This window comes from Arthrobacter sp. 179 (assembly GCF_052379645.1).
Classification (GTDB): Bacteria; Actinomycetota; Actinomycetes; order Actinomycetales; family Micrococcaceae; genus Arthrobacter_H.
Genome location: NZ_JBQSYU010000002.1, coordinates 56,131 through 171,473 on the forward strand (window position 1 = coordinate 56,131; position 115,343 = coordinate 171,473).

General features: G+C 66.8%; 90 protein-coding genes and 1 tRNA gene (2 of these 91 only partly in view). 55 read left to right on the forward strand and 36 right to left on the reverse strand.

Translation table 11 applies throughout. From position 1 onward, the window contains the following. Nucleotides 1–93, reverse strand: partial view of a flavin-containing monooxygenase gene (locus tag ACT3UE_RS01925; RefSeq protein ID WP_444566156.1) — the beginning only. It extends 1,314 nt beyond the left edge of the window; 93 of the gene's 1,407 nt are visible here — the first part of the coding sequence; the start codon lies at nucleotides 91–93; its stop codon lies beyond the left edge, outside the window. An 81-nt stretch (nucleotides 94–174) separates the two neighbouring features. Here ACT3UE_RS01925 and ACT3UE_RS01930 point away from each other — a divergent pair, with 81 nt between their 5' ends. The 3 genes from ACT3UE_RS01930 (at nucleotide 175) to ACT3UE_RS01940 (ending at nucleotide 2,171) form a co-directional block, all read left to right on the forward strand. Continuing rightward, nucleotides 175–837 carry a TetR/AcrR family transcriptional regulator gene (locus ACT3UE_RS01930; protein ID WP_444566157.1) on the forward strand — a complete coding sequence of 221 codons (663 nt, stop codon included), beginning with the start codon at nucleotides 175–177 and terminating at the stop codon, nucleotides 835–837. Between the two features lie 90 nt (nucleotides 838–927). Continuing rightward, nucleotides 928–1,338: a ferritin family protein gene (locus ACT3UE_RS01935; protein ID WP_444566158.1), complete on the forward strand. Its 411-nt coding sequence runs from the start codon at nucleotides 928–930 to the stop codon at nucleotides 1,336–1,338. After that, nucleotides 1,335–2,171, forward strand: coding sequence for a family 1 encapsulin nanocompartment shell protein (locus ACT3UE_RS01940; RefSeq protein ID WP_444566159.1), 837 nt, complete (start codon nucleotides 1,335–1,337; stop codon nucleotides 2,169–2,171). Before ACT3UE_RS01935 ends, ACT3UE_RS01940 begins: the two co-directional genes overlap by 4 nt. On the opposite strand, the gene ACT3UE_RS01945 is transcribed toward ACT3UE_RS01940, so the two are convergent. The 5 genes from ACT3UE_RS01945 to ACT3UE_RS01965 all read right to left on the reverse strand — a co-directional run bounded on the left by ACT3UE_RS01945 (nucleotide 2,168) and on the right by ACT3UE_RS01965 (nucleotide 7,575). Next, nucleotides 2,168–3,835: an MDR family MFS transporter gene (locus tag ACT3UE_RS01945; protein WP_444566160.1), complete on the reverse strand. Its 1,668-nt coding sequence runs from the start codon at nucleotides 3,833–3,835 to the stop codon at nucleotides 2,168–2,170. The two genes, ACT3UE_RS01940 and ACT3UE_RS01945, sit on opposite strands and share 4 nt — an antisense overlap. Before the next feature lie 108 nt (nucleotides 3,836–3,943). Further along, nucleotides 3,944–4,663, reverse strand: a complete 720-nt coding sequence (locus ACT3UE_RS01950) for a TetR/AcrR family transcriptional regulator (RefSeq protein WP_444566161.1) — start codon at nucleotides 4,661–4,663, stop codon at nucleotides 3,944–3,946. A gap of 145 nt (nucleotides 4,664–4,808) precedes the next feature. Then, a complete protein-coding gene (locus ACT3UE_RS01955) occupies nucleotides 4,809–6,227 on the reverse strand; it encodes a class II fumarate hydratase (protein WP_444566162.1) in 1,419 nt (472 codons plus the stop codon). Between the two features lie 69 nt (nucleotides 6,228–6,296). Beyond that, nucleotides 6,297–6,935, reverse strand: coding sequence for a carbonic anhydrase (locus tag ACT3UE_RS01960; RefSeq protein ID WP_444566163.1), 639 nt, complete (start codon nucleotides 6,933–6,935; stop codon nucleotides 6,297–6,299). Between the two features lie 34 nt (nucleotides 6,936–6,969). Beyond that, complete coding sequence (locus tag ACT3UE_RS01965) at nucleotides 6,970–7,575, reverse strand: DUF4245 domain-containing protein (protein WP_444566164.1); 606 nt, start codon at nucleotides 7,573–7,575, stop codon at nucleotides 6,970–6,972. A gap of 79 nt (nucleotides 7,576–7,654) precedes the next feature. Between ACT3UE_RS01965 and glpX the strand changes: the two genes are divergently transcribed. Beyond that, nucleotides 7,655–8,731 carry a class II fructose-bisphosphatase gene (gene glpX / locus ACT3UE_RS01970; RefSeq protein ID WP_444566239.1) on the forward strand — a complete coding sequence of 359 codons (1,077 nt, stop codon included), beginning with the start codon at nucleotides 7,655–7,657 and terminating at the stop codon, nucleotides 8,729–8,731. Nucleotides 8,732–8,779: 48 nt separating this feature from the next. Here the strand turns inward: glpX and manA are convergent, their stop codons facing one another. The 4 genes from manA to ACT3UE_RS01990 all read right to left on the reverse strand — a co-directional run bounded on the left by manA (nucleotide 8,780) and on the right by ACT3UE_RS01990 (nucleotide 13,543). Beyond that, nucleotides 8,780–10,039 (reverse strand): mannose-6-phosphate isomerase, class I, encoded by a 1,260-nt coding sequence (gene manA, locus ACT3UE_RS01975; protein ID WP_444566165.1) that lies wholly within the window; start codon nucleotides 10,037–10,039, stop codon nucleotides 8,780–8,782. A gap of 97 nt (nucleotides 10,040–10,136) precedes the next feature. Continuing rightward, nucleotides 10,137–11,816 (reverse strand): LCP family protein, encoded by a 1,680-nt coding sequence (locus ACT3UE_RS01980; RefSeq protein WP_444566166.1) that lies wholly within the window; start codon nucleotides 11,814–11,816, stop codon nucleotides 10,137–10,139. A 3-nt stretch (nucleotides 11,817–11,819) separates the two neighbouring features. After that, a complete protein-coding gene (purE, locus tag ACT3UE_RS01985) occupies nucleotides 11,820–12,356 on the reverse strand; it encodes a 5-(carboxyamino)imidazole ribonucleotide mutase (RefSeq protein WP_444566167.1) in 537 nt (178 codons plus the stop codon). Then, on the reverse strand, nucleotides 12,356–13,543 hold the full coding sequence (locus ACT3UE_RS01990) for a 5-(carboxyamino)imidazole ribonucleotide synthase (RefSeq protein ID WP_444566168.1): 1,188 nt from the start codon (nucleotides 13,541–13,543) through the stop codon (nucleotides 12,356–12,358). Before ACT3UE_RS01990 ends, purE begins: the two co-directional genes overlap by 1 nt. A gap of 192 nt (nucleotides 13,544–13,735) precedes the next feature. Between ACT3UE_RS01990 and ACT3UE_RS01995 the strand changes: the two genes are divergently transcribed. Next, nucleotides 13,736–14,281 carry a GtrA family protein gene (locus ACT3UE_RS01995; protein WP_444566169.1) on the forward strand — a complete coding sequence of 182 codons (546 nt, stop codon included), beginning with the start codon at nucleotides 13,736–13,738 and terminating at the stop codon, nucleotides 14,279–14,281. Nucleotides 14,282–14,304: 23 nt separating this feature from the next. On the opposite strand, the gene ACT3UE_RS02000 is transcribed toward ACT3UE_RS01995, so the two are convergent. After that, nucleotides 14,305–15,063 carry a TIGR03089 family protein gene (locus ACT3UE_RS02000; RefSeq protein ID WP_444566170.1) on the reverse strand — a complete coding sequence of 253 codons (759 nt, stop codon included), beginning with the start codon at nucleotides 15,061–15,063 and terminating at the stop codon, nucleotides 14,305–14,307. 307 nt (nucleotides 15,064–15,370) lie between these two features. Between ACT3UE_RS02000 and ACT3UE_RS02005 the strand changes: the two genes are divergently transcribed. Genes ACT3UE_RS02005 through ACT3UE_RS02015 form a run of 3 tightly spaced genes read left to right on the forward strand, consistent with a single transcriptional unit; the run spans nucleotide 15,371 to nucleotide 20,984 of the window. Next, nucleotides 15,371–15,919 carry a WhiB family transcriptional regulator gene (locus tag ACT3UE_RS02005; RefSeq protein WP_444566171.1) on the forward strand — a complete coding sequence of 183 codons (549 nt, stop codon included), beginning with the start codon at nucleotides 15,371–15,373 and terminating at the stop codon, nucleotides 15,917–15,919. After that, nucleotides 15,919–19,389 carry a glycosyltransferase family 2 protein gene (locus ACT3UE_RS02010; RefSeq protein WP_444566240.1) on the forward strand — a complete coding sequence of 1,157 codons (3,471 nt, stop codon included), beginning with the start codon at nucleotides 15,919–15,921 and terminating at the stop codon, nucleotides 19,387–19,389. The genes ACT3UE_RS02005 and ACT3UE_RS02010 overlap by 1 nt, the downstream gene beginning before the upstream one ends. Then, complete coding sequence (locus ACT3UE_RS02015) at nucleotides 19,386–20,984, forward strand: DUF5719 family protein (RefSeq protein ID WP_444566172.1); 1,599 nt, start codon at nucleotides 19,386–19,388, stop codon at nucleotides 20,982–20,984. The genes ACT3UE_RS02010 and ACT3UE_RS02015 overlap by 4 nt, the downstream gene beginning before the upstream one ends. Nucleotides 20,985–21,004: 20 nt before the next feature. Here the strand turns inward: ACT3UE_RS02015 and ACT3UE_RS02020 are convergent, their stop codons facing one another. Next, on the reverse strand, nucleotides 21,005–21,493 hold the full coding sequence (locus ACT3UE_RS02020) for a metallopeptidase family protein (protein WP_444566173.1): 489 nt from the start codon (nucleotides 21,491–21,493) through the stop codon (nucleotides 21,005–21,007). A gap of 107 nt (nucleotides 21,494–21,600) precedes the next feature. Between ACT3UE_RS02020 and ACT3UE_RS02025 the strand changes: the two genes are divergently transcribed. Genes ACT3UE_RS02025 through ahcY form a run of 3 tightly spaced genes read left to right on the forward strand, consistent with a single transcriptional unit; the run spans nucleotide 21,601 to nucleotide 23,728 of the window. Continuing rightward, nucleotides 21,601–22,017, forward strand: a complete 417-nt coding sequence (locus tag ACT3UE_RS02025; protein ID WP_444566174.1) for a DUF3499 domain-containing protein — start codon at nucleotides 21,601–21,603, stop codon at nucleotides 22,015–22,017. Nucleotides 22,018–22,034: 17 nt separating this feature from the next. Continuing rightward, nucleotides 22,035–22,238: a Trm112 family protein gene (locus ACT3UE_RS02030; RefSeq protein ID WP_444566175.1), complete on the forward strand. Its 204-nt coding sequence runs from the start codon at nucleotides 22,035–22,037 to the stop codon at nucleotides 22,236–22,238. Between the two features lie 2 nt (nucleotides 22,239–22,240). Next, nucleotides 22,241–23,728 (forward strand): adenosylhomocysteinase, encoded by a 1,488-nt coding sequence (gene ahcY, locus ACT3UE_RS02035; RefSeq protein ID WP_444566176.1) that lies wholly within the window; start codon nucleotides 22,241–22,243, stop codon nucleotides 23,726–23,728. 20 nt (nucleotides 23,729–23,748) lie between these two features. On the opposite strand, the gene ACT3UE_RS02040 is transcribed toward ahcY, so the two are convergent. Continuing rightward, the gene (locus ACT3UE_RS02040; RefSeq protein WP_444566177.1) at nucleotides 23,749–24,549 is read right to left on the reverse strand and encodes an RDD family protein; all 801 of its coding nucleotides are present in this window, start codon (nucleotides 24,547–24,549) and stop codon (nucleotides 23,749–23,751) included. Between the two features lie 113 nt (nucleotides 24,550–24,662). Between ACT3UE_RS02040 and ACT3UE_RS02045 the strand changes: the two genes are divergently transcribed. Both ACT3UE_RS02045 and ACT3UE_RS02050 read left to right on the forward strand, forming a co-directional pair. After that, complete coding sequence (locus tag ACT3UE_RS02045) at nucleotides 24,663–25,655, forward strand: stage II sporulation protein M (RefSeq protein ID WP_444566178.1); 993 nt, start codon at nucleotides 24,663–24,665, stop codon at nucleotides 25,653–25,655. Nucleotides 25,656–25,688: 33 nt separating this feature from the next. Next, nucleotides 25,689–26,993 carry a TIGR01906 family membrane protein gene (locus ACT3UE_RS02050; protein ID WP_444566179.1) on the forward strand — a complete coding sequence of 435 codons (1,305 nt, stop codon included), beginning with the start codon at nucleotides 25,689–25,691 and terminating at the stop codon, nucleotides 26,991–26,993. 88 nt (nucleotides 26,994–27,081) lie between these two features. On the opposite strand, the gene ACT3UE_RS02055 is transcribed toward ACT3UE_RS02050, so the two are convergent. Continuing rightward, nucleotides 27,082–28,695 carry a dolichyl-phosphate-mannose--protein mannosyltransferase gene (locus tag ACT3UE_RS02055; RefSeq protein WP_444566180.1) on the reverse strand — a complete coding sequence of 538 codons (1,614 nt, stop codon included), beginning with the start codon at nucleotides 28,693–28,695 and terminating at the stop codon, nucleotides 27,082–27,084. Between the two features lie 64 nt (nucleotides 28,696–28,759). Here ACT3UE_RS02055 and rsmI point away from each other — a divergent pair, with 64 nt between their 5' ends. Both rsmI and ACT3UE_RS02065 read left to right on the forward strand, forming a co-directional pair. Next, nucleotides 28,760–29,644: a 16S rRNA (cytidine(1402)-2'-O)-methyltransferase gene (gene rsmI, locus ACT3UE_RS02060; RefSeq protein ID WP_444566241.1), complete on the forward strand. Its 885-nt coding sequence runs from the start codon at nucleotides 28,760–28,762 to the stop codon at nucleotides 29,642–29,644. A 124-nt stretch (nucleotides 29,645–29,768) separates the two neighbouring features. Continuing rightward, nucleotides 29,769–31,250 (forward strand): NAD-dependent succinate-semialdehyde dehydrogenase, encoded by a 1,482-nt coding sequence (locus ACT3UE_RS02065; RefSeq protein WP_444566181.1) that lies wholly within the window; start codon nucleotides 29,769–29,771, stop codon nucleotides 31,248–31,250. On the opposite strand, the gene ACT3UE_RS02070 is transcribed toward ACT3UE_RS02065, so the two are convergent. From ACT3UE_RS02070 to ACT3UE_RS02080, 3 genes are read right to left on the reverse strand one after another with little or no spacing between them, the layout of a single operon-like run. Further along, nucleotides 31,247–33,658 (reverse strand): transglutaminase TgpA family protein, encoded by a 2,412-nt coding sequence (locus ACT3UE_RS02070; RefSeq protein WP_444566182.1) that lies wholly within the window; start codon nucleotides 33,656–33,658, stop codon nucleotides 31,247–31,249. The two genes, ACT3UE_RS02065 and ACT3UE_RS02070, sit on opposite strands and share 4 nt — an antisense overlap. Beyond that, complete coding sequence (locus ACT3UE_RS02075; protein ID WP_444566183.1) at nucleotides 33,655–35,058, reverse strand: DUF58 domain-containing protein; 1,404 nt, start codon at nucleotides 35,056–35,058, stop codon at nucleotides 33,655–33,657. The genes ACT3UE_RS02070 and ACT3UE_RS02075 overlap by 4 nt, the downstream gene beginning before the upstream one ends. Nucleotides 35,059–35,070: 12 nt before the next feature. Continuing rightward, nucleotides 35,071–36,051, reverse strand: a complete 981-nt coding sequence (locus ACT3UE_RS02080) for an AAA family ATPase (RefSeq protein ID WP_444566184.1) — start codon at nucleotides 36,049–36,051, stop codon at nucleotides 35,071–35,073. A 190-nt stretch (nucleotides 36,052–36,241) separates the two neighbouring features. Here ACT3UE_RS02080 and ACT3UE_RS02085 point away from each other — a divergent pair, with 190 nt between their 5' ends. The 11 genes from ACT3UE_RS02085 to ACT3UE_RS02135 all read left to right on the forward strand — a co-directional run bounded on the left by ACT3UE_RS02085 (nucleotide 36,242) and on the right by ACT3UE_RS02135 (nucleotide 53,694). Beyond that, nucleotides 36,242–37,240: a TatD family hydrolase gene (locus ACT3UE_RS02085; protein WP_444566185.1), complete on the forward strand. Its 999-nt coding sequence runs from the start codon at nucleotides 36,242–36,244 to the stop codon at nucleotides 37,238–37,240. Between the two features lie 365 nt (nucleotides 37,241–37,605). Then, nucleotides 37,606–38,820 carry a transglycosylase family protein gene (locus ACT3UE_RS02090; protein WP_444566186.1) on the forward strand — a complete coding sequence of 405 codons (1,215 nt, stop codon included), beginning with the start codon at nucleotides 37,606–37,608 and terminating at the stop codon, nucleotides 38,818–38,820. 182 nt (nucleotides 38,821–39,002) lie between these two features. Next, a complete protein-coding gene (gene rsmA, locus ACT3UE_RS02095) occupies nucleotides 39,003–39,884 on the forward strand; it encodes a 16S rRNA (adenine(1518)-N(6)/adenine(1519)-N(6))-dimethyltransferase RsmA (protein WP_444566242.1) in 882 nt (293 codons plus the stop codon). After that, nucleotides 39,881–40,801, forward strand: a complete 921-nt coding sequence (locus ACT3UE_RS02100; protein ID WP_444566187.1) for a 4-(cytidine 5'-diphospho)-2-C-methyl-D-erythritol kinase — start codon at nucleotides 39,881–39,883, stop codon at nucleotides 40,799–40,801. Before rsmA ends, ACT3UE_RS02100 begins: the two co-directional genes overlap by 4 nt. A 71-nt stretch (nucleotides 40,802–40,872) precedes the next feature. Beyond that, the gene (locus tag ACT3UE_RS02105; protein ID WP_444566188.1) at nucleotides 40,873–42,687 is read left to right on the forward strand and encodes an ABC-F family ATP-binding cassette domain-containing protein; all 1,815 of its coding nucleotides are present in this window, start codon (nucleotides 40,873–40,875) and stop codon (nucleotides 42,685–42,687) included. A gap of 52 nt (nucleotides 42,688–42,739) precedes the next feature. Beyond that, nucleotides 42,740–42,811: transfer RNA gene (locus tag ACT3UE_RS02110), tRNA-Gln, on the forward strand. A 242-nt stretch (nucleotides 42,812–43,053) separates the two neighbouring features. Next, the gene (locus ACT3UE_RS02115) at nucleotides 43,054–45,387 is read left to right on the forward strand and encodes a helix-turn-helix transcriptional regulator (protein WP_444566189.1); all 2,334 of its coding nucleotides are present in this window, start codon (nucleotides 43,054–43,056) and stop codon (nucleotides 45,385–45,387) included. Nucleotides 45,388–45,678: 291 nt separating this feature from the next. After that, nucleotides 45,679–48,258: a LuxR C-terminal-related transcriptional regulator gene (locus ACT3UE_RS02120; protein WP_444566190.1), complete on the forward strand. Its 2,580-nt coding sequence runs from the start codon at nucleotides 45,679–45,681 to the stop codon at nucleotides 48,256–48,258. Continuing rightward, on the forward strand, nucleotides 48,255–50,954 hold the full coding sequence (locus tag ACT3UE_RS02125) for a LuxR C-terminal-related transcriptional regulator (RefSeq protein WP_444566191.1): 2,700 nt from the start codon (nucleotides 48,255–48,257) through the stop codon (nucleotides 50,952–50,954). Before ACT3UE_RS02120 ends, ACT3UE_RS02125 begins: the two co-directional genes overlap by 4 nt. 612 nt (nucleotides 50,955–51,566) lie before the next feature. Next, a complete protein-coding gene (locus ACT3UE_RS02130) occupies nucleotides 51,567–53,141 on the forward strand; it encodes a sugar transferase (RefSeq protein ID WP_444566192.1) in 1,575 nt (524 codons plus the stop codon). A 100-nt stretch (nucleotides 53,142–53,241) separates the two neighbouring features. Continuing rightward, nucleotides 53,242–53,694 (forward strand): adenylyltransferase/cytidyltransferase family protein, encoded by a 453-nt coding sequence (locus tag ACT3UE_RS02135; protein ID WP_444566193.1) that lies wholly within the window; start codon nucleotides 53,242–53,244, stop codon nucleotides 53,692–53,694. 98 nt (nucleotides 53,695–53,792) lie between these two features. Here ACT3UE_RS02135 and ACT3UE_RS02140 read toward each other — a convergent pair whose 3' ends face one another. Then, nucleotides 53,793–54,965: a DUF1972 domain-containing protein gene (locus ACT3UE_RS02140; RefSeq protein WP_444566243.1), complete on the reverse strand. Its 1,173-nt coding sequence runs from the start codon at nucleotides 54,963–54,965 to the stop codon at nucleotides 53,793–53,795. Nucleotides 54,966–55,419: 454 nt separating this feature from the next. On the opposite strand from ACT3UE_RS02140, the gene glmU reads away from it, so the two are divergent. From glmU to sufU, 6 genes are all read left to right on the forward strand, one after another. Continuing rightward, nucleotides 55,420–56,874, forward strand: coding sequence for a bifunctional UDP-N-acetylglucosamine diphosphorylase/glucosamine-1-phosphate N-acetyltransferase GlmU (gene glmU, locus ACT3UE_RS02145; protein ID WP_444566194.1), 1,455 nt, complete (start codon nucleotides 55,420–55,422; stop codon nucleotides 56,872–56,874). A gap of 46 nt (nucleotides 56,875–56,920) precedes the next feature. Beyond that, nucleotides 56,921–57,901: a ribose-phosphate diphosphokinase gene (locus ACT3UE_RS02150; RefSeq protein ID WP_444566195.1), complete on the forward strand. Its 981-nt coding sequence runs from the start codon at nucleotides 56,921–56,923 to the stop codon at nucleotides 57,899–57,901. A 245-nt stretch (nucleotides 57,902–58,146) separates the two neighbouring features. Next, nucleotides 58,147–58,767 carry a 50S ribosomal protein L25/general stress protein Ctc gene (locus ACT3UE_RS02155; protein ID WP_444566196.1) on the forward strand — a complete coding sequence of 207 codons (621 nt, stop codon included), beginning with the start codon at nucleotides 58,147–58,149 and terminating at the stop codon, nucleotides 58,765–58,767. Between the two features lie 17 nt (nucleotides 58,768–58,784). Next, nucleotides 58,785–59,366, forward strand: coding sequence for an aminoacyl-tRNA hydrolase (gene pth, locus ACT3UE_RS02160; RefSeq protein WP_444566197.1), 582 nt, complete (start codon nucleotides 58,785–58,787; stop codon nucleotides 59,364–59,366). A gap of 288 nt (nucleotides 59,367–59,654) precedes the next feature. Further along, the gene (locus ACT3UE_RS02165; protein WP_444566198.1) at nucleotides 59,655–60,980 is read left to right on the forward strand and encodes an aminotransferase class V-fold PLP-dependent enzyme; all 1,326 of its coding nucleotides are present in this window, start codon (nucleotides 59,655–59,657) and stop codon (nucleotides 60,978–60,980) included. Further along, on the forward strand, nucleotides 60,977–61,441 hold the full coding sequence (gene sufU / locus ACT3UE_RS02170) for a Fe-S cluster assembly sulfur transfer protein SufU (RefSeq protein ID WP_444566199.1): 465 nt from the start codon (nucleotides 60,977–60,979) through the stop codon (nucleotides 61,439–61,441). Before ACT3UE_RS02165 ends, sufU begins: the two co-directional genes overlap by 4 nt. Nucleotides 61,442–61,456: 15 nt before the next feature. On the opposite strand, the gene nhaA is transcribed toward sufU, so the two are convergent. The 3 genes from nhaA to ACT3UE_RS02185 form a co-directional block, all read right to left on the reverse strand. Continuing rightward, nucleotides 61,457–62,788: a Na+/H+ antiporter NhaA gene (nhaA, locus tag ACT3UE_RS02175; protein WP_444566200.1), complete on the reverse strand. Its 1,332-nt coding sequence runs from the start codon at nucleotides 62,786–62,788 to the stop codon at nucleotides 61,457–61,459. Between the two features lie 73 nt (nucleotides 62,789–62,861). Next, the gene (locus ACT3UE_RS02180) at nucleotides 62,862–63,323 is read right to left on the reverse strand and encodes a VanZ family protein (protein ID WP_444566201.1); all 462 of its coding nucleotides are present in this window, start codon (nucleotides 63,321–63,323) and stop codon (nucleotides 62,862–62,864) included. Beyond that, a complete protein-coding gene (locus ACT3UE_RS02185; protein WP_444566202.1) occupies nucleotides 63,302–63,802 on the reverse strand; it encodes a DUF2505 domain-containing protein in 501 nt (166 codons plus the stop codon). Before ACT3UE_RS02185 ends, ACT3UE_RS02180 begins: the two co-directional genes overlap by 22 nt. A gap of 170 nt (nucleotides 63,803–63,972) precedes the next feature. Between ACT3UE_RS02185 and mfd the strand changes: the two genes are divergently transcribed. After that, nucleotides 63,973–67,572 carry a transcription-repair coupling factor gene (gene mfd / locus ACT3UE_RS02190; protein WP_444566203.1) on the forward strand — a complete coding sequence of 1,200 codons (3,600 nt, stop codon included), beginning with the start codon at nucleotides 63,973–63,975 and terminating at the stop codon, nucleotides 67,570–67,572. Between the two features lie 98 nt (nucleotides 67,573–67,670). Here the strand turns inward: mfd and ACT3UE_RS02195 are convergent, their stop codons facing one another. From ACT3UE_RS02195 to ACT3UE_RS02215, 5 genes are all read right to left on the reverse strand, one after another. After that, complete coding sequence (locus ACT3UE_RS02195) at nucleotides 67,671–68,072, reverse strand: YtxH domain-containing protein (protein WP_444566204.1); 402 nt, start codon at nucleotides 68,070–68,072, stop codon at nucleotides 67,671–67,673. Nucleotides 68,073–68,230: 158 nt separating this feature from the next. Beyond that, entirely contained in the window at nucleotides 68,231–68,491 is a 261-nt protein-coding gene (locus ACT3UE_RS02200) for a hypothetical protein (RefSeq protein WP_444566205.1), read from the reverse strand. 50 nt (nucleotides 68,492–68,541) lie between these two features. After that, nucleotides 68,542–69,228 carry a deoxyribose-phosphate aldolase gene (deoC, locus tag ACT3UE_RS02205; RefSeq protein ID WP_444566206.1) on the reverse strand — a complete coding sequence of 229 codons (687 nt, stop codon included), beginning with the start codon at nucleotides 69,226–69,228 and terminating at the stop codon, nucleotides 68,542–68,544. A gap of 38 nt (nucleotides 69,229–69,266) precedes the next feature. Continuing rightward, entirely contained in the window at nucleotides 69,267–71,021 is a 1,755-nt protein-coding gene (locus tag ACT3UE_RS02210; protein WP_444566207.1) for a phospho-sugar mutase, read from the reverse strand. 46 nt (nucleotides 71,022–71,067) lie between these two features. Beyond that, complete coding sequence (locus tag ACT3UE_RS02215; RefSeq protein WP_444566208.1) at nucleotides 71,068–71,877, reverse strand: purine-nucleoside phosphorylase; 810 nt, start codon at nucleotides 71,875–71,877, stop codon at nucleotides 71,068–71,070. A gap of 84 nt (nucleotides 71,878–71,961) precedes the next feature. On the opposite strand from ACT3UE_RS02215, the gene ACT3UE_RS02220 reads away from it, so the two are divergent. Together ACT3UE_RS02220 and ACT3UE_RS02225 are read left to right on the forward strand one after the other, a co-directional pair. Next, nucleotides 71,962–73,365, forward strand: coding sequence for an NAD(P)H-quinone dehydrogenase (locus ACT3UE_RS02220; protein WP_444566209.1), 1,404 nt, complete (start codon nucleotides 71,962–71,964; stop codon nucleotides 73,363–73,365). Between the two features lie 161 nt (nucleotides 73,366–73,526). Beyond that, on the forward strand, nucleotides 73,527–74,915 hold the full coding sequence (locus ACT3UE_RS02225) for an MFS transporter (protein ID WP_444566244.1): 1,389 nt from the start codon (nucleotides 73,527–73,529) through the stop codon (nucleotides 74,913–74,915). 67 nt (nucleotides 74,916–74,982) lie between these two features. Here the strand turns inward: ACT3UE_RS02225 and ACT3UE_RS02230 are convergent, their stop codons facing one another. From ACT3UE_RS02230 to ACT3UE_RS02260, 7 genes are all read right to left on the reverse strand, one after another. Continuing rightward, nucleotides 74,983–76,752, reverse strand: coding sequence for an acetyl/propionyl/methylcrotonyl-CoA carboxylase subunit alpha (locus tag ACT3UE_RS02230; RefSeq protein WP_444566210.1), 1,770 nt, complete (start codon nucleotides 76,750–76,752; stop codon nucleotides 74,983–74,985). A 128-nt stretch (nucleotides 76,753–76,880) separates the two neighbouring features. After that, a complete protein-coding gene (locus tag ACT3UE_RS02235) occupies nucleotides 76,881–77,201 on the reverse strand; it encodes a winged helix-turn-helix domain-containing protein (protein ID WP_444566211.1) in 321 nt (106 codons plus the stop codon). Further along, nucleotides 77,198–77,887, reverse strand: a complete 690-nt coding sequence (locus ACT3UE_RS02240) for a hypothetical protein (protein WP_444566212.1) — start codon at nucleotides 77,885–77,887, stop codon at nucleotides 77,198–77,200. Before ACT3UE_RS02240 ends, ACT3UE_RS02235 begins: the two co-directional genes overlap by 4 nt. 101 nt (nucleotides 77,888–77,988) lie before the next feature. Further along, nucleotides 77,989–78,702, reverse strand: coding sequence for a Maf family protein (locus tag ACT3UE_RS02245; protein ID WP_444566213.1), 714 nt, complete (start codon nucleotides 78,700–78,702; stop codon nucleotides 77,989–77,991). Between the two features lie 4 nt (nucleotides 78,703–78,706). Further along, nucleotides 78,707–81,544 carry an MMPL family transporter gene (locus ACT3UE_RS02250; RefSeq protein ID WP_444566214.1) on the reverse strand — a complete coding sequence of 946 codons (2,838 nt, stop codon included), beginning with the start codon at nucleotides 81,542–81,544 and terminating at the stop codon, nucleotides 78,707–78,709. A gap of 3 nt (nucleotides 81,545–81,547) precedes the next feature. Beyond that, on the reverse strand, nucleotides 81,548–82,213 hold the full coding sequence (locus ACT3UE_RS02255; protein WP_444561663.1) for a TetR family transcriptional regulator: 666 nt from the start codon (nucleotides 82,211–82,213) through the stop codon (nucleotides 81,548–81,550). A gap of 162 nt (nucleotides 82,214–82,375) precedes the next feature. After that, nucleotides 82,376–83,797, reverse strand: coding sequence for a dicarboxylate/amino acid:cation symporter (locus ACT3UE_RS02260; protein WP_444561662.1), 1,422 nt, complete (start codon nucleotides 83,795–83,797; stop codon nucleotides 82,376–82,378). A gap of 240 nt (nucleotides 83,798–84,037) precedes the next feature. Here ACT3UE_RS02260 and ACT3UE_RS02265 point away from each other — a divergent pair, with 240 nt between their 5' ends. Further along, nucleotides 84,038–84,382, forward strand: a complete 345-nt coding sequence (locus ACT3UE_RS02265; RefSeq protein WP_444561661.1) for a PadR family transcriptional regulator — start codon at nucleotides 84,038–84,040, stop codon at nucleotides 84,380–84,382. Then, nucleotides 84,379–84,768: a hypothetical protein gene (locus ACT3UE_RS02270; RefSeq protein ID WP_444561660.1), complete on the forward strand. Its 390-nt coding sequence runs from the start codon at nucleotides 84,379–84,381 to the stop codon at nucleotides 84,766–84,768. Before ACT3UE_RS02265 ends, ACT3UE_RS02270 begins: the two co-directional genes overlap by 4 nt. A gap of 73 nt (nucleotides 84,769–84,841) precedes the next feature. Here the strand turns inward: ACT3UE_RS02270 and ACT3UE_RS02275 are convergent, their stop codons facing one another. The 3 genes from ACT3UE_RS02275 to ACT3UE_RS02285 form a co-directional block, all read right to left on the reverse strand. After that, nucleotides 84,842–86,533 (reverse strand): DUF885 domain-containing protein, encoded by a 1,692-nt coding sequence (locus ACT3UE_RS02275; RefSeq protein WP_444566215.1) that lies wholly within the window; start codon nucleotides 86,531–86,533, stop codon nucleotides 84,842–84,844. Nucleotides 86,534–86,607: 74 nt separating this feature from the next. Continuing rightward, nucleotides 86,608–86,856: an acyl-CoA carboxylase epsilon subunit gene (locus ACT3UE_RS02280; protein WP_444561658.1), complete on the reverse strand. Its 249-nt coding sequence runs from the start codon at nucleotides 86,854–86,856 to the stop codon at nucleotides 86,608–86,610. Next, nucleotides 86,853–88,466 carry an acyl-CoA carboxylase subunit beta gene (locus ACT3UE_RS02285; RefSeq protein WP_444566216.1) on the reverse strand — a complete coding sequence of 538 codons (1,614 nt, stop codon included), beginning with the start codon at nucleotides 88,464–88,466 and terminating at the stop codon, nucleotides 86,853–86,855. The genes ACT3UE_RS02280 and ACT3UE_RS02285 overlap by 4 nt, the downstream gene beginning before the upstream one ends. Before the next feature lie 197 nt (nucleotides 88,467–88,663). Here ACT3UE_RS02285 and ACT3UE_RS02290 point away from each other — a divergent pair, with 197 nt between their 5' ends. The 18 genes from ACT3UE_RS02290 to ACT3UE_RS02375 form a co-directional block, all read left to right on the forward strand. Beyond that, nucleotides 88,664–89,539: an SDR family oxidoreductase gene (locus tag ACT3UE_RS02290; RefSeq protein WP_444561656.1), complete on the forward strand. Its 876-nt coding sequence runs from the start codon at nucleotides 88,664–88,666 to the stop codon at nucleotides 89,537–89,539. A 72-nt stretch (nucleotides 89,540–89,611) separates the two neighbouring features. Further along, nucleotides 89,612–90,487 (forward strand): biotin--[acetyl-CoA-carboxylase] ligase, encoded by an 876-nt coding sequence (locus ACT3UE_RS02295; RefSeq protein WP_444561655.1) that lies wholly within the window; start codon nucleotides 89,612–89,614, stop codon nucleotides 90,485–90,487. Nucleotides 90,488–90,564: 77 nt separating this feature from the next. Continuing rightward, nucleotides 90,565–91,125, forward strand: coding sequence for a PH domain-containing protein (locus ACT3UE_RS02300; RefSeq protein WP_444561654.1), 561 nt, complete (start codon nucleotides 90,565–90,567; stop codon nucleotides 91,123–91,125). After that, nucleotides 91,118–92,482, forward strand: a complete 1,365-nt coding sequence (locus ACT3UE_RS02305) for an adenylate/guanylate cyclase domain-containing protein (RefSeq protein WP_444561653.1) — start codon at nucleotides 91,118–91,120, stop codon at nucleotides 92,480–92,482. The genes ACT3UE_RS02300 and ACT3UE_RS02305 overlap by 8 nt, the downstream gene beginning before the upstream one ends. A gap of 184 nt (nucleotides 92,483–92,666) precedes the next feature. After that, on the forward strand, nucleotides 92,667–98,732 hold the full coding sequence (locus ACT3UE_RS02310) for an Ig-like domain-containing protein (RefSeq protein WP_444561652.1): 6,066 nt from the start codon (nucleotides 92,667–92,669) through the stop codon (nucleotides 98,730–98,732). Between the two features lie 52 nt (nucleotides 98,733–98,784). Beyond that, the gene (locus tag ACT3UE_RS02315) at nucleotides 98,785–99,768 is read left to right on the forward strand and encodes an AAA family ATPase (RefSeq protein WP_444561651.1); all 984 of its coding nucleotides are present in this window, start codon (nucleotides 98,785–98,787) and stop codon (nucleotides 99,766–99,768) included. A gap of 27 nt (nucleotides 99,769–99,795) precedes the next feature. After that, nucleotides 99,796–101,193 (forward strand): DUF58 domain-containing protein, encoded by a 1,398-nt coding sequence (locus ACT3UE_RS02320; RefSeq protein WP_444561650.1) that lies wholly within the window; start codon nucleotides 99,796–99,798, stop codon nucleotides 101,191–101,193. Further along, nucleotides 101,190–103,580 (forward strand): transglutaminase family protein, encoded by a 2,391-nt coding sequence (locus tag ACT3UE_RS02325; protein ID WP_444561649.1) that lies wholly within the window; start codon nucleotides 101,190–101,192, stop codon nucleotides 103,578–103,580. Before ACT3UE_RS02320 ends, ACT3UE_RS02325 begins: the two co-directional genes overlap by 4 nt. A 3-nt stretch (nucleotides 103,581–103,583) precedes the next feature. Then, the gene (locus tag ACT3UE_RS02330; RefSeq protein ID WP_444566217.1) at nucleotides 103,584–104,789 is read left to right on the forward strand and encodes an RDD family protein; all 1,206 of its coding nucleotides are present in this window, start codon (nucleotides 103,584–103,586) and stop codon (nucleotides 104,787–104,789) included. Then, entirely contained in the window at nucleotides 104,786–105,622 is an 837-nt protein-coding gene (locus ACT3UE_RS02335) for a PP2C family protein-serine/threonine phosphatase (protein WP_444561647.1), read from the forward strand. The genes ACT3UE_RS02330 and ACT3UE_RS02335 overlap by 4 nt, the downstream gene beginning before the upstream one ends. After that, nucleotides 105,619–107,295 (forward strand): FHA domain-containing protein, encoded by a 1,677-nt coding sequence (locus tag ACT3UE_RS02340; protein WP_444561646.1) that lies wholly within the window; start codon nucleotides 105,619–105,621, stop codon nucleotides 107,293–107,295. The genes ACT3UE_RS02335 and ACT3UE_RS02340 overlap by 4 nt, the downstream gene beginning before the upstream one ends. Continuing rightward, nucleotides 107,292–108,953, forward strand: coding sequence for a protein kinase domain-containing protein (locus tag ACT3UE_RS02345; protein ID WP_444561645.1), 1,662 nt, complete (start codon nucleotides 107,292–107,294; stop codon nucleotides 108,951–108,953). The genes ACT3UE_RS02340 and ACT3UE_RS02345 overlap by 4 nt, the downstream gene beginning before the upstream one ends. Nucleotides 108,954–109,008: 55 nt before the next feature. Beyond that, nucleotides 109,009–109,710, forward strand: a complete 702-nt coding sequence (locus ACT3UE_RS02350; RefSeq protein ID WP_444561644.1) for a hypothetical protein — start codon at nucleotides 109,009–109,011, stop codon at nucleotides 109,708–109,710. Nucleotides 109,711–109,765: 55 nt separating this feature from the next. Beyond that, entirely contained in the window at nucleotides 109,766–110,791 is a 1,026-nt protein-coding gene (locus ACT3UE_RS02355) for a S66 family peptidase (protein WP_444566218.1), read from the forward strand. A gap of 28 nt (nucleotides 110,792–110,819) precedes the next feature. Further along, nucleotides 110,820–111,623 (forward strand): lysostaphin resistance A-like protein, encoded by an 804-nt coding sequence (locus ACT3UE_RS02360; protein WP_444566219.1) that lies wholly within the window; start codon nucleotides 110,820–110,822, stop codon nucleotides 111,621–111,623. Nucleotides 111,624–111,664: 41 nt separating this feature from the next. Further along, nucleotides 111,665–114,040 carry an NAD-dependent DNA ligase LigA gene (gene ligA, locus ACT3UE_RS02365; RefSeq protein WP_444566220.1) on the forward strand — a complete coding sequence of 792 codons (2,376 nt, stop codon included), beginning with the start codon at nucleotides 111,665–111,667 and terminating at the stop codon, nucleotides 114,038–114,040. Further along, entirely contained in the window at nucleotides 114,037–114,861 is an 825-nt protein-coding gene (locus tag ACT3UE_RS02370; RefSeq protein WP_444561640.1) for an inositol monophosphatase family protein, read from the forward strand. Before ligA ends, ACT3UE_RS02370 begins: the two co-directional genes overlap by 4 nt. Nucleotides 114,862–114,973: 112 nt before the next feature. Beyond that, nucleotides 114,974–115,343, forward strand: the 5' portion of a protein-coding gene (locus ACT3UE_RS02375) for a GNAT family N-acetyltransferase (protein ID WP_444561639.1). The gene runs 149 nt beyond the window's last position; only the first 370 of its 519 coding nucleotides appear in the window; the start codon lies at nucleotides 114,974–114,976; the stop codon falls past the right edge of the window.

Consider the following 115,343-nt stretch of genomic DNA (forward strand, 5'->3'; position numbering starts at 1 on the left):
CCCGATGACGCAGGTGCGGGGCAGGGAGGGGTTGGCGGGGATCGGTTGCGTAGCGGCCGGTGCGCGATCGCGTTCCTTGACGAAATAAGACATGTGATGATCCTTACATTGGAAATGCGGATTTTCAAGAATTGGATCGAGGATGAAGGCCGTCGCTGTGGCAGAGTAGCTTGCGTGAAGACTGGAGAATCGCCGGTGCAGGAGGACGACGCATCCGAAGCCGGTCGGAAATGGCGTGGTGTGTCCCGCCCGCAGCGGGATGCCGCCCGCCGACATCGCCTCCTGGAAGCCGGGGTGGAACTCTTCGGGACCCAGGGCTATGCCGCAACCACGGTCCAGGGGTTGTGCCGCCAGGCAGGGGTCTCCTCCCGCTCTTTCTACGAGTGTTTTTCCGGGCGCGAGGAAGTGCTCGAAACCATCTACCTTGAAGCGACCCGGGGAATCGAACGGAGGGTGATGACCCTGGACATCGCCGCCGGAGATACCGCCTATGAGATCATCCGCCGTGGTGTCCAGGCCGGGGTCGGGCCGATGCTCGAAGACGAGCGACTGGGCCTGGTGCTTGAAATCGAAGCCGTGGGCGTTTCACCGGAGCTGGAAACCAGACGGCGGCAGATGATCGCAGGCATCGCCCGGGCCATGGATGCCATGATGCTCGAACTGATCCGGCGCGGGCTGGTCCCCGAGTCCCCGCCGGGGCTGATCGGGTTGGTGGCTGTCGGCGGGATGACCGAGGCCCTCGTCGCCCATCTGAACACCCCATCCGCGGGCCGGATGCCGGTGCCGGAGTTCGTGGACGAACTGGCACGGGTGATCACCCGGATGGCCGGCGGATAACCGACCCATGGTGTTGCCCGCGCTCCGCCACTAGGCTGGCGTCAGGGAAACCGCCATCGAGGCCGGTGGCGCGGATCGAAGGGGAGACGCATGGGAACCGAGCAATACCACGAGCCGCCAGCCGAGCTGTCGGCCGAAACACGGACCTTCGCGCGCATGTGCACGAACCTCACCGAGGAAGCCGAAGCCATCGGCTGGTACGAGCAACGGATATCCCTTGAACCCGATCCGGCGGCCCGGGCCATCATGGAGAACTCCCTGGGTGAGGAGTTCAAGCACTTCTGCATGGAACTGGAGTACCTCTTCCGGGCGACCCCGAAATGGGGGCTGATCGCCCGCGGCATCCTCTTCCGGGACGGGGATATCGTCGACAACGGAGAAGCCGCCGAGGAAGCCGCCGACGCCGGGACCGCGGCAACCACCGAACCGCCGGAGCCCACACCCACTGGATCGGTCGATGGATCCCTGGGAATCGGGTCGCTGAAAGGAACTGCATCATGACCACCAACCACTTGCTCCGTGAGCTGGCACCGATCACCGCCGCCGGCTGGAAGCTCCTCGACGACGAGGCGCGGGACCGCCTGACCACCACGTTGGGTGCCCGTAAGCTCGTCGATTTCTCCGGCCCCTTCGGCTGGGATTATTCGGCGACCAATCTCGGGCGCACCGAACGGCTAGCCAGTTCGGATGATGATCCGATGATTTCGCGACGCCGTCGCGTGCTGCCCCTGGCCGAGATGCAGGTGGCCTTCTCCGTCTCCCGCGATGAACTGCTGGACGGTGAACGAGGGGCCGCCGACGTCGACCTGTCCAAGCTCGATACCGCCGCCCTGCAGATGGCCAGTGCCGAGAACCAGGCGGTGTTCCATGGGTGGCGGCAGGCGCAGATCACCGGGATCACCCAAGCCACCTCCCTGCCGAGCGTCCCGAGGGTGGAGGAGTTCTCCGACTATCCGAAGCGGGTGGCCCAGGCCGTGGACCAGCTGTTGGAAGAGGGGATCTCGGGTCCCTTCGGCCTCGCCCTGGGGCCCGGGCACTACACGGCGGTCGTGCAGGCCACCGAACGCGGTGGATACCTGCTCTCCGAGCACCTGCGCAAGATCCTCGATGGGCCGATCGTCTGGGCTCCGGGAGTCAAGGGTGCCGTGGTGATGAGCCTGCGCGGGGGCGACTTCCTCTTCGAATCCGGACAGGACCTGTCCATCGGATACAGCCACCACGACGCCCATGACGTCCACCTCTACCTGGAACAGAGCTTCAGCTTCCGGGTGGCCACGCCCGAAGCGGCCGTGCATCTGACCTCCAGCGACGAAGCGGCCAAACGCCGCGGCTAGTCCGAGGGGCCGGTCTCCGGGCCCGCGGACGTGGGGGTGGAGGTGTTGGCGGATTTCCTGGCCGTGCGCAGCTGGGCTTCAAGCTCCAGCGCCTCCTCGCCGGAGACCGCCTCGCCGCGGGCCACCATTCCCGAGGTGTGGGACAACGGAACCTGCTTGAGCAACAGCGCCAGCACGAAGGCGACGAGAAGGAACGGGATCAGGTACCAGAAGACCGGTGCCAGCGAATCCGCGTAGGCGCTCACCACGCCCTCCTGCACGGACTGCGGCAACTTCTCCAGAACCGAGGGATCCAGGGTCTCGGTGGCCTGCCCGGCATCGCTGGGCGAGGCGCCCGCACGAGTGAAGACCGCGGTGAGCTTCTCGGAGAGGTTGTTGGTGAAGATCGCCCCGAAGATCGCCACGCCCAGGGCGGCGCCGACCTCGCGGAAGTAGTTGTTGGTGCTGGTGGCCGTCCCCACCATCTCGGGGGGAACGGCGTTCTGCACCACCAGGACGACGACCTGCATGATCAGGCCCAGACCCGCGCCGAAGACCAGCAGGAAGACGCAGATCAGCCAGAGCGGCGTGTGCGCGGAAAGCGTGGTCATGGCAAGCATGGCAGCAGCCGTGACCAGGGTGCCGGCGATGGGGTAGGGACGGTACCTGCCGGATCTGGTGATCGCGATGCCGGACCAGATCGAGGTCGTCATCAGGCCCGCCATCATCGGCAGCATCAACAAGCCCGAGACGGCCGCCGAGGTCCCGGAGGACATCTGCAGGAACGTGGGAACGAAGGCCAGGGCCGCGAACATGCCCAGACCCAGGGTGAACCCGATGCCGGTAGCCGTGATGAACACCCGGTTGCGGAACAGCGAGAGCGGGATGATCGGATCCGAGGCGCGGAGTTCGGCGACGATGAAGCAGGTGGCCGCAACCAGGAGGCCGGCTCCCCAGAGCCAGGTCGACAGCGCGGACCAGCCGTGCTCGGCACTGCCTCCGAAGTCGGAGAAGAAGATCAGGCAGGTGGTGGCGATGGACAGGAAGGCCACCCCGGCGAGGTCGATGGACTTGGTTGCCTTCTTGTTCGGCAGGGTCAGGGCGAACCAGGCGATCGCGAAGGCGGCGATACCGATGGGGATGTTGATGTAGAAGGCCCACTGCCAGGTGAGGTGGTCCACGAAGTAGCCGCCCAGCAGCGGGCCGGCGACTGCCGAGAGGCCGAAGATCCCTCCCAGGGGGCCCATGTATTTTCCGCGTTCGGAAGCCGGGATGATATCGGCGATGATGGCCTGGGACAGGATCATCAACCCGCCACCGCCCAGGCCCTGCAGGGCGCGGAATCCGACGAAGACCCAGAAGCCACCGGCGAATGCCGCACCCACCGAGGACAGGGTGAACAGGGCGATGGCGATGAGGAAGAGGTGGCGCCGGCCGAGCACATCGCCGAATTTTCCGTAGATCGGCATGACGATCGTGGTCGCCAACAGGTAGGCGGTCGTGATCCATGCCTGGTGTTCAACGCCGCCGAGCTCACCGACGATCGTGGGCATTGCCGTGGAGACGATGGTCTGGTCCAGACTGGCCAGCAACATGCCGGCGATCAGGGCGGAGAAGATGATCCAGATGCGCCGCTGGGTCAGGGCCAGGGGGTTGGTAGCCTGCGGGGGAGCTGTAGTGCTCATCGTGGTTCCTTGGTGGTTCTGGTCCCGGAAGGAGAGGCCCGGGACGGCGGGGAAGAAGGCGGAAGGGGCCCGGGAAACGGGGAGGCCCGGCCAGGGGGCGGGAAGTGCTCAGGCGCCGAAGAGGCGGCGTGCGTGGGAAAAATTCTCCGTGAGGATCCGGGTGAATCGTTCCAGCGCCTCGTCGGTGGTCTCATCCGCGGTGGGGGCCTCGGACGAGGGGGGAACCCCGCTGTGGTCATCCGCGGAACAGGGGCTGGCACGACCGACGAACTGCTGGAAGCTGGTCATGGCCAGGTGTGAGAACAAGGTGGAGGCCAGGGTGGCGAACCGGTCTCCGGGTGGGAGTCCTTGTCGTCTGGCGATCAATTGGGCCAGGGCCCGTTCCCGCTGCATCGCTGAATCGATGGTGCGTTTCATCAGGGCCGGTTCGGAGTGCATCACACGCATGAAGGCGTGCATGTCCGCCGGAGGGACATCCATGGTGGAGTAGGCCTTGAGGAACAGTTCGGCCAGGGCCTCATCCAGGGGGAGGGCCTGGCGGCGCCCGAAGCCGTCGGCCGCGTTCCCCGGACCGGAGTCCACGAAGTCCTGGGCAAAGGGCTCCAGCGGGCTGGCAGGCTTCACCCCGAGGACGGCGTCCTCCTTGGTGGAGAAGTAATTGAAGAAGGTGCGGCGGGAGACCCCGGCGGCCTCGCACAATTCCTCGATCGTGAATCCGTTCAGTCCACGAGCGAGGGTGAAGGTGCGGGCGTGGTCGGTCAGTGAGGCATAGGTTTCCACCCGCCGACGTTCCCTGGCCCCCAGGGACTCCCGTGCACTTTCCTGCATATAGTGCAGTTTTGCACTCTTCGTTCCACAGTGCAACTAATGGGAGGGTGTGCTTCGTCACGCGCCGGTTGGGCGGGGCACCGGAAACGAATGGAGGCCCTACCCCCAGCCGGGGTGGGCCTCCATCGAAGGGGCGGCGCTGGTCCTACTGGCCCGAAGGAGAGGTCATCGTGGTGACGTCCAGGGCGGTATCGAGCTGCTCTTCGGTGACTTCGCCTCGCTCGACGAAGCCCAGGGCGACCGTGGCCTCACGGACGGTCAGTCCTTCGGCAATGGCCTTCTTGGCGATCTTCGAGCCGTTCTCGTAGCCGATGAACTTATTCAACGGGGTGACGATGGACGGGGATGCTTCGGCCAGGAAACGGGCCCGCTCCACGTTGGCCGTGATGCCATCGACCATCTTGTCCGCCATGACGTTCGAGGTGTTGGTCAGCAGCCGAATCGATTCCAACAGGTTCGCTGCCATCACCGGAATCCCGACGTTGAGCTCGAAGGCCCCGTTGGTGGAGGACAAGGAGACCGTGGTGTCGTTGCCGATGACCTGGGCCGCCACCTGGATCGCGGCTTCGCTGATGACGGGGTTGACCTTGCCGGGCATGATCGAGGACCCTGGCTGCAGATCGGGGATCGCGATCTCGCCCAGACCGGTGTTGGGTCCCGATCCCATCCAACGCAGGTCGTTGTTGATCTTCATGATCGAGTAGGCGATGTTGCGCAGCTGTCCGGAGGCTTCGATGAGCCCATCGCGGTTGGCCTGGGCTTCGAAGTGGTTGCGTGCCTCCGTCAGGGGCAGGCCGGTGTCTTCGGCCAGCAGGGCAATGACCCGCTGGGGGAAGCCCGCCGGGGTGTTGATGCCGGTGCCGACGGCGGTTCCGCCCAGCGGGACCTCCGCCACGCGGGGCAGGCTGGCCTCGATCCGCTCGACGCCGTAGCGCATCTGGGCGGCGTAGCCGCCGAATTCCTGGCCCAGCGTGACCGGTGTGGCATCCATGAGGTGGGTGCGGCCGGACTTCACGACGTCGGCGAATTCCTCGGACTTGCGGGACAGGCTCTCGGCGAGGTGGCCCAGTGCCGGGACCAGGTCGTTGAGCAGGGCATCGGTGACGGCGACGTGGACCGAAGTGGGGAAGACGTCATTGGAGGACTGCGACGCGTTGACGTGGTCGTTCGGGTGGACACGTACCTGGCTGCCGGCGGCTTCGAGACCCCGGTTGGCCAGGGCGGCCAGGACCTCGTTGGTGTTCATGTTCGAGGAGGTCCCCGAACCGGTCTGGAAGACGTCGATGGGGAAATGCCCGTCGTAGTCGCCGGACGCCACATGCTCCGCGGCGTCGACGATGGCGCGGGCGATCTCGTCGTCGAGGACGCCAAGCTCCGCGTTGGCCAGGGCCGCCGCACGCTTCACCCGGGCCAAGGCCTGGATATGGCGACGTTCGAGCCGCTTGCCGGAGATCGGGAAGTTCTCCACGGCGCGCTGGGTCTGGGCGCTATAGAGGGCGTCGGCCGGGACGCGGACTTCGCCCATGGTGTCATGTTCAATACGGAATTCATCCTTGCTAGCCATGACATCACCATACGCCGCCCGGGAGCCCCAACAGGACCCGGGACGGCGTCATCCGGGACACACCGGGGGCTAGAGCTCGCCGAACCCGGTCACGATTTCCGCTTTGCCTTCTTCGAGGCGGTAGGTCACGCCGATCACGGCCGTCTCGCCGGCGTCGACCGCGTCGGAGATGAGCTTGGAGGATTCCACCAACCGATGCGTGGACTGCCTGACGTGCTCCTCGACGGTGGTGTTCACGTCGGTGACCCCGGCCCGCTGGGCGGTGATGACCGAAGGGGTGATGCGTTCGACGAGGTCACGGATGAATCCGGGCGGCATCTGGCCGGTCTCGAAGGCGTCCATCGTGGCCGTGACGGCGCCGCAGCTGTCGTGGCCGAGGACCACGATGAGCGGGACATCCAAGAGGGCGACGCTGTATTCAAGCGATCCCAGCACGGCATCGTCGGGCACGTGTCCGGCGGTCCGGACCACGAACACGTCACCCAGTCCGACATCGAAGATGATCTCGGCGGCCAGCCGGGAATCCGAGCAACCGAAGATCACGGCAAAGGGGTGCTGGGTGTTCACCAGAGCCGATCTGCGGGAGGAATCCTGGTTCGGGTGGTTGGTGGCTCCGGAGACGAACCGGGCGTTGCCTTCACGCAATTTGGTCCAGGCTTCGGCCGGGGTGAGGGGGGCGGATGCGGGCTCGAGAGATTCAGCAGACATGAAAAAAGAGTACACGCGCCACGGCGCGGATCCGCTACTTCTTCGAGCCGGACTGATCCTCCAGGACGGCCCGGGCGGCCTCCCGAAGCACCTCGTCCCCGGATTCGGAGCTGAGCATGAGGGTCGAACCGTGGGCCTTGCGAACCCAACTGACCTTGGCCGCCCTGGTGTAGGAATCCCAGGTGGTCCCGTCGACTTCCACGCTGCCGGATGCGGTGGCGTCCTCGCTCATCTTGGCGATCCAGCCGGGCGTGGCATCGGCCGTCTGCCGGACCCAGACGAAGCCGTCATCGCCGGTCACATAACCGACTTCCCAATAATCGATCTGGTCGGCACTGCCGGAAATCCACCGGGCGAAGTTCGGATACCAGCCCTCGGGCATCCGGGCGGCCACCGGGGTGAAATCGGCTGCCTGACCGGCCTCGGAAGCCACGGCGGTGACATTGACATCGGGTTTGAACTTATCGTCGTTGCCCGCCGGATTCAGCGCGATGACCGGGACCGCAACGGCAACCGTCAGCAGGACGGAGATGATCATGCCCTTCAACGATTGGTTGGCGCGCTTGGACTGGGCGGGCGTCAGGACCGGCGTCACCGGTGGTTCATCGGCCTCTGGGGGTGTCTGGGGTGCATCACTCACGCCCCCATTGTCCCCGATATTCCGACCGGAGGATGACGCGGTGTCGGTCATCACCACCCCATCCGCCGCTCCAGCGGATATGCTCGAAGGCGTTGCCCATGGCACCCACACCCACTCGACGACGAGGAACACCGTGACAGAAGCCACTAATTTTGCCCACCTGTCCCCCCGACTGTCCGTCGGCGATGCCGAACCGGACCGCAACCTGGCCCTGGAGCTGGTACGCGTCACGGAGGCTGCCGCGATCGCCGCCAGCCCCTGGGTCGGCTTCGGCGACAAGAACTCGGCGGACGGCGCAGCCGTCGACGCCATGCGTTCACTGCTGGCCACCGTGTCGGTCAGCGGCACCGTCGTCATCGGAGAAGGTGAGAAGGACGAAGCCCCGATGCTGTACAACGGCGAGGAGGTCGGGGACGGCACCGGTCCCGAGGTCGATGTCGCCGTCGATCCCATCGACGGCACGCGGCTGACGGCACTGGGGATCAATAACTCGGTCGCCGTGTTGGCGATGGCCGAACGCGGCTCCATGTTCGACCCTTCGGCCGTGTTCTACATGGAGAAGCTGGTCACCGGTCCGGAGGCGGCCGAACTGGTGGACCTGCGTCTGCCGGTGAAGCAGAACCTCTATCTGATCGCCAAGGCCAAGAACAAGCCGATCAACCAGATCACCGTCTGCGTGCTGGACCGCGAACGTCACACCCGGCTGGTCCAGGAGATCCGCGATGCCGGGGCCCGGACGAAGTTCATCATGGACGGCGATGTCGCCGGCGCCATCTCGGCCACCCGCGAGGGCTCGGGCGTCGACGCATTGATGGGCATCGGCGGGACCCCCGAGGGCATCGTCACCGCGTGCGCCATCCGTTCGTTGGGCGGGGTCATCCAAGGTCGCCTGTGGCCCACCGATGACGAGGAGAAGCAGAAGGCCATCGACGCCGGCCACGACCTGGATCGGGTGCTGTCCACCCATGATTTGGTGACCAGCGACAACTGCTATTTCGCGATGTCGGCCATCACCGACGGCGATCTGCTGACCGGGGTGCGTTATAAGAACGACAAGATCTTCACGCACTCGATCGTCATGCGTTCGAAGTCCGGGACGATCCGTACCGTCGAAGGTGAGCACCAGTCACGGAAGTGGGAGCCCTACACCCGCTAGCACCCGGGTCGGGGACCAGCCACCCCGCCAGGCCCGGGGCCTGGCGGGTCAGCGGGTCGACCCGGTGGTCACGGCGAACGCCACCGCCGGTCCCTGGCCGAGACGCTTGGCGACCACGGGGGCCTCGGCGGCGGGGATGAACGCCGACTGGCCGCGGGCCAGTTCCAGGTTGCCCCGGGGCGAATCCAACAGCAGGTCACCGGAAACACAGATGATCGCCACCGGACCGTTCTGGGCCACCGCGACGTCGTCCCCGGCCAGCAGGGCGTCGCCGGGCAAGGCAATGCGCTGGAGCTGGAATTCGTCGAACGGCGGCCGGTAGATCTCCTGGCCCAACAGGTTCTCGGCGGCCTCCAGATGGGGTACGCCCAAGCTGTGGAAGTCCACGGTGTCCATCAGTTCGGGCAGGTCGATGTGTTTGCCGGTCAGCCCGCCGCGCAGCACGTTGTCCGAACTGGCCATGACCTCCACCCCCAGCCCCCGCAGATAGGCATGGATGTTCCCAGCGGGCAGGTAGATGGCCTGGCCGGGTTCCAGGGTGAGGTGGTTGAGCATCAACGACACCAGGACCCCCGGGTCCCCGGGGTGGAAGCCGTTCAACGTTTCCAGCTCCGCCAGCCCGGGGTCGTGGACCTGATGACGGCCGGAGGCAACGGCCGCGCTGGCGAGCCCGACCAGACGGGCCACGTCCTCGCCTCCGGAGAGCAGCTGGGTGAAGGCCCCCCGCAGATCCCCCTGACCCAGGGTGGTGGCGGTCCGGCGTGCCACCGCCTGGGCGCTGCCGTCCGCGTCGGGGAGTTCGGGGTCCGCGTCGATGGTGTCGGCGAGCCAGGTGAAGAGTGCCGCCGATTCTCCGGCGGGACGGAAACCGCATAAGGCCGAGAAAGCGGTGAGGGCGAACAGGAGTTCGGGCTTGTGGTTGTCGTCCTTGTAGTTGCGGTGTGACGCGGAACGATCGACGCCGGCTTCCTGCTCCGCCGCGAAACCGGCCCGGGCCTGGTCCAGGGTGGGGTGGACCTGCAGGGACAATGGTTTCTCCGCGGCGAGGATCTTCGCCAGGAACGGCAGCCGGCCAAAGCGGGTGGCCGTCTCCTCTCCGAGGAACAGGACAGGATCGGTGGCGACCAGCTCATCGAGCGGGGTGGTCCCTTCGAGATCCGGATGGCTGGCCGCCGAGGGGGAGTCGGGGTGTGCTCCGATCCACATTTCTGCTTCGGGACCCCCCGTGGCCCGGGTGCCGATGAGTTCGGCGATGGCCGTGGTGGATCCCCACGGGTAGTCCCTGACGGTATTGCTCAGGCGGTACATTCGGCTCCTTGGCAGCTGGGTCGATACGGGGCGCTACCCCCAATCTAGGCCAGTGCGCGGATTCCCAGGGGCAACCGGGGTACGACGGCGGTGCCGATCACGGCGCGCTGCACTCGTTGTTGTTGGCCGCGATCTCCGAGATGAGGGTCCGCTGCCCGTTGATCTCGAGTTGGACCAGGTACTTCTCGGTGATGGGGGAGCCATCCGGTTGCGTGGAGGGCACCGCTTCCGGATCGGTGCTTCCCTCGATGGCTTCCGGAACCGCCGATTCGGCATCGGTGGCCGGCTTCGTGGGCCCGGTGGAGGAGGACTTGGCGTCCCCGGAGTCGGATTGATCGGCCTGGGACGATTTCGCGGCCGACTTCTTCTTCGCCGCGGCAGCAGACTTCTTCGCCGCAGCGGACCGGGCGCCGGCATCGGTGGCTTCCTCCAGCAGCCCGTCGACCCGGGAATGGATCTCGCTGTAGACGGGGAAGGTGGAGAACCGGTCGGCGGTGGTGCCGAAGTCCGGGGCCCCGAGGGTGAGGCGTTTGAAGGGCGTCTTGCCTGCCTTGTTTGCCAGATTGAGGAAGCTGCCGAGTTGGGACTGCGGGATATCGGTTTCGAGCAGGTCCTCGCCGGCGGCCATGATGTCGGTGAACCGGGTCAACACCGTGGAGGGTTTGAACTGGTTGATCATCGCCTGCTGCAGGCACTGCTGACGGCGGATGCGGTGGTAATCGGTGGTGAAATCACGGGAGCGGGCAAACCAAAGGGCCTGCTTGCCGGTGAAGTCCTTCATCCCGGGGGAGAACCAGTGGGTGTTGACAAGCGTTCCCGGCCACTTCTTGGCGTTGTAGGGGACCCACCCCCCGGATTCCACGGTGACCCCTCCCATGGCGTCGATGAAGGAGGAGAACCCGTCCATGTCGATCAGCACATAGGCCTGGACGTCGATGCCGGTGATGCCGGTGGCCGCATCCATCATCGCTTCGGCTCCGGGGTTCTCCTTCCCCGGATACAGATCGGCATGATCGGCCTCGACCGTGGGGTAGAGGGCATTGATGATGCACTCGTCCCCGCAATCGAAACCGTTGGGGTAGACGTCGTGGAGCGGGGAGTCCTTCGGGAACGGCGCGTTCTGCAGGTTCCGTGGAATGGAGATCATCGCGGTCCGACCGGATTTGGCGTCGATGCTCACCACGGCCATCGAATCGGGGCGCAGCCCGGTGCGCCCTGCCCCGGCGTCACCACCCATCAACAGGATGTTGTAGCGGCCGTCGACCGCATCCATGGACGGCCCCGAGGCGAAGACGTTCTGGATCGTGTCACGGCCGGTGTTCAACAGGAAGGCCCCGTAGCCCAGGACGCCGCCGGTGAGGAGCATCAGCACCACCGTGGACGCGGCGACGACCCCGCGCATCGCCGGGGTCAGCAACCGGGGCCGGATGATCTGCAGGGTGTTGATGAACATCAGGATCCACCCGGCCGCCAACAGCACCAGGACGATGACCAGGACCAGCTGGACGGCCGGTTTGGCCAGCACCTGGATGACGATTCCGCGGTTGACCAGGGCGACCACCAGGGCGATGACGATCAGGGCCCAGCAGGTCAGGGTCACCGTCAGGGCCCGGCGTCCCAGCGTCCGGTTGCCGGCCACAGCCTGCGCCCCACCGGGGATGAAAACGGTCAGCGCCAGCAGGAAGAAGGCCCGCTTGGTCCGGACGGGCGCGGAGGCATGGTCGGGGTCCCGCACCGGATTCCCGGCCGCGGGGCGTCGTGGCGTCTGTCGGGTCATGGGTCAGGAACCGAGGCCCATCTCGTCTCTCACGCGCAGGCGGAGACGATCGCCCTTGGCGGAGGCCTGCTGACGCAGTTCATCCGCGAAATCGACGAGCCGGGACCGCAGGTCGCCGGCCAGCTCGTCGGTGCCGCTGGCGAGGGTCCGCACGGCCAGGAGCCCGGCATTGTGGGCCCCGCCGATGGAGACGGTGGCCACCGGGACCCCGGCAGGCATCTGCACGATGGACAGCAGTGAGTCCATGCCATCGAGGGTCTTGAGCGGGACGGGCACCCCGATCACCGGCAGCGGGGTGACGGAAGCGAGCATGCCCGGCAGATGGGCGGCACCGCCGGCTCCGGCGATGATGACGCGCAGACCGCGGGCGTCGGCCGTCTTGCCGTAGTCGATCATCTCGTCGGGCATGCGGTGGGCCGAGACGACGTCGGCTTCGAAGGGGATGCCGAATTCCTTGAGGGCTTCGGCGGCCAGACGCATCACGGGCCAGTCGGAGTCGGACCCCATGACGACGCCGACGAGGGGCTTCACGGTGTTCATCAGGGTCGGGCTCCTTCGGTCGGTGTCGTGGACGGGGCACCGTCGCTGATGATGCCTGCCACCTGCGTCGCCGCGCGGCGGACGTCGTCGACCTGCTGGCCGGGGGTCCCGACGAGGTTGACGTGGCCGATCTTACGGCCGGGACGCACTGACTTGCCGTAGGCATGGATCTTGACGCGCGGTTGGGCGGCCAGCGCGGCGGGGAAGGCCGAGTAGAGATCCTGGTTCGCTCCGCCCAGGAAATTCTTCATCACGGTCACCTCACCCAGGGCGCTGGTGTCGCCCAAGGGCAGATCCAGCACGGCGCGCAGATGCTGCTCGAACTGGCTGGTCACCGATCCGTTCATCGTCCAGTGGCCGGTGTTGTGGGGGCGCATCGCCAATTCGTTGATGACGAATCCGGGGCCGCGGCCGGGGGTTTCGAAGAGTTCGGCCGCCATCACGCCGGTGACGCCGAAGGCCTCGGCAAGACCCAGGGCTGCGGTCCGGGCTGCTTCCGCCGTGGCCGGGTCCAGCCCGGGGGCGGGGGCGATGACCTCATCGCAGACCCCGTCGACCTGGATCGTGTGCACCACGGGCCAGCCACGGGCCTCACCGGAGGCCGTGCGGGCGACGAGGGCGGAGAGCTCACGGCTGAACTCGACCTTCTCCTCGGCCAGCAACCCGGTCCCGGCCTCGAACCAATCGGCGCAGCGGGACGCCGCGGCGGCATCGTCGAGCATCCGCACTCCCTTGCCGTCGTATCCGCCGCGGGGGGTCTTCAACACCACCGGCCATCCGGTGGATTCGCCGAAGGCGACCAGCTCGTCGATCGAATCCACCCGGGCCCAGACCGGGTTCGGCAGTCCGAGCTTTTCGACGGCGGCACGCATCACGAGCTTATCCTGGGCATGGATCAGTGCTTCCGGACGGGGCTGGACATCGACGCCCGCGTCGATCAGGGCCCTGAGGTGTTCGTTGGGGACATGCTCGTGGTCGAAAGTGATCACGTCGACGTCGGCGGCGAACTCCCGCAGCGTGGCCAGATCCCGGTAGTCCCCGACCGGGGCCTGGGCCACGGCAGCGACTGCCGAGACATCGGGTCCTTCGGCCAGGACCCGCAGGTCAAAGCCGAGGTTCGTTGCTTCAGGGGCCATCATTCGGGCGAGCTGGCCGCCACCGACCACGCCAATCACAGGAAAATTCACTTCTTCAGGGTACCGAACCGGGGCCGATCCTCCGGTTGCGACGGGGCCGGTGGCTCGGGTTTATGCGGAAACTTCCGGCACCAGCCGATAGAATGGGGCACTGGCCGCGTCACGGACGCAGTGGACCGGCTCCTGCTGGGGCCCCGGATCCCGGGGTTTTTTGCCCGCACCGAACACCGTCTGTGGAGGAACATGCTCAACGAGTTGGCGAAGAAATGCCAAGGACTTTTCACCATGTTGTGGCGCGAGGTCATGAAGTTCGGCGTCGTCGGCGGTGTGGCGTTCATCATTGATACCTCGATCTTCGTGTGGATGATGAACGGGCCCATGCACGGCTCGGAGGTCAAGGCCAAGATCGTGGCCGGGATCGTGGCCACCATGTTCTCCTGGGTGGCCAACCGCTACTGGACGTTCAGGCATCGCCGGCAGGCCTCCGTGGTGCGTGAACTGCTGATGTTCATCCTCATGAACGGGATCGGCCTGTTCATTGCCGCGGCCTGTGTCTGGGTCACCAAGTACTGGATCGGCCTGACCGATTCGACGAGCCTGTTCATTGCCGGATCGGTGGTCGGTCTCGTGCTGGGCACGATCTTCCGTTTCTTTGCCTACCGTTTCTGGGTCTTCACCGAGGAACTGGAGAACGAGCCGGGGTTCATCCACGACCGCGATCTGGTCGGCCACCCCGACAGCGCGGGCCTTCCGCCCGAAGAAGGCGACTCCGACCCCACGACGCGTTAGCCGCAGGGTCGGGACGGGGCCCTTCAGAGCCGGTGGCTGACCCGCTCGTCGTCGAGGATGCGCGGGGTCGCGGTGGCCCCGGGACCGAGCAGCACCAGCGGGGAATCACCCCGCCACTGGGACACCGCGGCCCGCAGGGTCGTGGCGAGGTCGGTGACCGGCCCGAGCAGGGCCGTACCGTGGGCCGGGGGAAGGGCAAAGAGCCCGGCATAGTCAAGATCCGCTTGGTCATCCCCGCTGGTCAGCGCCGGCGCGTCCCCGGGGACCGGATCGGCCAGGTAGTAGTCACCGAAGCCGCGGACCTCCGCCACGTAGTCCATGCACCCCGACGGGACGCCGCCCGGGAAGGACAGGGCCAGGGACTCCAGCCCGACGGCCACCACCTCCGCGGCGGGGAAGGCCTCGGTGGCCGTGGCCGGGTCCCCGGTGACCACGAGGTCGAAGGTCCCCGCCATCCCGTCCCGGTCCGCGATCCGGTGCAGCGGGCTCCCTGCGTCGGGGGCGGTGGTGACGAGTTCGGCACCGGTGGACCAGACGGCGAACCCGAGGGCCAACGACTTCCAATGGGTCGGAAGATCGATCAGCACCCGGGTGCCCGGACCGGCGTCGAACTCCTCGGCCAGGAGGTTGGCCGATTTCGAGACCCAGTTGTCGAAGACGTGCCCGCTCAGTTCCACGCGTTCACCGGGATCGCCGTACCAGGTCAGCAACGGGGAGGCGGAGTCCCGGTGCCGTGAGAGCAGTCGGTTTGTAAAATCTAACGAATCGGTATCGGTGGTCATGGACTCAATCCTCTCAAACCTGTGAAAACCCTGATAATCCGGGGAACCCTCGGACACGCCCATCGGTATACTCATATATCGGGCGTGTTGCGACATGGATCGGACGGCTTCCATCTATAGAATCACCGCCTCCACTTGACGTCGCTGAGTTACACCATTGTAATTAGTAGGGCAGCAGCTTTTTCCAGACAGCGGACTAAGCCGCGGCCGCATACATGACCGGAGGACGGACGGACGGTTACCGTTCGCCAGGTCGGGTACGCGGACGGTGCACGAGAGACAGCCAACCAGCGGAAGGGCGCACATCATGGGGAACGCAGAGCGCATTTACGATCCCAGCCAAGCCGAACAGGCGTCGAAGAGGTACGGCTCCCGTGGAGTCCCCGCAGACTGGTTCCTGGACCCCGCGGACGATGCGGCGGCAGAGAACTACCGGGCCGCCGGGCTGGACCTGGATGACCAGGCCACGGCCTTCCTGGCGGCCCACGAGTCCGACGTCGAGACCCCCGAGGCGCTGCTGGCACCGGTCCGTGAACTTCCGGTGGAGCGCCCCGCCCAGAGCGCCCCCGCCGAAGTGGACCCGCAGCAGCAGTTGTGGCTCGGCATGCCGGGATACCCCGGCGCGGAGGACGAAGGCGAACTCGGATGGCAGACCGAAGCCCTCTGCGCCCAGACCGATCCCGAAGCCTTCTTCCCCGAAAAGGGCGGGTCGACCCGTGACGCGAAGAAGGTCTGCGGGGCCTGCAACGTCCGCTCCGAATGCCTGGAGTACGCGCTGTCCAACGACGAGCGCTTCGGCATCTGGGGCGGTCTGTCCGAGCGCGAGCGCCGCCGGCTGAGGAAGCGAGCGGTCTGATTCATTCGCAAGTACGCGTCACGGCCGTCGTCGTTGCCCACGATGGGGAGAGCTTCCTTCCGGCAACCCTCGAAGCGCTCACGAACCAGAGCCGGCCGGTCGATCATTTCATCGGCGTCGACGCAGGATCCCAGGATGATTCCGCCCGCTTCCTGACCGACGCGTTGCCTGCCGGCACCCCGCTGGTGAAGGCCCGGGCGAGGGGATTCGGCGCCTCCGTGCGCGCGGGCGTGACCGGTGAGGATGCGCTCCCGCGCCGGGCAGGGGATCCGACGACCACGGGCAACCTGCCCGCGGTCGACGCCGACATCCAGGATTGGATCTGGTTGATCCATGACGACTCGGCCCCCGACCGCGGTGCCCTGGAGGCGCTGCTCGAAGCCGTGGAGACCTCTCCGGCGGTGACCATCGCAGGGTGCAAGCAGTTGAACCGCGATCAGCCCCGTCAGCTGCTGGACGTCGGTCTGGGGGTCAGCCGGTGGGGCGAACGCCTGACCATGATCGATGTCGATGAACTCGACCAGGGACAATACGACTCCCGTTCCGACCGCTTCGCCGTGAATTCGGCAGGACTGCTGGTGCGTCGCGACATCTGGGAGGAACTGGGCGGTTTCGACCCCGCACTGCCCGGGCTCGGCGACGACCTGGACCTGTGCTGGCGCAACCGGCTGGCCGGTCACCGCGTCGTGGTCGTCCCGAACGCCAAGATGTTCCACGCCCCCGACAAGGTCCGGTCCATCGCCGGCCCGTTGGCCGCCCGTCGGGCCGAAGTGTTCCTGCGGCTCAAGCATGCCCCTGCCTGGAAGGTCCCCTTCGTCGCCATCGGCGCGGTCCTCGGTTCCCTCCTGCGGCTACTGATGTCCCTGCTGGCCAAGGACCCGGCCTTCGGCTTCGGCCAGCTCAGCAGCACGTTGTCCGCCGTGTTCTCTCCGGTGGCCCTGCGGGGTTCACGCCGTGGGGCACGACGGACCCGCAAGGTCTCCCGGTCGCTGGTCCGCCCGTTGATGGTCCCGCGGCGCGAGGTGTGGGCCCATCGACGCAACCTGCTCCAGGCCGCCGGCAGCGCCACGGTCTTCGGTGACGGGTCGGGGGTTGCCGCCGAGGCATCCAACCCCTCGGGCGACAGTTCCGACGATTTCGCGGCATTGGCCGCCCCGCCCCGCACGGGTTCCTGGGTCGGTGCGGCGCTGGCGGTGCTGGGCACCGCCGTCGTCTCCCTGCTGGGGCTGCGGGCCCTCTTCGGCACCGGGGCGTTGGCTGGCGGGTCGATGCTGCCCGTCAGCCGGAGCCTGTCCGGTATCTGGGCCCACGCCACCGGGTGGTGGCAGGATCTGGGAACCGGGATGCCCGGCCACGGGGATCCCTTCGGCTTCGTGCTCTGGCTGCTCTCACTGCTCGGGTTCGGCACCCCCAACGCCGCCATCGTCGTGGTGTATCTGTTGGCGATGCCGCTGGCGGCACTCTTCGCCTGGCTGGCCCTGGGATCGGTGACGGCCAGCCGGGCCGCCCGGCTGCTCGGGGCCCTGGTCTGGGCCCTGGCCCCGGCCCTGCAGGTCGCCCTCGGTTCGGGGCGGGCCGGCGCCATCGTCGTGCACGTGCTGCTGCCGTTGGCCGGGCTCGGGGTGATCCGTGCCGTCGGGGCCGGACGCCCGCGCACTGAACAGCACGCGGTTCCCGCGGTGGAGGATCCGCCCTCGAAATCGGGGTTGCACGGGGTCCCGTCGTGGACTGCTGCCGCCGGGGCCGCCCTGGCCCTGGCCGCGGTCACCGCCGCCTCCCCGACCCTGCTTCCGCTGGCCGTGGTGCTCGTGGTGGTCCTGGCCATCCCGTTGGGCCGCCGGGCCCGGACCCTCTGGTGGGTTCCCGTGCCGTCGCTGGTCTTGGCGCTGGGAAGCATCCCGGCGGCACTGCAGAACCCCCGGGTGCTGCTGGCCGACCCGGGAGTCGTCCAGCCCTTCGACGCCGCGGAGCTGTGGCAACAGGTCCTGGGCTTCCCGGTGGCCTTCGACCCGGCGGCCGGCGTCCAGGGATTCGGCTGGGCCGCGCACCTGCTGCCCGGGCCGTGGGCGTTCATCGCCGCCCTGCTGGTGGGCGTGCCACTGTTGCTGCTGGCCATCGTCGGTCTGCTGCGCCGCGGGCGACGCGGAGCGATCATCCGGACCGCCTGGGTGGCCGGAATGGCGGCCCTGGCGACCGGATACGCCGTGCAGGCCCTCCCCTTCAGCATCACGGCCGGCCATGCGGTCACCCCCTTCACCGGTCCCTTCGTCTCGGTCTTCATGCTCGGTGTCGTCCTGGCCGGCGCGGGCGGCCTGGACTGGATGCGCAGCGTCCGGCTCCACCAGACCTCGCGGCTGCGCGTCATCGCCGGCCCGGCCCTGGCCGCCGGCGTGGTGCTGGTCCTGGCCTCGGCCACGGTGGCCACCACCGTCTGGCTGGCCCCGCGGACCGTCGGCTCCGAGGCCACCAGCGACCCCGCCACCACCTCGGATCTGGGGCTGGGACAGTCGGTGGTGCCCGTGGCGGCCCGTACGCTGCCCGCCACGGCCGCCGACCGGGGGAAGTCCCCGTTGCAGGAGCGCACCCTCGTCCTGGCCCCCGAAGGCGACGAAGGGGCCATGAGCGCCACGTTGATGAGCGGATCAGGCATGAGCCTGGACCAGCTCTCCGCGGTCTCCTCCAGTGCGCGGCTCACCGGAAGCCTCACCGATCCGCAGGCGGCCCCCGACGACGATTCCGCCCGGACCCTACGCTCCACCGTGGCCGGCCTGGCCTCCGGGCAGGCCATCGACCCGCGACCGGAGCTGGCCCGATTCGGGGTCAGCTTCGTGGTGTTGCAGGCGCCCGAAGGGGTGTCCACGCTGGCCGGACGCCTTGATGGTGTCCCGGGGCTGGCCCCCGTGGGCTACACCGACGCAGGCTGGCTGTGGCGGGTGAGCCCGGACGCCGAACTGGAGGACTCCGGGAACCCCAACGAATTCACCGCCCGGGTGAGGCTGCTCGACGCCGATGGCACGACCACCGGCCTCATCGGCTCCGAGGGGGCCCGCGTGCAGGGCCACCAGCTGCCCAACGGGCCGAAGGGGCGCACCGTCGTCCTGGCCGAACGGGCCGATCCGGGGTGGCAGGCCACCTACGACGGCAAGGCCCTCGAAGCCACCACCGACGAGTGGGCCCAGGCCTTCGAGCTGCCCAGCGGTGCCGGGGAACTATCCATCGGCTATTCGGCCCCCTGGTCGGTGCCCTTGGGGATCCTGCTGGCCATCGTCTTCGCAGGGACCGTGCTGCTGGTCATCCCGATCCCTGCCAGCCGACGGTTCGCCACCCGCCGGGTGGAGGAATTCAGGGCCACCGGCAGTGCCGAATCGGTGCGGGACATCGATGAAGCCGACGGGGAACACCTGCAGGACGAAGACGACGGCGATGCCCTTCAGTCCGCCACGCCGACCACCGAGGAGCATGACCAATGACCCGGAACCGGATCCCGCGCCGCGGACGTGCCGCAGCCGCCTCGCTCGGGGCCGTCCTGCTGGTGGCCACCGGCGGCGGCATTGCCGCAGGCTCGCTCAACGGCCCGCTGTCGGCGCCCGACGTCGGGGCCGTTCCCCGGGTCTCGGTGCCCGCGGGCGACTATGTGGGCCAATGCCCCGCGACGGCCCGGTTGCTTGATGGGGCGGCCGGAGAGGGGACGGATCCTGCCTTCGCCCCTGCCTCGGATTCGGAAAAGACGACGATCCGCTCCACGGTCCTGTCCGATGCCGCCGAACGCGTCCCCGGCGCCGAGGTGGAGAAGCTCGACGGGTCCACGGTGGAGACCTTGTCCAAGGAACTCCCGGAGGACGAGGCCGAGGAGGACAAATCCACCGGCGATGACGGCTTCACCGGCCGCAAGGCCAAAACGTCCTCCGGGGTGAGCGAACCGTCGACGGTGAACCTGCGGGTCCAACCCCTGGGCGGCCAGCAGTCCACCGCCGGGGCCGTCCGCAGCTACCTCGCCGACGACGGCGACCTGGCCGGGATGGCCGCAGCGACCTGCCAGGTCCCAGCGAACGAACAGTGGCTGACCGGCGCCTCGACCACGGTCGGCAGCACCGCGCTGTTGACCCTGGCCAACCCCTCGGCCTCCCCGTCCACCGTCGACCTGGACCTGTACGGGTCCAAGGGGCATATCGAGGCAGGCAATGCCCGCGGGATCGTGATCGCCCCGGGGGAGTCGACGTCGATCGTCCTGGGCGGGATGGCCTCCGGAGAGAAATCGCTGTCGGTCAAGGCCACCTCCACCGGTGCCCCGGTCAGCGCGGTCATCCAACAGAGCACCTTGCGCGGGTTGACTCCCGGGGGCGTGGACTTCATCGAGCCCGCGGCCGCCCCCGATGAACACCAGGTCGTGCCCGGGATCCTCATCCAGGACGCCAAGACGCAAAAGGACATCACCGCGCAGAAGGGGTACGACGACGCCGTGCCGACCCTGGACCTGACCGTCCCCGGGACGGGGGAGCAACACGTGAAGGTCCGGCTGGTGGGCCGGGACGGACCGGTGGACCTTCCCAGCGACGGCCAATACACCGCCGAAGCCGGGGCGACCACCAGTGTGCCCCTGACCGGGGTGGAGGCCGGGAACTACACGGCGATCGTGGACTCCGAGGAACCGGTGGCCGCCTCCGTGCGGATGACCCGCGGGACGAAGGCGAAGAAACGGACCGACGCGGCCTGGGCCGGGGCGGCCCATCGGCTCGGTGGCGAACATCTGGCGGTCGTGCCGAAGGGGGCCGATTCCCGTTTCATCTTCCTGGCCAGGGACGGGGCCGGGAGCATCGACCTGCGGCCGGTCACCTCCGACGGCAAGGTCGGCAAGGCGGTCACCGTGGAGGTGGACCAGGGAAAAAGCGTCGAACGCACGGTCGATTCCCTGGGCAAGGACGTGGTCGCGGTGACCCTCAGTGCCAGTGGGGACCCCGTCTACGGAAGCCTGATGGCCACCCGCGGGAAAACCGATGTGTCGGTTCTGCCGTTGCCGCCGGCCACCCGGGGAGCCACGGACATCGGCGTGGATCTGCGCTACTGAACAGGCCCCTCGGCGACGGGCTAGAAGCCGCCCTCCCAGGGGTGGTAGTCGGGGTCGATCTCCTCGGGCTCGCGCAGCAGGAGCTCGGCAACGAGTTCGACGACCGCCAGATGGACGACTTCGGGCAGCAGCAGGGGGGAATCGGCCAGCTCCTCCACGGGGCGGCGGTAGACGACCACGCGGGCGAGGCGACGCGGGGTGGCCCCCCACGTCCGGCCCAACGGGACCCGGCGTCCGGAGGCCTGGGAGTAGTCCAGCGAGGTGCTGCGCGGCATCAGCTCGATGGTGAATTCCATCGAGGCGATCGGTTGGCCCCACAGTAGTTCGAGGCGTTCGGCGGACTCGGTGACCAGATCCTCGAAACGGTCGGCGCGGGTGCGTGAGCCGGGCAACCCCGGGTGCATCAGGTTCCCGCGCAGTCCGCGTCCGTGGCGGTTCCGGCGGCGCTCCTCAAAGGACCTGCGGGTCGCCCCGGGCCCTTCGAACCGCACCCTGAAACCTTGCGCCATGACACCGAGCCTACCGAAGATCCCCGGTGCCGTCGGCGGGAACCGTTTCCCGCCATGCCTGTCTGCTTGGGGCCCGGGGCGCGACACGGCAGGTAAGCTGTTTTCTCGTGGGATCCCTTCGACTTTGTTCACGCTCCGCCTGCGGCCGCTCGGCCCTGGCCACCTTGACGTTTGTGTACGCCGATTCCACCGCCGTCCTCGGGCCGTTGGCCACCTATCCCGAACCCCACTGCTACGACCTCTGCAGCGAGCACGCCCATCGGCTGACCGTCCCGCGCGGCTGGCAGGTCCTGCGGCTGGAATTGCCCGATGCCCCCCGACTGGCCGCCGATGAACTCTCCGCCCTGGCCGACGCCGTCTCCGAACCGCGCCGTCCCGCCCCGGAGGAGGGACACTCCACCGTGGAGCGCGGTTCAGGCGTGACGAACCCGTCCTCGGCGCGTACCGCCCCGACTCCCATGGACCCTCCCGACGATACGGATGGCGGACGGGGTCCGCTGCGCATACTGCGCGAACCACGCTAAAGCCATAAGCTGGGCCCATGGCCCACATCACGCCCCAGCTGCTCGAGATCCTGCGTTGCCCGGTCACCGGCTCGACGCTCACCCAGGACGGCGACGCATTGGTTGCCTCCGGCGAGGATGACCGGGGCAGCACCCCGCGGTACCGCTTGCACGAAGGAATCCCCATCATGCTGGGCCCCACCCCGGCCGAAGACGCCGGCAAGACCGCGGGGGCGGAGTAGCCGTGGGCTTTGACTACCGGATCGCCGATATCTCCCTGCACGAGGCCGGCCGCCACCAGATTCGGCTCGCCGAACATGAGATGCCCGGGCTGATGGCGCTGCGGGCCGAATACGCCGGCTCCCAACCTCTGGCCGGGGCCCGCATTGCCGGGTCACTGCATATGACCGTCCAGACCGCGGTCCTCATCGAGACGTTGACGGCCCTGGGGGCCCGGGTCCGGTGGGCCTCCTGCAATATCTTCTCCACCCAGGACGAGGCCGCAGCAGCCGTCGTCGTGGGGTCCGGGAGTGCCGCAGACCCCCGGGGGGTGCCGGTTTTCGCCTGGAAGAACGAATCCCTGCAGGATTACTGGTGGACCGCCGAACAGATTCTTTCCTGGCCGGGCGCCGACACCGACCCCGGGGCCGGACCGAACCTGATCCTGGACGACGGCGGGGACGCCACCATGCTGGTCCACCAGGGGGTCGCCTTCGAGGCCGCCGGAGCGGTTCGAACGGCGACCACCGCCGACAGCGAGGAGTCCACGATCGTGCTGGATCTGCTGCGCCGTTCCCTGGCGCAGGACCCCGGCCGGTTCACCCGCATCGCGGCGGGCATCCTGGGGGTCACCGAGGAGACGACCACCGGGGTGCACCGGCTGTACCAGCTCGCCGACGCCGGACAGCTGCTCTTCCCGGCCATCAACGTCAACGATTCGGTCACCAAATCCAAATTCGACAACAGGTACGGCATCCGCCATTCCCTGCCCGACGGCATCAACCGGGCCACCGACGTGCTCATCGGGGGCAAGGTGGCCGTGGTCTGCGGGTACGGCGACGTGGGCAAGGGGGCGGCGGAGGCGCTGCGCGGCCAGGGGGCGCGGGTCATCGTCACCGAGATCGACCCGATCTGCGCCCTGCAGGCGGCCATGGACGGCTATCAGGTCGCCCGGCTTGAATCGGTCATCGACCAGGGCGATATCTTCATCACCACCACCGGCGGGACCGGAATCATCCGGGCCGAAGACATGGCGGCCATGAAGGATAAAGCCATCGTGGGCAACGTGGGACACTTCGACGACGAAATCGACATGGCCGGGCTCGCCGCGGTGCCCGGCATCGAGAAGGTCGAGATCAAGCCGCAGGTCCACGAATGGGTCTTCGAGCCCGGCACCGCCCGGGCCCATTCGATCATCGTGCTCTCCGAGGGACGACTATTGAATCTGGGCAACGCCACCGGACACCCCAGCTTCGTGATGTCCAACTCCTTCGCCAACCAGACGATCGGGCAGATCGAACTCTTCTCCCGGCAGCGCAGTGCCGCCGGGGCCGGCACGGGGGCCGCCTACGACACACGGGTCCACGTGCTGCCGAAGATCCTCGATGAGAAGGTCGCCCGGCTCCACCTGAAGGCGCTGGGCATCGAACTGACCGCACTCAGGGACGAACAGGCCGACTATCTGGGGTTGGATCCGGCCGGGCCCTATAAGCCCGAGCACTACCGCTACTGACGGTCCCGTCCCGGCGGTCGTCAGCTGCCGAAGGGCAACCGGTGGATGCGCTCGCGGACCGTCCGTTGGCGTTCCGCCACCGCGGTCAGGCGCCGGTGATCGCGGTCGCGCCGTTCGGCGACCACTGCCGCCAGGAACTGTTCCGGGGGACAGCCGGCCGGTGGGGCGGGGGAGACGTGGGGTTGCAGGTCCGAGGCCAGCGTGGCGGCGACCTGTTCCCGGGAGGCGGGGGCCATGGACGGGGCCTGGCGGATGAAGCGGGCGATGCGTACCGCCAACGGGTCCGGAATCCGGCCCACATCGGCCAGTTCGGCCCAGGGACGCAACTGCTGGGGCACGGGAAGCACCAGCGGGGCCACGGGCTTGCGGCGTTCACGCATCGAATAGGTGCCCGCGAGCATGTCTCCCAGGCGTTTGCCGCGTTCATTGGCGAAGGAGACCAGCAGGGCCAGCGAACCGAAGAGGGCCAGGATCTCCAACAGGGCCAGCATCGCCCGGATGAAGGCATGGCGGAAGCGGATCGACCCGCCGTCGTCCCGCACGATGCGCAGTCCCATGACCAGCCGCCCCAGCGACTTCCCGCGGGTCAGGGTCTCCACGAGCACCGGAACAGCCACCATCCAGAGCACGACGACGAGGATGACCACCGCCTGGATGGCCGCGCCGTCGAACCCGGAAGCGAGCTTCTCAAGCAGGACCAGCGACGCCACCAGGCCGATTACGTAGACGAGGTAGTCGATGCAGCAGCCCACGGCACGCAGCACGAAGCTGGCGGGCCGTAGTTGGAGGACGACTGCCTCGCCGGTGATGATCGTGCTCACGGTATCCCTCCATCGAGGCTGGGTGATCGGACGCCCGACCGGCCCCGGGGTCGACCCGGCGCAACGCGGCCGTCATCCCAATCTAGCCGACACCCCCACGTTAGGCTGGGATCGTGGATCTTGATGCCTTCGTCGCCGTTCATCGCCACGAGTGGGACCGCCTTGACGTCCTGTCTTCCCGGCGTCGGCTGACCGGGGCCGAATCCGATGAATTCCTGGGGTTGTACGAACGCGTGTCGACCCATTTGTCGATGGTTGGATCGATCGAACCCGATGCCGTGGTCTCCGCCGACCTCTCCGCGAGGATCTCCCGGGCCCGGACGCGCTTCACCGGGGCCAGGACCCCCGTCCTGGAGGAGATCGCCACGTTCTTCGTCTACACGCTGCCGGTGGCCTTCTACCGGATCCGGGTGCTCACCGTGGTGGTGGGGTTGGTCTTCGTGGCCATTGCCTTCGCTGCCGGGCTCTGGGCCGCCAACACCCCCGGAGTGCTCAAGGCCATGGGCTCCGATGCCGATCTGCAGCAATACGTGCACCACGATTTCGTGGACTACTACTCGGAGAATCCGGCGGCCTCCTTCGCCGGGGCGGTATGGACGAACAACGCCCTGATCGCCGGGATGTGCGTGGCCTTCGGGATCTCGGGGTTGTATGTGCCCTACGTGCTCTACCAGAACGCCATCTCCGTGGGGATGGCCGGCGGCCTGATGTCCTCGTTGGGCGAGCTGGACACCTTCTTCCTCTACATCCTGCCGCACGGGTTCATGGAGCTCACGGCGATCTTCGTCGCCGGGGCCGCCGGGTTGCGGATCTTCTGGGCCTGGGTGGCCCCCGGGCCCCGGACCCGGATCGGTTCCCTGGCGGTGGAGGGCAGGTCGCTGATGACGGTGGCCCTGGGCCTGGTCCTGGTGCTCTTCGTCTCCGGGCTGGTCGAAGGATTTGTCACCCCCAGCGGGTGGCCGCATGCGGTGCGCCTGGGCATCGGCCTGCTGGTCCTGGCCGGGTACTGGACCTACACGCTGGTCCTGGGCCGGCGGGCCGTTCGCGCGGGATTCACCGGAGATCTGGGAAAATACGACGCCGGGGCCACCGCGGCCGTCGCCTAACGACTTTTCATGCCAACAGGGAAGGACACATCGATGGAGAACAAGAACGCCGTGCCGGAAGGACCCGACTCCGGGGACCTGGACAGCGACCGGCCGGTGCCGGCAGCACACGACCCGGAGGTTCCCGAGTTCCTCAAGGGGCCGGACCCCGAGGAGCCGATGTCCGAGACCGACGGGACCGGGGCCTCCGGACCCGAGGCCGGGGAGAACGGTGCCCCGCCGACCCCGGAGGCGGCCGGAGCAGAGGAGCCGCAGCAGAAGCAGGCCGGGATGGCTCCCGACGCCTGGGAATCCGAGTTCGCCGCCGCGGCCGGACAGGACCCCGCCTCCTCGACCGACGACGGGCAGGTCGACACGGACGACTCCCGCACCCGGGCCCTGCCGGCCTGGCAGCAGGAGGATTCCTCCCAGACCCGGTCGATGCCGCGTGCGGAACAGGACGGCGCCATCGGCTCCGCCGTGGTGGCCGAACCGATCGTCGGGCGCGAAGCCGAACCCGACGGTGAAACCGTGCGTGCCGATTCGGTGGCCGCGGCCAAACGACAGGAACCCGTTCCCGGGGATCCTGCCGCCGAAACCGACCGCGAGGCCCGGCGCCGCCAGCATGCCCGTGACTCCGCCCTGACGGCCAAACCGATGTTCGCGCGGATCGTGCAGACCTTCCTGGCCATTGCGTTCCCGTTCATCGTGGTCATCGGGGCCATCCGCATGGTCGCCAGCTCCTGGTTCCTCTGGTTGGACTACCACCGTCCCGGCTTCCCCGCCGACGGCTACGGCTTCAGCCAGGCCGACCGGCTGACCTACGGCAACTACGGGGTGGACTACATCAACAACTCCGCCCCCTCCGCCTACCTGGGCAACCTCGTGGACGGCAACGGGGACCCGCTGTTCTTAGCCAACGAGGTCTCGCATATGGCGGATGTGAAGTCCATCGTGGGGATCACCTATGCCGCCGGGATCGTCCTGACGGTGCTGGCCATCCTGGTCTGCCTGTACCTGTGGCGTCGCTATGCGGGAGGGATCCGCCGGGCGTTCTTCGCCGGTGCGGTGATCACCCTGGTCGTGATGATCGCGCTGACGGTGTTGGCGGTCCTGAATTTCGGCACGTTCTTCACCGACTTCCACGAGCTGTTCTTCGCCCAGGGCAACTGGACCTTCCACGCCAACGACACCCTGATCCGGCTGTATCCCGAACAGTTCTGGATGGATGCCGGCATCGTGATCGCCGGGCTGGTGCTGATCACCTCACTGGTGTTCCTGATCACCAACTGGCCCTCACGCACGCGCCGTGAACGGGCCCGTCAGCGCCAGACGGACCGGGAGATGGGCCTGCTCTGAACCAGGGGCCACCCACGCCAGCGGGCCGCTGCCCCGGGGATGTCCCCGGGGCAGCGGCCCGCAGTGTTTCCGGTGGTGGTGGGGAGCCTCAGCCCCAGCTGGGCATCCACAACCGCAACCGCCAGGCCTCGTAGGGGATCGTCTGACCGGTCCAGACCGGCCAGAAGAAGGCGGAGACCAGGACCACCAGGGCCAGGAAGGTGGTGACCCCGATGAGCCCGATCCGCCGTCGCGCCACGGAGGCGCCCACCCCACCCAGGGCCAGGGCGAGCACGAAGGTCAACGACAGGATCATGAACGGTTCGAAGGTGATCGTGTAGAAGAAGAACATGGTGCGCTGTGAATACAGGAACCACGGTCCCAGGCCGGCGAGCATACCGGCCAGGATGGCCCCGGTCCGCCAATCGCGCCGGCCCGCCCAGAACAGCAGAACGACCAGCAGCGAGAGCGTTGCCGCCCACCACAGCACCGGATTGGGCAGATCGGTGACCACCGAGGCACAGGAGCCCACCGGGCAGCCGGGGTCCCCGGCGTCCGACCCGTTGTAGTGGAACAATACGGGCCGCCCGGCGAACAGCCAGGTCCACGGCCCCGATTCCCAGGCATGCGGGGAACTGAGCCCCTGGTGGAACTCGTAGGCGCTGCGGTGGTACTCCCAGAGCGAGCGGAGCGGGGCCGGAAGCCATCCCACCCCCTCACCGGGATGATCCGCCGCCCAGCTGCGGTCGTAGCCGCCGCTGGTGATGAACCACCCGGCCCAGGTCGAGACGTAGGTCGCCAGGGTCAGCGGGATGATGAGGAAGAAGGCCGGGATGCCGTCGCGGAGGATCCCCGCGCTGAACCAGCGGCGGATCCCCACGGTCCGGCGCGCCTGCATGTCCCACAACACGCTCAGCAGGCAGAAGACCGCGATGAAGGAAAGCATCGACCATTTCACGCCCAGGCCGCCGCCGAGCAGCACGGCGAAGACCAGACGCCAGGGACGCCAGGCCATCCACGGGCCATGCTCGAGGAAGGCCCGCGGGGGCACCCCGGTCAGCGGGTCCACCGCGGCGGAGACCTTCCTGGCCAGGATCCTTCGCCCGTGGGAGCGGTCCAGCAGCAGGGCGTAGAAGGCGGCGACGATGAAGAACATCTGGAAGATGTCCAACAGCGAGGTCCGCGACAGGACCAACTGGTGGCCATCGACGGCGCTCAACCCCCCGGCGACGGCGCCGAGGGTGACCGAGTTGAACAGTCGCTGGGCAATGAGGGTGACCAGCAGGACGGCCAGGGTGCCCACGACGGCGGCGGAGAAACGCCATCCCAGCCCGCGATCGGTGCCGAACAAGAGCATCCCCACGGCGATCATCCATTTACCCAGGGGCGGGTGGACCACGTATTCGGGGCTGTCCAGCGGGGCGGGGTCGCCGTCCAGGAACGCCGGGTTCGGGTCGTCGGGCCACTCCATCTCATGCCCGTGGGAGATCAGCGTGAACGCGTCCTTGACGTAATACGTCTCGTCGAAGGTGAGGGCATGGGGCTGATCCAGATTCACCAGACGCATCAAGGCGGCGATGATCGTGATGACCAGCGGGACCATCCAGGTCAAACGGGTCGCCGGGGCGATGACCCCCTGCAACCGCTCCGTCAGGGCCCGGTAGGTGAAGGCGGACCGCGGGGTCTGGATCCAGACGGGGCGGGACGTTTTCAGGGCGCTCACGCGACAACTCTACCGGCGCCGCCGACGGTAGGCTGGCGGGGTGAATATCGATCCTGCAGAACCAGTGTCCGACACCCCGGAACCCACCACCCCGACCCGGCCCGGGACCGGGGGCCAGGACGGGCAGATCGTGCTGGCCGCCACCCCGATCGGAAATCTCGGGGACGCCTCCCCGCGCTTGATCGAGTTGATGACCGGCGCCGATGTGATCGCCGCGGAGGACACCCGCAGGTTCCACCATCTGGCCCAGGCCCTGGGGGTGCGGATCCCGGGACGGGTGATCAGCTACCACGAGCACAACGAGGCCGTGAAGACCGCCGAACTGCTGGACCTGGTCCGTCAGGGGCTGACCGTGCTGATGGTCTCCGACGCCGGGATGCCGGCCGTCTCCGATCCGGGGTTCCGGCTGGTGGAGGCGGCCGGCGCCGAGGGCCTGCTGGTCACCGCGGTGCCCGGGCCCTCCGCCGTGTTGACCGCGCTGGCCCTCTCCGGTCTGCCCACCGACCGGTTCACCTTCGAGGGGTTCCTTCCGCGCAAACCGGGGGAGCGGTCCGGACGACTGGCCGAACTGGAGAAGGAGCGGCGCACGATGGTCTTCTTCGAAGCCCCCCACCGGTTGGCCCCCATGCTGCGGGCGCTCGCCGAGGCCTTCGGCCGGGACCGCCCGGCCGCCGTGGCCCGGGAGTTGACCAAGATGCATGAGGAGGTCAAGCGCGGCTCCCTGCAGGAATTGCTCGAATGGGCCGAAGGCCAGATGCGGGGGGAAATCGCCGTCGTGGTTTCCGGGGCGGCCGAGGACGCCCCGTCGCGTGCGGTGGACCAGGTCGCCTCGGTGCAGGAGCTCGAACGCGGAGGATTGCGGCTCAAGGACGCGGTGGCCGCCATTGCCGAACGGGAGCGGGTCTCCAAGCGCGAACTCTATGCGGCGGTCCTCGAAGCCCGACGCTAGCCCGGGCGGATGCACAACCAGGCCCGGTGGTCATGATGCATCCCTGCATTTACACCCGGGAGGGCCTCTGACTACCGTGAGGCCTGACAGAACCCCATCCATCCTGACGCGGGAGAGACCAACGATGACCATCACCCCCGAGCGCGAAGCCGAACTGCTCGCCTCCGTTCCCACCGGCCTGCTGATCAACGGGGAATGGCGCGATGCCTCCGACGGCGGGACCTTCGACGTCCAGGACCCCGCCACCGGAAAGGTGCTGGCGACCCTGGCCTCGGCGACGAGCGAGGATGCGATGGCCGCGCTCGACGCCGCCGACGCGGCCCAGGCAGCCTGGGCCCGCACCCCGGCCCGCGAACGCGCCGAGATCCTACGCCGGGCCTTCGACCTGGTCAGCGCCCGGGCCGAGGATTTCGCCCTGCTGATGACCCTGGAAATGGGCAAGCCGCTGGCCGAATCCCGGGGCGAGGTCACCTATGGTTCGGAGTTCCTGCGCTGGTTCTCCGAGGAAGCGGTCCGCGACTACGGACGCTATGTGACCACCCCCGAAGGCAAGAACAAGATCCTGGTGCAGCGCAAACCCGTCGGGCCGTGCCTGCTGATCACCCCCTGGAACTTTCCGCTGGCCATGGCCACTCGCAAGGTCGGCCCGGCGGTCGCCGCCGGCTGCACGATGGTGCTCAAGCCCGCGAAGCTCACGCCGCTGACCAGCCAGCTCTTCGCCGCGACCATGCTGGAGGCCGGTCTGCCGGCAGGGGTGCTGAACGTGACCAGCTCCAAATCGGCGTCGGGCATCTCGGGGCCGTTGATGCAGGATCCCCGGCTGCGCAAGGTCTCCTTCACCGGGTCGACCCCGGTGGGCAAGCAGCTGCTCAAGGACGCCGCCGACAACGTGCTGCGCACCTCCATGGAACTGGGCGGAAACGCCCCGTTCATCGTCTTCGCCGACGCCGATCTGGACCGGGCCGTCGAAGGGGCCATGGCCGCGAAGATGCGCAACATGGGCGAGGCCTGCACCGCGGCCAACCGCTTCCTCGTCCAGGCCCCAGTGGCCGCGGAATTCACCCGCAAATTCGCCGAGGCCATGGCGGCGCTCACCCTGGGCCGGGGCACCGAGGACTCCTCGAAGGTCGGCCCGCTCATCGACGGGGGCGCCCGCGACGATGTGCATTCCCTGGTCAGCGCGGCGATCGACGCCGGGGCCGAGGCGCTCACCGGCGGCAAGGCCCGCGAGGGGGCCGGCTACTTCTACGAACCGACCGTGCTGGCCAACGTCCCCAACGACGCGGCGATCCTGGGCAGCGAGATCTTCGGCCCGGTGGCCCCGGTGACCACCTTCGACACCGAGGAGGAAGCCATCGAACTGGCCAACTCCACCGAATACGGCCTGGCCTCCTACGTCTACTCGCAGGACATGAACCGCATGTTCCGTGTCTCCGAACGCATCGAATTCGGTCTGGTGGGCTTCAACGCCGGGGTCATCTCCAACGCGGCCGCCCCGTTCGGCGGGGTCAAGCAATCGGGGATGGGCCGTGAAGGCGGCTCCGAGGGCCTGGCCGAATACACCAGCGCCCAGTACATCGGCATCGCCGACCCGTACGCCGTCTAGGCCCCGATCAGCGAGGCCGGCCAGGCCCGGGCCAGGAACTGGCGTCCGGGGCTGGCCGCATCGGAGAACGCCTGCTCGATCTCGGTCAGGGCCCGGCTCAACGCCAGGTCCAGGGGCAGTTCCCGGCCGGCCCGGGGGCGGTGGATGCCGCTGGCCGGGCCGCGGGGCACCAGTTGGCGGTGCGGCTGTGCATCGAGGGAGAAACTGGCCCGTTCGAAGGCCTCCCGGAGCCGGCGCACCTCGCCGGCCGCCTCGGGCAGGTGCTCCTGCAACCGGGCGGCATACCCTGCATCGGTTTCCTGGGGGCGTTGGGCCAGCCCGTAGTCCCGGCCCAAGGCCAGCAATTCGCTCCAGGCCCCGGCCACCGCATCGCGCCAGTCGGTGGCCCGGTGGATGCGGCGGAGCCGGCGGGCCCGTTGCCACCGGCGGATCCCGAAGGGACCAAAGAGCCCCAGCAGCACCACCAGTGCCAGCAGCACGGGGACCGTCGGCGACGCCCCGTCATCGTTCCCGGATTCCCGGCCCCCGGCGGCGGGGGCGGTCGAGGGGTCGGCACTGTGGTTCACATCGGGGATGGTCCTGCCCCGCGTCGGATCGGTATCCGGTGACTGCGCGTCGGCGGGCCCGCCGGTGGGGCTGTCGCTGGCGTAGGACGGGGTGGTGCCGCGGCCGGGGGTGGGTTCGAAGGGGACCCAGCCGAGATCGGGAAAGAAGAGTTCGGGCCAGGCGTGGGCGCTGCGCGGACTCAAATCGTAGCCGGTCCACTGTTTCCCGTCCGAGCCCAGGGCCTGGGAGCCGCTGCTTCGGCCCGGCGCGTAGCCGACCACGACCCGGCTGGGAACGCCCAGGGTGCGCGCCATCAACGCCATGGCCGAGGAATAGTGGGTGCAGTATCCGCTCTTCTTCTCCAAGAATGCCGCCACGACCCCGACCCCGTTGCCGTCGTAGCCCTGTTCCAGCGGTGTCTGTTCCGAATAGGTGTAGTCGACGCTGCGCAGCTCCTCCTGCAGGGCCACGGCCTGGTCGTAGGCGGTGCCGGCATCGGCCTTCCGCACGATCCGTTGGGCGGTCCGGGGAATGATCTCCGGCAGATCCTCCTGCAGCTGGGTGTAGGTGTCCGCCAGCTGGTCGGCACCGAAGTCGGGGTCCCGGGCCAGGCGGGCGGAGCTGGCCTCCAACGCGTCGGCATCGATCACCGGGACCTGCGAGGTGACCGTGTAGTCCAGCTTCCTGCTCGTGGCCGCCGCTGCGGAGAACATCGTGTCGGTGTCTCCGTTATAGCCCCAGTCCCGGGCCAGCCCGGTCACCGAGGACGCCTCGCGGGGCATCGGCAGCCAGGGGCTCTGGTAGTTTCCGGTCACCACCCGGGTATGGACCGTCCTGGTGCGTGGCAGGTGCTGCGGTGTGAAGCCGTCGGGCCAGGAATCGAGGTCTTCGGTGTCATGGTCGCGGTCGACCTCGATATCCGTTGGCTCCCAGCGTTTGGCCCCCAGATCGGAGATGACAGAGGTGCGCAGATAGACCGGGTCGGGGGAGTCGGTGTAATAGGTCAACGTGGTCACCCCCAGGCGGTCGCGCAGGTTCACCCCCAGATTCAGCACCGGATTCACCCCGCTGGGCTTGCCGAAGAGGTAGAGCCGTTGGCCCTGCGGCATGAGCCCCTGCGAGAACCCGGGCAGGGCGAGGGGCACCACCAGCATCAGGGCCAGCGCGCCGGCGGCGATGAGGGTGCCCTGACGCAGCACACCGGTGCGCACTGCGGCTCCGGGAGCGGTGGCGCGATGTTCCAGACGGGAGGTGGCGAGGACCAGGAGAAAGCCCACGGCCGTCAGGGACACCGGCAGCAGGCCGGCACCGTTGGTCTTGACCAGGGAGGCGATGACGAGGAAGACCGACAGCGGCACCGCGCTCAGTGCCGGGAGCCGCAGCCCCAGGACCGCCAGATGGGCCAGCAGTGCCGTCACCCCGGCAGCCAGGCAGATGAAGAAGATGATGGGGTCCTCGGACAGCACGGGTTGGGCCTGGACCAGGACGGCGTCCCGGGCCTGCGGATAGAAATCCATGGCCCGGCGCACGCTTTCGGCGGTGGGGATCACCCCGAGCACCGCGGTGGAGGGAAGGAACTGCAGGGTGAGCATGGCGACCAGTCCGGCCACCGAGGCGATGAAGGTCAGGGCATAGGACCGACCCCGGGCCCGCACCAGGGTCCCGACGGCGAGGGTCCCGGCGACGGTGACGGTCGCATTATCGAACCACAGCCGGCCCTCGATGACCCCCCAGAGCCCGCTGACCGGTGCCAGGACGGCACAGAGCAGGACGGCGAAGAGCAACCACTGGGTTCCGCCGTGGCGCCGCGCTGGTTTCTTCCGCCGCTGCGAGGCCGGGAGGATCTCGGCCGCTGCGCTCATGACCGCCCCCGGACTCCGGTGCGCCGCTGCTGGGCGGCCAGTTCCAGCCAGGCATCGGCCACCGGGGTCTTGGCGTCCACGGGCACCGCCGCCCACCCCGCGGCGCGGAAGGCCCGCAGGCCCGCCGTGGTGGCCCCGGGACGACTGGCGATCAGGAACACCAGGACGCCACGGTGGGTCCCGAACCGGTGGATCCAGGCTTCGGCCCCGTCCGCGGTGGGCGCACCGGTGAACAGCAGCACGGGATTGTTTCCGCCGCGGGGGAGGAAGTCCGGTGCCTCGGCCGGTGCGTCCCGGGGACGCGAGGGGGCGGGCTTCAAACCCACCGAGGCTAGGGACAGCTGGAGGTCCTCGGCCGCCTGCGGACCGGAAAACCATCCGTTCCCTGCTCCGGGGGACCCGGGCGCCGCATCGGCCAGCGGCAGCCCGCTTTCGTCGAGGACCTCGAGGTCGTAGCCCTGGTCGGCCAGATGCGCCCCCATGGAGACCACCGCCCCGATGGTCCAGTCGAAGCAGGGGGTCGTGGTCCCGGGGGCGTCCTGGAAGTTCGGGATCGGGGTCGGGGCGTCGGCACCGATGTAGCTGCCCTGGTAGGGCAGGGCCCGGGTGTCCACGACCAGCGTGGCGCGGGGGGTGCGTTGGAATTGTTCCTGACGGACCATCAGGGTGTTGTGCCGGGCCGTGGCGGGCCAATGCACGCGCCGCAGCGAATCACCATCACGGTATTCGCGGGTCATGACGTCGTCGTTCTCGGGGGTGGCCTGGTGGTGGGAGGTGGCCGTTCCCCGGGTACCGGTGCTGCCCAGGACCCCGGTCTCGGGCAGGGGGAGCACCGGGGGAACCACCGTCAGCGGTGTGGGACGATCCACCGCGATGGGCCGCATGGCCAAGCCGAACGGGTCGGAGAGCTGGACACGGAGCGGGCCGACCGCGTAGACGCCCCGGTGGGTGGGCCGCAGCCGGTACCGGTAGGCGGTCCTCTGGCCCGCCGAGCCGGCCTGGCCGGGGGCATCGGCGGAAAACGACGGGGTGGTCCCGAAGTCCCGGGGGAGTTGTTCGTCCAATGCCGTTCCCGCCGGCAGGGGGGAGCCGTGGCCCAATGACAAGGTCACGGTGGTGGAACCGCCGGTGATGACCGGGTCGGGACCGAAGCTGCGACGGACCTTCACCCGGGTCCTTCCCAGGGCGACGGCTGCTGCCGAGAGCAACGGGGCGACCAGCAGGAAGATCGAGATGTTCACCAGTTCGCGGCGCCCCAGGAACCAGGCCAGGAGCAGGGCCACTGCCCCAGCCACGAAGAGGGCCCAGCCGCGCGGGGTGAGGAACCAGAGTCGCAGCCGGACCCGCAAGGGCAGGCGTTCGGTGCCCCCGTGTCCGGTTCCGGTTCCGCTATCCACCATGGGCCGCCCGGCTCAGCGGCGCGCTGCGGTTCGGACCGGGACCTGGGCCAGCAGGGATTCGACGAGATCCTGCACGGTGGTCCCAGAGATCTCCGCCTTGCGATGGAGTACGAGTCGATGCCCGAGCACCGAGGGGCAGTTGGCCACCACATCGTCGGGCAGCACGAAGTCCCGGCCGTTCAGCGCCGCCTCGGCCTTGGAAGCGCGCAGGAGCTGGAGCAGGGCCCGGGGGCTGGCCCCGAGCCGGATCTCCGGGTGCGTCCGGCTTGCCTGCCCCAGGGCCACGATGTATTCCTGCACGGCGTCGGCCACATGGACCGCCTTGACGATGTCGATCAGCGAGAGCAAGGTCGCCTGGTCGACGACGGAAGCAACCCGTTGCAGGGGCGAATCGGACTGGTGGTTGCGCAACATGGACAGTTCGGCCGCCGTATCCGGGTACCCCATGGACACCCGGGCCATGAACCGGTCGCGTTGGGCCTCGGGCAGGGGGAACGTGCCCTCGAGTTCGATCGGGTTCTGCGTGGCGATCACCATGAACGGGGCGGCCAACGGGTAGGTCGTCCCGTCGACGGTGACCTGGTGCTCCTCCATGCATTCCAATAGTGCCGACTGTGTTTTGGCCGAGGCCCTGTTGATTTCATCCCCGATGACGAGGTTCGCGAAGACCGGCCCCCGACGGAATTCGAATCCATGGGAGTCCTGGTTGTAGATGGAGACACCGGTGACATCGGAAGGCAGTAGATCAGGGGTGAATTGGATGCGGTTCACACTGGCATCCACCGAACGGGCCAGGGTCTTGGCCAGCAGGGTCTTGCCGACCCCCGGGACGTCCTCCAGCAGCAGGTGCCCCTGGGCCAGCAGCACGCGCAACGCGGTGCGGGCGACTTCCGGCTTCCCGTCGATCACCGTGCCGATGGCCTCCAGGATCCGGGTCGTGACGACGCCGAATTCCTCCGAGGAGGGCGACGGGAGTTCCGTGGTGGTCGACACTGCGTCTACTCCCTGAATTCCGGCGGCATGATGGGTCCCTGCCCCCTCAGCCTACCCACCAAACAGGTGAGGTGGGTCACGGGCGGTGGATCCCGGTCCCGGCGGCCTCCGTGGGTGGGGGCGTCCGGCGGTAGCCTAGGGGTCCGGCCCGCCCGCCGGGAAACCTCGTCCCCGTTCCAGGAGTTCCTCCATGTGCCCTTCCCCCCGATCGGATGCCTCTCGCCCCGAGATAGGAGCCGGTGGCGTCGTCCTGCCCGGGGACACCCCTCCGGCCTATCGTGCCACCGGCGGGGACCCCGCGGCCCGGGACGCGGACGGCGGGCCCCGCCGTGCTGCCACGTCGGCCAACGGCAGCAAACGCGACATCTCCTACCCCCCGGCTCCCGAACCGTTGGCCGTTCCCGTGGTGGACAACCACACGCATCTGGACTTCGGTGACGGCGAGGTGACCGTCGCGGTGGCCCAGGCGTTGGATACCGCCAACGCCGTGGGGGTCTCCGGGATCATCCAGGTCGGGTGCGATGTGGAATCATCGCGCTTCGCGGTCCAAGCAGCCCATGCCGACCCCCGCGTGCTGGCCGCGGTGGCCATCCACCCCAACGATGCCTCCCGGTTGGCCGAAGGCGGAGCCCTGGATTCCGCGCTCGCAGAGATCGACCGGCTGGCCGGGGATCGGCGGGTGCGGGCCGTGGGGGAGACCGGGTTGGATTATTTCCGCACCGGGGAGGAAGGCCGTCCGGCGCAGCAGGAATCCTTCAGGGCGCATCTGGAGATGGCAGTCCGCCACGAACAGGCCGTCCAGATCCATGACCGTGAGGCGCATGCGGACATCGTGGAGATCCTGGGGCAGGTCCCGACCCCCGAGACCGTCATCTTCCACTGTTTCTCCGGTGATGCCGAGCTGGCGCGGATCTGCAACGCCCATGGCTGGTACATGTCCTTCTCCGGGACGGTGACCTTCAAGAATTCCCGCGACCTGCGAGAGGCCCTGGCGGTCGCCGACCCTGCGCTGGTCCTGGTGGAAACCGATGCCCCGTTCCTGACCCCGCACCCCTTCCGCGGCCGGCCCAATGCCAGCTACCTGGTTCCCTACACCGTGCGTTCCATGGCCGAGACCCTGCAGACCGACGTTGATGGACTCTGCGAGCGGATCGCCCGGAACACGACGGCGGCCTACGGCAGCTTCTGACCCCGGCCCGAGCCCGCCGGCATAAGTCACGAACGGGTCACCGCCGGCCGGGGTTGGTCACGAAGTGGAAGCGGGAAAATCCGCGCCATGGCGCGGGATCGGGGGGGTTCAGGGACGTCGAGCTTGTCACTAGATAACGAACCGGTTACGGTAGTCAACAGAGTAGCCGGGATCGGGGAAGGTCTTCGGGGCTCAAGCACCAGCACTGATGCTCGTTTGGACGTTCCGTTCGTACGCCCAACCGCTTCCTGCCGGTGTGTGAACCACTGCAAGACAGCCCGGGACCGGCCCCCTGGAGGACCTCCAGGGGACAACCCGTCCCGGCACTCTCCCCGTGCCCGGAAGAACACAAAGACTGGAAATCCGTGCAGAAAGCCTTCAAGAACCGCTGGGTCAAGACCGGCGCCCAGGCGGTTGCCTTGACCGCGTTGATCCTCGGCCTCGTCTCCTTCGTCGGGGCCAACAAGACCGTTGCCGTGACCGTCGACGGCGAGACCCAGAGCGTGCAGGCCTACGGCGGCACCGTTGGGGAGATGCTCTCCTCCGCCGAGATCACGGTCGGCGCCGATGACGAAGTCTCCCCGGGGGTCGACACCGCCGTGGCCGATGGCGATGCCATCACGGTGAACCGGAACAAAACGGTGGATGTGTCCATCGACGGGGTGGACCGCGTGGTGCACACCACCGGCCTGACCGTGGCCGATGTCCTCGACCAGCTCAATGTCGGCGAGGCCGCCGATATCTCCAACGGCCCCCAGCTCGAGCTGGCCTCGCTGAGCACCCCGCTGCAGATCAGCACGGTGAAGACCCTGAAGCTCAGCGCCGATGGCAAGACCCGGAACATCAAGACCACCGCCGGCACGGTCGGCGACGCGCTGAAGAGCGACGGAGTGAAGATCGGGAACGACGACGAACTCTCCGTCGAGGCGGCCACCGAACTGACGGACGGCCTGAAGGTGAAGTTGGTTCGGGTGAAGACCACGACCGAAACCGATACCCGTACCGTGTCCCACGGGGTGGAAAAGAGCAAGGACAAGGATCTCGCCCTCGGCAAGACCAAGACCACCTCCCCGGGCAAGGACGGTGAGCGGACCCTGACCTATACCGTCACCACCCGCGACGGCAAGGAGGAATCGCGCAAGCTGACCAGCAACAAGGTCACCACCAAGCCGGTGGACGCCGAGGTCGCCGTGGGTGCCAAGAAGCCCGAGAAGAAGGAAGCGCCCGAGAAGAAGGCCGAACCGTCCTCCAAGGCCGATGAACCGGCCAAGAAGGAACAGAAGAAGGACAAGAAGGCGTCCACGGGCGGAACCACGGCCTCGGCCGGCGGCGTTTCGGCCAACTGGAAGGCCCTGGCCCAGTGCGAGTCCGGCGGGAACTGGTCGATCAACACCGGCAATGGCTACTACGGTGGCCTGCAGTTCAACCAGAGCAGCTGGCTCGGTGCCGGCGGCGGCAAATATGCTGCCCTGCCGCACCAGGCCACCCCGGCACAGCAGGTTGCCGTGGCTGAGAAGCTGCGCGGCAACGGCGGTTGGGGCCACTGGCCGGCCTGCTCCTCCAAGCTCGGACTGCGCTAGATAGCACCGCCGATCCGCCACGGATCCACTGGTGTTGAAGGGCCCCGCAATGCGGGGCCCTTTAGCGCTTTCGGCACCGGGTGTGGAGACAGACCGCAGAGCCCGTGACCTCAACTAGGATTGAACCCGTGACTGACGACTCCCAGACCCCCCGCTCCGCCTCCGGGCAGGACCCCGAGCAGATCCCCCGGGGGACTCCGCGGCTTCTCGGGGCCACCGAGATCCGTCGGCTCGCCACGGAACTTGAGGTCCGTCCGACCAAGACGCTGGGCCAGAACTTCGTCATTGATGGCAACACCATCCGTCGCATCGTGGCTGCAGCCCGGATCGACCCGGGGGAAACCGTCCTGGAGGTCGGCCCCGGGCTCGGCTCGCTCACCCTGGGTCTGCTCGATGCCGCCCACCGGGTCGTCGCCGTGGAGATCGACCCCAAACTGGCCGAACGCCTGCCCCGGACCATCAGCGAATTCCGTCCGGCCCTGGCATCGCATCTCGACGTCGTCCTGGCGGATGCGATGCGGGTCACCGAGCTGCCGCACGAACCCACCTCGTTGGTCGCCAACCTGCCCTATAACGTGGCGGTTCCCGTGGTGTTGCACCTGCTCGAACACTTTCCCGGCCTGCAGCACGGGCTGGTCATGGTCCAGGACGAAGTGGCCGACCGGCTCTGCGCCGGCCCCGGGAACAAGACCTACGGCATTCCGAGCCTCAAGGCCGCCTGGTACGGCAGGATGCGCAAGGCAGGAGTCATCGGGATGAACGTGTTCTGGCCGGCCCCGAAGATCTCCTCGGGACTGGTCTCCTTCGAACGCCACGAACCGCCCCGGACCACCGCCAGCCGCTCCGAGGTGTTCGCTGCCATCGACGCGGCCTTCGCCCAACGACGCAAGACCCTCCGCGCCGCATTGGCCGGCTGGGCCGGCGGCGCCGACGCTGCCGAACGGGCGCTGCGTGCCGCGGGCGTGGACCCGCAGGCCCGCGGGGAACGACTGGTCATCGAAGACTTCGCCCGCATCGCCGAGGCCCGGAACCTGGCCGGTCAGGACCACGGGGTCGAGGCATGAACCAGACCGTCGTGGCCCGTGCCCCCGGGAAGATCAACATCTACTTCCGGGTCGGGGCACCCCGGGAGGACGGCTACCACCCGGTTGCCAGCCTGTATCTGGCCGTCTCCCTCTTCGAGGATGTGGCCGCCACGGCACGGACCGACTCACGGATCACCGTCGGGCTCAACGAGGCCTCCACCGCCGTGGATGACCCCGAGTCCTTCCCGCTGGGCGAGGACAACCTCGTGGTCCGTGCCGCCCGCCTGCTGGCCGAACACACCGGCCTGGAGGCAGGGGTCCATCTGGACATCACCAAGCGGGTGCCGATCGCCGGGGGCATGGGCGGGGGATCGGCCGATGCCGCGGCGGCCCTGGTGGCCTGCAACGGATTGTGGGGGACCGGCCTGACCCGGGAGGAGCTCTCACGGCTGGGATCCCGGCTCGGGGCCGATGTGCCCTTCGCCCTCTCCGGCGGGGCCGCCGTCGGACTCGGCGTCGGGGACGAACTTTCTCCATTGCTTTTGCGCAGCCGCACCGATTGGGTCCTGGCGTTGGCGAGCTACGGTTTATCCACCCCTGCGGTGTACCAGCAACTGGACATCCTGCGCGGCGACGAGGCCATCGAGGAGCCCCGGGCCGTGGACCCACAGGTGGTTCAGGCGCTCGTGGCCCACGATCTGGTGTTGTTGCCCGGCCTGTTGGGCAACGACCTCACCAGTGCCGCGGTCCAACTGGCGCCGGAGCTGACGGCGGTGCTGGAGATGGGCCGCAATGCCGGTGCGCTGACGGCACTGGTCTCCGGATCCGGACCCACGATCGCGCTGCTGGCAGAAGATCCCTCGCATGCCGGCGAACTGGCCACCGTGTTGATCGATGAAGCAGGAATCGACACGCACACCGTCCACGGCCCGGTCCACGGAGCCCACATCATCTGACGCCATGGCTCCGGGCCCCGGCCCGGCCCACCGGCCACCGCTGAACACCATCGACGAAAGAACACAATACCTTGGCACATCTGCTCGGCGCGGAGAACGTCTCCGTCGCCTTCGCCACCCGCACCATCCTCGACGAGGTCACCCTCGGCCTGGAACAAGGCGACCGCATCGGCATGGTCGGTCGCAATGGTGACGGTAAATCAACGCTCATGCGCCTGCTGGCCCGCCGTCAGGACCCCGATTCCGGGCGGGTGACCCAGCGCAGCGACGTCCAGGTCGGATACCTCGACCAGCAGGACGTACTGGATGGGGACCTCGAAGTCGGTCAGGCCATCGTCGGGGACGCCGCCGCCCACGAATGGGCCTCGAACCCGAAGATCCGCGAAATCATGGGCGGTCTGGTCGGGGAAGTCGACTGGAATGCACGGGTCTCGGACCTTTCCGGTGGACAGCGCCGTCGGGTCGCGCTGGCGAAACTGCTGATCGGCGACGACGACGTCATCATGCTCGACGAACCCACCAACCACCTCGACGTCGAAGGTGTCGCCTGGTTGGCCGACCATCTCAAACGTCGCTGGCGGGCCAATCAGGGGGCACTGCTGGTGATCACCCACGACCGTTGGTTCCTCGACGAGATCAGTACCCGCACCTGGGAGGTGCACGACGGGATCGTGGAGGCGTTCGACGGCGGCTATGCCGCCTATGTGCTCGCCCGGGCCGAACGTGATCGCTCCGAAGCGGTGAGTGAAGGAAAGCGCCAGCAACTGGTCAAGAAGGAACTGGCCTGGTTGCGCCGGGGTGCCCCGGCACGTACGGCGAAGCCGAAGTTCAGGATCGACGCGGCCAACGCGATCATCGCCGACGTCCCGCAAGCGCGCGACACGGTGGCCTTGTCGAAGATGGCCACCGCCCGCCTGGGCAAGGACGTGCTGGATCTGGAACATGTCTCCCTGACGTACGACGGCGGTGCGCCGCTGTTCAAGAACATCACCCTGCGGTTGGCGCCCGGGGAACGGCTGGGGATCGTCGGGGTCAACGGTTCGGGCAAATCAACGTTGCTGCGTCTGCTCAACGGCGAGGTCGAACCCACCGAAGGCCGCATCAAACGCGGCAAGACCGTCCAGACGGCGGTGCTCACCCAGGAGGTCACCGAACTCGATGAGCTCTCGAATCGACGCGTCATCGAGGTCATCCAGGAGGAGAAGAATGTCTTCAGCATCGGAGGCAAGGAGGTCTCGGCCGGACAGCTGATCGAGCAGCTCGGATTCTCCCAGGAGAAACAGTGGACCCCGGTCCGTGACCTCTCCGGTGGTGAACGGCGACGGCTGCAGTTGCTGAGGCTGCTGGTCGGCGAACCCAATGTGCTGATGCTCGACGAGCCCACCAACGACCTGGACACCGATACCCTCGCCGCCGTCGAGGACCTGCTCGATTCCTGGCCGGGGACCCTCGTGGTGGTCAGCCACGACCGCTACCTGCTGGAACGGGTCACCGACCACCAGATCGCGCTGCTGGGTGACGGCCAGATCCGCGATCTGCCCGGCGGCGTCGAACAATACCTGCAACTGCGTTCCGGATCCGGGGCCGGTGGGCCCACCAGCGGGCCGGCGGCGTCGGGGGCCGGGGGAAACGGCGCGGCCGGGTCCGGCGGGGAGACCAGCGAGGCCGGGAAGCGCGAGGCCCGCAAGGAAATCAACCGGATCGACAAGAAGCTGGCCAAGCTTGCGGCCCGGGAGGAACGTCTCCATGCCAAGATGGCCACGGCCTCCGAAGGCATGGACATCGATGGTCTTTCGGCCTTGAACGCCGAGCTCAAGGAACTGCAGTCCGAGCATGAGGCGCTTGAGGAAGCCTGGCTGGAAGCGGCCGAAGCTTCCGGACAGTAGCTACGCCGGTTTATGGCAGAATAGTTAACCGTGTTCCCCCTGCGGGACATGATCCGCCCTGGTGTAATGGCAGCACCCCAGCCTTTGGAGCTGTGGAGTATAGGTTCGAATCCTATGGGCGGAACTTGTGGAAGCGCCGGGTGAATCCCGCCTCCGCCGCCTTGACGTCCCCCGGGGGTTTCCCCGAGGGCTAGGATGATTTCGATGGTCGGCCCTGCCCGTCGGCCGTCGAATGCTGTCGGGGGAAGGCGGACGGAAGTGCATACACAGTGGCACACTCTGGGGCCGAACGGGCACTCTTGGTGGCTGGACTCCGATACGCTGTGGATCACCGACGTGGCACATAGGGCCTCCACGGGAAACGGTGTGCTTCTCTATGGCGAACCCGGTGCCGGGCAGGACGAGGTGGCCAGACAGGTCGTCCAACGGTTGGGTGCCAGCAACGGACGGCTGGACCTGTCGTGCCCGCCTGACGCCGAAACCAGCAAGCAGTTGGAGCGGTTCGTCAACGAACCGCCAGCACCGGGTCTGGTTCTGTTCATTTCGGACCTCTCGACCTTTGACGGTCCCGATGTCGAACGCGTCTCCCGTCTGGTCATGCGCCACGGGGCGGTCGTCGTGGCTACCAGTGCTGACCCGCAAGGCGACCCGGAAGCTCCATTATCCCGGTATTTACGGCTGGATCGTGCCCGGGTCCTTGACCTGTCGCTCGTCCATGCCACGGAGTATCTCCAGAGTGGCCTCGGTGGACCGCTGAGTAACCCCTCTACCTATGCCATCTGGAATAGTGGCGCCGGAAATCGATCCATGATGCGCATGATTGCCGCTGACTGGATCGAAATGGGGTACTTGGTCCAGGAGGAGGGCATCTGGGTCATTCGCAGTACGGAATTCCCTGCCGGTCCACGGCTAGTGAGGCACTGGAAGCAGCGGCTGGCTGCATTCAACCTCGAAGTTCGACAGGTCTTCGAGCTCTTGGCTTTGGCCCACGATCTCCCGCTGAACGTCGTGCTGGATCTCGGCGGCAGTGCTGTGGATACTGTTCACGAACTGGGATACCTGAATCTGAGTAATTCCGCCGGACGCGATGCGAGTCTTCAGGGAGCCGTCAACTCCGCTGCCATTGCCAACCAGGTTCCGCCGGGGCGCAGCCGAGAGTTGTTGGATCGCGTCACCGATTACGTTGACGGGCAGGGAATCATGCGGCCAGTGGGGCTCATCCCCTGGCGACTGCGGTGTGGACTGCCGGTGCACCCGGCACGGTTCGTTGAGGGAGCGGAACATCGGCTGCATACCTTCACTCCTACGCAGGCCTTCGACCTCTTGAAGATGAGCGGACCGGATGAAGTGTCAGCACGTGCGGCTGGGGTACGCATCGGGGCGCTTCTTGCTGCCGGATATTTCATTGACAGCGGGTCGTTGGCAGGACTTCTTGGAAACGGGAGCTCGACAGGTTCACAGGGGGACGCACTGCGGTCTATCTCACCAGAAACAGCGACGGCCATGCAACTGATCAGAGCGACGTGGGATGGTGACTTCCGGCGGCTACTGGACTATGACGGTCAGCCGAATTTACCGGAGCGCGTCATGTGGCTGTGGCAGCAATTGACCCAAGAGGCACAGGTGATCACCGGCCACGTAGCAGATGGCCTGCAAGCACATCGGGAGCTCCTGCGATTGCTGGAACAGACGGAGAGCACGCCGTTCCTCGTACAACGTTGTCGGCTGGCTCTCTTTGACCTGGAATTGGCGACAGGCGAATGGGGCCGAGCGATCGGCACACTGGCGCGCGGGCGGGGCTCGGCCGATGCTTTCGCGGGACAAGAGGGCCGGGGCTCTCTCTATACTTCCATCGCCGAGGCAATGGACGGGAGCTTTGAAACTTGTCTGGAACATCTGGAACGTGAAATTCCACAGCTCAAGGCCCTGGGGCGCTTCGACATCCTTCCACTGGCGCAATCGGTCCGGGCCTTTGCCTATGCCAAGACCGGAAACCGGCTCGAGGCCTTGACTGCACTGGCTGCCATAGATCAACCTCCTGTCGAGAGTGCAGGTGGCCTTTGGCGGATCCGCTGGACCGCAGGATTCTTCCGGGCCCATGCTATGGCACTGATAGGAAGGGTCGACGAAGCCGTTGACTGTTTGATGGCCTTCGCGACCAAGGACCGGAATTTGGGCAATACCACCCAGGAATTGATGTCTCTTTCTGCCGCTCTTCATTGGGGACACGAATCTGCCTTGGGGCTCCTGGAAGAAGCTGCGGCACGGGCCGATGGCCGCTTTGCCGAAGCCTGTACCTGGACTGTACGTGGCTTGCGCACCGCTGACCCGCGGGAACTCGAGTATGGCGCCTTGCTCCTCAGCTCACTGGGCCAGTATCTGTTTGCAGACTTCGCACAGCAAGAGCTTGAACGCCTGAACGGCCCCGTGCTGAAATCCGATGCAGCTCAACCGGGGGCGGTACGGGGTGACGTACAGCAGCAACCTGTCCGTGATCTGGCTGACGAAGCCGCCTGGGCGAGCCTGACGCCACGCCAGCGGGCCATCGTCGACTACGTGCTCGTTGACGAGAGCAATGGAGAGATTGCGCGTAAATTGGGGCTGTCCGTACGCACCATCGAGAGCCATCTGTATCAGGCCTACGCGAAGCTGAACGTGTCCAATCGTGATGAGCTACGTGGACTGTTCAGCGACGTGTGAGCTTGTTCTCGCAATGTGACCTGAAGCACTTAAGTAAAAATACGTAAAAGCGAGTGATGGAATCGCCGATCTACTGGTGTTTCATGTGCCGTCGCAACTTAGGGTGATTATTAGGAGGACGGGGTACCTTATGCCTCGGACCCCTGAAAGTGGCTAACCTGGGGGACGGTAGGGGACGTGCAGTTTTCATCTAGAACAACAAATCATCATTCGAGCATCGGCGGAAACAGCGCAACGACAGGGGCAGCGGCTTCATCGGGGCCACCTCCATCAACCGTGTTGGGTGAGCTCATGGTCGGCACCAGTGCCGGAGCAGTACTCATCGGTGCGGCGGGCAGCGGACGGCGAGCCGCATTCGATGAGGCCCTTGAAGGCCTCCAACAGGCGCCGCCGGTTATCCATCTGGCAGGCAGCAAATATGCTGCCCGCATGAGGCATGGTGTCCTTTCCTTCATGCTGGCCCAGGTGGAGGAGGGCATGCTGGGTACCCGGCATGAGCTGGTGCACGCATTGGCAGAGCTACTTGGTAGCGAGGGACGACGCACGGTGGTGACGCTGGGAAGCCCCGATCTTATCGATGCCGATTCGGCGGCTGTCCTTGCTCAGCTGGCGGCCATGAACAAGATCTGTCTGGTGGTTGCCTGCGAACGCCTTGGACAACTCCCGGCCGACATCCTTGCGCTCCACCGTTCAGGCCGACTGGCCCTAGTGGCAATTCCCAAAATGGATGTCAAACAAACCAGGCTTTACCTGGAAAAGGAGCTCGGCGGGCCGGTTTCGATGTTCGCCACCGCAGCACTGTGGCACCTGACCCAGAGTAACCGCGACCTGCTGCACCAGCTGGTCCGCGAACTGGTCGCCAATGAAAAACTTGTGCGGCAGGGAGGATACTGGGTCTTCGTCCCGGGGGCCCTGAATGTCGGACCCGCCATGAGAGCCCACGTTTCACGTGCCCTGACGGGTCTTGAACCCAGACAACGCGAACTGCTGGGTTTGTTGGCTTGTGGGGGACCCGTTGATATGGATCGCCTGTACCGCGCGGGCATGGCGGATTCGATCGGTGTCTTGCGGACGCGGGATCTGATCCAGGTCGGTGAGAAACCAAAGGGCGAAGTGCGGATCAAGATACCACTGGTGGCCCATTTGCTCCGTGATCGAGTCCAAGAGGATCAACAGGAGAATGTTGAATCGATGCTGAGCCAGCTGCACGCGGACTCCCAGGCGGCCACGGTCGTGACTGAAGTGAATGCGATGTTGGAGTTGGGAAACTTCGAGGCATCGGTGGCCGTCATCGAAGAGTTTGCTGCCCATGGAGGGTATGCCGCAGAGTCCTGGGTGAGGGACCCCCTACGCCAGATGTCGATCCTTAAGGCAGAAGTAGAAGCCTTGATACTCCTCGGCCGCAACGGGCGGGCCGGCTCCACGATTTCCCGGGCAAGCGAGGCGATCTCCACGGCTGTAGCGGGGGTGACCGACGATACCCGCCTGTTGGAGGCGCGTCAGATGGTGAGGATCATGCGGGCGCGCATGGCACTCGTGGATGGAAGGCCAGCTGCGGTCGAGGAGTTGCTTCACACCGAGCCCGCTCCGCAAGTCGCCCTCCCGGAGTCCAATCGTGATTCGAAGCCCGTCGTCGAGGACAGCAGTTCCGCCGGGGGACCATCAACAACATTGTGGGCTTCGGAAGCCCTCCACCTGAGGGCCATGGCTGTTCAGGCGGAGGCTTGGGCGGTGTCCACGCAACCCGAGGCTGCCTTGCGTGTCGTGAATCATATCCGATCGGATATCGAAGGTCTCAGGAACACGGGCGTGCTTGACCAAGTCATGTCTGCAACTGATTGCTCAGATATTGAAACCTCCATGTTGCGGGTCGAATTGTTGGCTGGTAGGTGGCGGGAATGTGCGCATACGGCCCGACGGCTGGCAGAGGGGGAATACGAGAACCCGCGGGCGATCGCTTTAGGGGAAACCGTTCTGGGGATCCTTGCAAGCCTCTCGGGAGGATCAGACATGGCGCTGGGATCGCTGTGGCCAACTTTCCACCAGTTGTCGGCAATCACCGAGTCGGGACAGCAGACGGTGGTTGAGGCGGCGGTGGCGTTCTGTCTGGCGGACCAGGAACGAGGTTCCGAAGCACTCGAGCTGCTATCGAGAACCCAAACGGTTCTTGAGCGAACCTCCCCGATGAACTTCTTCACCTGGGCATCGGAGGTGATGGCTTCCATGACCGTTGCGATTCTCGACACCCCGGAAAGCGCAGCTTCACGGTTGGACGTCATGGCTGGAAGGGCCCTCCGGGGTGGTAGCCGAGTGCTCGAAATGAACTCACTGGCGATGGCTTTGCGGATGGGCCGTGCCGACGCCGCCCCACGCCTCGTCGCCATGGACACCCAGGGCCAAGGACCGGTGTCCGACTGCTTTGTGAAGCTGGCTCGAAGCGTTTTGACCTCTGACACGGGGATGCTTGCACAAGCCTTGGAAGAGCTCATCGGCTACGGACAGACGATTTATGCGGTTGAGTACAACAATTCGCTGCTGGCCATGCTCGGGCATAAGGAACGACGGCGAATCGGGGCCGCCGTGGCGCGGGCGAACCACACAGAAGAGTCCGAGTCTGGGGGGGAAGGGGAACTTGCACACCGGGACAGGGAAGAGCCTGTGTGGATGCGTGAGCTCACCAAGCGTGAAGCACAAATTGCCAGGAGAGTCATCGTGGGGATGTCCAATGCGGCTATTGCCCGCTTGAGTGGAGTTTCCGTACGAACCGTTGAGGGGCATCTGTATCAGGTCTATTCCAAACTCCAGGTTCGTAACAGGCAGGAACTCGCCGATCTGGATGGGGCCGATCGGATCGTGGTGCCCACGCAATGATCCACCTGACACGACGAGGCCAGCCCCACGAGTCCACTGAGTTCGCCGAATTGCTCAAGGTCCTTAAGGCACCGACCCTGGGAGGAGCAATGGTGATCGGCAGTCCGGGGACCGGCAAGACCCGGCTTGTACGTTCCGTCTTGGCCCAGCCCGAAGTACCGACGCCAGTCATGCGTCTGCATTGCAGCCCCACCTTGTCGAAAACCCCCTACGGTGCGTTGTCTCCGTATTTGAGCGTGCTTGAGAGGACGGAGGATCCGGTTCAGGTGCTGCGGGAGATCCATGCGTTGTTTGTCGGGGCTGACACCGGGGAGGTCCCTCCCATCGTGGTTGTGGAGGACGCGCAATTCCTGGACGACGAAACGTCGTTTGCCCTGTCGATGCTGGTCGAGAATGCGGCGGTCAAGCTGATCGCCATCGGTGCCGGGCGGATTGAGGGAGACTCCACGCTGTTCTCGCTCACGGAAACCGGCCTGCTGGTGACTATTGTGATCCAGCCATTGGACACTGAGGGGGTGCGCGTACTGGCGCAGGAGCTTACCGGTGGAGAACTGACGGTCGGGGCAGTCGAAGTGATTCGCGCCATGAGCGGCGGCAACCCTAGCTTCGTCACTGCATTTGTCCGCTCTTCCCTCGACCAGGGTGTGCTGGTCGACGCTATCGAACCACTAGAGCCCCAGGAGAAATCAAGGCCTAGCTGGATGTTTGCCCGGGTGTCTCCCGAACCGGATGAAGAGCTCATCGACTTGGTGCGCGAGATGCATTCAGCTTTGCCAGCTGGGCAGCAGCGAGCGTTGGAGATCCTGGCCTTGGGCGGCGCGCAGCCGAGGGCACTTCTGGCTGCCTGGGGGGGAGGGCACTATCTTCATCTCCTGGAAGCTGGAATCCTGACAGCTGATCGTGATGGCATGCTCCAGGTGAGGGCAGAGATCCATGCCAGGGTTCTACGTCATATCACCGCCCCGGGGAGAAGCTTGGAGCTCCACGCCCAATGGGATTCGTGCCGCCAGGCCCTGAACATGTCTCTGACACCGCTTCAGGTCCTGTGGGGGCTCGAGGTCTCCGCAGGCATACCCGATGAGATGGTGTTGGGCGCGGCCGCGCAAGCCAACAACGATTTGGATTATCCGCTGGCCTGGAAGATCTGTGCCGTTGCAGGAGTGTCCGCGGGTTCCGATGAGGGCGCCTTGGTCGAATCATGGACGCTGTTAGGGCTCGGCAGGCATTATTCGGCGCGAGCAACGCTAATGCGTCTTGCTGAAAGAACGGAAGAACCGGCTGTACTTCAACGGGCTCTGAACCTCCTTGCCAGGACCCTCGTGCAAATCGGCGCAGAGAGCCGGGAGCTGGACCATCTTGAAGAATTATGGGTGGAACGTTCAAGAACAGCCCGTGACCGGGCCGCGTTCGCGCTGCATAATGCCGAGCACCGGCGTACCAACAGTCTGCTTCAAGCGTGGCGCAGGGCGAATGAAGCAGGACCCCGGGAAGGCTGCATCCACCAAGTGCACGCCCTGTTGGAGGACCCGGAGCTCGCCCCCGAGGGCCAAGTATTGGCGGGGATTTTGCTGGCGGACTTGTATTCGGTGGAGGGGAAGACCGAGAGCGCCGTTGAGCTGGCCAAGCAAGCGATGCGTGTATTGGAAACGTCCGCACGGCTCCGCAACAAATACGAGCTGCGGGTCCTCTTTCGCATCGCGTGGAATCTCACGTTTTCGGGGAGATACACCGAGGTCGAGGAGCTCCTAGAGAAACGACGCGGCACATCGGTTCGACGCCTTCTCCATGAACACGGAACCCTGACCATGTTGGAGGGTTTGCGCCGGATGCTGCAAGGCAAAACAATAATGGCACGCCAGGCTTTTGCGGACTCAGTGTCAGAATTCAAATTGCGTGATCCCCTGCAATTGCTCCCGCTGGCCATGGCTCTGTACGGGTTCTCCGTCAATCGGGCCGACGCGCACCTCATGGACGGCATTAAGGTGCCGGGTGGAGCAATTACGCCGGGGAACCAAAAAGAATCGACGTCAAAAGACGGTGGCTTCGAGCAGGCAGCCCCACCTCGGACCTTGTTGGAACGGGCGGTATCTGCTGGAGTCGCGGGCCGAGCGGACGACGACCTGGGCTCCTACCCGCTGATCGCCCGGGAGGTACTTGCGATGTCTACCTCGCGGGTCGAAGGAGCGACGGTTGGAAACACGGCCCTGAACGACATGCTGTTTAATATGTCGGCGGAAATGGAAGGGCCACGTGCCGGGATGCTGACCAGATTGTCAGCTCCAGCGGTAGCCGCTGATCCGGTAGAACTACACGCGCATGCGGTAAAAGCAACGGATGTGGGTGAATACCGTGTCGCAGCAGAGGCTTTGGCGCGGGTGGCCAGGCTGCATAGCTCCTCGGGCGATACCAGAACCTGCGGTACCGTACTTCGGGAACTCAAGGAATTGGTGTACGAACACCAAATGACCCCGGATCCTTTTGTCGCTCAGACGTTGTCTCTGGCGGAACTCACCAGCAGGGAGGAAGAAATTGTTGAGTTGGCCCGCGGAGGGAACAACAATGCGCGGATTGCCAAGGCGCTGACCGTGTCACAACGGACGGTGGAGGGGCATCTATACCGCGTTTTTTCCAAGCTGGGGATCTCAGACCGTTCAGAACTGCTGGACCTGCGTTTCCTCACGGGTAGGAAGCCGTAGTGATTTGGGTAGTTTCGAGTCTCAGATGGGGTATATGACACCCGTGTGAGGTCAGAGCACGTCCCGTAGTCTCAGCAAGAGGAAGACGGGGGGACGCACCGATGCAATCCCCTTGCCGATTCCGAACGATACGCCGGCCCTTGAACGCACCTGGGGAACCCGGCGAATCCCCCAAGCGGAGTCGGCGGTTAGTGAGCCTCGCGAGGTTCAGCCCCCCAGCGGCCGCCGACTCCTTGAAAAGATGCCCCGCTTCCGTCGTGATGAATGACGGAAGCGGGGCAATTTCGTCCGTTCCGGCCAGCCCGGGCCAGCAGCATTCTTCCGTGTACGGCCGGTAAAGCGCTGAGGGCCGACAGGTGTACGCAGCGAGTACGGATTGGGTGTTCCAGTACCAGCAATAGCGGGAAAACGGGTACCTCTTCACTCGTGCGCCGTGCAACGCCACATCATAGCGTCAAGCACAGCTGGCCTTGATTGAAGGTCTGCCCGGCCTCATCAACGGTCGGACTTCCGCTACGGACTTTGTTTGGGGGAACCAATGGTTGGGCACATCGATGCGACACCAATTATTCTTTGGGGCCGAAGCTTACAGCGCCGCCTTGGGGAGACCCGATGACACAGCTCAGCGATCGGATGTCCAGCACTCAGGTCGGCTCTCGGGCGGTCAGGTCAGCGCCGGCCGCTCGGCCCGTGGCGCGTCGGAAGGCCACCGCCATCGACTGGCGCAATCGCTACCGGCGCCGGCTGCTTGCGACCGATATGCTGCTGATCACCATTGCTGTTTCAATCCCTGGAGCCGTTTTCAGCCTGGGGATGACGACCACAGGCGGGTTTGGTGAATATGTCTCACGTGTCTCCGGTTCAGCATCCGTCCAGGATGTAGGTCCCCTTAGGACGGCGTTGTTGGCCGCGGCCGTGGCCATGTGCTGGCTCGTCAGCCTGCAGCTCTTCCAAAGCCGCGCTGCCGGTCGGATCGCCATCGGGGTTTTCGAGTACAAGGCAGTTGTCGATGCCACGTCTGCGTTGGCCGGGTTCCTCGCTGTCATCGCGTTGCTCGGCACCGACACCGGATTGCGGGTCTTTGTTGTCCTCTCCCTCCCGACAGGACTCCTTGCACTGCTGCTGGGACGCTGGGGGTGGAGACGATGGCTTCAGACGCAGAGGACCCTGGGTCATGCCTTGAGCGATGTGCTTGTATATGGCCAGGCCAGGGACACCCCCTATGTGGTCCGGCAACTGGCCAAGAAGACCGGTGCTGCCTACCGTGTCGTCGGCGTAGTCGTCGACGGCGACCTCGATGCCGATGCCGAGAGTCTTATTCGTGCGACGAGCCCCACCCTGCCGATCATCCGCGGCGGGGCGGGAATAGAGAACAGCGTCAGCCAATTGGGTGCCGACGCCGTGGTGATTGCTGGCGCGCTCCAAGGCGGGCAGCGGGCCATTCAGGATTTGGGATGGCGGCTGGAGCGAGCACGGACTGAAGTCATCCTCGTGTCGTCGCTGACCAACGTCGCCGGTCCACGGATCAGCATGCGTCCCGTTGAAGGCCTACCGCTCATGCACGTCGAGTTGCCGACGTTCACAGGGCTCCGTCACGTGGTCAAGCGAGCCATGGATCTTGCCGTTTCGTCGATCGCGTTGTTATTGCTATCCCCAGTTTTTCTGCTGATCGGCTTGCTGATCAGCCGAGACAGCAGGGGAGGGGTCTTCTTCAAACAGGAGCGCACCGGCCGCAACGGGCAGGCATTTTCGATGTATAAATTCCGTTCCATGGTGGAAACCGCTGAGCAGGACCTGGGGGATCTGACCGACTTGAATGAAGGTGCCGGACCATTGTTCAAGCTCAGGCACGACCCGCGGGTGACCCGTATTGGACGGTGGCTGCGTAAATACTCATTGGACGAATTGCCGCAGTTCTACAACGTCCTCAAAGGGGACATGTCAGTTGTTGGGCCGAGACCTCCTCTCCCGGTGGAAGTTGAGGCCTACGAGGGGCATACCTATCGGCGTTTGTACATCAAACCTGGAGTGACTGGGCTCTGGCAGGTCAACGGTCGTTCAGACCTCGATTGGGAAGAGAGCGTCCGGCTGGATCTCTACTACGTGGAGAACTGGTCCGTTACCGGGGATCTAATGATCATCTGGCGGACCTTCAAAGTCATGGTCAGCCCGGCGGGCGCGTACTGATGAGCCACCACTTGCTTCGATCGCCTTGCCGGAGCCATCAAACCTTATTCGAAGATCTCGACCCGGTCTCTGCGGACCCTATTCCAGGAAGGACCAATTCATGACAAGGATTGGCTATGCAGCAGGAGCTTTTGACCTCTTTCATATCGGGCATCTCAACATTCTCCGCATGGCAAGGGAGCGCTGCGACTATCTCATTGCCGGAGTAGTTTCAGACGAGCTCTGCCTTGCTACCAAGGGACTGGAACCTGTGGTGCCATTGCGAGAGCGTCTGGAAATCGTCGGTAGCCTGGGATGCGTCGATCGAGCTGTCGCCGAGACGAAGCCGGATCGCGTAGACACTTGGAGAGACGTCGGATTCAATGTCTTCTTCAAGGGGGATGATTGGCGTGGCACGCCCAAAGGCCTGGAACTTGAGCGCCGATTCGCCGAGGTCAACGTCGAGGTCGTCTATTTTCCCTACACGATGCATACCTCCTCGACAAAGCTCCGTGAAGCTCTTCAGGCACTCAACACGCCGCGACCCGTCCAGGCACTGCAGACCAGTAACTAGGACCGTGCCGGCGAGAAGCTGATCGCCAAGGAGTCCGAAACGAATGAGAGCGGACGGTTTTGGATGTCCTAGCCGAAACCGCCCGCTCTACCCTGTGATTAGCTGCTACGGCTGGCAGCGGAGGCGGCAGACTTTCTGCGGGAAAGGCGTGACGGCCCGTGGTCGCGATTACGCAATTCGAGGCAAAGCCGTTCGTAGTCCCCGGCAACAATGTCCCAATCATATCGACCGGCCTCGACGCGGGATTGCGCGGCGCGTGAGCCCAGCGTCTTCGGGGCGGACTCGGCGCTATGGACCAGGGCAGGGATGTCTGCCGCCGTACGAAAGAATTCTCCCGCCGACCGCAGGACTTCTCGATTGAACCCGACATCGTAGGCATTGACGGCGGTTCCGGCTCCCAAGGCCCGGAGTAGTGAGGGGTTGGTACCGCCGACCGAATGTCCGTGCCAGTAGACCGCGGAATTGGCATACAGCTGGTCGAGTTGTTCCTGATCCCAAACCCCCCCGAGGAAGCGGACGCGTGAGTCCGCAAGGGAGTGGACCCTTCGGGTGTAGTCGTCGCTGTACGGGGCCGAACCAACGACCACCAATGGCAGTTCGGCTGAACTCCGAGCAAACCCATCGACGATGACATCAACGTGGTTTTCCGGTTCGAAGCGGGCCACGACCAAATGGTAGCTTCCGGCTTCCAGCCCCAATTCAGCCAACCGGTCCGTGGGCCCGGCATCGAGCAACGGCGCTCCGTAGGTGATCAGACTCGTGGGGGCATTGAATTCTTCCGTGTAGTACTGGGCGATTCCTTCGGCGTCGGCAATGAGGGCGTCCGACCATCGGACCGCCAAAGACTCGCAGGCTCGGTAGTACCGGCTGCCGAGGGGACCCCATTTGGCTCTTTGCCACTCCAACCCATCCACATGGGTCGCCACAGGGATCTTCGCTGCGCGTACGAGTGGTAGCCATGGGGCATTGGCGGCGTTGAAAACGATCGCGGCATCGGTGCGATGTCGCAGCAGGTGTGCGACTGATAGGCCTGTGTGACTCAGTGTCTCCAGGGTTCGTCGGCGCATGGCCGGCAAGTGCACCAGTTTCATGCCCAGATATTCCTCGGATTGAGGACCACCATCCGCAGGCCGGCGACAGTAGACCACCACTTTGTGCCCGCGTTCGACCAGCCGGCGGCCGACCTCCTCGATGGCAGTTTCGAAACCACCATAGTGCGCTGGCACGCCTCGCGTCCCTACGAGGGCGATAGATAATGGGCCGGTGCGCATATCGTGATTCTCAGACATTGATCTCCCCAGTCGATGTGGTGCGGCGTGGTGCTTGGTTCAGCGGTGCAACGTCACGCCCGCTTCCCGGGGTCCCCGGTGAGTTCGTACTACTAAGAACACCGGATTGGGGGAAGTGGACGCGCTGATCACGCATGAAACGAGCCGACGCTACCGACGCTACGCAGAAGTCAGGGACAGCGGATCCGTGGCTACTACTTGTTTTGGGCCTGGGAGTACTTGAATCGTGGCGAGAGATACTGTCGATGCTCGGTTTGGTGTGCCTGTCCGGCCTGATGGACCCGCGGCGCACGTCGGCGTCCTCGACGGCGCTGGGTGACGCGAAGACGCCGACCCGCGTTCGATTGGAGCGGATACAGTGCCCAACTCGAAGCGGTAGACTGATCTAGCCCGTACTCCGGGTCCGCCGACGCCAACATCGCAGGGAGTTCAGAACTTGAGCGTGGAAGCCAACACCCCGGCCGCCGTCATCGTCCTCGCAGCAGGTGCCGGAACCCGAATGAAATCCGCGAAACCAAAGATCCTGCATGAAATTGCCGGCCGTTCGCTGGTCGGGCACGCAATTGCCGCGGCCCAGGGCCTGCACCCTGAACGCCTGGTCGCCGTGGTCCGCTTCGAACGCGAAATCGTCGTCAAGCATCTGCTCGACATCGAGCCGACGATCACCATCGCCGACCAGGACGAGATCCCCGGAACAGGCCGTGCCGTCCAGGTCGGCCTCGACCAGCTGCCCGATGATCTGACGGGAACGGTGGTAGTGACCTACGGTGACGTCCCGTTGCTGACCACCGAGCTCATTGGCAGCCTCGTCGCCGCGCATGAGAACGAGCGTAATGCCGTGACCGTTTTGACCGCTGAACTGACTGACGCCACCGGGTACGGTCGCATCGTGCGTTCCGCCGACGGCACCGTGGAGGGGATCGTCGAGCATAAGGACGCCACGGCAGAACAGTTGGCCATCAATGAGGTCAACTCCGGGATCTATGCCTTCGACGCCGAGGTCCTGCGCAATGCACTGGCCAGCGTCACCACCGACAACGCCCAAGGTGAGATGTACCTGACCGACGTGTTGGGCATCGCCCGTAACGATGGTGGACGCGTTGCCGCGGTGGTCACCTCGGACCGGTGGCAGGTCGAAGGCGCCAACGACCGCGCCCAGCTCTCTTCGCTCGGCAAGGAAATGAACCGTCGCATCCTCGATACGTGGATGCGTGCCGGGGTCACGATCATCGACCCACAAACCACCTGGGTCGACGCCTCGGTCGCGCTGTCCCCGGACGTGACCATTAAGCCTGGCACCCAGCTCCACGGGTCCACGGCAGTCGGTACCGGAAGTGTCATCGGACCGGATTCCACACTGACCGACACCCAGGTGGGGCAGAACTCCGTGGTCAAGCGCAGCGACGTGACCTCCTCAGTCATCGCCGCAGGCGCCTCCGTGGGCCCGTTCGCCTACCTTCGCCCGGGCACGGACCTGGGCGAAGCCGGCAAGATCGGAGCCTTCTACGAGACGAAGAACGTCACGGTCGGCCGTGGCTCCAAGCTCTCCCACCTGGGCTATGCGGGAGACGCGGAGATCGGCGAATACAGCAACATCGGTTGCGGCAACATCACCGCCAACTACGATGGCGTCAATAAGCACCACACCGTGATCGGCTCGCATGTGCGAACCAGCTCCAACACCGTGTTCATTGCCCCCGTGGTCATCGGTGACGGTGCCTACACCGGTGCCGGGGCCATCGTGCGCAAGGACGTTCCGGCCGGGGCCCTCGCCCTGTCCGTGGCCCCGCAACAAAACAAGGAAGGCTGGACGGCGGCCAAGCGCCCCGGAAGCGCTGCCGCCGAAGCCGCAGCCCATGCCGACACCACTAAGCTCCCTGCTACCGACTAACCCCCAACAGACAGCACCAAACCCTCCCGAGTGAGAAAGTGAACCCATGAGCGAACTGCGCCACAACGTCGACAACAAGCTGGTGTTGGCCGCCGGCCGTGCACACCCGGAGCTGGCCGAGGAGATCGCGTCGGCCCTCGACACCGAACTGCTGCCCTTGTCCGCCTATGACTTCGCCAATGGTGAGATCTATGTCCGCTCCGGTGAGAGCGTGCGTGGCAAGGACGTCTTCGTCATCCAGGCCCACCCGGCACCGCTGAACAACTGGTTGATGGAACAGCTGATCATGATTGATTCGATGAAGCGTGCCTCGGCCCGCCGCATCACCGTGGTCTCCCCGTTCTACCCCTACGCTCGCCAGGACAAGAAGGGTCGAGGCCGCGAGCCGATCTCGGCGCGACTGGTCGCCGACCTCTACCGGACCGCCGGCGCGGACCGTGTGATGAGCGTGGATCTGCACACCGCGCAGATCCAGGGCTTCTTCGACGGACCGGTCGACCACCTCTTCGCCATCCCGCTGCTGGCCGATTACATCCGCACCCGCATCGAGGTCGACAACGTCACCGTCGTCTCCCCGGATACCGGACGCGTCCGCGTCGCCGAGCAGTGGGCCGAACGCCTGGGCGGGGCTCCGCTGGCGTTCGTACACAAGTCCCGTGATCTGACGGTTCCGAACCAGGCGATCTCCAAGACCGTGGTCGGTCGGGTCAAGGGCCGGACCTGCGTACTCATCGACGACATGATCGATACCGGGGGAACCATCTCAGGCGCCGTGCGTGTGCTCATGGACGCCGGCGCCAAGGATGTCATCATCGCCGCCACGCACGCAGTGCTTTCCGACCCGGCAGCCCAGCGGCTCTCCGAATCGGGGGCCCGCGAGGTCGTGGTCACCAATACGCTGCCCATCCCGAACTCGAAGCGCTTCGCACAGCTCACCGTCCTGTCGATCGCCCCACTGATCGCCCGCGCGATCAAGGAGGTCTTCGAGGACGGGTCGGTCACGAGCCTCTTCGACGGCAACGCCTGATAACACCGTCCGATGACGGAACGGGGTCGGTTTCCACTTTCGGGTGGACGCCGGCCCCGTTTCGTGCTGCTAGACTGATGTGCAGTGCCCAGGCGAGGGAACCGTCGGAGATCCATCCGGTGGCTTCCGTGATCGACAAGGCCCCACGCCCTCGGCGTCCATCCTGCGGGATCGGCTTCGCTCGGTGTCCGGACCCCGATATGCCTGGACAGACCGCAACAGCCACAAATCCCAGGAGATATTCCATGACTCACGACAAAGTCGTTCTGCCCGCAGAGGTCCGCACCGATTTCGGCAAGGGTGCTGCCCGTAAGGCCCGCCGCGATTTCAAGATCCCCGCAGTGATCTACGGGCACGGCGCCGAGCCGCTGCACGTTCTGCTGCCCAATCAGGAGACCACGCTGGCCGTGCGTTACTCCAACGCCCTGCTGACCATCGACGTCGAGGGCAAGACCCACTTGGCGCTGGCCAAGGACATCCAGCGCCACCCGCTGCGCCAGACCGTCGATCACCTCGACCTGCTGACCGTGAAGAAGGGCGAGAAGGTCAACGTTGACGTCTCCATCAACCTCGAGGGTGAAGTTGCTCCGGGCGCCGTTCTGGAAGTTGATGCCTACACCGTCTACGTCGAGGCCGACGCCACCAACCTGCCGGAGCAGGTTACCGTCAGTGTCGAGGGCCGCGAAATCGGCAACCACGTGCTGGCCTCGGATCTGGTGCTGCCGAAGGGCGTCACCCTGCTGATCGAGGAAGACACCGTCATCGCCACCATCGACGAGCCGAAGGTCCAGGACCTCGGTGAGGAAGAAGAAGAGGACGAGGCCACCGAGGCCGTCGCCCCTGCCGCCGCCGAGTCGGCAGAGTAGGGAACCTTCCTGCTCTGATGGCAAGCAACACCTGGATCGTAGCCGGGCTCGGAAACCCCGGGCCCGGCTACGCCCTTAATAGGCATAACGTGGGCCAAATGGTCCTCCGAGAGCTGGGGACCCGTCTGGGCGGCTCCTTCAAAGCGCATAAGGCCAACGCCCAGGTCCTCGAAGGGCGGCTGGGTATCGGCGGTCCCCGTCTGATTCTGGCCCAGCCGATGACGTACATGAACCTCTCGGGTGGCCCGGTCGCCGGCCTGGCCCGGTTCTTCGATGTGGATCCAGAGCACATTATTGCGATTCATGACGAAATCGATATTCCCTTCAACACCATTAAAATGAAGCTCGGTGGGGGAGAGGGCGGCCATAACGGACTCCGCGATATCTCGAAGGCCTTGTCGACCAAGGATTACTACCGGGTCCGTGTCGGCGTCGGTAGGCCCCCTGGACGGATGGAAACTGCAGACTTCGTGCTGCGCGATTTCGGCACCACCGAACGCAAGGAACTGCCCTTCCTGCTCGATGATGCCGCCGATGCCGCGGAACTACTCATTCGCGAGGGCCTGCAGGCGGCGCAGCAGAAACATCACGGTGCGTAGCGCTACCCACCGCGCTGGGATCTGTTCGATTTTCTTATGACAAAAATTTCACATACTATCGATCCATGCCTTATGGCTCCCTTAAGCGGGGCCGGTAGCGGGAGGCCTCTGAGACTGGGCCACCCCCATCCTGCTATCGGCCCCTTTTTCGTGTCCGGAATCAACGGGTAAGGCTGGGCTGACGTGAACGCACCGGCCGTCCCGTGCGATGATTAGGTCATGGATTCGTTGCGGAATCCACGGGGCCGATGCCCCGCCGATCATTCCCGATCCAAGGACTTAACGAGCGTGGAAACAGTTACCGGCCCCCGTGGAGCGGATCAGACCGACCAGCCCCTGGCCCCGTTGGACGACACCGAAGTGCGGCGTCTGCGAGGTGACTTCACGCTCTTGGAACGCAGCGTCAATTCCGTCCCCCTGGTGTATCTGGACTCGGGGGCCACCTCGCAGAAACCCCAGTCCGTGCTGGATACCGAACAGCACTTCTACGAGAACTTCAACGCCGCCGTCCACCGCGGAGCCCATAGCCTGGCGGTGGAGGCCACCGACATCTACGAAGAGGCCCGCGAGAAGACGGCCCGGTTCGTGGGGGCCGGCACCGAGGAGATCGTATGGACCTCCAATGCCACCGAGGCGCTGAACCTGCTGACCTACTCGTTCTCCAATGCCAGCGCGGGACTCGGCGGAGAGCCCGGACGACGGTTCGCCCTCGGACCGGGGGACGAGATCCTCGTCACCGAGCTCGAACACCATGCCAACCTTATCCCGTGGCAAGAACTGGCAGCGCGTACCGGTGCCAGCCTGAAATACATCCCGGTCGACGCTGAAGGGGCCTTGCGCATGGACCTGGCGGCTCATCTGGTGGGGCCCCGCACCCGGATCGTGGCCTTCACCCACGTCTCCAACGTCTTGGGCACCGTCACCGATGTCGCCGCACTGGTCCGCCTGGCCGCTACCGTGGGTGCCCTCACGGTCCTGGACGGCTGCCAATCGGTGCCCCACCTCCCCGTGGACGTCAAGGCGCTAGGCGTCGACTTCATGGCGTTCTCCGGCCATAAGATGCTCGGCCCCACCGGCATCGGAGCCCTCTACGGCCGCCGGGAACTACTCGATGCGATGCCGCCCTTCCTGACGGGGGGTTCGATGATCACTTCCGTCACGATGGAACGGGCCGAATTCCTGCCCGCACCCACCCGCTTCGAGGCGGGTACCCAGCGGATCTCCCAGGCTGTCGCACTAGCCGCCGCCGTGGACTACCTCGACGAGGTCGGGATGGAACGGATCGCAGCCTGGGAAGAATACCTGGGCGGACGGCTCTCCGCCGGCCTGACCTCGATTCCGGGGATTCGCCAGCTGGGCCCCACGACGGGAGCGCGTATCGGCACGGCAACCATCGACATCCCGGGGGTTCACCCCCATGACGTGGGCCAGTTCCTGGACAGCCGTGGGGTGGCAGTACGCGTCGGACACCACTGTGCGCAACCGTTGCATCGTGCTCTGGGCGTCACGGCAAGCACCCGGGCCAGCACTTATCTCTACAACACCGCCGAGGACGTGGACACGTTCCTCAATGCCGTCGCGGATGTGCGGGGCTTCTTCGGGGTGGGCGCATGAGCGAGTTGGAACAGCTCTACCAGCAGGTGATCCTCGATCATTCCAAACGACGCCTGGGCGAGGGGCTCATCGCCCCGGAAGCCGGGCACGTCTGGGGGGAGTCCCATCAACACAACCCGGTCTGTGGTGACCAGCTCCGGCTGCGGGTGGAGACCGAGGGCCAGCTCATCACGAGGATCAGCTGGGAAGGCGATGGGTGTTCGATCTCCATGGCCTCCGCCTCCGTACTCAGCGACCTGGCCGCCGGGACCAGCCGGGGAAACCTGGTGGACCTGGCCGACGCCTTCAGGACCCTCATGCGTTCGCGCGGAAACCTCGAAGCCGATGAGGAGGTCCTCGGGGACGCCGCGGCCTTCGCCGGGGTTTCGCGTTTCCCGGCCCGGGTCAAATGCGCGATGCTGGCCTGGGTGGCCGCCGAACAGGCCCTGCTCGATGCCGGAACCGGGCCGGCCGGTACCTAGCTGACGTCCACCGGATCAGTCCTGCTGGTAGATGTCCGGGATGCCGTCGGCATCGTCGTCGCGCTGGGCCTTGAGTTCCCACTTCTTATACCGCCGGTTGCGCGGAATCAGCCAGGCGGCGCCGAGCACCGCGGCCAGCAACGAACCGGTGAGGATGGCCACCTTGGCATGTTCGTAGTGCGGGGACTCGAGCCCGAAACTCAATTCGGATACAAGCAGGGAGACCGTGAAGCCGATCCCCGCCAGCAGGGTGACCCCCAGCAGGTCGACCCAACGCACCGCGGGGTCCAGATTGGCGTGTCGGGTCTTGGTCAGCAGGAAGGTCGAGCCCAGGATGCCGATCGGCTTGCCCAGGACCAGCCCGGCCACGATGCCCCAGACCACCGGATCAGACAAGGCCTTGGTGATGCCTTCGACGCCGCCGAGGGCCACGCCGGCGGAGAAGAATGCGAAGACCGGGACACAGAAGCCGGAGGACAACGGGCGGAAGCGGTGCTCGAAACGCTCGGCCACCCCCGTACCCTGCCGGCGGTCGTGCCGGAGCACCGGCACCGAGAAGCCCAGCAGGACCCCGGCAACGGTGGCGTGGATGCCGGACTGCAGGACGAAGACCCAGGTCACGATCCCCAGCGGCAGCAGGATGACCCACGCCGTCCAGGCACGGGTCGCGAAGTACTTCTGGTACCGGTGGGAGATGACGAAGAACAGGGCCAACGGGATCAGCGCCAGACCCAGGAACACGAAATCAAGGGTGTCCGTGTAGACGATGGCGATGATCATGATGGCGATCAGGTCATCCACGACCGCCAGGGTCAACAGGAAGATCCGCAGGGGAGAGGGCAGGCTGGAACCGATCACTGCCAGCACGGCGACGGCGAAGGCGATGTCGGTGGCCGTGGGGATGGCCCAGCCATGCAGGGTGGAGCCGCCCTCGCTGACATTGAGCGCCACGTAGATCAGCGCGGGGATGAGTACCCCGCCGAAGGCCGCGGTGACCGGGACGATCGCCTTGCTGAAGTCGTGGAGGTCGCCGATGACGAATTCCTTCTTCAACTCCAGGCCCACCAGGAAGAAGAACACCGCCAACAGGCCGTCCGAGGCCCAATGTCCCAGACTCAGATCGAGATCAAGCCCGGGGATGGGGACGTTCAGGTGCAGGTCACGCAGCGCGAAGTAGCTATCGCCCCAGGGGGTGTTCGCCCAGATGATGGCGACCGCGGCGGCGACGATGAGCACGAGGCCACCGACGGTTTCCTTGCGCAGGATGGCCCCGATGCGCTCGGATTCGCGGTAGCTGCCAAGCCCCAGGATCGTCCGGCGTGGAGGGGCGGGTTCGGGATTGGTCATGAATCGTCCTCAACTTCGAGTGGGCATGGTTGTTGCGTTGCCGACCAGACTTCCCGGCTCACCGTCACCGATCCTACCGCTTCCGCCAGCGCCGGAAGCAAAAAATGACGAGTGCGGTGGCCACGAATCCGAGCACCGCGCCCGCGGTATTGGCCACGATGTCGGCGCTCGAAGCGAAGCGGGCCGGAAGGAAGATGTATTGGGCGCTTTCCACCGCGGCACTGGCCAGGAGGCCGGAGAAAGGGACCACCCACCACCGGCGGCGGGGCAGCAGCAAGGTGCCCAGAACGCCCCAGGGCAGGAACATGACCACATTGGCCAGCCATTCGATCAGCTGGTAGTCCACCCAGGCGGGAACCCCGGCAGCGTGCCAGCTCTCCAGCAACCGGGGGAGGGCATCCTGGGCGGGACGGTCGACGGGGACCGGCCAAAAGACGATGAAGGCCACCGCGAGCAGGTAGAGCGCCGCCGTGAGGGCCAGGGCCACCAGGCGGCGGCGCCGGCCGCCGAGGGCTACTGCTTCTGGTCCAGCCACGTGCGTGCTTCACTGGTCTGCAGGTTCAGGACCTTGGCCAGCATGGGTTCGGCGCTGGAGGCGATCTTGGGGCCCAGGAACGGGATCGACGAGCTGACCTTGCCCTTGAGCTCGACCGTGGTGCCTTCGCTGTCGGTGACGAGCTTCTGCACGGCGGTCACGGTCACGGGGGCCCCGGCGACATCGATGGTGATGTCCACGGTGCGGGAACCATCGGCGGCCGGCGCCGACCAGTGCTCCTCCTGGGTGACCGTCAGGGTCGCCCCGACGAATTTCTTGACCATATCCGGGAGCCGGTCGGTGGGCACGGTCCGGGTCGTGGTCATGGTGAACGCGGCCTCGGTGGCTCCGGAGACCGTGAAATCGTTCAACGTGGCCCCGGCCCGCTGGCTGATGTGCTCGGCGAAGTCCTTCCGGGTGAAGACCCGTGTCAGGGCGTCAACGGGGTACGGCAGCGAGGTGGAAGCGTTCAGCGGCATGGCACTCCTGTGCTGGGGGTTAGGCGTGGATGGCTCCTCGCTGCGTCCCGGAGGCGTAGCGCGGTCCCGGCCCATGCTACGGGTCCGGGGGTGAATCGCGGTAAGCTGGCACTCTCCCCGGGATCCTGCATGGATTCCGGGCTTTTGTGCTGTTTCCCGGAAGGAACCCCATGGCCCTGACTGGCCTTCGTGCGGCGTTGGCCGCCGACCCGTCCTATGCGCGCGTGCGCACCTACGCGTCGAAGGGTTTCGACGATCGCAGTCAGGATCTGCAGGTCGCGGCCCCCGCGGGGCTGCGGGCGGCATTGGTGACCGAAATGGTTGATGGGTTGGCCACCGCCGGTGGGGGGATCGTGCTGGCCGTCACCGCCACCGGCCGGGAGGCCGAGGAATTGACCGGGGCCCTGCGCGCCTATCTCCCCGACGGCGCCGTCGACGAGTTCCCCAGTTGGGAGACCCTCCCGCATGAGAGGTTGTCGCCCCGGTCGGACACGGTGGGCCGGCGACTGAATGTGATGCGCCGCCTCGCGCATCCCGACGGCAGTCTGAAGGTCCTCGTCGCCCCCATCCGCTCAGTGGTCCAACCGCTGGTCAAGGGGCTGGGGGAGTTGTCCCCGGTCCGTCTGGCCACGGGGGAGGAACGCCCCTTCGACGACGTCATCCACGAACTGGCCGAAGCGGCCTATGCCCGCGTGGACATGGTCACCCACCGGGGGGAGTTCGCCGTCCGCGGCGGCATCCTCGACGTCTTCCCGCCCACCGAGGACCACCCGATCCGTGTGGACTTCTTCGGCGACGAAGTCGAAACCATGCGCTGGTTCGCCGTGGCCGACCAACGGTCCTTCTCCAAGGCGGATAAGTCCGAGGGCGGCATTGCCGATCCCACGGTCCTCTACGCCCCACCGTGCCGCGAACTACTGATCACCCCGTCGGTGATGTCCCGCGCCGCACGATTGAAGACCGAGATGCCGGCGGCTGCCGACATGCTCGAAAAGATTGCCGGCGGCATTGCCGTGGAGGGCATGGAATCGCTGGCGCCGGTCCTGGTCGATGCCATGGTCCCCTTCGTCAGCCAACTGCCCGCCGACTCCGTCGCGGTCGTCATGGAACCCGAACGCGTCAGGACCCGCTCCCACGACCTCTCCGAGACCAATGCCGAATTCCTGGCCGCTGCCTGGTCCACCGCCTCCGATGGCGGGGCGGCCCCCGTGGACCTGCTCCAGACCCAGGGGCTGAACGATGCCCTGGACGCCGGGAACTTCTCCACCCTGGCCGACACCCGGTCCAACGCCCTGGATTCGAAGGTCAGCTGGTGGTCGATCACCTCGCTGACCCAGGACGAGGACGTCGAGCTGGATATCGACTCGCTCAACGTCCAGGCCCGTGAACCCCGCGGCTACCAGGGGGACGTGGCCGAGATGATGGAGTTCATCGGCTCGCGGGTCCGCGACGATTGGCGGGTGGTCGTGGCCACCGACGGCCCCGGCCCGGCCAGCCGATTGGCCGAGCTCTTCCACGAGGCCGGGATTCCCTGCCACCGGGTGGACAGCGTGGACGACACCCCGACGGAGGGGTTGATCGAAATCACGACGGCGGTGGCCGGCCGGGGTTTCGTCTTCGACTCGCTCAAGCTGGGCCTGCTCACCGAGGCCGACCTGTTGGGCCGGTCCAGCGCCTATTCGGCGAAGTCCACCCGCAAACTGGCGGCCCGCCGCCGTCATGCGGTCGACCCGCTGCAGTTGAGCGAAGGCGACTTCGTGGTGCACGAACAGCACGGCATCGCCCGCTTCGTCGAGCTGATCCAGCGCAAGGTCGGCGGCGCCTCGGGGGCGGTGCGCGAATATCTGGTGCTCGAATATGCCCCGTCCAAACGCGGGGCCCCGGGGGACAAGCTCTTCGTGCCCACCGACCAGTTGGACCAGGTCACCCGCTATGTCGGTGGGGAGGCCCCCTCCCTGTCCAAGATGGGTGGCAGCGACTGGTCGAACACGAAGTCCAAGGCGCGGCGGGCGGTCAAGGAGATCGCCGCCGATCTGATCAAGCTCTATTCGGCGCGCATGGCCTCACGGGGCCACGCCTTCGCCCCGGACACCCCGTGGCAGTCCGAACTGGAGGAGGCCTTCCCCTTCATCGAAACCCCGGACCAGCTGACCACGATCAACGAGGTCAAGGCCGATATGGAGCGGGAGATCCCGATGGACCGGCTGATCTCCGGCGACGTCGGATTCGGCAAGACCGAGGTCGCGGTGCGGGCCGCCTTCAAGGCGGTGCAGGATGGCAAGCAGGTGGCCGTGCTGGTGCCCACGACCCTGCTGGCCCGCCAACACGTCGAGACCTTCGGGGACCGCTTCTCGGGCTTCCCCGTCCGGGTGGCCTCACTCTCGCGCTTCCAGACCCCCAAGGAGGCCAAGGACGCGGTGGAGGGGCTCAAGAACGGGTCGATCGACATCGTCGTGGGCACGCACCGGCTGCTGTCCAAGGAAGTCCAGTTCAAGGACCTGGGCCTGGTGGTCGTCGACGAGGAGCAACGCTTCGGCGTCGAACACAAGGAAGCGCTGAAGCAGATGCGCACCAACGTGGACGTGTTGGCCATGTCCGCGACGCCGATCCCGCGGACCCTGGAGATGTCACTGACCGGCATCCGGGAGACCTCAACGCTGGCCACCCCGCCGGAGGAACGCCATCCGGTGCTCACCTATGTGGGCCCGCATACCGATAAACAGGTCTCCGCGGCGATCCGACGTGAACTCATGCGTGAAGGACAAGTGTTCTTCGTGCACAACCGGGTCTCCTCGATCGACTCCGTCGCGGCGAAGCTGCGGGAGATCGTCCCCGAGGCACGGGTCGAGGTCGCCCACGGGAAGATGAGCGAAGCCAGGCTCGAGCAGATCATCGTGGACTTCTGGGACAGGAAATTCGATGTCCTGGTCTCCACCACCATCATCGAAACCGGTCTGGACATCTCCAATGCGAACACCCTGATCGTGGACCGGGCTAACAACTACGGGCTGAGCCAGCTGCACCAGTTGCGCGGCCGGGTCGGACGTGGCCGTGATCGGGCCTACGCCTATTTCCTCTGGAATGCCGAGAAGCCGTTGGGCGAGGTGGCGTTGGAACGGCTCAAGGCCGTGGCGGCCCATAATGAACTGGGGTCGGGTTTCCAGCTGGCGATGAAGGACCTGGAGATCCGCGGTGCCGGCAACCTGCTCGGCGGTGAGCAGTCAGGGCATATCGCCGGGGTCGGGTTCGACCTGTACATCCGGCTGGTCGGTGAGGCCGTGGCCGACTTCAAGGGCGAGGCTGAGGAGAAGGTGGCCGATATGAAGATCGAGCTGCCGGTCAACGCCCACCTGCCGCACGACTACGTGCCGGGGGAGCGGCTGCGCCTGGAGGCCTACCGCAAGTTGGCCGGTGCCACCGACGCCGACGCCATCGACGCCGTCGTCGACGAGCTGACCGACCGCTACGGTGAACCGCCGGCACCGGTGGTCAACCTGGTCGAGGTGGCCCGCTTCCGGGTCAGGGCGCGTGCCGCGGGGCTGACCGATGTGGCGATGCAGGGCAACTTCATCAAGTTCGCCCCCGCCACCTTGCCCGAATCGAAATTGTTGCGGCTGAACCGCATGTACAAGGGGGCGCAGAACAAGCCTGCCCTGGACGCGGTGATGATCCCGAAACCCAAGACGGCTCCCATCGGTGGGCGGGACCTGGCCGACGCGGCGATCCTCACCTGGGCGGGACAGGTGCTGGAGGCGCTCTTCGAGGACTGAAGTGCCCGACCCACGACGCGGCCCGGCCGAACCATGGTGGTTCGACCGGGCCGCGTCCATGCCGTCGGCGATGCCCCGGAACCCGGGGGGACTGGCCGTTAGTTGACGGCGCTGGGGCCCGACGGCGTGGCGCCGCCCTCATCGGACCAGTCGCTGGTGCCGCCGGCCGAGCCCAGCGACGGATCGGAGATGTGGTCGCCGGCATGCGGCGGGGTCCCGGAGTCGTCGGCGGAGTCGGAGGAGGGGGCGCGATGCGAGGCATTGGCCGCGGTTTCCTTGACCTTGCCGGCCACGGTGCCCGCCGCCGATGCGGCGGCCGAACCCACCTCGGGTGCCTTTTCCTTGATCGTGGATCCGACGTCGTTCAGTGTTTCCTGCGTGCGGGGGTCGTTCCACAGGTCCTGGGCCTTATCGCGGATCTGGTCATATCTCTCGCGGCCGGCGCGGGCGCCCACGAGGTATCCCACCGCTGCTCCTGCCAGAAACGTAAAGATGCGCATTGCAATCCTCCTTTAGCTCAAGCGTGGGATCCGGTATGGAACCCGAGGCCCACACTAACGTGTTCGACGCCGCTGCGCAGCGCCCCACGCACGGGGAAACGACGAAGGTGCCCGCCGGAAAACCGGCGGGCACCTTCGGTGGATGGTGCGGTGGGGCGCTACTTCTTGACGACCTCGGCAGCCACGACGCGATCGGCCTGGTGCGAATCCGAACGGCCCAGCAGGTGCTGGGGGATGCCGAATGCCAGGAAGGCGAGGCCGAAGCAGGCGAGACCCGGCAGCCAGGCGTTCTCCAGCGTCCAGAAGGTCAATGAATACAGCGCGCCGAGGAAGAGGATGAAGAACACGGCGAAAGCCAGGAAGTTGCCTGCGAAGTTGCCCTGGCCCGAGTAGGCCTTGCTCTTGCCCTCTGAGTACACGGTGATTCTCCTTGTTGTCCAGCGCCGGCTGGCGGTGGTGCGCGCTCGCGCTAGTAGCCGGCGGTTCCCTGCTCACCCTCTACAATAGCAACTCCTGAGCTGGCTCCAAGCCGGGTGGCTCCGGCCTCGATCATTGCCTGGGCATCGGCGAGGGAACGAACCCATCCGGAGGCCTTCACCCCCAGCTGTTGGCCGACCGTGCGACGCATCAATTCGACATCGGCCACGGTGGCCCCGCCGCCGGCGAAACCGGTGGAGGTCTTCACGAAATCGGCTCCAGCTTCGGCGGCCGCTTCACAGGCCAGCACCTTGGCGGCGTCGTCGAGCAGGGAGGTCTCGATGATCACCTTCAGGATCGCCCCGCCGTCGTGCACCGTATGGGCGACCCCACCGATATCGGCGACCAGGGCATCCCGATCCCCGCGGCGTGCCGCGGCGATGTCGATGACCATGTCGATTTCGCTGGCACCGTCGGCGATGGCGCCGGCGGCCTCGAAGGACTTCACCGCGGTCGTCGTCGCGCCGAAGGGGAAACCGATGACCGAGCAGGTCAGGACCTGCGTGCCCTTCAGCGCCTGGGCGACGGTCGGTACCCAGAGGGGGTTGACGCAGACTGATTTGAAACCATATTCGGCGGCTTCGGCGGCGATCTTCAGCACGGCCTCGCGGGAGGCATCGGGCTTGAGCAGCGTGTGGTCGATGTAGGCGGCGATGGTGCTGCCGGTGGGCTGGGACATATCTACCTCTCGGTGGGTTTCTGGTGGTGGCGGTGGGGTCAGAGACCCAGTGCGGTGCCGGTGTCGGTGCGCACCGCGGACAGACGTTGGCGGGCCCGGGCGCGGGCGTCGGGCAGATCCCCGGGCGAGGCCACCGGTTCGATGACCTCCAGGTAGCACTTGAGCTTGGGTTCGGTCCCGCTGGGGCGGACGATGACCCGGCTGTCGTCGGCGGTGGTGAAGAGCATCGCATCGGTGGGTGGCAACCCGTCGGTGCCGGCGGACAGATCAGTCACGGTCGTCACCTCCGATCCAGCGAAGACCGCCGGGGCCCGGGTGCGCAGCCGGGCCATGAGTGCCTGGAGCTCCTCGAGCGAGGACACCCGGACCGAAAGCTGGTCCGTGGCATGCAGCCCGTGCTCCAGGGCCAGTTCGTCGAGTTCGTCGAGCAGGGTGCGGGAGGAGGCCTTCAACCGGGCGGCGAAATCGGCCAGCAGCAGGGCCGCGGACATCCCGTCCTTATCGCGCACGAGTTCGGGGGCCACGCAGTATCCCAGCGCCTCCTCATAGCCGAAGGACAGCCCCGGAACCCGGGAGATCCATTTGAAACCGGTCAAGGTCGCCCCGTGCGCGATGCCGGCGCCGGCGGCGATGCGCGAAAGCAGCCGGGAGGAGACGATGGAGTTCGCGAAGACCGGTGCCTGCCCGCCCGCGGCCGGGCCCCCGGCGAGGCGGCGGGCGACGTGGAGGCCCAGCAGTGCCCCGACCTCGTCGCCGGAGAGCATCCGCCATCCGGCATCCGGGTCGTGCACGGCCGCTGCGCAGCGGTCGGCATCCGGGTCGTTGGCGATGACCAGATCGGCGTCCACGTCCCGGGCCAGGGCCAGGGCCAGGTCGATGGCCCCGGGCTCCTCCGGGTTTGGGAAGGCGACCGTGGGGAAGTCCGGGTCCGGTGCTGCTTGTTCGGCCACCATCCGGACGTCGGTGAATCCGGTGGCGGTGAAGGCCCGGCTCATCGTGTCGCCTCCGACCCCGTGCATCGGGGTCAACACGATCCGCAGGGCCGACCGCTCCGCTCGCTCCGTGCCCTGGGCCGGAACCAGGGAGGTGATCGCCTGGAGGTAGCGTTCCTGGATGTCCCCGGGTTCGCCGGCCGCGGGCAGGACGGTCCAGCCGTCCCGGGCCAGTTCCAGTTCCGGGAGCGGTCCGCTGGCGGCAATGCGTTCGGCGATATCGACATCCATGGGGGCTACGATCTGGGCGCCCTGGCCGGCATCGGTCACGGCCCGGCCGCCGAGGTAGACCTTGTACCCGTTGTCCTGCGGCGGGTTGTGGCTGGCGGTGACCATGACCCCCGCCTCGCAGTCCAGGGCCAACACCGCCCAGGCGAGCACCGGGGTGGGCAGACGGGAAGGCATCAGGAACGTCTCGATGCCCGCCGCGGTGAAGATCGCTGCGGTCTCTTCGGCGAAGACATCAGAGTTGTAGCGGGCGTCGAAGCCCACCACGGCCCGCGGGGTGTACGCCCCGGCCGCGATATCGAGCAGGTACCGGGCGACACCGGCCGCGGTATGGCGTACGACCACACGGTTCATCCGGTTCGGGCCTGCGCCCAGGGCCGCGCGCAGGCCCGCGGTGCCGAAGGCCAGGGGGCCGGAGAACCTGTCGGCGAGTTCCGCGCGGGAACCGGCGTCGTCCGCTGCAGCGGCCAGCAGGGCCTTGAGCTCGGAGGCGGTGGTCGGGTCCGGGTCTTCGGCGGCCCAGGCTTCGGCGCGGGCCACCAGGTCGTCGGGCTGTGCGGAGGTGGGGTTCACGGTGCTCCTTGGGATCGGGCAGATGCTGCGGGGTGGGCCGGAAGGCTCAGAGACGTCCGACGATATCGGCGAGCAGCTTCGAGATGCGTGGTCCGGCGGCCTGGCCTGCCTCGATGACTTCGGCATGGCTCAGCGGGACCGGGCTGATGCCGGCGGCGAGGTTGGTCACCAAGGAGATGCCGAAGACCTCCAGGCCGGCATGGCGGGCCGCGATGGCCTCCAGGGCGGTGGACATGCCGACCAGGTCCGCGCCGATGCGTTTGGCGTACTGGACTTCGGCGGGGGTCTCGTAATGCGGGCCGGTGAACTGGGCGTAGACGCCCTCGTCCAGGGCCGGATCGACCTCGTGGGCGATCGCGCGCAGCCGCGGGGAATACAGGTCCGTCAGGTCCACGAAGGTGGGCCCCTCGAGCGGTGAGGCCGCGGTGAGGTTGATGTGGTCGCTGATCAGCACCGGCGTCCCCGGGGTCCAGGCCTCGTTGAGGCCACCGCAACCGTTGGTCAGCACCAGGGTGGTGCAGCCGGCGGCCGCGGCCGTGCGGACCCCGTGCACGACCGAACGCACGCCCTTGCCTTCGTAGAAGTGGGTCCGGGCGCCGAGCACCAGGACCCGCTTGCCGGCCGGGGTCAGGACGGAGCGGATCGTTCCGACATGACCGACGACGGCGGGGGAGTGGAACCCCGGAAGGGTCGGGGCATCCAGGGTATGGGTGGTCTCCCCGATCAGTTCGGAGGCCTCGCCCCACCCCGAGCCCAGGACCAGGGCGATGTCGTGGGCTGCCACGCCGGTCTGCTCGGCGATGGCGGCAGCGGCTTGGCCGGCCAGATGGAAGGGATCTTCGTTGAAATCGTTCACCCCACCAATCTACCGGTGGATGCCCCGATGCCGGTACAGGCCCTGGCGTGCAAGTTGCCCGCCGGTAGTGGAGAATGGGCTGGCGTGAGCGTAGAACAGAGCAGAACTTCCCAGCGTTTGATCATCCTCGGCGGCGGACCGGGTGGCTATGAGGCGGCCACCGTGGCGGCCCAACTCGGAGCCGAGGTGACCATCGTCGAGCGGGCCGGCATGGGCGGTGCGGCCGTTTTGACCGACGTCGTGCCCTCCAAGACCCTGATCGCCACCGCCGATGCCATGCGCCGGGTCAGCGGTGCCGGTTCCTTCGGCGTGACCGTCGAGGGCAAGGCCGATGCCAGCGCCGACCTGCCGGTGGTGAACGCCCGGCTCATGGAGCTGGCCCACAACCAGTCCAGGGACATCCGCATCGGCCTCGAACGCGCCGGGGTCCGGGTCGTCCTGGGCACGGGGCGCCTGCTGGACAACCGCACCATCGCCGTCGCCCGCACCGATGGGGGCGAAGAGACCCTGGAAGCCGATGCCATCCTCCTCGCCCTGGGCGCCCACCCCCGTGAACTGCCGACCGCCAAGCCCGACGGCGAACGCATCTTCAACTGGACCCAGGTCTACAACCTCAAGGAACTTCCCGAACATCTGATCGTCGTGGGATCCGGTGTCACTGGTGCCGAGTTCGCCTCGGCCTACAGCCTGCTGGGAAGCCGGGTGACCCTGGTGTCCTCCCGTGAACGCGTGCTGCCCGGCGAGGATGCCGACGCCGCCGCGGTGTTGGAGGAGGCCTTCGAGGCCAACGGCCTGGAAGTGACGGCCAGGTCGCGTGCCCAGGCGGTGGACCGGACCGCGGACGGCGTGAAGGTCACCCTCGATGACGGGCGCGTCCTGGAAGGCAGCCACTGCCTGCTGGCCGTCGGCGGCATCCCGAACACCTCGGGCATCGGTCTGGAGGAGGCCGGCATCGAAATGAACGACTCCGGCCATATCCAGGTCGACGGGGTCTCGCGCACCACCGCCTCCAACGTCTATGCCGCCGGCGATTGCACCGGCGTCTTCGCGTTGGCCTCCGTCGCGGCCATGCAGGGCCGGATCGCCATCGCCCACCTGATGGGGGACGGGGTCCGGCCGTTGAAGACCCACGAGGTTTCCTCCAACATCTTCACCAGCCCCGAGATCGCCACCGTCGGGGTGACCGAAGCCCAGGTGAACGAGGACAAATACCAGGGCGACATCATCAAGCTCGACCTGGCCACCAACGCCCGGGCGAAGATGATGAACATCAAGGAAGGCTTCGTGAAGATCATTGCCCGCCGCGGTTCCGGCACGGTGATCGGCGGCGTCGTGGTCGCCCCGCGGGCCTCCGAACTGATCTACCCGATCGCCCTGGCGGTGCAGAACCGGTTGCATGTCGATGACATGGCCCAGACCTTCACGGTGTACCCCTCGCTGTCCGGCTCGGTGTCCGAGGCGGCGCGCCGGCTGCATAAGCACCTGTAGGCGGCCGACCCCGGCCTCCGTGACAACACGGTGGTGGTGGGGTATGCGAGAGGTCAAGGTGTCCACGATGTGGACACTTCGACCGCTATCTGGTCAAAAGTTCTAGTATTATCCAAGAATATTGATCGTCTCGCACCAAAGGGGTCACGATAGTGTCCAGTATGCCCGCCACCGCCTCCCCGGAAGCGAACACACGCGGTCGCGTGATCTTCTCGAGCATGATCGGGACCACGGTCGAGTTCTATGACTTCTATGCCTATGCCACGGCATCGGTCCTGGTGTTCCCGGCCTTGTTCTTCCCCAATGCCACCAACATCAACGCCATCCTGAGTTCGTTCGCGATCTTCGGGGTGGCCTTCCTCGCCCGCCCGCTGGGGTCGATCCTCTTCGGCCACTTCGGTGACAAGGTGGGACGCAAGGGGACCCTGGTGGCCTCGTTGATGACCATGGGCATCGCCACGTTCCTCATCGGCTTCCTGCCCGCGGCCAGTGGCGGCTTCGTGGTGCTGGCCCCGCTGCTGCTGGTCCTGCTGCGTTTCGCCCAGGGGCTGGCCCTGGGCGGGGAATGGTCGGGGGCCGCACTGCTGGCCACCGAGAACGCCCCGGCCAATAAGCGCGCCATCTACGGAACCTTCCCTCAGCTGGGGGCGCCGATCGGTTTCATCATCGCCAACCTGGTCTTCGTCGGCCTGCAGCTGGGGCTCTCGCCCGAGCAGTTCCAGGCCTGGGGCTGGCGGGTGCCGTTCATCCTCTCCGCCGTGCTCGTCGGCGTCGGGATCTATGTGCGGCTGAAGCTGGTCGAATCCATCTCGTTCCAGAACGTCGTGACGCAGAAGAAGGTCATGAAGTCCCCGGTCAAACAGACCTTCAAATTCCACTGGCGCCCGGTCCTGGCCGGAACGATCATCATGTTCGCCACCTACGTGCTGTTCTACCTGATGACCTCCTTCACGCTGACCTACGGCACCTCGGCGGCCACCGTCGACCAGGCCCGCGCCGCGGCCGAAGCCAAGGGCAAGGTGTTCGATGCGGCAGCCGAAGCCGCCTTCGTGCCGGGGCTGGGCGTCCCGCGGACCGAGTTCCTCTGGATGCTGATCATCGGCATGGTGTTCTTCGGGATCTTCATCCTCATTTCCGGACCGTTGGCCGAGAAGTTCGGGCGGCGCCGGTTCCTGCTCGGGGTCTCGCTGCTGATCCTTCTCTTCGGTGCCTCCTGGACGCTGTTCTTCGGTCCCGGAACCGCGGCGGCCATGGTCGGGCTGATCATCGGGCTGTCGCTGATGGGGCTGACCTTCGGGCCGATGGCCGCCTATCTGCCTGAACTCTTCCCGGCCAACGTGCGCTATACCGGCTCGGCCGTGGCCTACAACCTGTCCTCGGTGATCGGTGCGGCCCCGGCCTCCTTCGTGGCCATCGCCTTGTGGCAGGCCGGAGGCGGGAACACCGTCTGGGTGGGTGTCTACCTGGCCGCTGCCGCGGCGCTGACGATGGTGGCCTTGCTGATGACCGGCGAGACCAAGGACCAGGACTTCGAGAACAACGTCGCCTGATCCCAGCCGGAACGACTGAAGGCCTGCCACCGCGAGGTGGCAGGCCTTCAGTCGTTGGTGGGGCTGATCAGTCCAGGATGCTGGCCAGGACCGCTCCGGCGGACACGGTCTCTCCCGCGGTGGCGGTCAGGCCCTTGATGGTCCCGGCGCGATGGGCGGTCAGCGGCTGTTCCATCTTCATGGCCTCCAGCACGACCACCAGATCGCCCTCGGAGACGGTGTCGCCGTCGGCCACGGCGACCTTGACGATGGTCCCCTGCATCGGTGAGGTCAGGCTGTCACCGGTGGTGGTGCTGCCCGAACCGCCCCGGTTGGTGCGTTTGCGCTTGGACTTGCCATTGCTCTTCCCGGCCCCGGAGGATCCGCCGAGGCCGGCAGGAAGGACGACTTCGAGGCGTTTGCCCCCGACTTCCACGGTGACCTTCTGGCGTTCGTCGGGGCTCTCGGTGGAGGCGGCGCCGGAGGGGCTCCACGGTTCGATGGTGTTCTCGAACCCCGTCTCGATCCAGCGGGTGTGCACCGAGAAGGGGCCGGACGCGGGGACGAAGGCGGGATCGGCCATGACGGCACGGTGGAACGGGAGGACCGTGGGCATGCCCTCGATGACCATTTCGTCCAGGGCCCGGCGGGCCCGGCCGGCGGCTTCCTGGCGGGTGGCACCGGTGATGATGAGCTTGGCGATCATCGAATCGAAGTTCCCCGAGACGGTCTCGCCTTGTTCCACCCCCGAATCGACGCGGACGCCGGGGCCGGTGGGCAGGTTCAGTGTGGAGATCGTTCCCGGGGCGGGCATGAACCCGCGACCGGCATCCTCGCCGTTGATGCGGAACTCGAAGGAGTGGCCCCGCAGCTGGGGATCGGAGTATCCGAGCTCCTCCCCGCGGGCCAGCCGAAACTGTTCACGCACCAGATCGATCCCCGAGACCTCCTCGGAGACGGTGTGCTCCACCTGCAGGCGCGTGTTGACCTCCAGGAACGAGATGATCCCGTCGGTGCCGATCAAGAACTCGCAGGTTCCGGCACCCACGTACTTCGCTTCGCGCAGGATGGCCTTGGAGGATTCGTAGAGGCTCCGGGTCTGGTCCTGGCTCAGGTAGGGGGCCGGAGCTTCTTCGACCAGCTTCTGGTTCCGTCGCTGCAGGGAGCAGTCGCGGGTGGAGACGACGACGACATTTCCCGCGGAGTCCGCCAGGCACTGGGTTTCGACGTGGCGGGGGGCGTCGAGGAAACGTTCGATGAAGCATTCGCCCCGGCCGAAGGCCGCGGTGGCCTCACGGACCGCCGATTCGTAGGACTCGGCGATCTCGTCGCGGTGGCGGACCACCTTGATGCCTCGCCCCCCGCCGCCGTAGGCGGCCTTGATGGCCAGGGGGAGGCCGTGCTGGTCGGCGAAGTCCAGGACTTCCTGCGTCGAGCGGACCGGTTCCCTGGTGCCCGGGACCAGGGGAGCGCCGACCTTGGTGGCGATATGCCGGGCCTGCACCTTGTCGCCCAGCTGGGCGATGGCCTCGGGGGGCGGCCCGATCCAGATCAGCCCGGCGTCGATGACTCGCTGGGCGAATTCGGCATTCTCCGAGAGGAACCCGTAGCCGGGATGCACTGAGTCGGCGCCGGAAGCCTTCGCGGCCTCCAGGATCTTATCCATCACCAGGTAGGAGTCGGCGGCGCTCTGGCCGCCCAGGGCGAAGGCCTCGTCGGCGAGTCGGACGTGCAGTGCCTCGCGGTCGGGTTCGGCGTAGACGGCGACGGACGCGATGCCCTCGTCGCGGGCCGCGCGGATGACTCGGACGGCGATCTCGCCACGGTTGGCGATGAGGACCTTGGTCAGCTGGGGCATGGCGGGTGGAACTCCTTAAACTTTGCTGTTTGGAGCCTACCCGCGCTTGTGGGTTATCCACGTAATCCCACACCATGCTCCGGAGAGTCCGCACCTAATTTTGTAGCCATCCTACAAAACAGGGGCCCCTAGCCGCCGCCAGCGATATCCCGCAGGGCGGCCAGGTGCCGTTCCCAGGTTCCCCGCCCGGCGCGGGTGAGCGAGAACCAGGTCCGGGGGCGTTTGCCCACGAAGCCCTTGCGGATCTTCACGATCCCCGCGGCTTCGAGCTGGGAGGCCTGGCGGCTGAGGACGGAATCGCTGACCTGCAGATGATCGCGTACGACGGCGAATTCCGTTTCCTCGGTGCCGGCGATGGCGGCGACCAGGGAGAAGCGCACCGGGTGGGCCAGCGGCTCGGAGAGCTTCATTCGCGGGTGCTCGTCGTGGCGATCCGTAGCGGGGCTCATGAGCGGGCCTCCCACCAGGCGCCGATCACCGAGTTCACGGTGATGGCGGTGGTGATCACCAGAGTGAACCACAGTTCGCCGGAGAATACGGTGGTCGTCAGGAGGACCCCGACGATCCACAGTCCCGCCCAAATTGCCATGAACGTCTTCCAACGACGGCTGAAGCCGCGCTTGGTGGAACGCCCGAAGACCAGCATGAAGACCATGAGGATCCCGAGCCAGATCAAGAGGGCGATCAGTGGGACGGCCACCAGTGACTCGTCGAAACGGCCGACGAGCCAGAAGGAGATCAGGGTCAGTGACGTGATGGCGCCGAGGCCCAGCTGCATGGTGATATGCGGCCAGCTCGCCCCGGCGCGGGAGGCGGACTCCAGCCGGTTCGCCTCACGGAGGAAGCCGCGGGCATCGTCGGCCGTGGGGTGCTCCGGGGGCGCTTCCGGAGCCGGGGTCGGACCCGGCGGCGGGACGGTCACGGCCCGGCGTCGTGTGGCGGCCTGGGCCGCTGCCGAAGTCGAGGCCCAGACGACGCCCAGGAGGGCAGCGACGGAGCTGGCAATGACCATGAGCTGGGGTTTGCCCGTGATGAGTCCGTAGACGAAAAGTGCCACCATGCAGGCGATGCCCAGGGCAAAGCCGATCCACGCGTAGCGCTGGCCGTTGACTGGCTTCTTCTCTGTTGTTTGCATCTCGACTCCTGGGATGGGGCGGTGGGACCGGAAGGCCGATCACCTGATGCATACAGCTTAGAAAGTACTTTCCATATCTGCAAGTACTTTCTGGAAAAAGTTCAGACCCAGAGATCGGTGACGGATAGTTCCGCCGAGGCCAACAGATGGCGCAACGTGTTCACCGACAGGCCGACGACTGTTTGCGGGTCCCCCTCGATACCGGTGATGAAGGCCGCGCCCCGCCCGTCGATCGTGAACGCCCCGGCGCAGGGCAGCGGCTCGCCGGTGGCCACGTACGCCTCGATCTCCTCATCGGTGACCTCATCGAAGCTGACCGAAGCCGAGGCCACGGTGCCCAGGGTGGCCCCCGTGCCGCCGTCGTCCTCGTCCGTGCTGCGGTTGTCCACGAGCCAATGCCCGGTGTGCAGCACCCCGGTCTTCCCGCGCATCGTCTGCCAGCGTTCGGTGGCGACCTCGGCGGTGTGGGGTTTGCCATAGCAGACGCCGTCGAGTTCGAAGATCGAGTCGCAGCCCAGGACCACGGCGCCGTCGGCCGCCTCGAGTCCGGCCACGGACTCCGCCTTGGTGCGGGCCAGCAACAACGCCATCGACGGTGCGTCCAGGGGAGCTCCCAGACGCTCGACGGCCCCGGCGACGGCAGCGTCCTCGTCGACGGTGGAGACGATGGCCTCGAAATCGACGCCCGCATCCGTCAGGATCCTGGCCCGTCCCGGGGACCGGGAGGCCAATACCAGCAGTGGCGGTTCCTCCTCGGCCCCGGTGGCTGCGGGATCGGCGTTGACGGGGCTGGGGGAGGATGGGTCCATGGTCATGCCCCTACCGTAGTGCGTCGTGGGGGCCGTCGGCGCGGTGCGCCGGATGGCGCGGACCCCCGGCGGGCGGGCCACTGCCGTCCGGGTCGTTCCCCCCGGTGTCGGAGGCGCCGGTCGCCCCGTCCGGCCCCGTGGACTCGGGGGCGGCCAGCGCAGCGATCTTCGCACCCTCGACGTCCACATCCGGAAGGATCCTGTCCAGCCATTTGGGGATGTACCAGGCGCGGCGCCCCAGCAGGTGCATGATCGCCGGGGTGATCGTCATCCTGACCACGAAAGCATCCAGCAGCACACCGATCGCCAAGGCGAAGCCGATCGCCCGGATCATCGTCAGCTCGGCGAAGATGAAGCCGGCGAAGACGCTGGTCATGATCAGTGCCGCGGCGGTGACCACGGGGGCCGAATGTGCGAACCCCGAGCGGACGGCGGCCTTCGGGTCCTCGCCGTGGGCAAAGGACTCGCGCATGCCCGACACCAGGAACACCTGGTAGTCCATGGCCAGGCCGAAGAGGATGCCGATGAGCAGGATCGGCAGGAAACTCATGATCGGCCCCGGGGTCGCGACCCCGAAGACCCCCGAGAGCCACCCCCATTGGTAGACCGCGACCGTGGCACCGAAGGATGCCAGCAGGGAGAGCAGGAACCCGCCCGTGGCCAATACCGGGACGATCACCGAACGGAAGACCAGCAGCAGGAGCACCAGGGAGAGCCCGACAACGATGCCCAGATACAGCGGCAACACCTCCGCCAGCCGTTCGGAGACATCGATCTGGGCGGTCACCTGGCCGGTCAGGGCCAGATGGGCCCCGGTGTCCGCTTCGATCCCGTCCGAGGCGTTGCGGATGTCGGTGACCAGTTGTTCGGTGGCCGGGTCGGCCGGTCCTTCCTCGGGAACGATCTGCAGCACCGCCAGCGTGTTCGCGTCGTTGATGCCCACCGGGACGGCGGCGACGACGCCGTCGATGCCGCGCAGGTCATCGGCGATGTCCAGGTTCTTGACCTCGGCCTCATCGGCGTCCAGGCCGGCCGGCAGATCGGCCAGGGCGATGATCGGCCCGTTGTAGCCGGCACCGAATTTATCGCTGAGTAGTTCGTAGGCCTGATGGGCGCTGGAATCGACCGGTTCCGAGCTGCCGTCGGGAAGGGCGGTGCGCAGTTGCAGGGCCGGAACCGCCATGATGCCCAGCAGCAGGATGCCGATCAGACCCATGAGGATCGGCTTCCTGGTCACGAAGGCGCCCCAACCGCGGTTGCCCGCGGCATTGGGGTGGGCGGCGGAATCGACGCTTTCGTCGGCGGGGTCGGCCGTCGGGGTGGTTGCCGTGGCGGCGGCCTTGCGCCAGGCGCGTTTGCTGATGAGCCGGCGGCCGATGAAGCCCAGCAGTGCCGGGGTGAGTGTGATGGCGATGAGCACTGCCATGGCCACGGTGAAGGCGGCCGAAAGCCCCAGCACGGACAGGAACGGCAGGGCCGGAACAGCCAGCGCGGACAGGGCGATGATCACCGTCAGGCCGGCGAAGACCACGGCGTTGCCGCTGGTGCCGGTGGCCCGGCCGATCGACTCCTCCAGGTCCATGCCGTCCAGGAGCTGTCGGCGATGCCGGTGGACGATGAACAGCGAATAGTCGATGCCCACGGCCAGGCCCAGCATCAGGGCCAGCGCCGGGGTGATGGAAGCCATCTCGATCGCGCTGGACAGGGCCAGGGTCCCGCCGACGCCGGCGCCGACGCCGAGGACGGCCATCAGCAGCGGCAGTCCGGCGGCGACGAACGTCCCGAGCATCACCAGCAGGACTACGGCGGCGATCACCAGGCCGATGATCTCCGCCGACCCGAAGATCGAGGAGATGTCCTGGACGATTTCCGTGGAGTAGTCCACCTCGAGTCCGGTGGCGGTCGGCTCGGCCCCGATGTCCTTGATCTCATCGCGGGTCTCGGAGGTCAGGGCGTCGGCGGAGCCGGTGAAGGAGACGTTGACGGCCACGGTGGTGCCGTCCTTGGAGACGAACCGCATGCCCTCCGTGGATTCGGCCTGGCGTTGGCCCAGGGCCAGATCCTTCTTGCCTTGTTTGATGTCCTTCGCCGATTCCTCGAGCTTCTTCTCGTTGGCGGAGACCTCGGATTCCTTCGCAGAGATCTGCTGCTCGGCGGCATCGAGCTGCTTCGCCGAGGCGTCGAGCTTGGCCTGGCCCTGGTCGAGCTGCTTCTCGGTGGCCTCCAGCTTGGCGCGCTGGGCGGCAAGCTGCCGCGGCGGGATGGCTCCGGCCTGGGACGCCCCGTCGAGTTTGGTCTTCGCTTCCTTGAGTTCGGCGCGGCCGTCGTCGATCTTGGCTTGTTCGGGTTCGAGCTGCCGGCGACCGTCGGCGATCTCCTTCTTGGCGTCGGCGATCTGGTCCTTGCCGTCGGCCAGCTGCTGGCGTCCGTCCGCGAGCTGCTTCTCCCCGTCGTCCAGCTTCTTCTTCGAGTCCTCGAGCTTCTGCTGGGCCTCATCCAACTGCTTCTGGGTGGTGAAGGGGTTGGAGGCCTCCCGGACATCCGGGAGGCCTTCGAGCTCGTCCAACGACTGGCCGATGGCCTTCTTCTGGGCGGCGGTGAACTTCTGGCCGTCCGAGGTCTGGTAGACGATCGACCCGCTGCCCCCGGAGAATTCGGGCATCTCGGTCTTGAGTTTGTCCAGGGCCTGCTGGGTCTCGGTGCCGGGGATGGAGAAGCTGTTGGTCAGGGTCCCCATGAACGCGCCGGCCGAGAGGCCGATCGCCAGCAGGCCGACGAGCCAGGCGGAGATGACGGCCCAGCGGCGGCGGTAGGCCATGCGGCCGAGTTTATATAGGAAGGTGGCCATGACTCAGGCCTTTCGGATCTGGGCCGGATCGGCCGGGACGTTCAGGGTGGGGAAGCCGTCTCGGAGCTGGCTCAAGGCGGTGGTGAGGTAGTTCTGCAGAATGGTCAGTGAGGCATCGGAGAGATCGCCGCCGGACTGTTCGAGCCAGAAGTCGAAGGCGGCGCGCCCCGCCCCGATGATGGAGTTCGCGAAGACCGATGCGGTCAGCAGGTCGGTGGCCGGAACGCGGGTCACGATGGTCTCGACCAGGCGTCCGGCGCAGTTGTTCCAGGCCTCGAGTTCGAGCCGGTCCAACTGCGGGCTGCTGTGGGAGACGGTGACCAGTTCGGCCACGGGGCCCAATAGGCTGCGGTCGGCGATGCCGTTGAGCGCATTCACCGCCGCCGACATGATCGGCAGTTCGCGGGGTTGGTCCTCGAAGAGCTGGAGGACATGGTCCACGAAGGCCTCGGTGGGCCCGTTCAGGGCGGCTTCGAGGGAGGAGAAGTAGTTGAAGAAGGTGCGCCGGGAGATGCCGGCGGATTCGGCCACACGATCCGCGGTCACCGCGTCGAAGCCCTCGGTGCGCAGCAGCGCCATGGCGGAGTCGATGATGGCGGCACGGGTGGCCGTTTTATTGATTTCGCGGCGCGAGGGGCCGCTGCTGGGGGAGTCGGGGAGCGGATTCACGGTCATTACACTACGTGCAAGTTTGCACACCGTGCAAATTAGTGCTCAGGGTCCGGAGGAAGCGGAGGAAGCGGAGGACGCGGACGAAGCGAACGAAGCGAAGAGGGGCTCCGCACGGCGCGGTGGCGGTGCGGAGCCCCTGGGGAGTGAGCGTGCCGGAGATCAGCAGACGGTGGCGGGCTGGGCCGGTGCGGGGTCCGGGCTCTGCTCCTGCTGCGTGGCCTCGGCAGTGCGGGCGTCGTCGAACTCCTCGGCGAACGGGGTGCCGTTGCGCGGGGCGTTGTACAGATCGTGATCCAGGATGCCTTCCCGTTGGGAGACGATCACCGGGATCAGCGCCTGTCCGGCCACGTTGACCGCGGTGCGGCCCATGTCCAGGATCGGGTCCACGGCCAGCAGCAGGCCGACACCGGCCAAGGGCAGTCCCAGGGTGGACAGCGTCAGTGTCAGCATCACCACTGCGCCGGTGGTCCCGGCGGTGGCGGCGGAGCCGAGCACCGAGACGATGGCGATGAGGATGTACTGGGTGACGTCCAGGTCGATGCCGAAGAACTGGGCCACGAAGATCGCCGAGACGGCCGGGTAGATCGCGGCGCACCCATCCATCTTGGTCGTCGCGCCCAACGGGACGGCGAAGGAGGCGTAGCCGCGGGGGACCCCGAGGTTGCGTTCGGTGACGCGCTGGGTCAGCGGCAGCGTGCCGATCGATGAACGGGAGACGAAGCCGAGCTGGACCGCCGGCCAGACCCCTGAATAGTAGGAACGCACGCCCAGGCCGTGGGCCTTGACCAGGATCGGGTAGACCACGAACAGCACCAGGGCCAGGCCCGCATAGATGGCGATGACGAACTTGCCCAGCGCCCCCATGGTGTCCCAGCCGTAGGAGGCGGTCGCGTTGCCGATCAGCCCGACGGTGCCCAGCGGGGCCAGCCGGATGATCCACCACAGGATCTTCTGGATGATGGACAGCAACGAGGCGCTCAGATCCAGGAACGGCTTGGCGGCGGAACCGATCTTCAGGGCCGCGATGCCCACGGCCACGGCGATGACCAGGACCTGCAGGACGTTGAAGGACAGGCTCGTGGAGACGTCACCGGATTCGGCGACCTTGCTGCTGGTTTCCAGGCCCAGGAAGTTCTCCGGGATCAGCCCGGTGAGGAAGGCCCACCAGTCGCCGGTGGTGCCGACGTAGTCCTCCGGGGCTCCTTGGCCGGTGTTGGCGCCGGGGCGGATGAAGGTGCCCAGTCCCATGCCGATCAGCACGGCGATCAGCGCCGTGATGCCGAACCAGAGGATGGTCCGCCAAGCCAGTCGGGCGGCGTTGGTGACCTGGGCCAGGTTGGCGATGGAGGCGACCACGGCGAAGAAGACCAGCGGGATGACCGCTGCGCGCAGCAGCGAGACGTAGCTGGAGCCGATGGTGTCCAACGTGGCGCCGAGGGCGTTGGGGGACTCGGCGGTGCTGCCGGTGTATTTGGCGACCAGGCCCAGGACGACGCCGAGGACCAGGCCCGCGACGATCTGGGGACCGAAGGCGGTCGCCCAGCGGGGCAATATGCGGTGGGGTTTGGTTGATGTGCTCACGGAACGACCGTAGGGCCGGAAGGTACACCCCGAAGAGTCGATATTTCACTTTATGACGTCGCCACGGTGTGGTGGGTGGGCGCCCATGCCAGCGGATCCCTGCTGGCACAAGGGGTCGGTGGGTTCATTCCCGATCACGATGTGGCGCTTCCCGCATTTTGGTAGAGCATCACATCGCGGCGCTGACTCTCCGACATCCAGGTGTGTGGTCTCACTAGCTAAGTAGGGTTACTATCTATTATGAATGAAATCGATTGGGCATCTGAGCTGACGCGTGCGGCCTTGCCGCAAGCGGTGTTGGCTCTGCTCAAGAGTGGGCGGCGGCACGGATACGCCATGATCGAGGTTCTTCGTGATCACGGTTTCGAACGCCTCAAGGGTGGCACCCTGTATCCACTTCTGCGGCGGCTGGAAGAACAAGGGCTGGTGGCTCACCAATGGGAGCAACAAGACGCCGGCCCGGGACGGAAAGTTTTCGCACTGACCCCCCTTGGCACGAAAGAACTCGAGCGAGGACACCTTGCTTGGAGTCACATGACCGAGAAACTAGCTGTTCTTCGAACCTTACGAAAGGACGCATCATGACCTACGAGCACAACCTAGCCTTCTATCTGCGGATGCGAGGGCTGCCGGAGGCGCAGGTCTCCGAGGCTATCGATGAGGTTCGCGCTCATGTGATGAGCTCGGGGAATTCCGCCGAATCCGAGTTCGGAACCGCTGAAGACTATGCCGAGAGCTTCTCCGCGGTGAAGCGGCGGACTCTGGGCGTTCGCGTGATCACCGTCGCGGGTGTCCTGGCCATCGGCTATGTCATCGCCGTTTTCGCGCTGGGGGCCTTGACCGACGTCGATGTCAGGTCCATCACGGGTCCGGTGCTGCTGTGGCCGGCCCTGGTCGTGCTGGTGGTGGGGGTGCTCGGTGGTTTCCTGACCGACTATCTCCGATCACCGCCCCGCCCTAGACCGCATTAAAAGTGGACGACGCCGGGACCCCGTTCGGGATCCCGGCGTCGTCCACTGTGGGTCGCTCGGCCAGTGGTGCTGCCTACTGGGCCGGCAGCAGGGCCCGGCGCAGGGTGTCCAGCCCGACCGATCCCATGTTCAGCGCCTGGCTGTGGAAGGCCTTCAGATCGAAGTCGTCGCCTTCGGCCGCGCGACGGGCATCGCGGATCTGCTCCCAGAGACGCTGGCCCACCTTGTAGGAGGGGGCCTGACCGGGCCAGCCGAGGTAGCGGGTGAACTCGAATTGGCGCTGGCCCTCGGAGATGTCCAGGTGCTTCGAGAGGAAGTCGTACCCCTTCTCGGGGGTCCATGGGCCGGAACCCCAGCGGGAGGGCATCTCCAGCTCCAGGTGGACGCCGATGTCGAACACGACGCGGGCGGCGCGCATGCGCTGCATATCCAACATGCCCATATGGTCGCCCGGATCGGCCAGGTAGCCCAGATCCAGCATCAGGCGTTCGGCATACAGGGCCCAGCCCTCACCATGGCCGGAGACCCAGCAGGCGTTACGGCGCCAGTTGTTCAGGGTGTCCTTGCGGTACGTGGCGGTGCCGACCTGCAGGTGGTGGCCGGGAACGCCCTCGTGGTAGACCGTGGTCGTCTCGGACCAGGTGGTGAAGTCGTCCTCACCGGCGGGAACGGACCACCACATCCGGCCCGGACGGCTGAAGTCGTCGGAGGGTCCGGTGTAGTAGATGCCGCCTTCCTGGGTGGGGGCGATCATGCATTCGAGGCGGCGCATCGTTTCGGGGATCTCGAAGTGGACCCCCTCCATGGCGGCCACTGCCGCGTCGGCCTTCTCCTGCATCCACGCCTTCAAGGCTTCGGTGCCCTTGAGCTGGCGCTGCGGATCGGCGTTGAGGATCTCCTTGGCTTCGGCGATGGAGGCGCCGGCCTTGATCTGTCCGGCCACCATCTCCTGTTCGGCGATGAGCCGGTCCAATTCGGCGACGCCCCAGTCGTAGGTCTCGTCCAGGTCGATCTCGGCACCGATGAACTGCCGTGAGCACAGGGCGTAGTACTCCCGGCCCACGGCGTCCTTGGCCGGGGCGGCGGGCAGGAGTTCGGTTTCGAGGAAGTCGGCCAGGCGGGCATAGGCTGCGGCTGCCTCGGCGGCATGGGTGGATAGTTCATCGCCTAGTGTTTCCGCCGGTTCCCCGGCAGCGGTGGGTGCCTCGGCGGCGAGGGAGGTGAAGAAGCCGCCGGCCTTGGCATAGTCGCGGGTCTGCTCCATGACAATGCGGACCTGGCGCTGGGCCGCCACAAGGCCCTCGTCGCGGCTCTTGGACAGCGAGGCGATGTAGCCGTCGATGGCTGCGGAGACATTGGCGAGCCGGCCGCTGATGTGCCGCCACTGCTCGGTGGTGTCGGTGGGCATCAGATCGAAGATCGCTCGGATGTCCTGGGCCGGGCTGGCGATGTTGTTCAGCTGGGTGATCCCGGTGGCGTCGAGTTCCAGGTCGAGGCCGAGCCGTTCGCGCATGGCATCCAGAGTGATGGCATCGACGTCGTCGACCGGCTCGAGGCCTTCGAGGGCCTGGTGCGTGGTGCGGACGGCCTCGACATAGGCCTGCTGGCCGGCGGGGGAGTAGTCCGAATATCCGGTTTCGTGGCCGGGGATGCCCAGTGAGGTGGCGAAATCGGGGGCGAGGGCGATGAGGCGGTCGAAGAACCGGTCGGCGACGGCGTCGATGGCACTGGGGGCACGGGTGGCTGGAGGTGTGGCGTTCGTCATGGTGCACAGCCTAGCCGCATGTGAAGCTGGTGTTGAAGATCAGCCGCGGCCGGCGGGCGGCCCCGGGACCCCGGCTAGGAGCGTCCGCTGCGCCAGGGGCCCGGTTGGCCGGCCAGGTGACGGCGCTGCCAGGCCTGGTTGCGCATCACCTCGCGACGCGAGGTGGCGGCCTCGATGCCCTGGGGCTCCCGGGCCTCGCCGGGCAGGGCGGCCAGGACCGCGGCCAGTGCGGCCACGTCGACGTCGTCCGGGTTCCCCCGGACCACCTGGAACAGCGGCGCCGGGGTGCCGGCGTCGTTCTGATGGTCGGTGGAGCCGGTCACAGCGGGATGTTTCCGTGCTTCTTCGCCGGCAACGAGGCGTGCTTATCGCGCAGGGCCCGCAGTCCGCGCACGATCTGCGTCCGGGTGTCCGAGGGGGCGATCACGGCATCGATGTACCCCAGTTCCGCCGCCTGGTACGGGTTGAGCAGTTCGGTTTCGTAGTCGTCGATGATCTCGGTACGCCGGGCTTCGACGTCCCCGCCCTCGGCCGCGACGGCTGCCAGGTCCCGGCGGTAGAGGATGTTCACCGCGCCCTGGGCCCCCATGACCCCGATCTGCGCGGTGGGCCACGCCAGGTTCAGGTCTGCGCCGAGCTTCTTGGACCCCATGACGATGTATGCGCCGCCGTAGGCCTTGCGGGTGATGACGGTCAGCTTCGGGACGGTGGCCTCGGCGTAGGCGAAGAGGAGCTTGGCCCCGCGGCGGATGATGCCCTGGAACTCCTGGTCCTTGCCGGGCAGGAACCCCGGCACGTCCACCAAGGTCAGGATCGGCAGGCCGAAGGCGTCGCAGTGGCGCACGAAACGGGCCGCCTTTTCCGAGGCGGCGATGTCCAGCGTGCCGGCGAACTGCATCGGCTGGTTGGCCACGATCCCGATGCTGCGTCCCTCGACGCGGGCGTAGCCGATCATCACGTTCGGGGCGTAGAGCGACTGCATCTCCAGGAAGGCCCCGTCGTCGACGATGTGCTCGATGACGTCACGCATGTCGTAGGGCTGGTTCGCCGAATCGGGGATGAGCGCATCCAGGTCCAGGTCGTCCTCGGTGACCGTCAGCTCCTCCTCGAACTCCGTCGGCGGGGCCTCCGTGAGGTTGTTGGACGGCAGGTAGTCCAGTAGTTCCTTGACGAAGTCGATGGCGTCGGATTCGTCGGCGGCCAGATAGCTGGCGGTGCCGGTGTTGGCGTTGTGCTGGCGGGCCCCGCCGAGGGTCTCCATGTCCACTTCCTCGCCGGTGACCGTCTTGATGACGTCCGGGCCGGTGATGAACATGTGGCTGGTCTTGTCCACCATCACCACGAAGTCGGTCAGGGCCGGGGAGTAGGCCGCGCCGCCGGCGCAGGGCCCGAGGATCAGGGAGATCTGCGGGACGACGCCGGAGGCGTGGACGTTGTTGCGGAAGATGTCGGCGAACATCGCCAGCGAGGCGACGCCCTCCTGGATGCGGGCCCCGCCGCCGTCGTTGATCCCCACGACCGGGCAGCCGTTGCGCAGGGCGAATTCCTGGACCTTGACGATCTTCTCGCCGTTGACCTTGCTCAATGAGCCGCCGAAGACGGTGAAGTCCTGGGAGTAGACGGCCACGAGGCGGCCATCGACCGTACCGTGCCCGGAGACGACGCCGTCGCCGAGGGGGTGCTTGGAGTCCATGCCGAAGGCGGTGGAGCGGTGCACCGCCAGGGCGTCGAATTCGACGAAGGAGTCCTCGTCCATGAGCTGTTCGATGCGCTCGCGGGCGGTGTTCTTGCCGCGGGCGTGCTGCTTTTCCACCGCCTGCGGGCCGGAGGGGGTCAGCGACTGCGACTGCCGGCGCCGGAATTCGGCGATCTTGCCCGCGGTGGTGGACAGGTCGATCTGCTCGTCCGGTGCCTGGAGGCCGGTCTCGCTCATGCGGGAGACTCCCGTCTGTTTGAAAGTAGTAGGAATGGCACAACAAGCGTGCCCTCAAGGTCAGTCTAGTGACGTGCCGCGCCGTCTCGGCTGTAGGAACCCTACAAAGTCACCGCGTGGCGCTCGGGTGGTTCCGGGCAGGAAGGGCTTGTTACTGACGGGTAACCTTCGCGGGGGATTTCCCGTAGGCTGGTCCCATGACCGAGTCACCAGCACCCCAGAACCCCGTAGCCGACGCCGCCGACGGAACCCGCCCCTTCGCAGGACGTACGGTCCTGATGAGCGGTGGAAGCCGCGGCATCGGACTCGCGATCGCCCTGCAACTGGCAGCAGGCGGAGCGAACATCGCCCTGATGGCCAAGACCGCCACGGCCCATCCGACCCTCGAGGGGACCGTCTACACGGCAGCCGAGCAGATCCGGGACCACGGCGTCGGCGCCCTGCCGATCGTCGGGGACGTGCGCAACGACGACGATGTGCAGTCGGCCGCCGAGGCCACCGTCGCCGAATTCGGAGGCCTGGACATCGTCGTGAACAACGCCTCGGCGATCGACCTCTCCTCCACCGATGCCGTCTCGATGAAGCGCTACGACCTGATGCATGACATCAACGTCCGCGGCACGTTCCTGCTGTCCAAGCTGAGCCTGGATGCGCTGCGCCGTTCGTCGAACCCCCATATCCTGACCCTGTCCCCGCCGCTGAACCTGGACCCGAAATGGGCCGGTGCCAACCTCGCCTACACCATGGCCAAATACGGGATGAGCATGACGACGCTCGGCCTGGCCGAGGAACTGCGTTCGGACGGCATCGGCGTGAACTCGCTCTGGCCGGCCACGCTGATCAACACCGCGGCGATCCGCAACATGCCCGGCGGGGAGAAGCTGGTCCTGGGCGCCCGCAAGGAATCTATCGTCGCCGATGCCGCCGCCGCCATCCTGGCCCGCCCGGCGGGCGAATGCAGCGGGAACTTCTTCATCGACGAAGAGGTCCTGCGTGCCGAGGGGGTCACCGACTTCACCGGCTACAGCATGGGAGCCCCCGAGGAGTCGCTGGTCGCCGACATGTTCCTCTGAGCCGGTTCCCGGTGGCGGGCCGCCCCGTGGCGGGGCCGGCCCGCCACCGGCACCCGGACTAGGCTGGACCCCATGAACGAACCCGCCGCCCTGCGTACCCCCCTGGATGCCGAGGCCCTGCGCCGTGAACTCGTCGCCCCCGGGACCATCGCCCGGGTGGAGGTCGTGGAATCCACGGGGTCGACCAATACCGACCTGGCCGCCGCCTTCACCGCCGCCCCCGGGGAATGGCCGCAGATCAGTGTGCTGGCCACCGATTTCCAGTCCGCCGGAAAAGGACGGATGGACCGCAGTTGGCAGGCCCCTGCCCGCAGTTCCCTGGCGGTGAGCCTGCTTTTCCGCCCGGTACCCGGAGGCCGGCCCGCCACCGCCGAGACCTACGCCTGGATGTCGATGCTCTGCGCCACGGCCCTGGCCGACACCCTGCGCGAATGCGCCGGGGTCCCCGCCGAACTCAAATGGCCCAATGACGTGATCGTCGCCGGCCGCAAGGTCGCCGGCGTCCTGGCCCAACTGGTCCCCGCCCCCGGAGGGGCCGCCGTCGTCGTCGGCTCGGGGGTCAACGTCACCCTAGAACGCGAGGAACTGCCCGTACCCACCGCCACCTCGCTGCTGCTTGAAGGGGCCCGGACCGTTGACACGACCGCCCTGCTGGAGGATTACCTGCGCCGGGTCTCCGCCCTCTACACCGGGTTCCTGCGGGCCGGCGGCCGGGCGGGGGACGCGATCGACGGGGGAGCCACCTTGCTCGAACGGGTGGCCCGGTCCATGGCGACGATCGGGGCGCCCGTCAGGGCCGAACTGCCCTCGGGGGAGAGCGTGGAAGGCACCGCCGTCGGTTTGGAGCCCGACGGGGCGCTGAGCGTGCAGACGGCCGACGGGACCCTGACCGCCATCCGGGCCGGGGACGTGGTGCACCTGCGTCGCACCGACGGACGCTACGCCTGATCCGGGCCATCGGTGCTGCCGCCTAGACTTGGAACCGACGTGGGCGAGCAGGATCCACGCGAGGGAAGGGACAGCGGATGAGGCTGCGACTGGCAGAGAACGAGTGGGTGATCGTCAAGACCCGGGCGCACCGCCGTGTGTTGAACCGTCCCGCCGTCGTCTTCGTCATCCTGACCGCACTGAGCGCCTTCGCCCTGGGCACCCTGACCCGCAACGACCTGCCGGAGGCCGTGGAGCAGACCGTCCCGTTGCTGCAGGTGGTCATCCCGATCGTGGCCGCGGTGCTCCTGCTGGCCTGGTGCATCATCCCGGTGGTTCGATGGAGACGGACGCTGGTCTTTTTGACCAACGAACGGATCGTGGTGCGCCGGGGGGCCGGGGCCAGGAACCAGTGGGAGTTGCCGCTGGCCTTCGTACGGACCCTGAAGACCAGCCAGAAACTCGTTGAACGGGCGAGCGGCTCGGGGGCCCTGGTGTTGGAGACCGCCAACGGGCCGGTACGCATCCCGCATCTGCCGCGGATCGAACGCGTCAGGGAGCTGGTGGTGACCACCATTGAGCGTTTACCCAGATCCATGGGGTTCGATGGTGTAGAAATTGGTACGGAGGAACACGTGGATGGGATCGGACATGGATGATGGGCAGGACGCCGGTGGTCAGCGGGCGGAAAGCGCCCCGACACCGGGACGGGAGCCCCTGCCCAGAACCGCGGCCCTCCCGATCCTGCCCCCGGCGCCCTGGCAGCGGGCCGGGGAAACCGGCCCCGGGCAGGAGCCGGCCGACCCCGAAGCGGTGGAGCCGGTCACCGACCGGGCGGATCCGGAAAGTGCCGACCTGGAACCACCCGATCACGGTTCGACGCCGACCGGGACGTCCACCGGGAGCCTGCCGCAGCTGAGCCCCGATGCCGGCCCGGAAACCCGGGCCCTGCCGCTGGCCCAGGCGTTGGAACGCGAAAAGGTCAAGGAATCCGCCCAGGACCTGGAGAAGCTGTTGCTCGGGGCCAAACGCACCATGCGCCGTCGCGAGGCGGCCGCCGCGGCGGGGATCTCGCTGCTCAGCGCCCGCAAACTCTGGCGCGCCCTGGGCTTCCCCAACCTCGGGGACGACGACGTCGCCTTCACCGAGGTGGACCTGGAAGCCTTGCGCACGATCGTGGGCAACGTGCGCAGTTCGGTGCTGACCGAGGAGGCCGCGGTCTCCATCACCCGGTCGATCGGGCAGATGACCGACCGGATGGTCGTTTGGCAGATCGAGGCACTGGTGGAGGACATGGTCCAGAACCAGGGGGTCAGCGACCCCGAAGCCCGGCGACGGTTGGTGGACCGCCTCCCGGATCTGGTGGATCCGCTGGAGAAGCTCCTGGTCTATTCCTGGCGCCGCCAGCTGAACGCTGCGGTCCACCGGTTGGGGGTCCGCGCCGAAACGGGGCTGGCCTCCAGCGAAGAGGGCCGCGACGGCAGCGAGGACGACGCCCCGTTGCCGTTGGCCCGCGCCGTAGGCTTCGCGGACCTGGTCTCCTACACCTCGCTGTCGCGCCGGATGAACGAACGCACGCTGGCCCAGACCGTGCAGCGCTTCGAGAACAAATGCGCCGAGATCATCTCCATCGGTGGGGGACGGCTGGTCAAGACCATCGGCGACGAGGTCCTCTTCATCGCCGAGACCCCGCAGGCCGGGGCCCAGATCTCGCTGACCTTGGCCACCGAATTCGCCGACGACGACTTCCTGCCCAAAGCGAGGGTCTCCATCGTCTGGGGGCGCATCCTCTCCCGGCTGGGTGATGTCTACGGGCCCACCGTGAACCTGGCCTCGCGGCTGACGGCGCTCGCGGACCCCGGCACCGTCTGGACCGATTCGGTCACCGCGGGCACCCTGGAAGGCGACGACCGCTTCGTCCTGGACCCCCAACCGACCACGCAGGTCCGTGGTTTCGGGGACATCAACCCCGTGGTCCTGTCCATGGGGGAGGGCGCCGGGCTGGTCCTGGACTGAGCCCGCCCGCCCCGGGATGGGGAGTTCTCCCCATGGGCCGGATTTCCTCCATCGGTTAGGATCTAGGGTGGCTGGTTCTGCTTCCCGCTGGGGGCCGAACAAAATCTGACGTTGATGAGGAACTACACGTATGTCCCGATGGGGTGCGAATCCGGGCAAAAGCACGGGTTTCAAGGTGGCAGCCGTGTCAGCGGTCTCCGCCTTGGCGATCACCGGGGCCGTCATCTATCCGGGATTCAAGACCGCTGACGTCGATCTGAACGACGGCGGCGTCTGGGTGGTGAACAAGGAACTCAACAAGGTCGGACACCTCAACTACGAGTCCAAGGTGCTCGACGGCGGGGTGCTGACCCCGTTGCCCGATTACGATCTCGAGCAGGATGCCGAGCATGTCTTCGTGCGCAACCTCGACCAGGGCGCCTTGACCACGATCGACCCGGCGATGGTCCAGTTCGCCGACGACAACGCCCTGCCTGCCAACTCCTCCTTCTCCTACGGTTCCGGGGTCGTTTCGGTCACCGACGCCGACCACGGCATCGTCTATGCCACCGCCACCGAGCACCTCGGGTCCTTCGCCTCCCAGGACACCCCTCCGTTGCTCGATGCCAAGGGCCAGGTCCTCACCGCCGTCGGCGCCGACGACACGGTATGGGCCGTCGACGTCGAGGCGCAGAAGTTCTTCAGCTGGGTCCCGGAATCGGACGGCAGCTTCACCCAGGACAGCGAACAGGACGTCGAGGCGCTCGGGGATGCCTCCGCGGCACAGCTCAGCGTCGTCGGGGACACCGCGGTGCTCTTCGACGAGAAGACCGGACGGGTCACGATGTCCACGGGCAAGACCAGCACCGTCGTGGACCCGGAGGGGGGCCAGCTCCAGGCCCCCGGACCCGATACCGACCATGCGGTGATCGCCCTGGGCAATAAATTGGCGGATGTCCCGCTGGGAGGAGGGGACGCCGACTACCTGCCATTGGAAGCCGGCGGGACCGCCATCCAGCCGGTCAGGGTCGGGGAGTGCACCTACGCCGCCTGGCAGTCAAGCGCCCAATACGTGCGCGATTGCGACGACGACTCCCAGGACGTGAACCGGCAGGTGCCCGATCTGCCGGCCGGCTCGGATCTGCAATTCCGGGTCAACCGCGACGTCGTCGTGCTCAACGACGTCACCTCCGGCCAGGTGTGGCTGGTCAACGACGGCATGCAGATCGTCAGCAACTGGAGCGATCTGGAGCCGCCCAAGGGCAAGGGCGAGGCGAAGAAGGAGGACTCCAAGGAGGTCACCGACGCCATCGAACTGCCCAACCGGACCGAGAAGAACAAGAAGCCCATCACCAAACCCGACTCCTTCGGCGTCCGGGCAGGACGCACCACGGCCCTTCCGGTGTTGTTCAACGACGTCGACCCCGACGGCGACCTGCTGACCGCTTCGTTGGAAGGCAAGCAGCCCACGATGGGCACCCTGCAGCAGATCAACGACGGCACCGGGTTCCAGATGGTCGTCCCCGAGGACGCCACCGGCAGCACCTCCTTCACCTACCGGGCCAATGACGGCCGGGGCGGCGAGGCGACGGAAAAGGCCACCGTACGGGTCGTCCCCGAGGACGAAAACCACAAACCCAGCCAGGAACGGGTCACCACGCTCCGGGTCCAACAAGGCGAATCGGTCACCCAGAACATCCTGAGCGACTGGATCGACCCCGACGGCGACGACCTCCAGCTGCTGGGCGGTTCCAGCGATGACAAGGACGTCATCCGCGTCCGCCCCGATGGCGCCTTGACCTTCCAGGACAACGGCAAGAAGGCCGGCCGCAAGGAAATCACCGTGCAGGTCTCCGATGGGCGCGAGGGCGCCCAGGGGCGTGTCGTGGTGGAGGTCCTGCCCAAATCGGCGACCCCGCCGGTGACCGCGACCGACCATGTGACGGCGAACGTCGGCGAGGAGGTGACGTTCTCCCCGTTGAAGAACGACGCCGATCCCGGCGGGGCGGAGCTGCGCCTGGCCACCGTCGAATCGGTCAACGGCGTGGACGTGGACAGCAACCCCGACACCGGCACGGTCACCATCCGCGGGGAACGCACCGGGACCTTCTATGCCAAATACGTGGCCACCAACGGCCCGGCCAGTGCCCCCGGACTGGTGCGCATCGACATCAAGGATCCCGAGCAGAACTCCGGCAACCCGGTCGCCGTCCGCGATGTGGCGCTGCTGCCGGCGGGCCAGGACGTGCTGGTGAACGTGCTGGGCAACGACTCCGACCCTGCCGGGGGGGTCCTGGTCCTCACCGGGGCCGAAGCCCCCGACGACGCGCCGTTCACCGTCTCGGTGGAACGCAACAGCTTCGTGCGGATCACCGATGTGCGTGGACTGACCGAACCGATGAAGGTCCAGTACACGGTCTCCAACGGCAGCGGGGTCTCCACCGGGGAGATCAACGTGATTCCCGTTCCGGCACCACCCAAACTCGATCCGCCCCGACCGAACACCGACGACGTCGTCGTCCGGGCCGGTGACGTGGCCACGGTCGATGTGCTGGAGAACGACCTGCACCCCAACGGCGCGGATCTGACCCTGCTCCCCGAACTGAAGGAAGCCGACGACCTGGGAGCGGGATCGCTGATCAGCGTCGCCGATGACACCGTCCGTTTCCGTGCCGGTGAATTCGACGGCAAACCACATAACGTCTCGGCCGTCTATACCGTGGCCGGACCCGACGGGCAGGAAGCCAACGCCCGGGTGAACTTCCACGTGAAGCCGGTGGACGTGGCCGATAACGCCCCGCCCTCACCCGAACAGATCGTCGGACGGGTCTTTGCCGGCGGGACCACCGCCATCGCGGTCCCGTTGGGCGGAATCGACCCCGATGGGGACTCGGTGACGCTCGTCCAGCTCGGGGGTGCCCCGAAGCTGGGCTCGGCGAAGGTCAAGGGCTCGGCGATCGAATACACGGCCAGCAAGAACTCCAGCGGTACCGACGTGTTCTCCTACGTCGTTGAAGACCGGTTGGGGGCCCGGGCGACGGGCACCGTCATGGTCGGCGTCGCCCCGCTGTCCAACACCAATAATCCGCCGGTGGCCGTGAACGATTCCATCACGGTGCGTCCCGACCGGCCCGTGGCCGTGGACGTCATGGACAACGACACCGATCCGGACGGCGACCAGATCACCCTCATCGACGATCTGCAGACCTCCAACGGCGTCGACGCGAAGGTCTCCAACGGGCGGATCGTGGTGACCTCCCCGAAACAGAAGGGCTCCTTGTCCGTCAGGTACAAGATCACCGATGGTCGGGGCGGGACCGCCAGCGCCACGTTGACCGTCGAATCGGATCCCGAAGCCAAGCTGCTGGCCCCGATCGCCCGCGACGATCATGCCTCGATGCAGGAGGTCGTCGGCAAGGACGACGTCACCCTGCCCATTCTCGAGAACGACGAGGACCCCGATGGGCGCATCGACGATCTGAAGGTCACCCTGCCGGATGAGCCGGCCACGGCCCACGTCACCAAGGACAACCAGCTCAAGGTCAAGCTCGGCGACGACTCCCAGGTCATCGCCTACACGATCACCGACCAGGACGACCTGTCTTCCACGGCCTTCGCCATCGTCCCGGGCGTCGGCGGCGCGCGGCCGGTGCTGCGCAGTGACAAGCCCCAGGAAGTGATGGCCGGGGAGAGCCTGAAACTCGATCTCGAAGATCTGGTCCAGGTCCGCGACGGCCACCGGCCCCGGTTGACCGATGAATCCAAGGCCTCCTCGGTTCCGGAGAACGACGGGGAACTGGTCCGCTCGGCCACGGAACTCACCTTCAAGGCCGCCGAGGACTATTCGGGCCCCGCCTCGGTGACCGTGGAGGTCACCGACGGGTCCGGGCCCGACGACCGCGATGGCCTGGACAGCATGATCTCCATCCCGATCAAGGTGCTGCCGCGTCCGGAGGACAACGAACCTCCGACGATCCAGTCCAATTCGCTCGACGTGGCCCAGGGGGAGGACCCTGCCCGGTTGGATCTGAGCCAGATCGCCAGCGACCCCGACGAGGACGAGCTGGAGTTCTCCGTCGGGGAACAGGACCTCGAGGGGGTGGAGACCCAACTCGTGGACGGCCACTTCCTCACCGCTTCCGCCGACGTGAAGACCCCCAAGGGCACCCAGGGATCGGTGAAGGTATCGGTGACCGACGGGCACAACGACGCGGTCTCGGCGAACATCACCTTGAACGTGCTCGCCTCCACCCGTGAACTGCCCGATGCCGTGGACGACACCGTCAAGGACGCGCACCAGGGCAGGACCGAGACGGTCCCGGTCCTGGAGAACGACCACAACCCGTACGCGGACCAGGGCCCTCTGGAGATCATCAGCGTCACCGGCGAAGAGGGCGAGGGCACGGCGGAGATCCGCGGCGACCAGCTGGCCATCACCCCGGCCGAGGACTTCGTGGGGACGTTGCGCGTCCTCTATACGATCGGGGACATCACCGAGGACCCGGACCGCCAGGTCAACGGCACGGTGACCCTGAACGTCAAGGGCAAACCCGAGGCCCCCGGCCTGCCGCTGGTCGAATCCACCGGTGATTCCAAGGCCGTGCTGAGTTGGGATGCCCCGTCCAACAACGGCTCTCCGATCGAGTCCTATACGGTGACCGGCGACGGCGTGGAGCAGAACTGCGACACCACCACCTGCACGATCACCGGGCTGGAGAACGACCACGTCTACAACTTCTCCGTGACCGCCACCAACGCGGTGGGCGAATCAAGTGCCTCCGCGTCCTCGGCCGATGCCCGGCCCGATGTCGAACCGGAGCAGCCGGCCGCACCGAACAGCACCTCGGGGGACGAGCAGGCGACGGTGAACTGGGACAAGCCGGTCAGCCACGGCTCGGCGGTGACCAGCTACACGCTGGAGATCTCCCCGGCACCGGCCACCGGGGTCAGCCAGGTCACCGGGGTCACCGGGACCAGCCACACCTGGAAGGGCCTGAAGAACGGGGTCTCCTACCAGTTCCGGGTCAGGGCGGTGAACAAGGCGGACAAGCCTTCGCAGTGGAGCAGCTATTCGGCCTCGGTGATCCCTGCAGGCAAGCCATTCCAACCCAACGCCCCCGTCGCGGTCCGTGCCGATTCGGCGGTCAACGGCGGGGTGGTCGACGTGAGTTGGAAGGCCCCCGGGAACAACGGGGCACCCATCCAGGGCTACACGCTGAAGGTGAAGGAGGGAGGATCAACGGTCAAGACCATCGGGGGGATCTCCTCGGGGACCACCCAGCAGACGGTCACCGGCCTGAAGACCACCGGGTCCTACAGCTTCTCCGTCACGGCCGAGAACAAGGTCGGCACCTCGCCGGCCAGCGGCAAGTCCACGGCGGTCACGCCCTATGGCCGGCCCAAGTCCATCGGCAAACCCACGGCCCAGGCCACGGGAACGAACAACAAGGTCAAACTCTCCTTCAAGAAGCCGGGAGCCAACGGCTCATCCATCACCGGCTACCAGTACTCCACCGACGGAGGCTCCTGGAAGAAGCTCGGCGGCCCCGGTTCGGTCGTGACCACCAACAAGAACGGGGCCTCCCACTCGTGGCGGGTCAGGGCGCTCAACGCGGCAGGGGCCGGGGACGCGAGCCCCGGCTCGAACAGCACCAGTTCCTACGGCCCGCTGCGCGACGGCGGCGGACGGTCGAAATCGAACACGAAGGATTCGATCTCCTTCAAATGGAACGGGAAGGCCGATTCCTACGCCAACGGCCGCAAGGCAACGCTCAAGGCATCGATCGATGGCGGGGTGGGGGCGGTGAACGCCGGCCAGGGCCGCCATAGGATCGGGAGCCTGGATCAATATAAGAAACAGACCCGGACCCTGACCATCACGGCCACGGATACCGAAGGACAGAAGAAGAGCTGGACGGTCAAGGAAACGTCGAAGGCAGAGAAGAAGCCGGAGCCGACCAAACCATCGGTCAAGCTGGTCTCGGGTAAGCCGGTCTCGGATCCACGGTGCAACCAGGAATGCTACATGTTGAAGGTCGAACTGAAGGAATTCACCGGCAAATATGCGGGAACCTGGACGGCCAATTGTCACGACGACGGCGGCAGCAACCGGTTCAACGACTACCAGTCGAAGGTGACGGTCGACGGAAAGAAGACCAAGGAACTCACCTGTTTCCACGGGGCCAACCACCAGATGCCGATCTCGGTGGAACTCTTCAAAGGCAATCTGACCGTCTGGTCGGACGAGGTGACCACATGGCCGAAGAAATAGCAGGACCGCCACCCCACCGTCGAGCAGGAACAGCAAGCGAGGACCCACGAAAATGACAATGACCAACGAACAGGCCGAATGGTTTGCCGGTACCTTCGAGAAACTGGTGGCCAATATCGGTCAGGCCATCCTGGGCAAACCCGAGGTGATCAAATTGATCCTCACGGCCATGCTCTCCGAAGGCCATGTGCTGCTCGAGGACGCCCCGGGCACCGGCAAGACGATGCTGGCCAGGTCGTTGGCCGCCACCGTGCAGGGCTCCAATTCGCGGATCCAGTTCACCCCCGACCTGCTGCCCTCGGATGTCACCGGCATCACGATCTACGACCAGAAGAGCCAGCTCTTCGAGTTCCACCAGGGGCCGATCTTCGCCAACATCGTGCTGGCCGACGAGATCAACCGTGCCTCGCCGAAGACCCAGTCGGCACTGCTGGAGGTCATGGAGGAGGCCCGCGTGAGCATCGACGGGACCACCTACACCCAGGAGCGGCCCTTCATGGTGATCGCGACCCAGAACCCGATCGAGCAGGCCGGGACCTACCGGTTGCCCGAAGCACAACTGGACCGCTTCCTGATCAAGACCTCCATCGGCTACCCGGACCGCGCCTCCACGGTGGACCTGCTCTCCGGCTCCTCCACCCGGGACAGGTCGCTGGCCCTGAAACCGCTGATCACCACCAGCGCCATCGCCGACATGGCCGATCTGGCAACCAGCACGCATGTCGACGAGTCCGTGTTGAACTACATTGCCGAACTCACCGAGCAGACCCGTGAGGCCGAGGAGACCCGGTTGGGTGTCTCGGTCCGTGGCGCCCTGGCCATGGTCCGTGCCGCCAAGGTCTGGGCCGCCTCGGAGGGACGGAACTACGTGCTGCCCGACGACGTGAAGGAACTCGCCCCCTACGTGTGGACGCACCGGTTCGTGATGGACCCCGAAGCAGAGTTCGCCGGGGCCACCCCGGAGTCCGTCCTGGCCCGCATCCTGTCCGTGACCGCGGCACCGCAGCAGCGCGCCGACGCCGATTCCCGCGCCTAGCCCGGTCCGGAAGGCAGATACCCCAGCATGAGCACCCCGACTCAGGACTCCGGCCGCCGGTCCGCCCGGACCCGGTCCTCCCGGTTCCCCGGCGCCGCCGGATGGTTCCGGCGCCGGCGTGGGCCCGGCAGCCCGCGCCGGGCCCGGCCCACGGCAGCAAGGCGTTCCCGCCTGCATCCGGCGTCCCTGTCGGCCCAGATCGGCCAGCTCATCAAACTCGAGGTCCAGCCGCTCTGGCAGCGGCTGAGCGGGTGGGTCCGGCCGAAGATCGAACCGGCCACCGAGGTGGTCAGCCCGCTGGGGTGGCTGCTGGCCGCCGTCGTGCTGGTCCTGGCGTTGCTGGGAGGGATGTTCGGTTGGCAGGAAGCCAGGATCGCCGCCCTCATGGGGGCCCTGCTCCTGCTGCTGGCCATCGCCTTCATCCTGGGCCGTTCGGTCTTCCGGGTCAGCCTGGACCTGAACCGGACCCGGGTGGCCGTGGGGGACCGGGCCGTGGGCGGGCTGGAAGTGCAGAACGCCTCGGGCAAGACCCTGCTTCCGGTGTCCATGGAACTGCCGGTCGGGACCTCCACCGCATTCTTCAGGATCCCGCGGCTGGCGTCCGAGGCCGCCCACGAGGAACTGTTCACCATCCCCACCCACCGCCGGGCCGTCATCGCCGTCGGCCCGGTGCGGTCCATCCGGCAGGATCCGTTCGGGCTACTGCGCCGTCAAGTGAAGTGGACCGAGGAACAGGACCTGTTCGTCCACCCGGCCACCACGGCCCTGGGCGGGACCAGCTCCGGGTTCATCAAGGACCTGGAAGGGGAACCGACCCGGGTGCTGTCCTCCTCGGACGTCTCCTTCCATGCCCTGCGCGACTATGTCCCGGGGGATGACCGGCGCCATATCCACTGGAAGACCACCGCGCGCACCGGCGAGCTGATGATCCGCCAATTCGAGGAGACCCGGCGCTCCCATCTGGCCATCGCCCTGTCCACGAACACCGCGGAGTACGCGGCCCCGGACGACTTCGAACTCGCGGTCTCGGCGGCCGCCTCGATCGGGCTCCAGGCGGTCCGCGAGCAGCGGAACCTCTCGGTGGTGACCCAGACCGGACCGTTGCGGACCGAGACCGGACGGAACCTGCTCGACGACTGCACCCGGGTGGAGGCCAGGCCCCGGCGCAGCGATCTGATCGACCTCTCACGCACCACCAATGATGCGGTCCCCAACGCCTCGGTCTTCTTCCTGGTCACCGGCACCGTGGCGACCCCGGGGCAACTGCGCCAGGCCAGCACCCATGTTCCCGTGGGCGTCCGGGCCTTCGCGGTGCGCTGCGGCACCGGACAGGAACCGGCCCGGGCAACCATCGGGGACCTGACGGTGATCACCGTCGGTCAACTCAGCGAGCTGCCACTGATCCTGCACCAGGTGGCCTCATGAGCGCCCCCGCCTCCTGGCGCGCCCACCTGCCCTCCGCCCACCGCGCCATCGACGCCGTGGTCCTGCTCGTCTGCCTGGGGCTGGGCGTGCTGGGCTTGCATGCCGCGTTCGGCGGCGATGTCCACTACCTGCTGGCCGGGATCGGTGGCGTGGTGCTCGGGTTGGTCCTGGCGCACGTCATCGTCCGCTACCGCTGGGGGTTCCTGTCTGCGGCGGGCGTCGGCATCGCGGTATACCTGATCGCCGGAACGCCCTTGGCGACCCCCACCGAAGCCACGTCCGGGTTCCTGCCCAATTTCGAATCACTGCGCACCCTGCTGGCCGGCGTCGTCCTGTCCTGGAAGGACGTGCTCACCGTCGCCCCGCCGGTGGGCCTGCGGGCGGGCATGCTGGTGGTCCCGTTCCTCAGCGCCTACGTCACCGCCCTGCTCGCCGGATTGCTGGCCTGGAGGTTCCGTTCACCGTTCTGGGCCACGATCCCGGTCGCCGTGATGTTCATCGTGGGCATCATCTTCGGGACCCGGGACGTGCCGTTGCCGTTGCTGCGCGGGCTGGTCCTGGTCATGGCGCTGGTCTGCTGGTTGGCCTGGCGCCGGCAGGTGGATCGTGCCGCGGGGCTGGACCAGCCGGCAGGGCACGACGGCGGCTCCGGCTCCACCATCCGGCCGGGTCTGCGTCGGATCGGCTCCGGGGCCGTGGTCCTGATGGTCGCCGGTGGGCTGACGGCCATCGCCTCCCCGGCGTTGGACGGCGGGCCATCCCGACAGGTACTGCGCGACGCCGTCGTCCCCCCGGTGGACCTGTATGACTACCCGAGCCCGTTGATGAGCTTCCGCAACTATGCCAAGGACAATGCCGACGAACCGCTGCTTTCGGTGACCGGGCTGCCCGAGGGCCAACGGGTCAGGTTGGCGGCGCTGGACAGCTACGACGGCATGGTGTTCGACGTCGATCCGCGCTCGGGCGGGAACTTCACCCCCGTCGGGGACGTCGGGCAGGTCAATTCCTCCGCCGCCGAGGACCCGTTGCGGTCCCGCGGGTCACTGGACATCACCATCGAGGGATACCACGGGGTCTGGCTGCCTGCCGGCGGCAAGCTCCTGGGCCTGGACGTGGCCGGGGAACGCTCCGAGGAACTGGCCCGTTCGCTGTTCTACAACGACGACGCCGAAACCGCGCTGTCGACCACCGGTCTGCGCACCGGGGATTCCTATACGGCGGCGGTGGAGTACCCGGTGCAGATCGATAGGAAGAAGCTGCAGGACTACGGACTCTCCGACGTGACGATGCCCAAGCTGGCCAATGTCCCGCAGGTCGTTTCGGGCAAGGCCGCGGAGATGGCCGGGGACGAAAAGACCGGGGTGGAACGTGCCGCGGCGATGGAGGGGATCCTGCATGAGACGGGATACTTCTCCAACGGCAAGGAAAACGAGGTACCCAGCCTCTCGGGCCACGGGGCGGCGCGGATCGCCTCCTTGCTCGATGCCGACTCGATGATCGGCGACGACGAACAATACGCGGCGGCCATGGCCCTGATGGCCCGGGACCAGGGCATGCCGGCCCGGGTGGTGATGGGGTTCTACCCGGAGAAGTACGATCCGGCGGGCACCGTGCAGATCAAGGGCGAGGACGTCCACGCCTGGGTGGAGATCGAGTTCGAGAATGTCGGGTGGGTGGCGTTCACCCCCACCCCGGACAAGGACAAGGAACCGACCCCGCCGCAGCAGGAACCCCAATCGGTTCCGCAACCCCAGGTGCTCCAGCCGCCCCCACCGCCGCAGGACAAGGCGAAGCTTCCCCCCGAGACGGCTCCCGATCCGCAGGACGCGGACGATTCCAACGAGGAGTTCTGGGCCTTCTGGGGTCCGATCCTCACGGTCACGTTGAGCATCGTGATCCCCCTGTTCATCCTGATGCTTCCGTTGCTGGTGGTGGCCTTCCTGAAGCTGCGCCGGCGCAAACGCCGGTTCGGAACCGGTGGGCCGGGAAACCGGTTGAGCGGTGGCTGGAACGAGGTCATTTCCCTGGCCACGGACCTGGGGGCCCGCCCCGAGTCCTCGGGCACCCGCCGGGAGAACGCCAGGGCGTTGGGCCGAGGCTTCCCCGGCACGACGGAGACCACCACCGAATTGGCCCACCGGGCCGATGCCGCGGTCTTCGGATCCGCGGTGCCCACCGAGGCCCAGATCGTCGATTACTGGAACCTGGTCGATGAGCAACTTGCCGGCATGAGTTCCTCGGTAGGATTCTGGGGGCGCATGAGAGGCAAGTACTCCCCGCGATCACTGGTCCTCGATGCCACGGCCCGCATCAACGCCCGCCGGGCCCAACGCGGGTCAGGGCAGCAAGATATCCGTACAGTAGAAACCCCCGAGGAAAAGGAGTAGCCGGTGGCCCAGAACCTGAACCTGGCCAACGCCGTGGCCGCGAAACGACTGGTTGCCGGTCTGCTGGACATCGTTCCGGTGCTCCTGGCGATGATGATCTACTTCAGCGCCACCTCCTCCACGTTCAGTGGGGCCGGCTACCTCAGCACCGGCGAGCTCCTCGCCGAGACGGCCACCGTCTCGATGGTCCTGACCGTCTTCGTCCTGGCCTACGCGGTGGTCCTCTGGGGCTGGGAAGCGGGCACGGGCAAGACCCCTGGCAACCTGGCACTGGGCCTGCGCACCGCCGACGAGGACGGTTTCGCCCCCGGCTGGGGCAAGGTCTTCATTCGCCGTGCCCTGGTGTGGATCTCCGGGATCGTCCCCGTGGTGGGCCCGATCATCATGCTGCTCTCCAACCTCTGGGATCCGAACCACCAGCGCCAGGGCTGGCACGACAAGGCCGCCCACACCCTGGTGGTCGACGTGAACCAGGGGCGCAACCCGTTGCTGACCGGTGGCCTCTTCGGCCCCTCGGCCTTCGCCCCCGGAGGAGTCACCGCCCCCGGCCAGCCCGGACATCCCGACTACGGTTCCGGCCAGGCGGAGTGGCCGGCCCTGGCCCAGGAGACGGCCGGTGGCCCGATCACCGGGGTCCCCGGAATGAACCCGCAGCCATCGGGGGCGGCTTCCGCCGCCGCGGCCGGTCCGCCCGGGCCCCGCGCCCCGATGCCGGCCCCCGCTGCTGCCCCACCGGCAGCCGTTCCGGCAGCACCGCCCGCCGCCGCCCCGCCGGCCCCCGAACCAGTGGCCCCGGCCGCGGGTGGGGAACCCGTCGGTGTGGATGAGGACGAGGCCGAGTACACCCAACTGCGGTCGGCGGCCGTGGCCCAGGCGGTCCACGGGGCCCGCCTGCGCTTCGACGACGGCCAGATCATGGTGCTGGAATCCACGGCACTGGTCGGCCGCAACCCCGCAGCCCAGGACGGGGAGGACGTCGCCGAACTGTTCAACTACGCGGATATGGGCCGTTCGGTCTCCAAAACGCATTTGCATCTGGCCGCCGATAGTTCGGGGCTCTGGGTGACGGACCGCAACTCGACCAACGGCTCGGGCATCACCGGGACGGACGGAATCCGGAAGCCCCTGGCTGCCGGCCAGTCCCAGCATGCCGAGTATGGTGAAACCGTGTACTTCGGCGACCGTTATTTCGTAGTGAGCCCCGCATGAGCGGGGCGGTTCCCCGACCCTCCGACGGCCAGGTGGCCTTGGAGGTCGGGTTGGCCAGTGATCGTGGACTGCGTCGTCCGCTCAACGAGGACTCCGTGCTGGCCGAACGGCACCTTTTCGCGGTGGCCGACGGCATGGGCGGGCACGAGGCGGGAGAGGTGGCCAGTAGCATCTGCGTGGCCACCTTCGCGCAAGGGCAGGAGGCTGCAGGTGACTGGCTGACGCCGGAGGATCTGCAGCAGTTCATGGTCTCGGCCGATCTGGCGATCCGTGAGGCGGCAGCATCGCGTGCCGGCACCACGGTGACCGGGGCCGCCCTGGTCCGCCAGGGGGAAGCGGTGTATTGGTTGGTCTTCAACGTCGGGGACTCGCGGACTTATCTGCTCTCCGGCGACCAGTTCCGCCAGGTGACCGTGGACCACTCCGAGGTCCAGGAAATGGTTGACCGGGGGGAGATCACCGCCCAGGAGGCACTGACTCATCCCCGCCGCAACGTCATCACCCGGGCGTTGGGTACCGGGGAGGACAGCGAAGCCGATTTCTGGATGCTCCCGGCCCGGCCCGGGGACCGGCTCCTGATCTGTTCGGACGGGCTCACGAACGAAGTCGGTGACGGGGCGATCCGCGATGTGCTGCTGGCCCGGACGCCGGCCCAGATCGCCGTCGATGACCTGTTGCAGGCAGCGCTGCGCTCCGGCGGCCGGGACAACATCTCCTTGGTCATCGTCGATGTGGAACTCGAACACGACGACGACGAGTTCACCGATACCGCACCGCGGGACGCGATCGAAAGCGACCACACCCAACCGCGCCCGGAGGATGAGGGGCAATGAGCATGCGGATCACCTACATCCCCGGCCCCTGGTGGGCGCTGGTGCGGGGTGGCCATCTGGTACTGCTGCCCGAAGACACCGACCCGGAACACCTCGACCACCTCTGGCAGGCACTCGAGGGCACGCCCGGGGTGGAATCCCTGCTGTCGGCGGTGCTCTCGGCCCGGGGGTTGGCCCTGACGGGGATGGCCCCGTTCGGGATCATCAGCCTGGAAAACGATGTGCATACGATCCTGCGCGGCCCGGTCTCGATGGCTGCCGAAGGCCGTGAACTGAGCACCCATGTCAATGGTCTCGGCGTCACCACCTGGATGGAACGTCGCATCCCGAACCAGGAGAGCCTCAGCCTGGCCCTCGATGACGTACTGCGCCAGAACGACGGCGACGAACTGCATTGGGTGCCGATCGTGGAGGGAATCGTCCCCTTCGGTCGCCTGCAGGTCGAACTCCCCACCGATGCCCCGGGAAACATCGAGCCGCTCTCGGCCCCGGAACAGGACGAGAGGCCAGGGGAACCAACCGAAACCGGGCCCGCGATCGAGGCCGCTGCCGCCCCCGCGGACGATGACCAGGCCGATCCGGAGACCGCAGCAGCGGTGGAACCCAGTGCCGCTGCGGAAACTGAACCAGCCGCGGAACCCGAAGCCGAGCAGGACCCCGAGGCGGAGGCGGATACGATCGGTGCGTCGGAGCCGGCGGACCCGCAGGAGCGGGGCGCCGACGCTGCGGAGGAGGTCGTCTCGGCCGAGGAGGCCGACGAAACGAACACCGTCCTGTCCCCGGCCGCCCGCGAAGAGGCCTCCGAGGAACCGGTCGCCGAAGCAACCCCGGAGGGACCGGTGACCGCGGAACCGGAATCCGAGGAGCGGGTATCAGATGACACCATCGCCGGTCCCCATTCAGACGAGGACCAACCGGATCCCGAAGCACTCATCGACGCCGTCCCCTGGCTGGCAGCGGCACGGGCCCAAGCCCGCCCCGAAGCCACCGAAACCCAGGAATCCGACGAACCCGAGGCCGGCGCCGATGACCTGCCGACCATCACCTCGGCACCCGGCCGCACGGAAACCCCTGCGCCGCCCGCTGCCGATGAAGAGGCGACCGCGGCACCTTCCTGGGGCGACCACGACGGCAACACGGTGATGCGCGGGGACCTGCCCACCGAGGCGATCCCGGCGACGCCCCGGGGCCCGGCCACGGAACAACCGGCGACCGGACCGCTGGTCCTGGGACGGCTCTGCTCCGCAGGGCATGCGAACCCGCCCACCTCTTCAACCTGCGGAGTCTGCGACGGCCCGTTGGGGGATGACCCCACCGATGTGGCCCGGCCCTCGCTGGGCCGGATGGTCATCTCCGACGGCGATGTCGTCGAGCTGGACCGTCCCGCCGTCGTCGGTCGCCAGCCGACCATCACCCGTTCGGTGAGCGAATCCATGCCGCGGGTCGTGCACGTGAAAAGCCCCAGCGGGGACATCTCCCGGTCCCATCTGGAAGTCCGGCTCGAGGGATGGCACGTCATGCTGGTGGACCTCAAGGCCACCAACGGCACCTTGCTGGTGCGCCAGGGCATGCCCCCGCGCCGACTCGGTCAGGGGGAACAGCTGATGCTGCTCGACGGGGACATCGCCGATTTGGGGGACGGGGTCTCATTGCGCTTCGAGGGCCTGCTGTGAGCGGGAAGCGTCCGCCGGCGCCCCCACCGTCGATCGAGGGCTTCGAATACCTGAACCTTCTGGGATCCGGTGGGTTCTCGGATGTGTACCTCTACCAGCAGGACCGGCCGCGCCGGAAGGTGGCCGTGAAGGTCCTGCTGTCGGACCTGAAGACCGAAAGTGCCCGCAAACGCTTCGAATCCGAAGCCAACCTGATGGCCCAACTGTCGTCACACCCCTACATCGTGACGATCTTCGAAGCCGATATCACCGCCGAAGGCCATTCGTATCTGGCCATGGAGTATTGCTCCCGACCGAGCCTGGACGTCCGCTACCGGCGAGCCCGGCTCGGCGTCGACGAGGTCCTGTCGCTGGCCATCCAGGTCGCTTCGGCCGTGGAGACCGCGCACCGTGCCGGCATCGTCCACCGTGACATCAAACCCGCGAACATCCTGGTCACCGACTACAACCGGCCGGCCCTGACCGATTTCGGTATTTCCGGAACCACCGATGCGCTGGACGATGAAGCCGGATTATCGATTCCCTGGTCACCGCCGGAGGCCTTTGCCGGAGGCTCGCCCAACGGCGTGCGCATGGACGTCTGGTCCCTCGGGGCGACGATCTACACGCTGCTGGCCGGCCGTTCACCCTTCGTGCGGTCGGGGGCCGATAACTCCCAGCGTGAACTCATCTCGCGGATCACCACCGCCCCGTTGGCCTCGCTGAACCGTCCGGATGTGCCCCCGACCCTGGAACAGACGCTGGCCACCAGCATGGCCAAGAGCCCCGGGGCCCGTTTTGAATCCGTCCATGACCTGGCCCTGGCCTTGCAACGGGTGCAGGCCGAACTCGGCCTGTCGGTGACCGCCTTCGAAGTGATGGAGGAGCCGGTTCCCCGGGAAGAGCCCGGAGAGGACGACGGCGGTGAAGCGACCCGGGTCCGGCAGGTGGTCTCCATCGACCCCGATGCCGGGGCCCCGACGCCGGGGCCCTCCTCGCCCATCACGGATCCACCGGCAGTGGATCCGGCGGCCGCCGAGGACGCAACGATCATGCGCGGTCGGCTGCCGGACGGTTCGCTGGCCGGATCGCGGCAACGGCAGGGATCCCACCCCGGGGTGGGGTCCGCGCCCGGTTCCTCTGGCGGGCGGGCCCGGAACCCGCAGGATTCCGTTCCCGGGGAAGGGCCCGACGCCGGCGGGTGGGTTCCCGCGGTCCCGCCGACCCCGGTGGCCGGAGCACGGGTGGAACAACGGTTCCCGACCGGCTTGGTGGCCGGACTCGGAGCCGTTCTGGCGATGGTCATCGCGGGGATCTTCGTGGTGAATGCGTTGAACCGGGGCAGCGAGGACCAGGAGGTCTCCTCGGGGGTGTCCCTGAGCAAGGAACCGGCAGACCCGTTGCTGGGGCAGGAGGGCAAGGTTCCGCAGGTCGGGGACTTCGCGGCGAAGAAGGCCGGTTCGAAGATCACGTTCACGTGGAAGAACCCGGAGGCCAAGAAGGGCGATGTCTTCTATTGGGCGCCGGTGACGGCCACCGAGCAAGGAGAGAACCGGAAGGCCGAGGAACCCACCGCGACCACCGAGGAAGCCCAGGGGGAGCCCACGTGCATCCAAGTGGTGCTGGTGCGATCGACGGGGAAGTCCTCGGACCCCAGCAGATATTGTTCGGACGGCTAGTCTCGTGGGTGGATGATTGCCGAAAGTTGATGGACGACCCAGGGGGAAACGACGTATGGCCGAAGTGAACATCGATTTTTGCGGGGAATGGTTCCCGGTCGCTGATGACCAGGTCTTCACCATTGGGCGCGAAGGCGATCTGGAGGTCGACGACAACCCCTACCTGCACCGGCGCTTCCTCACCGTGGCCTGCTACGACAACATCTGGTGGCTCTCCAACGTCGGTTCCCGCCTTTCGGCGACCATCGCCGACGCCACCGGTGGACTCCAGGCCTGGGTGGCGCCGGGCGCCCGGATCCCCCTGGTGTTCAGCCAGACCAATGTCGTCTTCACCGCCGGACCCACGACCTACGAATTCTCGGTCCACCTCACGACGCCGGCCTTCCGCCAGGAATGGAACGCGGACGACGGCGACGGACAGACCACGATCGGCCCCGTCGTGCTCACCGAGGCCCAGCGGGCGCTGGTGGTTTCCCTGGCGGAACCGATGCTGCGCCGCGACGGCACCGGGTTGAGTTCCATCCCGACCTCGGCCAAGGCAGCGGCCCGGCTGGGGTGGCCGTTGACCAAGTTCAACCGCAAACTCGACAACGTCTGCGACAAGCTGGATAAATCAGGAGTCGCCGGGCTGCGCGGGGGCGCCGGCAAACTGGCAACCAACCGGCGGGCCCGCCTGGTCGAACATGCCGTCACCTCGCATCTGGTGGTCGCCGCGGATCTGCCGTTGTTGGACGCAGCCCCTGCCGCCGACGACTAGTCGTCGTTTTCAAGACGGGGCAGAGACTGGCCCGTGCCTTGCTAGGGTCAACCAGATGACCGGAATGCGATACCCCCGCCCTCTTTCCGCCGGAGACCGAATCGAGGTGACCGCCCCGTCGATGGGCGTCCCGGTCTCCCTGCACCCCCGGCTGGACCATGCGGTATCGGACTTGCGCGCTGCCGGATTCGAAGTACAGGTGGAGGAATCCGTCCGTCAGGAGGGACTGGCTTCAGGCCCGCCATCCGCGCGGCGGGCCGAACTCGCTGCCGCCTTCTCCGGTCCGGCCCGTGCCGTCCTGCCGCCCTGGGGAGGGAAGCTGGCCATCGAAATCGTCGAAGGAACCGATTGGAACACCCTCGCGGAGGACCCCACCTGGTTCGTCGGCTGGTCGGATATCTCCACTCTTCTGTTGCCACTGACGATCACCACCGGTGTCGCAACCATTCACGGTGGCAGCCTCATGGACGAGCCGTGGGAACTGCCGACAGGTTTCCACCGCTGGACCGAGGTGGCAGCACTGCCCGAAGGCGCGTCCTTCACCCAAACAGCTGCCCCGTATCGTCGGTCACGCCCGTGGTCCGACTGGGATGAGGAACCGTTGGGTCGGGCCGAAGCCTATGAGGAACCGACCGCCTGGAGGTCGCTGCATGCCGGGGACGTGGAACTGCGTGGCCGACTCCTGGGAGGGTGTTTGGAGACGGTATCCTTGCTCTCGGGATCCAGCTATGGGGATCTGTCGGGATTCGCCCGCGAGCATGCCCCCGAAGGACTGATCGTCTACCTCGAAGTCGTCGATTCCGACGCCGTGAGCGTGCTTCGTACACTCTGGGCACTGCGTTTGGCTGGATGGTTCGACCACGCCAACGGAGTACTCATCGGTCGCACCACTGCTCCCGATACCCCGGAACTCACGCAGGCCGAAGCGGTGGAGCGGGCCTTGGGGGATCTGGATATTCCTGTGATCCTTGATTTCGATACGGGGCACCAGCCTCCTCAGATGCCGCTGGTCAACGGGGCGCTGGCGGAGGTCGAATTGGTCGGCGGGCACGGGCAGATCACCCAACACCTGCTGCCCTGATTCCCGGGTTAGGACGTACCCTGATGCCATGAGTGCGCAACCAGCACCGTCGGTTGGGGCCAGAGCCCACGCCCTGCGCGGGGGAGTCCTGCTGATCGTGCGGGTGGGGCTGGTCGCCCTGGCCACGACGATCGCCTGGCTGGTCATGGTCGGTGTCGACGGTCCGGCCTCGTTTCCGCCGTCGCCCCTGCTGGCTTCGTTGAGCTTGCTCCCGGTGAACATCGTCTCGCTGTGGCTCGTTGCCCGTTTCCTGCGCTCCGAAGGCCAGGACCTTCGTTCCCTGTTCGTCCCGGCCCGGCGTCCGATGCTGCGCGAAATCGGCTGGGGACTGCTCTGGATCCTCGTCCTCTACCTGCCCTTCGTCGCCGCCATCATGGGCACCATGTGGGCCCTGCACGGCCCCGAGATGTTCACGGCATTCAGAACGGTCTTCTACGACCCGCAGGCCGCAGCCATCACCCAACCCGGCTGGGGGCTGGCCCTGGGGATCATTGCCGTTCTGACCTTCGCCCCGCTCAATGCCCCCGCCGAGGAGGCGGTGTTCCGTGGCTACTCCCAGTCACGCCTGTTGCGTCGGTGGCCCGTCCTTGCCACCGTGCTGGTCTGTTCGGTCGCCTTCGGCGCCCAGCACGCCTTCTTCGCCCCGACGGCGGACGCCATGATCGTCTACGTCGTGGCGTTCACGGTATGGGGGATTGGATCGGCGCTGATCGTGCTCCGACAGAAACGGTTGTTGCCCATCACCATCGCCCACTTCATCGTCAACCTCTTCACGAGCTCGCCCGCCGTCATCTTCCCTGCCCTGCAGCTCGCCGGAGTCGTCCCCGCCTGACCTCGTCGCCACGCCAAGGGCCGGTGGGGCAAGATAGAGGGGTGACGAAAAGCGAGCAGCAGAACACCACGGACCGTTCCACCACCGCCTCCGCCGAGGGGGCGAGCACCGCCGCCGGTGACGAGGTCATCCCCGCGGGGCAACTGCGGGAGGAGTACCAGCAGCTCATCGACGATGTCCGCCGGTTCCGGATGGCCTACTACCTCGAGGACGACCCGATCGTCTCCGATGCCGAGTTCGATGTCCTGTTCACCCGCCTCGAGGAAATTGAACAACTGCACCCGGAGATCGTCTCCAACGACTCACCCACCCAGGAAGTCGGCGGAGAGGTCTCCGCGGCCTTCTCCCCGGTGGTCCACCTGGCCCAGATGTACTCGCTGGAGGATGTGTTCTCCCTCGAGGAACTCACCGCCTGGCTCGAACGGGCCACCGTCAACGCCGGAACCCGGGCCCCGAACCAGAAGCTGCGCTGGCTCTGTGAGGTCAAGATCGACGGGTTGGCGATCAACCTGCTCTACCGTGAGGGCAAGCTGGTGAGAGCCGCCACCCGCGGGGACGGAACCACCGGCGAGGATGTCACCCACAACGTGTTGACCATCGGTGAGATCCCCACCGAACTCTCCGGCAGCAACTGGCCCACGGAGGTCGAAATCCGCGGGGAGATCTTCTTCCCCTCGCAAAAATTCCGTGAATACAACGAGGCCCTGCTCGAAGCCGGCAAACCAGAACTGGCGAACCCGCGCAACGCCGCCGCCGGCTCGCTGCGCCAAAAGGATCCGGCCGAGACCGCCAAACGCCCGCTGGGCATGTTCGTTCACGGATTCGGGGTCCGTGAGGGGCTGGATGCCGCCTCCCAGTCCGAAACCTACGAACTCCTCAAGGGCTGGGGCCTACCGGTGACCCCGTACTCGAAGGTCGTGGACTCGATCGACGAGGTCCTGGCCTATATCGAGACCTACGGGGCCGACCGGCACTCCCTGGTCCACGACATCGACGGGATCGTGGTCAAGGCCGACTCCTTCGCCATCCAGCGGGCGCTGGGATACACCTCCCGGGTACCGCGCTGGTCGGTGGCGTATAAATATCCGCCCGAGGAGGTCCACACCAAGCTGCTGGACATCCGCGTCAACGTCGGGCGCACCGGACGTGTCACCCCGTACGGGGTCATGGAACCGGTGAAGGTCGCCGGATCCACCGTGGAGATGGCCACCCTGCACAACCAGGACGTCGTCAAGGCCAAAGGTGTGCTCATCGGGGACACCATCATCCTGCGCAAGGCCGGGGACGTGATCCCCGAGATCGTGGGTCCGGTCCTGCCGTTGCGGGAGGGACGCGAAGACGAACTGCACGAATTCGTCATGCCCACCGACTGCCCCTCCTGCGGGGAGCCGTTGGCTCCGGCGAAGGAGGGCGATATCGACATCCGCTGCCTCAACGCCGAATCCTGCCCGGCCCAACTGACCGAACGCGTCGCCCACCTGGGCGGTCGCGGGGCCTTCGACGTCGAGGCCCTGGGTGAGGAAGCCGCACTGGCCCTGACCGTGGGCCCGGGCCCCGACCCGGCCGAGCACGGAGGCCTGCCCAAACCCGCAGGACCCGGGCCCATCACCAACGAAGCCCGGATCTTCGACCTGGCCACCGGCCATGGAGACGACACGCTGCGCGAGGCGCTCGCCGAGGTCAAGGTCTGGCGGGAGAGGCGCGAGAAGGGGGTGGGCACCGGCCGGTTCGAGCTCGTCCCGTACTTCTGGAGCAAGGGTACCGAGAAGAAACCCTCGGCTCCTACCGCCAATACGAAGAAGCTGTTCGAGGAACTGGAGAAGGCCAAGACGCAGCCGCTCTGGCGCGTGCTGGTGGCCTTGTCCATCCGCCATGTCGGGCCCACCGCCTCCCGCGCCCTGGCCACCCACTACGGGTCCATGGACGCCATCCGCGAAGCCGTCACCGCCGAGGATGCCGCCGAGAAACTGGCCGACGTCGACGGCATCGGTCCGATCATCGCCGATGCCCTCATCGAATGGTTCGGCATCGACTGGCATCTGGGGATCGTCGAGGCCTGGGCCGCGGAAAACGTGCGCATGGTCGATGAATCCCACGGTGAAACCGAGCGCACGCTCGAGGGGCTGACCATCGTGGTCACCGGATCGCTGGAGGGCTTCAGCCGCGATGAGGCCAAGGAGGCCATCATCACCCGCGGCGGCAAGGCCTCGGGGTCCGTTTCGAAGAAGACCAGCTACGTCGTCGCCGGGGAAGCGGCGGGCACCAAACTGGAGAAGGCGGTCTCCCTGGGCCTGAGGGTGCTGGACGAGGAGGGCTTCCGCGCCCTGCTCGAGAACGGCCCCGAACCCACCGCCGAGGAGACCGGGACCCCGGAATCCGCGGAATCACAGATCACCACCGATGGAGACCCAGCATGAGCCAGAATCCCGCAGCCACCGCCGACCTGTTGGCCATCGCCCGCCGCGCCGCGGCCGCCGGCGCCGCCGTGCTGGCCGAACGCCACGGAGTCCACATCGCCGCCGACACCAAATCCGCGGCCGGGGACTGGGTCACCGACTACGACCGGCGGGCCGAACAGGCGGTGCGTGCGGTCATCAACGCCGAACGCCCGCATGATGCCATCACCGGGGAGGAATACGGCAGCACCACCCCCGCGGAGCCCAGCGCCTACCGCTGGTCCATCGACCCGCTGGACGGCACGGCCAACTTCGTGCGCGGCATCGTCTACTACGCCACCTCGGTGGCCGTCGCCGGTCCCGCCCCCGACGGCCGGGAAGCCACCGTATGGCTCGCCGGCGTCGTGCAGGCCCCGGCATTGGCCAGCACCTGGTGGGCTTCGCGCGGGGCGGGAGCCTGGCTGGGAGGGACCGAGACCGGGAACGACGCCGGGGCGCGCCGGTTGACCGGCCCCGTCCCCGGGGCCGCCGGGGCCCTGCTCGCCACCGGATTCGGGTACGACGCCACCCGACGCGACTTCCAGCTGCAGGCGGTGGCGACCCTCCTGCCGGGGTTCGCCAACGTGCGGCGCATCGGCTCGGCGGCCGTGGACCTGTGCCTGGTCGCCGATGGGACCCTCGATGCCTATGCCGAATACGGCACCGGAGAACACGATTGGTCCGCCGGGGCCCTGGTCGCCGAGGAAGCCGGGTGCCCGGTGCTGCGCCCGGAGGCCGATCCGGGCTGGCAGGCCGCCGGCTACATCGACTTCGATCTGCTTCCTGCACCTCCGGCCCACTGAACCGGACCGCGGCAGGAGGGGAGGATCCCCGAGGGGTGGAAGCCGTGAATTCGGCGACATTCAGAGGACCCTGGTTCATCGCGACGACGAAAAGGTGTCAAACTGGAAGGTGATGACTACTGCAACCGCCCGCATGCCCCTGACCATCCGCCAGGCCACGGAAGCCGACTACGACGAGATCGGCCGCATCACCGTGGACTCCTACCTGGCGGCGGGGCACTTCGAGGACCCCGACCACGAATACCTGCAGTTCGTCCGCCAGGTCGCCGACCGCCACGCCGCAGCCGAGATCCTGGTCGCCGAAAACAACGGGAAGGTCATCGGTGCGGTGACCCTAGTCCAGCCGGGGAACCCCTACGCCGATATCGCCGAAGCCGGTGAACTCGAATTCCGGATGCTGGTCGTGGACCCGTCCGTGCAGCGTTCGGGGGCCGGACGGACCATGGTCGAGGCGGTCATCGACCGGGCCCGGCAGCTCGACG

Bases quoted from the DNA above. Each gene is read 5' to 3' on its own strand.
- deoC (WP_444566206.1), bottom strand. From the start codon at position 69,228: ATGTCCCAGCCCACCGGCAGCACCATCGCCGCCTACATCGACCACACG.
- ACT3UE_RS02245 (WP_444566213.1), bottom strand. From the start codon at position 78,702: ATGACCATGGACCCATCCTCCCCCAGCCCCGTCAACGCCGATCCCGCA.
- ACT3UE_RS02155 (WP_444566196.1), top strand. From the start codon at position 58,147: ATGACTCACGACAAAGTCGTTCTGCCCGCAGAGGTCCGCACCGATTTC.
- nhaA (WP_444566200.1), bottom strand. From the start codon at position 62,788: ATGACCAATCCCGAACCCGCCCCTCCACGCCGGACGATCCTGGGGCTT.
- ACT3UE_RS02065 (WP_444566181.1), top strand. From the start codon at position 29,769: ATGACCATCACCCCCGAGCGCGAAGCCGAACTGCTCGCCTCCGTTCCC.
- ACT3UE_RS01960 (WP_444566163.1), bottom strand. From the start codon at position 6,935: ATGTCTGCTGAATCTCTCGAGCCCGCATCCGCCCCCCTCACCCCGGCC.
- ACT3UE_RS02000 (WP_444566170.1), bottom strand. From the start codon at position 15,063: ATGACCACCGATACCGATTCGTTAGATTTTACAAACCGACTGCTCTCA.
- ACT3UE_RS02005 (WP_444566171.1), top strand. From the start codon at position 15,371: ATGGGGAACGCAGAGCGCATTTACGATCCCAGCCAAGCCGAACAGGCG.
- pth (WP_444566197.1), top strand. From the start codon at position 58,785: ATGGCAAGCAACACCTGGATCGTAGCCGGGCTCGGAAACCCCGGGCCC.
- ACT3UE_RS01950 (WP_444566161.1), bottom strand. From the start codon at position 4,663: ATGCAGGAAAGTGCACGGGAGTCCCTGGGGGCCAGGGAACGTCGGCGG.
- ACT3UE_RS01995 (WP_444566169.1), top strand. From the start codon at position 13,736: ATGCTCAACGAGTTGGCGAAGAAATGCCAAGGACTTTTCACCATGTTG.
- ACT3UE_RS02290 (WP_444561656.1), top strand. From the start codon at position 88,664: ATGACCGAGTCACCAGCACCCCAGAACCCCGTAGCCGACGCCGCCGAC.
- ACT3UE_RS02015 (WP_444566172.1), top strand. From the start codon at position 19,386: ATGACCCGGAACCGGATCCCGCGCCGCGGACGTGCCGCAGCCGCCTCG.
- ACT3UE_RS02300 (WP_444561654.1), top strand. From the start codon at position 90,565: ATGAGGCTGCGACTGGCAGAGAACGAGTGGGTGATCGTCAAGACCCGG.
- ACT3UE_RS02240 (WP_444566212.1), bottom strand. From the start codon at position 77,887: ATGCAAACAACAGAGAAGAAGCCAGTCAACGGCCAGCGCTACGCGTGG.
- ACT3UE_RS02125 (WP_444566191.1), top strand. From the start codon at position 48,255: ATGATCCACCTGACACGACGAGGCCAGCCCCACGAGTCCACTGAGTTC.
- ACT3UE_RS02305 (WP_444561653.1), top strand. From the start codon at position 91,118: ATGGATGATGGGCAGGACGCCGGTGGTCAGCGGGCGGAAAGCGCCCCG.
- ACT3UE_RS01980 (WP_444566166.1), bottom strand. From the start codon at position 11,816: ATGACCCGACAGACGCCACGACGCCCCGCGGCCGGGAATCCGGTGCGG.
- ACT3UE_RS02270 (WP_444561660.1), top strand. From the start codon at position 84,379: ATGACCTACGAGCACAACCTAGCCTTCTATCTGCGGATGCGAGGGCTG.
- ACT3UE_RS02350 (WP_444561644.1), top strand. From the start codon at position 109,009: ATGGCCGAAGTGAACATCGATTTTTGCGGGGAATGGTTCCCGGTCGCT.
- ACT3UE_RS02195 (WP_444566204.1), bottom strand. From the start codon at position 68,072: ATGCGCATCTTTACGTTTCTGGCAGGAGCAGCGGTGGGATACCTCGTG.
- ACT3UE_RS02355 (WP_444566218.1), top strand. From the start codon at position 109,766: ATGACCGGAATGCGATACCCCCGCCCTCTTTCCGCCGGAGACCGAATC.
- ACT3UE_RS02225 (WP_444566244.1), top strand. From the start codon at position 73,527: ATGCCCGCCACCGCCTCCCCGGAAGCGAACACACGCGGTCGCGTGATC.
- ACT3UE_RS02070 (WP_444566182.1), bottom strand. From the start codon at position 33,658: ATGAGCGCAGCGGCCGAGATCCTCCCGGCCTCGCAGCGGCGGAAGAAA.
- ACT3UE_RS01935 (WP_444566158.1), top strand. From the start codon at position 928: ATGGGAACCGAGCAATACCACGAGCCGCCAGCCGAGCTGTCGGCCGAA.
- ACT3UE_RS02275 (WP_444566215.1), bottom strand. From the start codon at position 86,533: ATGACGAACGCCACACCTCCAGCCACCCGTGCCCCCAGTGCCATCGAC.
- ACT3UE_RS02020 (WP_444566173.1), bottom strand. From the start codon at position 21,493: ATGGCGCAAGGTTTCAGGGTGCGGTTCGAAGGGCCCGGGGCGACCCGC.
- ACT3UE_RS02285 (WP_444566216.1), bottom strand. From the start codon at position 88,466: ATGAGCGAGACCGGCCTCCAGGCACCGGACGAGCAGATCGACCTGTCC.
- ACT3UE_RS02340 (WP_444561646.1), top strand. From the start codon at position 105,619: ATGAGCATGCGGATCACCTACATCCCCGGCCCCTGGTGGGCGCTGGTG.
- ACT3UE_RS02075 (WP_444566183.1), bottom strand. From the start codon at position 35,058: ATGGTGGATAGCGGAACCGGAACCGGACACGGGGGCACCGAACGCCTG.
- purE (WP_444566167.1), bottom strand. From the start codon at position 12,356: ATGAACACCGTGAAGCCCCTCGTCGGCGTCGTCATGGGGTCCGACTCC.
- manA (WP_444566165.1), bottom strand. From the start codon at position 10,039: ATGTACCGCCTGAGCAATACCGTCAGGGACTACCCGTGGGGATCCACC.
- ACT3UE_RS02135 (WP_444566193.1), top strand. From the start codon at position 53,242: ATGACAAGGATTGGCTATGCAGCAGGAGCTTTTGACCTCTTTCATATC.
- ACT3UE_RS02230 (WP_444566210.1), bottom strand. From the start codon at position 76,752: ATGCCCCAGCTGACCAAGGTCCTCATCGCCAACCGTGGCGAGATCGCC.
- ACT3UE_RS02030 (WP_444566175.1), top strand. From the start codon at position 22,035: ATGGCCCACATCACGCCCCAGCTGCTCGAGATCCTGCGTTGCCCGGTC.
- ACT3UE_RS01940 (WP_444566159.1), top strand. From the start codon at position 1,335: ATGACCACCAACCACTTGCTCCGTGAGCTGGCACCGATCACCGCCGCC.
- ACT3UE_RS02130 (WP_444566192.1), top strand. From the start codon at position 51,567: ATGACACAGCTCAGCGATCGGATGTCCAGCACTCAGGTCGGCTCTCGG.
- ACT3UE_RS02235 (WP_444566211.1), bottom strand. From the start codon at position 77,201: ATGAGCCCCGCTACGGATCGCCACGACGAGCACCCGCGAATGAAGCTC.
- ACT3UE_RS02250 (WP_444566214.1), bottom strand. From the start codon at position 81,544: ATGGCCACCTTCCTATATAAACTCGGCCGCATGGCCTACCGCCGCCGC.
- ACT3UE_RS02085 (WP_444566185.1), top strand. From the start codon at position 36,242: ATGTGCCCTTCCCCCCGATCGGATGCCTCTCGCCCCGAGATAGGAGCC.
- ACT3UE_RS02265 (WP_444561661.1), top strand. From the start codon at position 84,038: ATGAATGAAATCGATTGGGCATCTGAGCTGACGCGTGCGGCCTTGCCG.
- ACT3UE_RS02295 (WP_444561655.1), top strand. From the start codon at position 89,612: ATGAACGAACCCGCCGCCCTGCGTACCCCCCTGGATGCCGAGGCCCTG.
- ACT3UE_RS01945 (WP_444566160.1), bottom strand. From the start codon at position 3,835: ATGAGCACTACAGCTCCCCCGCAGGCTACCAACCCCCTGGCCCTGACC.
- mfd (WP_444566203.1), top strand. From the start codon at position 63,973: ATGGCCCTGACTGGCCTTCGTGCGGCGTTGGCCGCCGACCCGTCCTAT.
- ACT3UE_RS02360 (WP_444566219.1), top strand. From the start codon at position 110,820: ATGAGTGCGCAACCAGCACCGTCGGTTGGGGCCAGAGCCCACGCCCTG.
- ACT3UE_RS02325 (WP_444561649.1), top strand. From the start codon at position 101,190: ATGAGCGCCCCCGCCTCCTGGCGCGCCCACCTGCCCTCCGCCCACCGC.
- ACT3UE_RS01955 (WP_444566162.1), bottom strand. From the start codon at position 6,227: ATGGCTAGCAAGGATGAATTCCGTATTGAACATGACACCATGGGCGAA.
- ACT3UE_RS02185 (WP_444566202.1), bottom strand. From the start codon at position 63,802: ATGCCGCTGAACGCTTCCACCTCGCTGCCGTACCCCGTTGACGCCCTG.
- ACT3UE_RS02320 (WP_444561650.1), top strand. From the start codon at position 99,796: ATGAGCACCCCGACTCAGGACTCCGGCCGCCGGTCCGCCCGGACCCGG.
- sufU (WP_444566199.1), top strand. From the start codon at position 60,977: ATGAGCGAGTTGGAACAGCTCTACCAGCAGGTGATCCTCGATCATTCC.
- ACT3UE_RS02315 (WP_444561651.1), top strand. From the start codon at position 98,785: ATGACAATGACCAACGAACAGGCCGAATGGTTTGCCGGTACCTTCGAG.
- ACT3UE_RS02100 (WP_444566187.1), top strand. From the start codon at position 39,881: ATGAACCAGACCGTCGTGGCCCGTGCCCCCGGGAAGATCAACATCTAC.
- ACT3UE_RS02150 (WP_444566195.1), top strand. From the start codon at position 56,921: ATGAGCGAACTGCGCCACAACGTCGACAACAAGCTGGTGTTGGCCGCC.
- ACT3UE_RS02335 (WP_444561647.1), top strand. From the start codon at position 104,786: ATGAGCGGGGCGGTTCCCCGACCCTCCGACGGCCAGGTGGCCTTGGAG.
- ACT3UE_RS02140 (WP_444566243.1), bottom strand. From the start codon at position 54,965: ATGCGCACCGGCCCATTATCTATCGCCCTCGTAGGGACGCGAGGCGTG.
- ACT3UE_RS02050 (WP_444566179.1), top strand. From the start codon at position 25,689: ATGGAGAACAAGAACGCCGTGCCGGAAGGACCCGACTCCGGGGACCTG.
- ACT3UE_RS02370 (WP_444561640.1), top strand. From the start codon at position 114,037: ATGAGCCAGAATCCCGCAGCCACCGCCGACCTGTTGGCCATCGCCCGC.
- glpX (WP_444566239.1), top strand. From the start codon at position 7,655: ATGCTCGAAGGCGTTGCCCATGGCACCCACACCCACTCGACGACGAGG.
- ACT3UE_RS02120 (WP_444566190.1), top strand. From the start codon at position 45,679: ATGGTCGGCACCAGTGCCGGAGCAGTACTCATCGGTGCGGCGGGCAGC.